The sequence below is a fragment of the Thioalkalivibrio sp. ALE19 genome, from assembly GCF_000428605.1.
Taxonomy (GTDB): domain Bacteria; phylum Pseudomonadota; class Gammaproteobacteria; order Ectothiorhodospirales; family Ectothiorhodospiraceae; genus Thioalkalivibrio.
On the sequence record NZ_AUAG01000015.1, the window covers coordinates 1 to 90,455 of the forward strand.

84 protein-coding genes and 1 pseudogene are annotated in these 90,455 nt (G+C 68.5%); 35 read left to right on the forward strand and 50 right to left on the reverse strand.

Features of this window, described 5'->3' with window-relative positions; translation table 11 throughout:
• Nucleotides 1–191 (forward strand): hypothetical protein (locus F787_RS17155; RefSeq protein WP_231373417.1); only part of this gene is annotated, 191 nt, incomplete at its 5' end.
• A 24-nt stretch (nucleotides 192–215) separates the two neighbouring features.
• On the opposite strand, the gene F787_RS0107495 is transcribed toward F787_RS17155, so the two are convergent.
• Nucleotides 216–650, reverse strand: coding sequence for a rhodanese-like domain-containing protein (locus F787_RS0107495; protein ID WP_018870094.1), 435 nt, complete (start codon nucleotides 648–650; stop codon nucleotides 216–218).
• Nucleotides 651–918: 268 nt separating this feature from the next.
• On the opposite strand from F787_RS0107495, the gene modA reads away from it, so the two are divergent.
• Genes modA through F787_RS16425 form a run of 4 tightly spaced genes read left to right on the forward strand, consistent with a single transcriptional unit; the run spans nucleotide 919 to nucleotide 3,814 of the window.
• Nucleotides 919–1,719, forward strand: a complete 801-nt coding sequence (modA, locus tag F787_RS0107500; RefSeq protein WP_028491795.1) for a molybdate ABC transporter substrate-binding protein — start codon at nucleotides 919–921, stop codon at nucleotides 1,717–1,719.
• A 6-nt stretch (nucleotides 1,720–1,725) separates the two neighbouring features.
• A complete protein-coding gene (modB, locus tag F787_RS0107505) occupies nucleotides 1,726–2,418 on the forward strand; it encodes a molybdate ABC transporter permease subunit (RefSeq protein ID WP_028491796.1) in 693 nt (230 codons plus the stop codon).
• A complete protein-coding gene (gene modC, locus F787_RS0107510; protein WP_028491797.1) occupies nucleotides 2,415–3,521 on the forward strand; it encodes a molybdenum ABC transporter ATP-binding protein in 1,107 nt (368 codons plus the stop codon). The genes modB and modC overlap by 4 nt, the downstream gene beginning before the upstream one ends.
• 8 nt (nucleotides 3,522–3,529) lie before the next feature.
• Complete coding sequence (locus tag F787_RS16425) at nucleotides 3,530–3,814, forward strand: type II toxin-antitoxin system RelE/ParE family toxin (RefSeq protein ID WP_081694108.1); 285 nt, start codon at nucleotides 3,530–3,532, stop codon at nucleotides 3,812–3,814.
• A 116-nt stretch (nucleotides 3,815–3,930) separates the two neighbouring features.
• On the opposite strand, the gene F787_RS0107515 is transcribed toward F787_RS16425, so the two are convergent.
• Entirely contained in the window at nucleotides 3,931–4,443 is a 513-nt protein-coding gene (locus tag F787_RS0107515; protein WP_018870098.1) for a DsbC family protein, read from the reverse strand.
• 226 nt (nucleotides 4,444–4,669) lie between these two features.
• Between F787_RS0107515 and pyk the strand changes: the two genes are divergently transcribed.
• Complete coding sequence (gene pyk / locus F787_RS0107520; protein WP_028491798.1) at nucleotides 4,670–6,112, forward strand: pyruvate kinase; 1,443 nt, start codon at nucleotides 4,670–4,672, stop codon at nucleotides 6,110–6,112.
• A gap of 5 nt (nucleotides 6,113–6,117) precedes the next feature.
• On the opposite strand, the gene F787_RS15615 is transcribed toward pyk, so the two are convergent.
• The 3 genes from F787_RS15615 to F787_RS17160 form a co-directional block, all read right to left on the reverse strand.
• A complete protein-coding gene (locus tag F787_RS15615; RefSeq protein WP_081694109.1) occupies nucleotides 6,118–7,680 on the reverse strand; it encodes a GGDEF domain-containing protein in 1,563 nt (520 codons plus the stop codon).
• Nucleotides 7,681–7,761: 81 nt separating this feature from the next.
• Entirely contained in the window at nucleotides 7,762–8,154 is a 393-nt protein-coding gene (locus tag F787_RS0107530; protein WP_028491799.1) for a helix-turn-helix transcriptional regulator, read from the reverse strand.
• Complete coding sequence (locus F787_RS17160) at nucleotides 8,151–8,474, reverse strand: type II toxin-antitoxin system RelE/ParE family toxin (RefSeq protein WP_231373418.1); 324 nt, start codon at nucleotides 8,472–8,474, stop codon at nucleotides 8,151–8,153. The genes F787_RS0107530 and F787_RS17160 overlap by 4 nt, the downstream gene beginning before the upstream one ends.
• Before the next feature lie 95 nt (nucleotides 8,475–8,569).
• On the opposite strand from F787_RS17160, the gene F787_RS0107540 reads away from it, so the two are divergent.
• The 5 genes from F787_RS0107540 (at nucleotide 8,570) to F787_RS0107560 (ending at nucleotide 14,035) form a co-directional block, all read left to right on the forward strand.
• Nucleotides 8,570–11,023, forward strand: a complete 2,454-nt coding sequence (locus tag F787_RS0107540) for a Lon protease family protein (protein ID WP_028491801.1) — start codon at nucleotides 8,570–8,572, stop codon at nucleotides 11,021–11,023.
• Nucleotides 11,016–11,885 carry a universal stress protein gene (locus tag F787_RS0107545; protein WP_028491802.1) on the forward strand — a complete coding sequence of 290 codons (870 nt, stop codon included), beginning with the start codon at nucleotides 11,016–11,018 and terminating at the stop codon, nucleotides 11,883–11,885. Before F787_RS0107540 ends, F787_RS0107545 begins: the two co-directional genes overlap by 8 nt.
• Nucleotides 11,886–11,971: 86 nt before the next feature.
• Nucleotides 11,972–12,268, forward strand: a complete 297-nt coding sequence (locus tag F787_RS0107550; protein WP_028491803.1) for a DUF3817 domain-containing protein — start codon at nucleotides 11,972–11,974, stop codon at nucleotides 12,266–12,268.
• A 22-nt stretch (nucleotides 12,269–12,290) separates the two neighbouring features.
• Nucleotides 12,291–13,271 (forward strand): daunorubicin resistance protein DrrA family ABC transporter ATP-binding protein, encoded by a 981-nt coding sequence (locus F787_RS0107555; protein WP_028491804.1) that lies wholly within the window; start codon nucleotides 12,291–12,293, stop codon nucleotides 13,269–13,271.
• Nucleotides 13,268–14,035, forward strand: a complete 768-nt coding sequence (locus F787_RS0107560) for an ABC transporter permease (protein ID WP_028491805.1) — start codon at nucleotides 13,268–13,270, stop codon at nucleotides 14,033–14,035. The genes F787_RS0107555 and F787_RS0107560 overlap by 4 nt, the downstream gene beginning before the upstream one ends.
• A gap of 97 nt (nucleotides 14,036–14,132) precedes the next feature.
• Here the strand turns inward: F787_RS0107560 and F787_RS0107565 are convergent, their stop codons facing one another.
• The 4 genes from F787_RS0107565 to F787_RS0107580 all read right to left on the reverse strand — a co-directional run bounded on the left by F787_RS0107565 (nucleotide 14,133) and on the right by F787_RS0107580 (nucleotide 16,182).
• Nucleotides 14,133–14,639 carry a DsrE family protein gene (locus tag F787_RS0107565; RefSeq protein ID WP_019589245.1) on the reverse strand — a complete coding sequence of 169 codons (507 nt, stop codon included), beginning with the start codon at nucleotides 14,637–14,639 and terminating at the stop codon, nucleotides 14,133–14,135.
• Nucleotides 14,640–14,683: 44 nt separating this feature from the next.
• Complete coding sequence (locus F787_RS0107570) at nucleotides 14,684–15,181, reverse strand: DsrE family protein (RefSeq protein WP_028491806.1); 498 nt, start codon at nucleotides 15,179–15,181, stop codon at nucleotides 14,684–14,686.
• Between the two features lie 11 nt (nucleotides 15,182–15,192).
• Nucleotides 15,193–15,819 (reverse strand): TetR/AcrR family transcriptional regulator, encoded by a 627-nt coding sequence (locus F787_RS0107575; protein ID WP_018870107.1) that lies wholly within the window; start codon nucleotides 15,817–15,819, stop codon nucleotides 15,193–15,195.
• A 72-nt stretch (nucleotides 15,820–15,891) separates the two neighbouring features.
• Nucleotides 15,892–16,182, reverse strand: coding sequence for an acylphosphatase (locus F787_RS0107580; RefSeq protein WP_028491807.1), 291 nt, complete (start codon nucleotides 16,180–16,182; stop codon nucleotides 15,892–15,894).
• Nucleotides 16,183–16,208: 26 nt separating this feature from the next.
• Here F787_RS0107580 and arsC point away from each other — a divergent pair, with 26 nt between their 5' ends.
• Genes arsC through F787_RS0107595 form a run of 3 tightly spaced genes read left to right on the forward strand, consistent with a single transcriptional unit; the run spans nucleotide 16,209 to nucleotide 17,571 of the window.
• Entirely contained in the window at nucleotides 16,209–16,571 is a 363-nt protein-coding gene (arsC, locus tag F787_RS0107585) for an arsenate reductase (glutaredoxin) (protein WP_028491808.1), read from the forward strand.
• Entirely contained in the window at nucleotides 16,568–17,194 is a 627-nt protein-coding gene (gene wrbA / locus F787_RS0107590; RefSeq protein ID WP_019589243.1) for an NAD(P)H:quinone oxidoreductase, read from the forward strand. The genes arsC and wrbA overlap by 4 nt, the downstream gene beginning before the upstream one ends.
• Entirely contained in the window at nucleotides 17,191–17,571 is a 381-nt protein-coding gene (locus tag F787_RS0107595) for a DUF2069 domain-containing protein (protein WP_019021313.1), read from the forward strand. Before wrbA ends, F787_RS0107595 begins: the two co-directional genes overlap by 4 nt.
• Here the strand turns inward: F787_RS0107595 and hda are convergent.
• Genes hda through F787_RS0107610 form a run of 3 tightly spaced genes read right to left on the reverse strand, consistent with a single transcriptional unit; the run spans nucleotide 17,544 to nucleotide 20,468 of the window.
• A complete protein-coding gene (gene hda / locus F787_RS0107600; RefSeq protein ID WP_051246080.1) occupies nucleotides 17,544–18,287 on the reverse strand; it encodes a DnaA regulatory inactivator Hda in 744 nt (247 codons plus the stop codon). The genes F787_RS0107595 and hda overlap by 28 nt on opposite strands.
• Nucleotides 18,284–19,402 (reverse strand): AI-2E family transporter, encoded by a 1,119-nt coding sequence (locus F787_RS0107605; RefSeq protein ID WP_042805773.1) that lies wholly within the window; start codon nucleotides 19,400–19,402, stop codon nucleotides 18,284–18,286. The genes hda and F787_RS0107605 overlap by 4 nt, the downstream gene beginning before the upstream one ends.
• A gap of 16 nt (nucleotides 19,403–19,418) precedes the next feature.
• Nucleotides 19,419–20,468, reverse strand: coding sequence for a DUF2066 domain-containing protein (locus F787_RS0107610; protein WP_028491811.1), 1,050 nt, complete (start codon nucleotides 20,466–20,468; stop codon nucleotides 19,419–19,421).
• A gap of 180 nt (nucleotides 20,469–20,648) precedes the next feature.
• On the opposite strand from F787_RS0107610, the gene purM reads away from it, so the two are divergent.
• The 4 genes from purM to F787_RS0107630 are packed head-to-tail and all read left to right on the forward strand — an operon-like array spanning nucleotide 20,649 to nucleotide 24,625.
• Nucleotides 20,649–21,710: a phosphoribosylformylglycinamidine cyclo-ligase gene (purM, locus tag F787_RS0107615; protein ID WP_028491812.1), complete on the forward strand. Its 1,062-nt coding sequence runs from the start codon at nucleotides 20,649–20,651 to the stop codon at nucleotides 21,708–21,710.
• 5 nt (nucleotides 21,711–21,715) lie between these two features.
• The gene (gene purN / locus F787_RS0107620; protein ID WP_028491848.1) at nucleotides 21,716–22,393 is read left to right on the forward strand and encodes a phosphoribosylglycinamide formyltransferase; all 678 of its coding nucleotides are present in this window, start codon (nucleotides 21,716–21,718) and stop codon (nucleotides 22,391–22,393) included.
• A complete protein-coding gene (locus F787_RS0107625; RefSeq protein WP_028491813.1) occupies nucleotides 22,371–23,210 on the forward strand; it encodes a DUF3108 domain-containing protein in 840 nt (279 codons plus the stop codon). The genes purN and F787_RS0107625 overlap by 23 nt, the downstream gene beginning before the upstream one ends.
• 8 nt (nucleotides 23,211–23,218) lie before the next feature.
• Nucleotides 23,219–24,625 (forward strand): NAD(P)/FAD-dependent oxidoreductase, encoded by a 1,407-nt coding sequence (locus F787_RS0107630; protein ID WP_028491814.1) that lies wholly within the window; start codon nucleotides 23,219–23,221, stop codon nucleotides 24,623–24,625.
• Nucleotides 24,626–24,659: 34 nt separating this feature from the next.
• Here the strand turns inward: F787_RS0107630 and F787_RS0107635 are convergent, their stop codons facing one another.
• A complete protein-coding gene (locus F787_RS0107635) occupies nucleotides 24,660–25,946 on the reverse strand; it encodes a hypothetical protein (RefSeq protein WP_051246081.1) in 1,287 nt (428 codons plus the stop codon).
• 248 nt (nucleotides 25,947–26,194) lie between these two features.
• Here F787_RS0107635 and F787_RS0107640 point away from each other — a divergent pair.
• Both F787_RS0107640 and F787_RS0107645 read left to right on the forward strand, forming a co-directional pair.
• A pseudogene (locus F787_RS0107640) lies at nucleotides 26,195–31,277 on the forward strand (PAS domain S-box protein).
• The gene (locus F787_RS0107645) at nucleotides 31,267–32,193 is read left to right on the forward strand and encodes a diguanylate cyclase (protein WP_028491817.1); all 927 of its coding nucleotides are present in this window, start codon (nucleotides 31,267–31,269) and stop codon (nucleotides 32,191–32,193) included. Before F787_RS0107640 ends, F787_RS0107645 begins: the two are co-directional and overlap by 11 nt.
• On the opposite strand, the gene pmbA is transcribed toward F787_RS0107645, so the two are convergent.
• The 10 genes from pmbA to F787_RS0107695 all read right to left on the reverse strand — a co-directional run bounded on the left by pmbA (nucleotide 32,194) and on the right by F787_RS0107695 (nucleotide 45,130).
• Nucleotides 32,194–33,567, reverse strand: a complete 1,374-nt coding sequence (gene pmbA / locus F787_RS0107650) for a metalloprotease PmbA (protein ID WP_028491818.1) — start codon at nucleotides 33,565–33,567, stop codon at nucleotides 32,194–32,196.
• A gap of 96 nt (nucleotides 33,568–33,663) precedes the next feature.
• The gene (locus F787_RS0107655) at nucleotides 33,664–33,924 is read right to left on the reverse strand and encodes a hypothetical protein (protein WP_018870123.1); all 261 of its coding nucleotides are present in this window, start codon (nucleotides 33,922–33,924) and stop codon (nucleotides 33,664–33,666) included.
• A gap of 59 nt (nucleotides 33,925–33,983) precedes the next feature.
• Nucleotides 33,984–35,423: a metalloprotease TldD gene (tldD, locus tag F787_RS0107660; protein WP_019021325.1), complete on the reverse strand. Its 1,440-nt coding sequence runs from the start codon at nucleotides 35,421–35,423 to the stop codon at nucleotides 33,984–33,986.
• A 109-nt stretch (nucleotides 35,424–35,532) separates the two neighbouring features.
• Entirely contained in the window at nucleotides 35,533–36,363 is an 831-nt protein-coding gene (locus F787_RS0107665; protein WP_028491819.1) for a carbon-nitrogen hydrolase family protein, read from the reverse strand.
• A 35-nt stretch (nucleotides 36,364–36,398) separates the two neighbouring features.
• Entirely contained in the window at nucleotides 36,399–40,298 is a 3,900-nt protein-coding gene (locus F787_RS0107670; RefSeq protein ID WP_304412512.1) for a YhdP family protein, read from the reverse strand.
• Between the two features lie 15 nt (nucleotides 40,299–40,313).
• Entirely contained in the window at nucleotides 40,314–41,777 is a 1,464-nt protein-coding gene (gene rng, locus F787_RS0107675) for a ribonuclease G (protein WP_019021328.1), read from the reverse strand.
• 46 nt (nucleotides 41,778–41,823) lie between these two features.
• Nucleotides 41,824–42,957 carry an AI-2E family transporter gene (locus F787_RS0107680; RefSeq protein WP_019590761.1) on the reverse strand — a complete coding sequence of 378 codons (1,134 nt, stop codon included), beginning with the start codon at nucleotides 42,955–42,957 and terminating at the stop codon, nucleotides 41,824–41,826.
• Nucleotides 42,954–43,466 carry a hypothetical protein gene (locus F787_RS0107685; protein ID WP_028491821.1) on the reverse strand — a complete coding sequence of 171 codons (513 nt, stop codon included), beginning with the start codon at nucleotides 43,464–43,466 and terminating at the stop codon, nucleotides 42,954–42,956. Before F787_RS0107685 ends, F787_RS0107680 begins: the two co-directional genes overlap by 4 nt.
• Nucleotides 43,463–44,209, reverse strand: coding sequence for a type 1 glutamine amidotransferase (locus tag F787_RS0107690; protein WP_018870130.1), 747 nt, complete (start codon nucleotides 44,207–44,209; stop codon nucleotides 43,463–43,465). Before F787_RS0107690 ends, F787_RS0107685 begins: the two co-directional genes overlap by 4 nt.
• Before the next feature lie 12 nt (nucleotides 44,210–44,221).
• A complete protein-coding gene (locus tag F787_RS0107695) occupies nucleotides 44,222–45,130 on the reverse strand; it encodes a LysR family transcriptional regulator (protein WP_018870131.1) in 909 nt (302 codons plus the stop codon).
• Nucleotides 45,131–45,386: 256 nt separating this feature from the next.
• Here F787_RS0107695 and amt point away from each other — a divergent pair, with 256 nt between their 5' ends.
• The 3 genes from amt to F787_RS0107710 all read left to right on the forward strand — a co-directional run bounded on the left by amt (nucleotide 45,387) and on the right by F787_RS0107710 (nucleotide 50,813).
• Nucleotides 45,387–48,311, forward strand: coding sequence for an ammonium transporter (amt, locus tag F787_RS16135; RefSeq protein WP_051246083.1), 2,925 nt, complete (start codon nucleotides 45,387–45,389; stop codon nucleotides 48,309–48,311).
• 127 nt (nucleotides 48,312–48,438) lie between these two features.
• Nucleotides 48,439–50,157: a bifunctional diguanylate cyclase/phosphodiesterase gene (locus F787_RS0107705; RefSeq protein ID WP_042805783.1), complete on the forward strand. Its 1,719-nt coding sequence runs from the start codon at nucleotides 48,439–48,441 to the stop codon at nucleotides 50,155–50,157.
• Nucleotides 50,158–50,240: 83 nt separating this feature from the next.
• Nucleotides 50,241–50,813, forward strand: coding sequence for a hypothetical protein (locus F787_RS0107710; RefSeq protein WP_028491823.1), 573 nt, complete (start codon nucleotides 50,241–50,243; stop codon nucleotides 50,811–50,813).
• A 36-nt stretch (nucleotides 50,814–50,849) separates the two neighbouring features.
• Here F787_RS0107710 and F787_RS0107715 read toward each other — a convergent pair whose 3' ends face one another.
• The 4 genes from F787_RS0107715 to F787_RS0107730 form a co-directional block, all read right to left on the reverse strand.
• On the reverse strand, nucleotides 50,850–51,140 hold the full coding sequence (locus tag F787_RS0107715; RefSeq protein ID WP_018871131.1) for a hypothetical protein: 291 nt from the start codon (nucleotides 51,138–51,140) through the stop codon (nucleotides 50,850–50,852).
• Between the two features lie 107 nt (nucleotides 51,141–51,247).
• Nucleotides 51,248–52,915: a BCCT family transporter gene (locus F787_RS0107720; RefSeq protein ID WP_028491824.1), complete on the reverse strand. Its 1,668-nt coding sequence runs from the start codon at nucleotides 52,913–52,915 to the stop codon at nucleotides 51,248–51,250.
• Nucleotides 52,916–52,949: 34 nt separating this feature from the next.
• The gene (locus tag F787_RS0107725; protein WP_018871133.1) at nucleotides 52,950–54,122 is read right to left on the reverse strand and encodes a putative zinc-binding metallopeptidase; all 1,173 of its coding nucleotides are present in this window, start codon (nucleotides 54,120–54,122) and stop codon (nucleotides 52,950–52,952) included.
• A 64-nt stretch (nucleotides 54,123–54,186) separates the two neighbouring features.
• On the reverse strand, nucleotides 54,187–55,536 hold the full coding sequence (locus F787_RS0107730) for an alpha/beta fold hydrolase (RefSeq protein ID WP_028491825.1): 1,350 nt from the start codon (nucleotides 55,534–55,536) through the stop codon (nucleotides 54,187–54,189).
• 189 nt (nucleotides 55,537–55,725) lie between these two features.
• Between F787_RS0107730 and gdhA the strand changes: the two genes are divergently transcribed.
• On the forward strand, nucleotides 55,726–57,075 hold the full coding sequence (gdhA, locus tag F787_RS0107735) for an NADP-specific glutamate dehydrogenase (RefSeq protein ID WP_028491826.1): 1,350 nt from the start codon (nucleotides 55,726–55,728) through the stop codon (nucleotides 57,073–57,075).
• A gap of 84 nt (nucleotides 57,076–57,159) precedes the next feature.
• Here gdhA and clpB read toward each other — a convergent pair whose 3' ends face one another.
• A complete protein-coding gene (clpB, locus tag F787_RS0107740) occupies nucleotides 57,160–59,742 on the reverse strand; it encodes an ATP-dependent chaperone ClpB (RefSeq protein WP_028491827.1) in 2,583 nt (860 codons plus the stop codon).
• A 191-nt stretch (nucleotides 59,743–59,933) separates the two neighbouring features.
• Between clpB and F787_RS0107745 the strand changes: the two genes are divergently transcribed.
• Nucleotides 59,934–62,354, forward strand: a complete 2,421-nt coding sequence (locus F787_RS0107745; RefSeq protein WP_028491828.1) for a bifunctional diguanylate cyclase/phosphodiesterase — start codon at nucleotides 59,934–59,936, stop codon at nucleotides 62,352–62,354.
• 129 nt (nucleotides 62,355–62,483) lie between these two features.
• Entirely contained in the window at nucleotides 62,484–63,275 is a 792-nt protein-coding gene (locus F787_RS0107750; protein WP_018946533.1) for a ferredoxin--NADP reductase, read from the forward strand.
• 26 nt (nucleotides 63,276–63,301) lie between these two features.
• On the opposite strand, the gene F787_RS0107755 is transcribed toward F787_RS0107750, so the two are convergent.
• Nucleotides 63,302–63,949 carry a DNA-J related domain-containing protein gene (locus F787_RS0107755; RefSeq protein WP_028491829.1) on the reverse strand — a complete coding sequence of 216 codons (648 nt, stop codon included), beginning with the start codon at nucleotides 63,947–63,949 and terminating at the stop codon, nucleotides 63,302–63,304.
• The gene (locus tag F787_RS0107760; protein ID WP_028491830.1) at nucleotides 63,946–64,359 is read right to left on the reverse strand and encodes a YchJ family protein; all 414 of its coding nucleotides are present in this window, start codon (nucleotides 64,357–64,359) and stop codon (nucleotides 63,946–63,948) included. Before F787_RS0107760 ends, F787_RS0107755 begins: the two co-directional genes overlap by 4 nt.
• 95 nt (nucleotides 64,360–64,454) lie before the next feature.
• Here F787_RS0107760 and F787_RS0107765 point away from each other — a divergent pair, with 95 nt between their 5' ends.
• The gene (locus tag F787_RS0107765; protein ID WP_028491831.1) at nucleotides 64,455–65,294 is read left to right on the forward strand and encodes an SDR family oxidoreductase; all 840 of its coding nucleotides are present in this window, start codon (nucleotides 64,455–64,457) and stop codon (nucleotides 65,292–65,294) included.
• A 115-nt stretch (nucleotides 65,295–65,409) separates the two neighbouring features.
• On the opposite strand, the gene F787_RS0107770 is transcribed toward F787_RS0107765, so the two are convergent.
• On the reverse strand, nucleotides 65,410–66,036 hold the full coding sequence (locus tag F787_RS0107770; RefSeq protein WP_018871143.1) for a peroxiredoxin: 627 nt from the start codon (nucleotides 66,034–66,036) through the stop codon (nucleotides 65,410–65,412).
• Between the two features lie 243 nt (nucleotides 66,037–66,279).
• Nucleotides 66,280–66,888 (reverse strand): DUF938 domain-containing protein, encoded by a 609-nt coding sequence (locus tag F787_RS0107775; RefSeq protein ID WP_028491832.1) that lies wholly within the window; start codon nucleotides 66,886–66,888, stop codon nucleotides 66,280–66,282.
• 156 nt (nucleotides 66,889–67,044) lie between these two features.
• On the opposite strand from F787_RS0107775, the gene F787_RS0107780 reads away from it, so the two are divergent.
• Nucleotides 67,045–67,923 carry a bifunctional nuclease family protein gene (locus tag F787_RS0107780; protein WP_028491833.1) on the forward strand — a complete coding sequence of 293 codons (879 nt, stop codon included), beginning with the start codon at nucleotides 67,045–67,047 and terminating at the stop codon, nucleotides 67,921–67,923.
• A 31-nt stretch (nucleotides 67,924–67,954) separates the two neighbouring features.
• Here F787_RS0107780 and pgi read toward each other — a convergent pair whose 3' ends face one another.
• Nucleotides 67,955–69,616: a glucose-6-phosphate isomerase gene (gene pgi, locus F787_RS0107785; RefSeq protein WP_042805774.1), complete on the reverse strand. Its 1,662-nt coding sequence runs from the start codon at nucleotides 69,614–69,616 to the stop codon at nucleotides 67,955–67,957.
• A 125-nt stretch (nucleotides 69,617–69,741) separates the two neighbouring features.
• Here pgi and glgA point away from each other — a divergent pair, with 125 nt between their 5' ends.
• Both glgA and ppc read left to right on the forward strand, forming a co-directional pair.
• Nucleotides 69,742–71,220: a glycogen synthase GlgA gene (gene glgA / locus F787_RS0107790; RefSeq protein WP_028491835.1), complete on the forward strand. Its 1,479-nt coding sequence runs from the start codon at nucleotides 69,742–69,744 to the stop codon at nucleotides 71,218–71,220.
• Between the two features lie 96 nt (nucleotides 71,221–71,316).
• Complete coding sequence (gene ppc, locus F787_RS0107795) at nucleotides 71,317–74,163, forward strand: phosphoenolpyruvate carboxylase (protein WP_028491836.1); 2,847 nt, start codon at nucleotides 71,317–71,319, stop codon at nucleotides 74,161–74,163.
• 69 nt (nucleotides 74,164–74,232) lie between these two features.
• Here the strand turns inward: ppc and panD are convergent, their stop codons facing one another.
• The 8 genes from panD to F787_RS0107835 form a co-directional block, all read right to left on the reverse strand.
• A complete protein-coding gene (gene panD / locus F787_RS0107800; RefSeq protein ID WP_018871149.1) occupies nucleotides 74,233–74,613 on the reverse strand; it encodes an aspartate 1-decarboxylase in 381 nt (126 codons plus the stop codon).
• An 86-nt stretch (nucleotides 74,614–74,699) separates the two neighbouring features.
• The gene (gene panC / locus F787_RS0107805) at nucleotides 74,700–75,572 is read right to left on the reverse strand and encodes a pantoate--beta-alanine ligase (protein WP_028491837.1); all 873 of its coding nucleotides are present in this window, start codon (nucleotides 75,570–75,572) and stop codon (nucleotides 74,700–74,702) included.
• A gap of 33 nt (nucleotides 75,573–75,605) precedes the next feature.
• Nucleotides 75,606–76,400, reverse strand: coding sequence for a 3-methyl-2-oxobutanoate hydroxymethyltransferase (gene panB, locus F787_RS0107810; RefSeq protein ID WP_028491838.1), 795 nt, complete (start codon nucleotides 76,398–76,400; stop codon nucleotides 75,606–75,608).
• Nucleotides 76,401–76,409: 9 nt separating this feature from the next.
• Nucleotides 76,410–77,060 (reverse strand): deoxynucleoside kinase, encoded by a 651-nt coding sequence (locus F787_RS0107815; RefSeq protein ID WP_018946545.1) that lies wholly within the window; start codon nucleotides 77,058–77,060, stop codon nucleotides 76,410–76,412.
• Nucleotides 77,057–77,647, reverse strand: coding sequence for a 2-amino-4-hydroxy-6-hydroxymethyldihydropteridine diphosphokinase (gene folK / locus F787_RS0107820; RefSeq protein ID WP_028491839.1), 591 nt, complete (start codon nucleotides 77,645–77,647; stop codon nucleotides 77,057–77,059). The genes F787_RS0107815 and folK overlap by 4 nt, the downstream gene beginning before the upstream one ends.
• Nucleotides 77,644–79,077 carry a polynucleotide adenylyltransferase PcnB gene (gene pcnB / locus F787_RS0107825; RefSeq protein ID WP_028491840.1) on the reverse strand — a complete coding sequence of 478 codons (1,434 nt, stop codon included), beginning with the start codon at nucleotides 79,075–79,077 and terminating at the stop codon, nucleotides 77,644–77,646. Before pcnB ends, folK begins: the two co-directional genes overlap by 4 nt.
• 40 nt (nucleotides 79,078–79,117) lie before the next feature.
• Nucleotides 79,118–79,567: an NUDIX hydrolase gene (locus F787_RS0107830; protein ID WP_018871155.1), complete on the reverse strand. Its 450-nt coding sequence runs from the start codon at nucleotides 79,565–79,567 to the stop codon at nucleotides 79,118–79,120.
• Nucleotides 79,560–79,991 carry an RNA-binding S4 domain-containing protein gene (locus F787_RS0107835; RefSeq protein WP_018871156.1) on the reverse strand — a complete coding sequence of 144 codons (432 nt, stop codon included), beginning with the start codon at nucleotides 79,989–79,991 and terminating at the stop codon, nucleotides 79,560–79,562. The genes F787_RS0107830 and F787_RS0107835 overlap by 8 nt, the downstream gene beginning before the upstream one ends.
• Before the next feature lie 158 nt (nucleotides 79,992–80,149).
• On the opposite strand from F787_RS0107835, the gene F787_RS0107840 reads away from it, so the two are divergent.
• Nucleotides 80,150–80,836, forward strand: a complete 687-nt coding sequence (locus F787_RS0107840) for a glutathione S-transferase family protein (RefSeq protein ID WP_019021354.1) — start codon at nucleotides 80,150–80,152, stop codon at nucleotides 80,834–80,836.
• Here F787_RS0107840 and F787_RS0107845 read toward each other — a convergent pair whose 3' ends face one another.
• The 3 genes from F787_RS0107845 to F787_RS0107855 are packed head-to-tail and all read right to left on the reverse strand — an operon-like array spanning nucleotide 80,837 to nucleotide 82,575.
• Complete coding sequence (locus tag F787_RS0107845; RefSeq protein WP_018871158.1) at nucleotides 80,837–81,340, reverse strand: gamma-glutamylcyclotransferase; 504 nt, start codon at nucleotides 81,338–81,340, stop codon at nucleotides 80,837–80,839. It lies immediately after the preceding gene.
• Nucleotides 81,341–81,361: 21 nt separating this feature from the next.
• Nucleotides 81,362–81,871 carry a YcgN family cysteine cluster protein gene (locus F787_RS0107850; protein ID WP_019021355.1) on the reverse strand — a complete coding sequence of 170 codons (510 nt, stop codon included), beginning with the start codon at nucleotides 81,869–81,871 and terminating at the stop codon, nucleotides 81,362–81,364.
• Entirely contained in the window at nucleotides 81,868–82,575 is a 708-nt protein-coding gene (locus tag F787_RS0107855) for a hypothetical protein (protein WP_028491841.1), read from the reverse strand. The genes F787_RS0107850 and F787_RS0107855 overlap by 4 nt, the downstream gene beginning before the upstream one ends.
• Nucleotides 82,576–82,672: 97 nt before the next feature.
• Here F787_RS0107855 and F787_RS0107860 point away from each other — a divergent pair, with 97 nt between their 5' ends.
• The 3 genes from F787_RS0107860 to F787_RS0107870 all read left to right on the forward strand — a co-directional run bounded on the left by F787_RS0107860 (nucleotide 82,673) and on the right by F787_RS0107870 (nucleotide 84,584).
• The gene (locus F787_RS0107860; RefSeq protein WP_028491842.1) at nucleotides 82,673–83,836 is read left to right on the forward strand and encodes a hypothetical protein; all 1,164 of its coding nucleotides are present in this window, start codon (nucleotides 82,673–82,675) and stop codon (nucleotides 83,834–83,836) included.
• Between the two features lie 66 nt (nucleotides 83,837–83,902).
• Entirely contained in the window at nucleotides 83,903–84,118 is a 216-nt protein-coding gene (locus F787_RS0107865; RefSeq protein WP_018946554.1) for a hypothetical protein, read from the forward strand.
• Nucleotides 84,119–84,137: 19 nt separating this feature from the next.
• Nucleotides 84,138–84,584, forward strand: coding sequence for a hypothetical protein (locus F787_RS0107870; protein ID WP_028491843.1), 447 nt, complete (start codon nucleotides 84,138–84,140; stop codon nucleotides 84,582–84,584).
• A gap of 24 nt (nucleotides 84,585–84,608) precedes the next feature.
• Here the strand turns inward: F787_RS0107870 and F787_RS0107875 are convergent, their stop codons facing one another.
• A complete protein-coding gene (locus F787_RS0107875; RefSeq protein ID WP_018871164.1) occupies nucleotides 84,609–85,274 on the reverse strand; it encodes a tetratricopeptide repeat protein in 666 nt (221 codons plus the stop codon).
• A gap of 249 nt (nucleotides 85,275–85,523) precedes the next feature.
• Here F787_RS0107875 and F787_RS0107880 point away from each other — a divergent pair, with 249 nt between their 5' ends.
• Nucleotides 85,524–85,799 carry a hypothetical protein gene (locus F787_RS0107880; RefSeq protein ID WP_018871165.1) on the forward strand — a complete coding sequence of 92 codons (276 nt, stop codon included), beginning with the start codon at nucleotides 85,524–85,526 and terminating at the stop codon, nucleotides 85,797–85,799.
• Between the two features lie 132 nt (nucleotides 85,800–85,931).
• On the opposite strand, the gene F787_RS0107885 is transcribed toward F787_RS0107880, so the two are convergent.
• The 5 genes from F787_RS0107885 to F787_RS0107905 form a co-directional block, all read right to left on the reverse strand.
• A complete protein-coding gene (locus F787_RS0107885; protein ID WP_042805777.1) occupies nucleotides 85,932–88,076 on the reverse strand; it encodes a TonB-dependent receptor domain-containing protein in 2,145 nt (714 codons plus the stop codon).
• A gap of 220 nt (nucleotides 88,077–88,296) precedes the next feature.
• Nucleotides 88,297–88,533: a hemin uptake protein HemP gene (locus tag F787_RS0107890; RefSeq protein ID WP_028491845.1), complete on the reverse strand. Its 237-nt coding sequence runs from the start codon at nucleotides 88,531–88,533 to the stop codon at nucleotides 88,297–88,299.
• A 58-nt stretch (nucleotides 88,534–88,591) separates the two neighbouring features.
• The gene (bfr, locus tag F787_RS0107895; RefSeq protein ID WP_028491846.1) at nucleotides 88,592–89,068 is read right to left on the reverse strand and encodes a bacterioferritin; all 477 of its coding nucleotides are present in this window, start codon (nucleotides 89,066–89,068) and stop codon (nucleotides 88,592–88,594) included.
• Between the two features lie 234 nt (nucleotides 89,069–89,302).
• The gene (locus F787_RS0107900; protein WP_026279615.1) at nucleotides 89,303–89,737 is read right to left on the reverse strand and encodes a hypothetical protein; all 435 of its coding nucleotides are present in this window, start codon (nucleotides 89,735–89,737) and stop codon (nucleotides 89,303–89,305) included.
• Nucleotides 89,738–89,773: 36 nt separating this feature from the next.
• On the reverse strand, nucleotides 89,774–90,455 hold a 682-nt coding region (locus F787_RS0107905), incomplete at its 5' end, for an energy transducer TonB (protein ID WP_028491847.1).

Here is a 90,455-nt window from a genome sequence, read left to right on the forward strand (position 1 = left end):
CTGGCTATCTGGCTATCTGGCTATCTGGCTATCTGGCTATCTGGCTATCTGGCTATCTGGCTATCTGGCTATCTGGCTATCTGGCTATCTGGCTACCTGGCTATCTGGCTACCTGGCTATCTGGCTATGTGGCTATGTGGGAGCGTGCTCGCACGCGAACACCCCGACGCCCTCAAGGGCCCCGGCCGTGACGAAACCGCCGCGGCCCGCGACCCTCAATCCGCCTCCCCGGCCCCCTGCCACCCGCGAAACCCCTCGCGCACCGACAGGCTGCGTACATACCCCAGATCGCGCAGCAGCTGCGCCGCCCGCAGGCTGCGCCGCCCGCTGTTGCACAGGCACAGCAGGATCTGATCCTGGCGCACATGGTGCTGGTTGATCAGCGACAGGAAGTGCTGGAAGTCCCGCTCGTCCGGCTCGTCCGCATCCAGCAGCTCCTGTTCTTCTTCCGACAGATGCTTGCCCAGCAGCTGCTTCAGCCGGAACAGCGGCACCGATACCGCACCATCCACCGCGCCTTCCAGCTCCAGCTCGAACGGCTGGCGGATGTCCAGCAGTACCGCCAGCCCGATATCCACCAGCTCGCGCGACGCATCCACGCTGATCTCCAGCTGCGGCTCGTCCATCGGTTCGTTCGTTTCGTTACTCATGCGCACTCCTTCAAAAAGGCGCTGAATCGAGGCATCCCGGATCCGGAATGCACGGCCGGCCGGCGGTCCCCCGGCCCCTGCGGCCACCGGGCCCGACCGCCCGATGCTTGACCGGGTTTATCGAGCCCGTTATGTTTCACTAAACATAACGCGAATGCAAAAATCCCCGCCGACCCGACACCCGGATCCTCCACCCATGGCCCGATCCCGTGCAAAAAGCACGAGCACCCCCGTGCGTGAAAGAACAAACCGAAAAGGACGCCCGATGATGCACCTGCGCACCCTGCTCCTGACCCTGTTCCTGTTGCTGCCCGGCCTGGTGGCCGCCAACGACCCGCTGACCATCGCCGCCGCCTCCGACCTGCGCTTCGCGCTGGACGAGATCATCGAGGAATACGAGCGCGAACACCCGGACGACGCGGTGCGCGTGACCTACGGCTCTTCCGGGCGCATGACCACGCAGATCATGAACGGCGCGCCGTACGACGTCTTCTTCTCCGCCGATATCGCCTACCCGCAGAAGCTGCGCGCCGAGGGCCATGCGTTGACCGAACCGGAGGTGTACGCCATCGGCCGCATCGTGCTGTGGAGCAACCGCATGGATGCCTCCACGATGACACTGGAAGACCTGACGCGCGACGACATCCGCCGCGTCGCCATCGCCTCGCCCACCCACGCGCCCTACGGCGTGCGCGCGATGGAAGCGCTCAAGTCCGCGGGTGTCTGGGACGCGCTGCAGCCGAAGATCGTCAACGGCGACAACATCGCCCAGACCGCACGCATGATCCAGGCCGGCGGTGCCGAGATCGGCATCATCGCGCTGTCGCTGGCCGAGTTCCCGGACCTCGCCGACCACCCGCACCACCTGATCGACGACGCCCTGCACGAACCCCTGACCCAGGGCTTCATCATCACCCGACGCGGCGAACACAACGCGACCGCCCACCGCTTCGCCGACTACATGCACGGCGACACCGCCCGCGACATCATGCGCCGCTACGGCTTCGTGATGCCCGGCGACGACCTCGCCGAAAACCGCTCCGCCGAAGCCGCCACGGCCGCCCCGTAAGCGCCCATGTTCGACCTGAGCCCCACGGACTGGATGGCGATCGAGGTCACCCTCAAGCTCGCGCTCTACACCACGCTGATCCTGCTGGTGATCGCCACGCCCATCGCCTGGTGGCTGGCCAACGGCCGTGCCCCCGGCGGGCTGCGCACCGCGGTGCAGGCGCTGGTGGCCCTGCCGCTGGTGCTGCCGCCCACCGTGTTGGGCTTCTATCTATTGGTCCTGCTGGGCCCGGCCGGCCCGGTCGGCAGCACGCTGGAGAACTGGGGCCTGAACCACCTGGCCTTCACCTTCCAGGGCATCCTGATCGCCTCGGTGATCTACTCCCTGCCGTTCGCGGTGCAGCCGCTGCAGCAGGCCTTCGCCAACCTCGGCCGCCGCCCGGTGGAGATCGCCGGCTCGCTGGGCGCCGGGCGCATGGACCGCTTCTTCACCGTGATCCTGCCGATGACCCGCGGCGGCTTCATCGTCGCCGCCACGCTCGCCTTCGCCCACACCCTGGGCGAGTTCGGCGTGATCCTGATGCTGGGCGGCGCGATCCCCGGCGAGACCCAGGTGCTGTCCATCCTGATCTACGACCATGCCGAGGCGATGGACTTCGCCTCCGCACACCGCCTCTCCCTCGGCCTGCTGATCTTCGCCTTCGCCGTGCTGTTCGTCGTCTACGCCATCAACCGCCGCTTCGACACGGTGCGCCTGTGAGCCGACCCACGAGCGAAACACTGCGCATCCAGGCGCGCCTGGAGCGTCCCGGCTTCGCGCTGGACGTGGACACAACGATCCCGCTGGAGGGCGTGACCGCGCTGTTCGGCCGCTCCGGCTGCGGCAAGACCACACTGCTGCGCATCATCGCCGGGCTGGAGCACGCGCCCGGCGCCGAGGTGCACTTCGGCGACACTGTCTGGCAATCCGGCAAGACCTTCGTCCCGCTGCACCGCCGCCGCGTCGGCCTGGTGTTCCAGGAATCCACCCTGCTCCCGCACCTGTCCGTACGCGGCAACCTGCTCTACGGCTACAAGCGCACGCCGGAGCCCCTGCGCCGCCTGCACCTGGACGAGGGCGCCCGCCTGCTCGGCATCGACGACCTGCTGGAGCGACGCGCCGAGGCACTCTCCGGCGGCCAGCGCCAGCGCGTCGCCCTCGGCCGCGCCCTGCTCACCAGCCCGGACCTGCTCCTGCTCGACGAACCCCTGAACGCCCTGGACACCCAGACCCGGCGCGAGATCATGCCCTTCCTCGCGCGCCTGTCCGAGGAGACCGGCATCCCCAGCCTGCTCGTCACCCATGCCCCGGACGAAGTCGAACGCCTCGCCACCCGCGTCGCCTTCATGCACGACGGCCAGCTCGAACGCCTGGAACCCCTGCGCGACGCCCTCGCCCGCGCCGACTCCCCCCTGTTCCGCGACGAAGGCGCCGTCTCCGTCCTGCAAGGCGAACTGGGCCCGGCCGACGAACACGGCCTGCACCCCTTCGGCCCGCCCGAGGCCCGCTACCGCGTACCCACCACCGCCGGCACCACCAACGGCGCCGGGAACCAGGCCCGCCTGCGCATCGATGCCCGCGACGTCGCCCTCGCCCTCTCCGCGCCCGACGACGTCTCCGTCCTCAACATCGTCCCGGTCACCATCGAGTCCCTCGACGAGGCCCCCGGCCACCACGGTCCCGCGCGCATCCTCGCCGTCTGCCGCCAGCACGACGGCCAGACCCTGATGGCCGAACTCACCCGCCTCTCCGCCGAACGCCTGCGCCTCCAACCCGGCACCCGCGCCCACGCCCTCGTCAAAGCCGTCGCCTTTCTCGACTGATCAAATCGATGATATATCGCGTGTCGCGCAATGCGCTGCGCTCGCCAAAGATCAAGTCGTGTCGGCACAAGGGACTGCGCCGCTTCTACGAGTCAGGCAGCGTGACAGGCATACAGCCTCGACATGCAGGACGTCCGAGAATACTGCTGGCAGCGCTGGATACGGCGGCCACGGTCGAAGACATGGATATTCCCGGGTGCCACCTGCACCGACTGAAGGGCACTGCAAAGGGACGCTGGAGCATCCGGGTCAGCGGCAACTGGCGTCTGACCAACGAACAACCAGGCGCGTAGTGCGGCAAGCAGGTGGGCGACGGGCAAGGTGGCTACCCCGGCCCGGTCAGCGCCGAGGCATCCACCGATATCGCTAAGAACCAGAGGGGGCCTCCAGCGCATGGAGAATACGCTGCTTACCGGGCCGCCTCGGCTTCCAGCATGTCTGCGAGTTCGGCAGCGGGGACCAGGCCGTACCTGATCTGCCCCTTGGGGGTGATGATGGTGGGGGTACCCAGGAAACGGTGCTCCCGGGCGATGGCCAGATGATCGGCCACGGGATTCGGGCAACCTTCCGCCTTTACTTCGGTCCCGCCCAGCTTGGCCCGCGTGATGGCATCCTGCCGGTCGTCACTGCACCACACCGCCTCCATCTGCTCGAAGGCGTTGCCGATGACGGGAAACGCCGCATAGCGAATGCGGATGTCCCACAGGAGGTAGTCGTCGATTTGCTGGTGGAACTCGCGGCAATAGGGGCAGTTGACGTCGGTAAAGACCGTCACGGTGTACCGGGGGTCCTCCGGCTCAAAGACGATGAGCTCGTCCTCGTCGAGGCCCTCCACCAGTTGCACGATCTCGGCCTGCCGTTCCCCGGCGGCCGCGTTGCCGCTCAGGCCGAACACCAGAAGCGCCACGGCCACCAGGACCATGGGCCATGTGCAGATCCCGTTCGTCCGTATCACGTGCACCACCCTTCCGGCTTGATATGTTGACAGCCGTGGTTTGTCGGCCTAGCGATCCCCTGCCCCGAAACACATACCCATGGACCATTGCGAGGTATCCGGGTTCCGGATGGAGGACGCCCGCCAGGCTCGGTGGCGACAGACTTTCGCGGACGGTTTACTCTCGATGGCATTGATCGAGCAAGGGTCTGTCATGCCGTTTCCCGCACAGAAGACGAAGATCGTGGCCACCATCGGGCCGGCGTCCGATTCACCGGAGACGCTGCGGCGGATGATGCAGGCCGGGCTGAACGTGGTCCGGCTGAACTTCTCGCATGGCGACCCCGCCTATCACGCCGGTCTGATCGCTCGGATCCGCGAAGCGGCGCAGGAAACCGGGACCCGTGTGGCCATCCTCGGGGATCTGCCGGGACCGAAGATGCGCATTGGCGAGCTGGCCGAGGAGCCGATCGAGCTGGAGCCGGGTCAGGGCATCACGCTGACCACGCAGGAGTGCATCGGGGACGCCTCGCGGGTCAGCGTGTCGTTCTCCGGGTTGCCGGAGGCGGTGCAGCCGGGCGATGCGCTGTTTTTGAACGACGGCTACATCGAGCTGGAGGTGGAGTCGGTCGCCGGGCCCGACGTCAGCTGCCGCGTGCAGACCGGCGGGGAGCTGCGCTCGCGCAAGGGGCTGAACCTGCCGGGCATCGATCTGGGCATCCGCGCCTTCACGCTGGACGATCACGCATGGCTGCGGTTTGCGGCGCAGCACGGGGTGGACGCGGTCAGCCAGAGTTTCGTGGTCGACGGCGAGGACATCCTGGCGGTGCGCAAGGCCGCGGAGGATCTGGGCTACAACCCCTTCATCATTGCCAAGATCGAGCGCGCCGATGCGCTGGAGCAGCTCGACAGCATCCTCGAGACGGCCGACGGCATCATGGTGGCGCGCGGGGATCTGGGGGTGGAGATCCCGATCGCGAGCATCGCGCTGGCCCAGCGCCGCATCACCCGCCGTGCCAACCGGCACAACCGCCCGGTGATCACCGCCACGCAGATGCTGGAGTCGATGGTGAACTCGCGCCGGCCCACGCGCGCCGAGGCCACCGACGTGGCGAATGCCATCCTCGGCGGCACCGACTGCGTGATGCTCTCCGGCGAGTCCGCGATGGGGCGCTATCCGGTGGAGTCGGTGGCGATGCTGGCAGCCATCGCCCGTTCGATCGAACCGGAACGCGACGCCGCCGCGGGCACCGACCACCCGGACGAACCCGACCTGCCCGAGCAGGAGCGTGCCGCCGACCTGATCGCGCGCAGCGTATTCCACACCGCGCACCGGAGCCGACCGCAGGTCACGCTGGTGCCCACGCTCAGCGGCGCCACCGCCCGACGCATCGCCGGCCTGGGCCTGCCCTGCTGGATCGCGGCCTTTACGCCGCACCCCGAGACCGCTCAGGGCCTGCAGTTTTCCTACGGTGTCCGGCCGGAGGCCGTGGCCGAGGACCGCAGCGACTGGAACGACTTTGCGCACCAGTGGCTCGCGGAGAACGCAATCAACGAAGGTCTGGCCCTGCTCGTCCAGGGCCCCTCCGAGCCGCACCCCTCGGGCAATCACCGCCTGGAGCTGCTGGAACTGGGCCCGCTCCGCGGGGAAGGCTGATTCCGCTACCGGCCTGAGCGGGCCTCACCGGGCCCGTTTCGCGACGTGTCGGCCGGGACAGCGGGGTCCGGAGCAAAGGCCCCCGGCTCGGTCTCCGGATCAACCACCTCGATCCGGTCGCGTCCGTCGTTCTTGGCCGAATACAGCGCCCGGTCGGCGCGCCTGAGCAGGGTATCCGCGTTGTCCCCGGGACGGCATTCGGTAAGCCCGGCCGAACAGCTCTGGCCATAGGGAACGGCAGCGCGCAGGCGTTCCAGCACCCCGATCGCCCGGCTCATGCTGGCATGAGGCAGTACCACCACGAACTCCTCGCCACCGAAGCGTGCCAGCACGTCGGTGGGCCGCAGAATGGAGCGCCAGGCGCGCACCATGTCCTGCAGCAGCGCGTCGCCGGCCGCGTGACCGTGGGCGTCGTTGTACCGCTTGAAATAATCGAGGTCCATAAAAGCCAGCGACAGCGGCTCGCCCATGCGCTCGCTGCGCGCGATCTCGCGAGCCAGTTGTTCCTCCAGGTAACGCCGGTTGCCGGCCCCGGTAAGCGGATCGGTGTTGGACAGCTGCCTGAGCTGATGTGCCTGACGGTGGGTTTCGCGGAGCAGCCCGGCCATGCGATACATCACCAGCATGAACAGCAGAACGGAGCCGATGGCCGCCACGCGGATGACCTCGATGTCGGTGCCGGCGGTGAACAGGGTCACGATGGGCACCAGGATGGCGAACAGCCCCAGCATGAGCAGACGGCGCCCCGAGAGATCGGCCTGCGACGCCTGAACCCGCGGTTCCACCCTGACCGAAGGGTGCCATGCCGCCGCCACGATCAGGGTATAGGCGATCAGCCAGAACGCGTCCGTGATCCCGCCCGCCGCGTACCAGCCAGCGTTGTTGCCCAGGGCATAGAGCAGATCCGCGACCAGATAGGCCACCATCCCCAGCAGTAGAAAACGGTGGGCGGTGATACGGGTCCGCTGCAGGAACACCAGGCGCAGGATCAAGGGCAGGAGGATCAGATCCGCCACCGGATAGCCCGCAGACACCAGCAGCTGCAGCCAGGAGAGATCGGGGTCGTACGCATACGGGGCAATCAGCACGGCCCAGCAGAGGACCGCGGCCGAGATCCCGACGATCAGGGCATCGACGAGGGCACCGTCATCCCGGTTGCTGCGGCCACCCAGCCGCCACAACGCCACGCCGAACAGCGGATACACCAGCAGGTAGAAAACGTCCGCGAAGGACGGAAACGGCTCCAGCCCCTGCAGGTCGAGCCAGTACCAGATGCCGTGCCCGATCGCCGCGAGGACCAGTGCGCCGCCGATCAGGGCCCAGGCCTCGGCCGCGAAGGGGCGTGGCCGACGCACCAGGGCCACCCCCACCGCGACCGCGGCACCGGCGGTAAACAGCACGTACAGCGTACTGGCCAGCAACCCGGCGGGCAGGCCGACATACACCGCACTCAGCAGGAAACCGGCCGTTGTCAGCACCTGCCAGGTCTTCAGGCGCGCAAAGCCACCCCGCCCCGGCCGGTCCGGGGAATGCTCTTCTTCGCCATGCAAGCCGGAAGGGTCTGCCATTGGCGACATAGTGTCAGAGCGCGAGGTGGTTGTCTCGCGCCGGCTGCCCCCGGTTCCGGGGGCCTCAAAAAGCCCAGTTCTTCAGGGCTCTACCGGCAGCAGGTCTTCGATGTCGACCTCGAGGATGGCAGCGATGCGACGCATGGCATCCACGGAACCGGACTTGCGACCGGCTTCCAGTTGGGAGATGTAGGACTTGCCCACCCCCGCCGCCGTCGCCAGCGACTCCTGCGTCAACCCGCGATGTTCACGCCAGACGCGCATCGGGTGCTCGTCCCCGGCCAGAAGCCGCTGCGCAACCGCCTCCGGCACAACCTCGTCCTCGCCACGCTCCAGCTCGACCATGGCGCGGTCGAAAGTCCGGATGTCCTCGGCCTTTTCGGCGCTCGCCACCAGGCGCTCATAGGTGTCGATGGGGACCACGGCATATTCGGGTTTGCCGTCGCGCTCGATGATCTGAACCGCTTCACTCATTTGTAGATGCCTCCTCGTGCGCCTGCGTCCAACACCAGAATGATCAGATCGTCATCCTGCCGACGAAACAGAACCCTCCACCGGCCGATGCGCAGCCGGTAACCTTCGCGCCCCTGCAGTGGTCTGACATCCAGTGCCGGTTCGTCCGGGTCCCGTGCCAGCCGGCTCAGCGCCCCGGTCACGCGCTGGCGCTCTCCACGCGGCATCCGCGCCAGGCACTTGAGTGCCGACTTCTTGTAGTTCAACCGGTACACGAAGAAGAGTGTAGAAAAAGGTTTACCAACAGGCAACATAACGAATGCCCCGTCCCGGGCATCCATCCGAACCAGGGGCAACCCCGGCCCCGGGGCGCAGGTCTTTGTCGCCAGGGCGGGTATCCGGCTATGGTCCGGGGTACGGATCAAGGAGAGCTGGCATGACCCGACCGACCCCCCTGGACGCGGAACGGACCTACCATCGCTGCCCGCCGGAGCAGCTCGAGTTCGACACCACCGAAGAGCTGGAAGAACTGGAACTCCCCTGTGGCCAGGATCGGCTGCTGCGTGCGCTGGAATTCGGGGCGGGCATGCGCAGCGCGGGTTTCAACCTGTTCGTGCTCGGCCCCGAGGGCAGCGACCGGCACGACCTGGTGCGGCGTTTTCTCGCCCGCCGCGCGGCCAGCGAGGCGGTCCCTCCGGACTGGTGCCATGTCTTCAACTTCGACCGGCCGGAACGCCCCCACGCGATCCGTCTGCCGGCCGGCGAGGGGCGTCAGCTGCGCGATGATCTCGAGAATCTGGTCGAGGAGATGCGCACCAGCATCCCTGCCGCCTTCGAGAGCGACGAATACCAGGGGCGGCTGCGGGAACTGCAGGAGGAGATGTCCGAACGCCAGAACGAAGGCGTCCGCGAGGTCCAGGAAGAGGCCAACAAGCACGACATCGAGCTGGTGAGCACCCCCAGCGGCTTCACCTTCGCGCCCGTGCGTGACGGCGAGGTCCTGGACCCCGAGGAATACGAAAAGCTGCCGGAGGAAGAACGCGAGCGCATCGAGCAGAAGGCCGAGGAACTGCAGAAACAGCTGCAGCAGGCCATCCAGCAGGTGCCCCGCCTGCGCAAGGAACTGCGGGAGAAGGTCCACTCGCTGAACGAGGAGATGGTGCAGCTGACCCTCGGCGATCCGATTCACGACCTGAAGGAGAAGTGGGCGCACCTGCCACGCGTGGTGCAACAGCTCGACGCCATCCACGGCCACGTGGTGGAACACGCGGAGATCTTCCGCGGCGGCCACGACGAACAGGGCGGGCAGGATGGGCAGAGCGGGCAGGATCACGCGCCCCCGGACGCGCTGCTGGCCCGCTTTCGCGCCAACCTGCTGGTGGACCATGCGGAAACCGAAGGGGCGCCGGTGATCTACGAGGACCTGCCCAATCACCAGCATCTGACCGGCCAGATTGAACACCACGTGCACAACGGCGCGCTGTACACCGACTTCTCGCTGATCCGCGCCGGTGCGCTGCACCACGCCAGCGGCGGCTATCTGATCCTCGACGCCCGGCGGGTACTGATGCAGCCGATGGCCTGGGACAGCCTGAAGCGCGTGCTGTTCTCCGGCGAGATCCGCATCGAGTCGCTGGAGCGGCTCTACGGCCTGGTCAGCACGGTCAGTCTGGAACCCGAACCGGTCCCGGTCTCGCCCAAGGTGGTGCTGGTGGGCGACCGCCTGCTGTATTACCTGCTGTCGCATTACGACCCGGACTTCGCCGAGCTGTTCAAGGTCGAGGCCGATTTCGAGGACGACCTCGAGCGCGACGAGGCCGGTTACGCCCTGTACGCGCGCATGCTCGCCAGCATGGCGCGGCGCGACGAGCTGCGCCCGCTGGACCGCGGCGCCGTGGCCCGCACCATCGAACACGCCAGCCGTCTGGCCGGGGACCAGACCAGGCTCACCGCCCATGACCGCACCCTGCGCGACCTGCTGATGGAGGCCGACCACTGGGCGCGCCAGGCAGAGGCCGGAACCATCGGCGCCGCCCACATCGAACGCGCGATCGAGGAACGCATCGAGCGCTCGGCACGCGTACAGCGGCGCAGCCTGGAGCAGATCCGCCGCGGCACGGTGATGATCGCCACGGAAGGCAGACAGACGGCCCAGGTCAATGGCCTGTCCGTGATGCAGCTGGGCAGCCACCTGTTCGGACGCCCGCTGCGCATCACCGCGACCGCACGACCGGGCAAGGGCCAGGTCATCGACATCGAGCGCGAGGCCAGACTGGCGGGACCGATCCACAGCAAGAGCGTGATGATCCTTTCACGCTTTCTCGCCAGCCGTTACACCGGGGATGCGGAGCTGTCGCTGTCGGCCAGTCTCGCCTTCGAACAGTCCTACGGCGGGATCGAGGGCGATTCCGCCTCGGTCGCCGAGATCTGTGCCCTGCTGTCGGCCATCGCGCGGGTCCCGCTGAAGCAGGCGCTGGCGGTGACCGGCTCGGTCAACCAGCACGGCGAGGTCCAGGCCGTCGGCGGGGTCAACGAAAAGATCGAGGGGTTCTTCGATGTCTGTCGGGAAGCGGGCGAGATGAACGGCCACGGCGTGCTCATCCCCGCCAGCAACGTGGAGCACCTGATGCTGCGGCGCGACGTGCGCGAAGCCGTGGCCGCCGGCCACTTCCGCGTGTACCCGCTGCGCACGGTAGACGACGCCGTTGCCCTGCTCGCCGACATGCCCCCCGGGGAGGCGGACGCCGATGGCGAGTTCCCGGCGGAGAGCTTCAACCGCGCGGTCGCCGACCGGCTGGCGACCTTCGCCCGCCTTGCGCGGCATCGCCGGCACGACGACGCGGGCGCAGAGGGCGCCGAACCCGTTTCTCGGGACGAGGACGATGACTGACCCAGCGGGCACACAGCCATCCCCGTCGGCGGAGGCCGGGCGCATCCTGGTCCTGCTCGACGCCTCGCGTGCCAGCCAGGCCGCGCTCGAGGCCGCGGCGACGCTGGCCTCCACGTTGCAGGGCGAACTGCAGGCGATCTTTGTCGAGGAGGCCGATCTGCTGCGCAGCGCCGCCTTTCCCTTCACCCGCGAGATCGGTTCGCTCTCCGGGCAGCCGCGGCCGCTGGAAACCGGTCCGCTGGAGAGCCGCCTGCGACGGCGCGCCGCCCACCTCCGCCGTGCGGCCGAACAGGCCGCCGCGCGTGCAAGGATCCGCGGCTCGCTCGAGGTCCGCCGCGGATCGGTGCGCCGCGAGGTGCTTGCGCTGACCACCCCCGGTGATTTCCTCGTGCTGGGCAAGATCGGCTGGTCGGCCGCGACCGGCAACCGCCTGGGCTCCACCGCGCGCCGCCTGGTCCATGAGGCCCCGGGACGGGTCCACCTCACCGGAACCCGGCCGACACGTCCCGACAGCCCGGTCCTGGTGGTGGTCGATGCCCCGGAGACCGCGCACGAAGCCCTCGCCTTCGCCCGCGCCCGGGCCCGCCAGCAACAGCGCCCCCTGACCGTGCTGCTCGTCCCGCTGGACGATCCCGACGCCGCGCGCGAGCGGGACCGGGCCCTGAGCGAATGGGTGGCGGCCACCGACCCTCCGGTGCGGGTTCACTCGCTGCGCTCGAGCGCTCCCCGCGAGCTGCTCCGCGCACTGGAGCGTCAGCCGGCGGCCGAAGTGGTGCTCGGCCGCGAGAGCCCGCTGCTGGTCGGCCCGCAGGGCGACGCCCTGCTCGGCGCCCTCGAGGCCCCGGTCACCATCACGCCGTAGGCGCTGCGTCAGGCACCGGGAATGCCGCCGACGGGGCGCCCGCGTGCTACCCTTCGCGACCGTTTCACCAGCGATACCGGAAGGCCATGAAATACTTTCGTACGATCAGCGTGATCGAGGGCATCTCCCTGATCACGCTGCTGTTTGTCGCCATGCCACTGCGCACCTACGCGGACATGCACATGGCGGTCACCTGGGTCGGCTGGATCCATGGCATCCTGTTCCTGATCTATGCGGCCGCCACGGTGGTGGCCAGCCACATGCGCGGCTGGTCGGTACTCAAGTGGCTGCTGGTGCTGATCATGGGCGTGGTGCCCTTCGGGTTCCTGTACGTGGACTGGATGATCCGGCGCGAGCTGACGCGCGAGCTGCAGCACGCCTGACCGTCCGCAAACGGAGGCAAGCGTGGACAACACCATCGAGGTGGAAGGCCTGGTCCGGGATTTCGCCGGCACCCGTGCGGTGGATGAGGTCAGCCTGCAGGTCCCGGCCGGCCATGTGCTCGGGCTGCTGGGCCCGAACGGCGCCGGCAAGACCACCACGGTGCGCATGCTGGCGACCCTGCTCTCGCCCACCGCCGGTCGCGCGCGGGTCGGCGGCCTCGATGTCGTCGACGAGGCGGCGCGGGTGCGCGAGATCATCGGCCTGACCGGCCAGTACGCATCGGTGGACGAGAAGCTGACCGGGCGCGAGAACCTGATCCTGATCGCCCGCCTGCTGGGCATGAAACGCGCCGCGGCCCGGGCCCGCGCCGACGAGCTGCTGGCCGACTTCTCCCTGCGGGACGCCGGGCACCGCCCGGTGCAGACCTATTCCGGCGGCATGCGCCGGCGGCTGGATCTGGCGGCCAGCCTGGTCGGCCGCCCGCGCATCCTGTTCCTCGACGAACCTTCCACCGGACTGGACCCGCGTGCCCGCCGCGACCTGTGGGCGCGGGTACGCCGGCTGCAGGACGCGGGCACCACGGTGCTGCTGACCACCCAGTACCTCGAGGAGGCCGATGCACTGGCCGATTCCATCGTGGTGCTGGATCAGGGCCGCGTGATCGCCGAGGGCACGGCCGCGGAGCTGAAGGCCCGGGTCGGCACGCGCACGCTGTTCCTGCGCCTGGCGCGGGCGGACCAGGCGGATGCGGCCGCCCGCCAGGTGGCCACGCTCACCGGCAGCGAACCGCATGTAGAAGGCGAGACCGTCAGCGCACCGGTGGCCGAGGCCTCGCTGCTGCCGGCGGTGCTGCGCGAGCTGGATGCCGCCGGGATCGAGGTCGCGGAGCTGGGCCTGCGCAGCGCCAGCCTGGACGACGTATTCCTGTCACTCACCGGGCAGACCGGCAGCGGCGACGCGCCGGCCGATGCCGCCGGGGACAGCGGGGAGGATGCCGCATGAATGCCCTCGACCAGACCCTCGCGCTGGCCTGGCGCAGCCTGGTGCAGGTCCGCCGCAACCCCTGGGAGCTGGGGGACTACTCCATCCAGCCGATCCTGTTCCTGGTGCTGTTCCTGTTCGTGTTCGGCGGGGCCATCGCCGGCTCGCCGGATGACTACCTCGCCTTCGTGCTGCCGGGCGTGATCGTGATGAACATGCTGTTCGTCACGGTGTATGTCGGCCACGGCCTCAACACCGACCTGACCCGCGGGGTGTTCGACCGCTTCCGCGCCCTGCCCATCCCGCGCTGGGCGCCGCTGGCCGGCCGCATCCTCGCGGACGTAGTAAAGCAGGTGCTGTGCATCGCCCTGCTGCTGATCGTGGGCTACCTGCTGGGCTTCCGCCTGGCCACCTCCTTCGGCCATCTGCTGGTCATGGTACTGCTGGTGCTGACCTTCGCGGTGGCGTTCTCCTGGGTGATGGTGCTGGTCGGCGTGCTCGCGCGCGACCCGGAACACGTGCAGCTGTTCGGCTTCACCGCGCTGTTCCCGGTCACGTTCGTCAGCTCGGCGTTTGTCCCGGTGGAGACCATGCCCGAGTGGCTGCAGGGCTTCGTCCAGGCCAACCCGGTGTCGCTCCTGACCGACGCCGCGCGCGGGCTGATGAACGCGGACGGGGCGGTCGCGGCCCCGGCGCTCGCATCGCTGGCCTGGGCGGCGGGGATCGCGGCGGTGTTCGCCCCACTGTCGGTATGGGTGCTCAACCGCCGACTGGCGCGCGGCTGAGCCCCGGCGGGCGCTACGCCCGCAGGTGGCCGGACAGAAAAAAGGCCGCCGCACGGATGCGACGGCCCAAAGGCCCCGTGTGATGGGGTGTGCGGGTTCAGTAGACGGGCACCAGCGCGTAGCCCTGGTTCTGATAGCCCATCACCGCGATGAATCCGCTGCGCACGACGTTGATCGGCTCCAGGATCGTGTCGTTATCCACGCCATAGGCGCGCGTGGCCGCGGCGCAGACTTCCATCTGCACGCCCAGCTCATCCAGCCGGTCCACCGCCTTCGCGATCTCCTCCAGGGTCTCCGCGTGGTCGATGTCGACCTCCGGCTCCGGATCGGTGGTGATGAACTTGACCGCCTCGGCGATAAACACCATCCGCAGGTCGGGCTCCACGCCCTCCTTGAGCAGGTTCTCGTGGTTGGTGGCGATGCCGCGCAGGTACGCCAGCATCACGTCCGGATCGGACTTGCGCATGTCGTAGACCGCCCGCATGGTCTCGATCCCCTGCGTGGCCTCACGGTTGTCCAGGCCCTCGTCGTCGGCGACCGCCGGCACGGCCAGACCGAGCGGCAGGACGCAGGCGAAAAAGATGCTCAGTATCGTTTTTCTCATGTAGTTTCCTCCTCCTGGTGGTTTTCCGGTTGCTCCATTCGGGCTCAGTAGATCGGGATCACCGCGTAGCCCTGCGCCTGATACCCGGTCAGCGACACGAAGGTATTGCGTACCGGCTCGATGCCGGGGAGCAGCTCGCCGTGATCCACGTCGAACAGGCGCGTGGCCACCGAACAGGCCTCCATCCGCACGCCCTTCTCCCGCAGCGCGGCGATGTGCTCCTCGATCGCGTCCAGATGCTCGAACTGCGTCAGTTCGAACCGCTCGCGGTCCTCGCTGACCATGGTCACCGCCAGCCCGCGGAAGGTCAGGATGATGTCCGGCTCCACGCCCTGGTCGGTGAAGTCCTCGTGGGTCTCGCGGATCACCATCAGGTACAGCGCCAGCCCCTCGGGGTCGCTGTTGTTGAGATCGAACACCACGCGCCCGGTCTCGACGCCCTCCAGCGCCTTCGCGTCGGTGGGTTCGGCGCCGGCTTCGGCGGCGGACACCGCCAGCATTGGCCATGCGGCCAGCACCAGCAGCAACGGCAGTACGGCCATTCTTTTCATCATCATGCGTTCTCCCGGGTGGTGTTGCGAGGCGGATCCATCGCAATCGCCCGCCATGCCGCCTCCTGCATGTCGGGCAAAAAGTCGGACAGGGGACGGTCCAGCACGCCATCGAGGTACAGGTGCAGCAGGCGGATGGCACCGCCGAAGGCCACGGTGGCCGCCACCGGCACCTCCATCGGCCGCAGCTCGCCGGCCGCCATGCCCTGCTCGATGCATTCGCGCATGCGCTGGAACGGCTGCGACGAACACACCGGCGGTTCATCCGGCAGGAACTCCCGGTGGCGGGACTCCAGCACGAAGCGCATGGTCTGCGGGGCCTGTGCGGTGGTCTCGAACAGAAAGGCGATGATCCCGTCGCAGCGCGTGCGGCAGTCCTGACTCTCCTCCATCACCTGCTGCAGCCCGGCATCCATGCGCTGCAGCAGGTCGTCGTACAGCGCCTTGGCCAGGGCCTCCTTGTTGCCGAAGTGGTGATAGATCGAACCGATGGACACCCCGGCCTGGCGGCGGATGTCGTGGATGGAGGTATTGAAATAGCCGTCGGTGCTGAAGCGCTCGAGCGCGGTGTCCAGCACCAGCTTGCGCAGGGTCTCCCCGCGTACGGCCTTTCCGGGACTGGCAGTCATCGACGTCTCACTAAAACGAACGTTCGTTCTAATCTACACCCGCAATGCATCCGGGGGAAGACCTGCCCCGGCTCAGCCGGTGGTGAAGCGCTCCGGCGGCGGCTGCGGGACCGCGACGTCCTCGGCCTGCAGGTCGTCCACCCGGGCCTGACGGGGGCCTTCGCGCAGCCACGTCCCGAGCCGGTCGAGGGCCTCGTTCGAGCCCACCGCCAGCACCTCCACGCTGCCGTCGGGGAGGTTGCGGGCATGGCCGGTCAGGCCCAGCGGGCGCGCCTGCTTCTGCGTCGAGGCGCGGAAGAACACGCCCTGCACCCGGCCGCTGACACGCCAGCGGCGGGCCCGGTTATCATTGGCTTCAGTCATGAATCCTTCACCTCCGGAGTCCGTGCATGTCCGAATCGCCACGCCCTACGCTGTACCACAACCCGCGCTGCAGCAAGTCCCGCGCCGCGCTGGCCCTGCTGCGTGAACGCGACATCGAGCCGGAGATCGTGGAATACCTGAAGACCCCGCCGGACGCCGATACCCTGCGCGCGATCCTCCGGCAGCTGGGCCTGGGCCCGCGGGATGTCCTGCGCACCGGCGAGGCCGAATACCGCGAACTGGGCCTGAAGGACGCCGAGCTGGACGACGAGGCGCTGATCCGGACCATGGTCGAACACCCGAAACTCATCGAGCGCCCGATCCTGGTCCACGGTGACGCCGCACGCATCGGCCGGCCGCCCGAACAGATCCTGGAGATCCTGCCGTGAGCGCCGCCGTGGAAGTCCTGGTGCTGTACTACAGCCGCTACGGCGCCACTGCCGAACTGGCGCGCCACGTGGCCACCGGCGTGGAGCAGTCCGGGGCCACCGCCCGGGTACGCACGGTCCCGCCGGTGACCACCGGCACCCCGGGCGACACCCCGGCGGTGCCCGACAGCGGCCCGCCGTGGGCCGAGACCCGCGATCTGGAAGAATGCGCCGGGCTGGTGCTGGGCTCGCCGACCCGCTTCGGCAACATGGCCGCGCCGCTGAAGCACTTCCTCGACGGCACCAGCGGGCTGTGGGCCAGCGGCGGCCTGGTGGATCGCCCGTTCGGGGTGTTCACCAGCACCGCCAGCCAGCACGGCGGCCAGGAGACCACCCTGCTGACCATGGCCCTGCCGCTGATCCATCAGGGCATGCTGTGGGCCGGCGTGCCGTACACCGTGCCGGAGCTCTCCGCGACCACCACCGGCGGCACGCCCTACGGCGCCAGCCACGTGGCCGGAGAACGCGGCGAGGCGCCGGTCTCGCGCGAGGAGCAGCGCATCGCCGGCGCGCTGGGCGAACGCGTGGGACGGCTGGCACAGCGGCTGCAGGCCGCAGAGGGCCAGGGAGGCGGCAAGGCATGAACCTCGTGGCCCTGTTCCGCTGGATGGCCCTGATCGGCTGGTTCGGCCTGTTCGCCACCCTGCTGGCATTCACCGGCTGGCTGCAGCCGCCGGAGGCCCTGCCGCGCGCCCTCGCGCTGGCGATCCTGCTGGTCCCGCTGCTGTTCCCGCTGCGCGGGACCCTGCATGCGCGGCGCTACACCCACGCCTGGGCCAGTCTGCTGGCACTGGCCTACATCACCCTGGGGATCACGCTGGCGTCGGTCGCCAGCGACCGTCTCTACGGTGCGCTGGTCACGGGCTTCAGCCTGGCCTGGTTCACCGGCAGCCTGCTGTTCGTGAAACTGGACGCGCGCCGCGCCCGCGCGGCTCAGTCGGCGGCCGAACGCGCCAGCTGATCGCGCACGAAAGGGATGGTCAGGCGGCGCTGTTCGGCCAGCGCCGCCAGATCCAGGCGTTCCAGAAGGGCCAGCAGCGCGGCCACGTCCCGCCGCTGGTGGCGCAGCACGTAGGCGGCCACCGCATCCGGCATCTCCAGGCCGCGCCGCCGGGCGCGCTCCACCAGGATGCGCCGCAGGTCCTCCTCTTCCGGCGGCTCCAGGCGGAATACCGGCCCCCAGCCCAGACGGGAGCTCAGATCCGGCAGGGTGGCGCCCATGCCGTCCGGCGGTTCCGGCGCCGCCAGCAACACCCGACAACCGGCATCGCGCAGACGGTTGAGCAGGCCGAACAGCGCCTCGTCCCAGGCCGGCGAGCCGACCACCGCCGCGAGGTCATCCAGCGCCACCAGCCCTGAACGCTCCAGCCCGTCCAGCACCGCCGCGGGCGGCGCCGTGGCCAGTTCGGCCAGCGGCAGGTAGGCGGCCCGGTCGCCGCGCTCGTGCGCCACGTGGCAGGCGGCCTGCAGCAGATGGGTCTTGCCGGTCGCGCCCGGCCCGTGCAGATAGACCTGCGGCTGACTCAGCCCGGCGTTGCGCCCCAGGCTCTCCACGGTGTCGCGCGCGATCCGGTTGGCCTCGGCGTGGTATTCCGCAAAGCGCGAGGCATCGCGCAGCCGCAGGTCCAGCGGGAGCTGGGCCACGTCGGTGTCGGCGCTGGCGGGATCTCGGGTCACGGGTCGGCATCCCCTCCGGGGGCGGGCTGATTGAGCGCGCGATAATGCGCCAGCGCGTGGCGCACCGCAACGGCCAGCACCGCCGCCACCGGCAGGGCCAGCAGCACCCCCACGAACCCGAACAGCTGCCCTCCGGCCAGCACGGCGAAGATCACTGCCACCGGGTGCAGCCCGGTGCGGTCCCCCACCAGCCACGGCGTCAGCCAGACCGATTCGAGGACCTGCGCCACCGCGAAGATCGCCCACACCACCAGCAGCAGGACCCAGCCGTCGCCGGCGAACAGCACTGCAGCGCTGGCCAGGGTAATACCAACGATCACGCCCACATACGGGATGAAACTCACCACACCCGCGATCACCCCGATGGCCAGCCCCAGCTCCACACCCGCCAGCGACAGGGCCACCGCATAGAACAGGCCCAGCGAAACCATCACCAGCAGCTGCCCGCGCAGGAACGCACCCAGCACTTCGTCGGATTCGCGCGCGAAGGTCTCCACCGGGGGCCGCCAGCCCAGCGGCAGCAGGTCATGCAGGCCGTCGATCAGGCGCGGCCAGTCGCGCAGCAGGTAGAAGCTCACCACCGGGATCAGCACCAGGTTGAGCACGCCCATCACCAGCGCGGTGGTGGAACTGCCGATCCAGTGCAGCGCGCCGCCGGCCAGCCCGCCCGCCTCCTGCCAGTGGCGCGCCACCATGTCCTGCACCGCCTGCGGATCCAGCGCCGGGATGCCGTCGCCGAAATGCCGCTCCAGCCATGGCCGTGCCTGCTGGTCGAACCACGCCATGATCTCCGGCAGGAACAGGAACAACCGCTCCAGCTGGGCGGCGACCAGCGGGATCAGGACCAGCACCACCGCCGCCAGCAGCAGCATCACCAGCAGGAAGATAACCAGCGTCGCCACCGTGCGGGAGGTCTGCAGACGCACCCCCAGGCGGGTCACCAGCGGATTGAACAGGTAGCCCACCAGCAGCGCGACCAGAAACGGCATGAGAATGGGCGCCAGCAGATACAGCGCGCCGGCCACGACCAGCAGCCCCAGCAGGGCGGCCACGGTGGCGGCGGATACGTTTCCCGGGGTCGGGTCACCGGGGGGCGGGGTTCCTGCGGCGCTCATCGGATCCTCCTCCGGATCAACGCACACCCAGCCACAGTGCGGCGTCGGGGCGTCCGGCCTCTTCCCGCTCCTCCTCCCCGGCCGCGGTGAAACCCGCGTCCTGCAGCACTTCGCCCAGGGCCTCGGCATCCAGACCGGTGCGCAACCGCAGGGTCAGGGCGGCCCTGCCCAGCGAGTCCAGCTGCACGCGTTCGATGGCCTCCATGCCGTCCAGCCGGGCACGCAGCTGGCGAAAACCGTCGAAACCCGCCACCCCGGTAAAGCCCACCGTGATCCACTCGGGTTCGTCCGGCACCCGCGCCAGGTCGGCGCCCATCCGGTCCAGCGCCGCGGCGGTCGCCCGACGCGCGGCCGCCGGGGCATCCGCGCCGGTGGCCTCGGCACGGTATTCGCGGTCCCGATGCACCAGCAGGGCCCGCGCGCGGGTCTCCCCTTCCGCCGGTCGCAGGTGCAGCAGGATCAGGCCGTCCGGACCGTAGCGCCGAGCGGCCTCGAACAGCGGCTCGGTCACGCGTCCGACGATGTCGCTGATGCGCGCCTCGCGCCGGTCCTGCAGATCCCCCAGCGGGAACAGCAGCGGCATGTCCCGCTCGCCGGCCAGGGTCTCCAGTGCGGCCAGCACGCCGGAATCCTCCCCGACGGACGCGGTGCCCAGCAGGTCACGCCGGCCGTCGGCCTCCTCCACCGCCCACACCAGCAGGGACGGACGCGAGCCGACGATCATCGGAACGGCGGCGTCGCGCAGCGACCGGCGCAGGGCAGTCCGATCGAACTCCAGGCGATAGCCGCCCGCGTCGCGCGCCTGCTGGCGCTCCAGCGCCGCCGGCAGTTCGTCATCGTCCGGGGTCTCGCGCAGCTCGTCGGCAAGCGCCCGCACCGCGTCGGAATCCAGCCCCGCCACCCGCACCAGCGCCGCGTGGAGCCCTTCCGCCAGCGCCGCTTCTTGCTCTTCCGCATCGCTCTGAACGACCAGCGTCCCCGCCCCCGCGGCCTGTGGCAGCAGAGCGATCAGCCACAGGGACAGGAACAGAGCAACAGCGGAAATGGAACGCGACACGGCAGGCATGGGACTCACGGGCAGCAGGCAGGCAACACGCCGCTCAACATAGCACAGCGCCCGCCGCCGGCGCGCCGCCCGTGCTTTGCACGCCCCGGCACGGGCGGCTAACATGCCCGGGTTCAATGCGCGCCTGCCCGCGGGCAGCGTCGCGGCCCGCCAGAAGGCCCTTTTCCGGGAACGTTGCCCATGTCCGAATCCTCTTCCGGTCTGACCTATCGCGAGGCCGGCGTCGACATCGCCGCCGGGTCGGAACTCGTCGAACGCATCAAGCCGCACGCGCAGCGCACCCTGCGCCCCGAGGTCCTGGCGGGCCTGGGCGGTTTCGGCGCGCTGTTCGAACTGCCCGTGGATCGCTACCGCCAGCCGGTGCTGGTGTCCGGCACCGACGGGGTCGGCACCAAGCTGCGCCTTGCCCAGCAGACCGATCGTCACGACTCGATCGGCATCGATCTGGTGGCGATGTGCGTGAACGACATCATCGTTCAGCGCGCCGAGCCGCTGTTCTTTCTCGACTATTACGCCACCGGCCACCTCGACATCGACATCGCCGGCGATGTCATCACCGGCATCGCCGAGGGCTGCGAGCAGGCCGGCTGCGCGCTGATCGGCGGCGAAACCGCCGAGATGCCCGGCATGTACCAGGGCGAGGACTACGACGTCGCCGGCTTCGCGGTCGGCATCGCGGAGAAGGATCAGCTGCTGGACGGCAGCCAGGTGGCCGCGGGCGACGTGATCCTCGGGCTGGCGTCCAGCGGTCCGCATTCCAACGGCTACTCGCTGATCCGGCGGGTCCTGGAACACGTGCAGGCGGACCTCGACGCGCCGCTGCCCGGTGGCGACGGCGAGACCCTGGGCGCGGCCCTGATGGCACCCACCCGCATCTATGCCCGGCCGCTGCTGGAGGTCATGGAACACCATCCGGTGCACGCGGCGGCCCACATCACCGGTGGCGGCCTGACCGAGAACCTCCCGCGCGTGCTGCTCTCCGAGACCCTGCACGCGCGCATCGACACCCGCGCCTGGCAGTGGCCGGCGGTGTTCCGCTGGCTGCAGGAGCAGGGCGGCATCGCCGACGAGGAGATGCTGCTGACCTTCAACTGCGGGATCGGAATGACGCTGATCCTGCCGGAGGCGAGCGTGGAAGCGGTGTCTTCGGAACTGGCCGCCGCCGGCGTCCCCGCCTGGCCGATCGGCGTGGTCGCCGAGTGCGCGGAACACGAACCCGGCGTGGTGTACACCGCGGGATGACAGGCATGGCCCCGCAACGCCTGGTCGTGCTGATCTCCGGGCGCGGCAGCAACCTCAAGGCCCTGATCGACGCCTGTGAACGCGGCGAGATCAACGGCCGGGTGGTCGGCGTGATCAGCAACCGCCCCGACGCCGGCGGACTCGAGTTTGCGCGCGCCCGCGGCATCCCGGAACAGGTCCTCAACCACCGCGACTACGCCGGGCGCGAACCGTTCGACGCGGCCCTGGCCGAAACCATCGAGGCGTTCGAACCGGACCTGGTGCTGCTGGCCGGGTTCATGCGCATCCTGACCCCGGGATTCGTGGAACGCTTTACCGGACGGTTGCTGAACATCCACCCGTCGCTGTTGCCGAAGTACCGCGGACTGGACACCCATGCCCGCGCCCTGGCCGATGGCGAGCGCGAACACGGCGCCAGCGTGCACTTCGTCACGCCGGAACTGGATGGTGGTCCGGTTATCATGCAGGCGCGGGTCCCGGTTCTGGCCGACGACACCGAAGCCTCCCTGAGTGCGCGCGTGCAGCAGGCCGAGCACCGCCTCTACCCCGCAGCAGCCGGGCTGGTGTGTTCAGGGCGGATTCAGTGGTCGGAACCCACGATCCGGTACGATGGCGCCCCGCTGGAGGCGCCCCTGCAGCTCGATCACGAGGTGACTTCCCATGCCCCAGGTGAATCGTCCTGACGCCGCCCGACGGCGTTTCACGGCGCGGTTGCTGACCGGTCTCGTCCTGGCGCTGGCCGCGATCCTCGCAACGGCGTTCCCGACCGCCGCCCCTGCCGCCGACAGCAACGCGGACCCGGCGGACGCGTCGCGGATCCCGCCGTTCACCGCCAGCTTCGAGGCCACGGCCATGGCCAGCACGCTGAATGCCTCCATGAGCCTCAACCACGAAGACCTCCGCACGCGCATGGCGATGGATGCCCACGTGACCGGATTCCTGCGCGTACTCGGGCGTTTCGAACTCAGCCGCGAATCGCTGCTGAACACCAATGGTTCCGGCCTGCACCTGATCTCGTCGCGCTCCCACCAGATCACCCCGCGCGACGAGCGTAAAGTCGAAACCCGCCTGGACCACGAGGAACAGCAGGCCATCGGCCACATCGACAGCGAGCGGTTCACGCTCGACGTGCCCGAGGGCACCCTCGACTTCCTTGGCTCGTTGTACATGATGATGCAGCAGCTGGAAACCGGCGAACTGGGCGTCACCGGCGACACCGTCCGCATCCGCACCCTGGAGCGCGACCGCCTGCGCGAATACGAATTCCGCCGCGACGGCGAGGAGACCGTGGACTCCGGCATCGGCTCGCTGGACACCGTGCGCGTGGTCCGCCGCAGCGACAACGGCGATGTCGAACTCGCCGCCTGGTTCGCCCCGGACCTGAACCACATCCCCGTGCGCTTCGACTACGAGGCCGGGGGGCGCGTGTTCGAACTCGAACTGACCGCGCTGGAATGGCACGAACCCATCATCGACCTGACCGAAGACCCCAATCCGTGAGCACATCCATGAGCGAAACCTTCGACCTGGCCATCATCGGCAGCGGCCCCGGCGGTTATCGCGCCGCCGTCCTCGGCGCCCTGCGCGGACTCTCCGTCGTCATCATCGAGAAGGACACCTGGGGCGGCTGCTGCCTCAACCGCGGCTGCGTGCCCAAGAAGGACTGGTACCACACCGCGCGCACCGTGGCTGCCCAGCGCCACTTCGAGGGCCGCGGCATCCGGGGCTCGCTGAGCGCGGAGATGGATCCGGCCTGGGACCACCAGAAGGAGGTCGTGACCTCGGTGCGCGACTCCTACCTGGAATACATGAAGCACCTGAAGATCCAGTACCGCGAGGGCACCGCCCGCTTTCGCGACGCCAGTACCCTGGAGGTCACGGGCGCCGACGGCAGCGAGACCCTGGAGGCGAAGCACACCATCATCGCCACCGGCGCCACGGCCACCGTGCCCGCACCGTTCGAGGCCGTCCCCGGGCGGGTAATCACCACCGACATGCTGTTCGACGAGCGCCCGCCGCAAGGGCACCGGGTCGCCATCATCGGCTCCGGCGTGGTGGCCACCGAATTCGCCTTCATCTTCTCCATGCTTGGCAAGGAAGTGACCTGGCTGACCCGCTCGAAGCCCCTGAACGGCCAGAAGTTCAGCCCGCAGGCCCTGTCCACGCTGAAGGACAAGCTGGGCGAGAACGGCGTCGAGCCGATCCGGGTGAAGGGCTACGAGAGTGTGGAAACCACCGATGACGGCGTCGTCATCACCGATCAGGACGGCGGGCGCCACGACGTCGACTGGGTCCTGCTCGGTACTGGCCGCACGCCGCATACCGCGGACCTGAACCTGGAGGCCGTCGGCGTGCAGACCGACGCGCGCGGTTTCGTGCAGCGGCGCGCCACCCTGCAGACCGACGTCGACCACATCTATGCCATCGGCGACGTCGCCAGCGAATGGCAGACCGCCAACCACGCGCTGGCCGATGCCACCATCGCGGTGGAGAACATCCAGACCGGCAACACCCGCGAGCAGGACGAACGCTACGTGCCGATCGCCATCTATTCGGCGGTGGAGATGGCGCGTCTGGGCATGGACGAGGACGATGCCGAGGACGAGGAACTGGAACCCGCGGTCGGTTTCGCCGCGTTCGAGACCTCGCCACGCGCCCTGGGCCAGGACGAGCCCGAGGGCTTCGTCCGCCTGATCGGCGACATGGACACCGGCGGCCTGCTGGGCGGCGAGGTAATCGGCGGCGACGCCGGCGAGCTGATCCACATCCTGTCGCTGGCCCCCGATCGCGACACCGCGCTCAACTGGATCGCCAGGGGCCAGTGGAACCACCCGGCCCGCGCCGAGGAGTTCCTCAACGCCACCGAGACCCTGGCCTCCAAGTGGGGCCTGAAGGCCGAGATCTTCGACCTGTGACCCGCCGGCCGGCGCTCGTCGCCGGCCGGCCGTCTCAGTCCCCGCGACGCGTCATCCGCACCGCATGTTCGTGCGGATAGCGCGCCGCATGGAAGCGGCCCTCCCAAGTGTCCGCATCCAGGCGTTCGAGCTCCAGGTGATAGCTCTCCTGCTGGTCCGGGGTCGGGTTCCACACCAGTTCCACGCGGTCCCCGTCTGCGGCAAGCTCCACCGAATCCAGATCACCGCTGGCCCCGTCCAGCCCGGGCCCGCGGGCATTGCCCATCAGGAAATCGCCCTGCGCACGGGTCTCGCCGCGGCCGTGGAACAGGCTGAAATACGCCAGTGGCACGTCACCCTCGACCAGCGCCGCACGCCACGAACCCTGCAGTGCACCGGCGGGCTGGCCACCCTTGCCGTGCTCGGCATCCCGCCCGTCCTTCCCGGCGTCGTTTGGGTCGTCCGGGGCGGCATCCGGGGCGTCATCTTCCTCCAGCCATGGCGGCGGCGGGCGCCGGTCCACCGCCCAGGCGGTGCGGACCTGTGCGTCCGGCCCGACGCTCAGGCGCTGCCAGATCGCCTCCAGCTCGTGGTCCATCAGGTCACCGTCGCGCAGCAGGACCTCCACGCCGCCCGGCTCCTCCAGCCCGACCTCCACCACCGCTTCGGCGAACGGCTCGGCGAAGCCGACGCTCTCGCGGGCCTCCAGCTGTCCCGGCCGGGTCTCCAGCAGGGACCCCAGCAGGAATGCCGGGTCCGGACCGCCTTCCGGCGTTGAGGGCAGCGATGGCGGGACGAAATCCCACAGCTCCTCGCCGTTGTCACGCCACTGCGTGACCCGATCACCCAGAGGTTCGGGATCGGTACAGGCCTGCTCGAGGCAGCGGGCCTGTTCGATGGCCGATGCGTCCAGGCTCCGGCGCGAGGCCGCGACCACGTGCCCCGGGAACCCCTGGATCGGGCTCATCACCATGCGCCAGGAGACCCCGTCCCACGCCCCGCCGTCGTTACCGTCGCCGGCGTCCTCGTCCGAAGGTTCAAAACGGTCGATCTGCACGAAATGCAGATCCCGCATCCGCCCGGGCGGACTGCCCTCCATCCACTCGAAGCCCGCCTGCATCCGGTAGCGCGCGGGTTCCGCCGGGCCCTCGTGGCCTTCCAGCAACAGAATGGGCACGGTCCACGGCCCGGCCCGTTCGAACGGCCGCACCGATTCGCGCTGCTCGGGCGGCAGCCGCTCGCGCAGCAGTTCCGGAACCTCCTCGCTCGCGAAGCGCTGGTAGCCCTCCGCCTCCACGAAATCGGTGGCGGCCTCGCCCATGTCCTGCGGCGGTCCGGCCATCGCGCCCCCCGTCGTCAGGCCGAAAACCGTGGCGAAAACCCCCGCATGCCGTCCGAACCTGCGCTGCCTCACTGATGCATCCTGCATGTCCCTTCCTCCTCTCCGGTGATGTCTCCCCATCCTGCCGGAACCTCATCGCCGACGCCCCCCATGATCGGAGAGGAACCAACCACCACGAGCGGGCTCTCGCAACCGGCCCCGGAATGCGCGAGACTTTCGTCACATCCAGCCAGTGCGTGCATCCCGGCATGACGACCCCTCCCCTCGATGACGGCAGTTCTGCGCAGGCCTCGACCTCGGGCGAGGAGCGGTTCCGCACCCTGTTCGAGCTCTACCCCGATGCCACGGTGCTGATCGATCCGGAGAGCGGCCTGCCGGTACAGTTCAACCGGCTGGCCCACGAGCAGCTGGGCTACAGCGCCGAGGAGTTCGCCGAACTGCGCATCCCCGATTACGAGGCGCAGGAGACACCGGAGGAGACCGAAGCGCACATCCGGACCATCCTTGGGCAGGGGCGGGACGACTTCGTGACCCGGCACCGCTGCAAGGACGGCACGATCATCGATGTCCGCGTCTCGGTGGTTCTTTTGCCGTTCGAGGAGCGGACCCTCTTTCTGGCCGTGTTCCGCGACATCACGGCCGAGAAAACGGCCAAAGTCGCGCTGGAACGCAGCCGCGAACGCCTGCGTCTCGCCACCGAATCGGCCGACCTGGGGATCTGGGACTACGACATGGCCAGCGGCCACCTGGGATGGGACGACGGCATGTTCCGCCTCTACGGCGTCGACCCCGCCGAGTTCGGGAATACCTTCGAGGACTGGGCCCGGGCCCTGACACCGGAATCGCGCGAAGTGGCGGTGGCCGCCTTTGAAGCCGCCGTGGAATCCGACGCACCATTCGACCTCCGGATCACCATCCGCCGGACCGATGACGGTTCCATCCGCACCCTGCACGGTCAGGCCCAGGTCATCCGGGACAGTGCCGGCCAGGCCACCCGGGTCGTCGGGGTCAACCGTGACGTCACGGAGGAAGAGGCGAACCGCCAGCGGCTCGCCGCCGAGGAAGAGAAATTCCGCGGACTGTTCGAGCTCTCCCCGGTCGGTATCGCCATGAACGACTTCGCCACCGGCGATTTTCTTGACGTCAATGCCGCCATCCACGAGCCGGCCGGCTACACCCGGGAGGAGTTCCTGCAGTTGAGCTACTGGGAGGTCACTCCCGAAGAGTACATGGCCGACGAACAGGCCATGCTCGAATCGATGCAGCGCACCGGCCGCTACGGGCCGTTCCAGAAGGAGTACATCCGCAAGGACGGTTCACGCTACCCGGTCCTGCTCCACGGCTTCAGGACCACGACGCCGGACGGACGCGAGGTGATCTGGTCGATCATCCAGGACATCTCCGATATCGAACGGACCCGCCAGGAACTGGAAGACGCACGCAACCAGTTTGCCTCGCTGGTGGAGAACATCCCCGGGATCACCTTCCGCTGCCTGTACGATGACGCCTGGACCATGCTCTTCATGAGCCGGGCAGCCGACCCGCTGACGGGTTATGACGCAGCGGAGCTGATCAATAACACCGTCGTCTCGTACGCACAGCTGATCCACCCCGACGATGCCGACCGGGTCGACCAGACCGTCGCGGAGGCCGTCGCCGACGACCGGCCCTGGGAGACCCTGTACCGGGTCCGGCATCGCGACGGCTCCATTCGCTGGGCCCAGGAACGGGGCATCGCCGTGCGTGACGAACAGGGCGGGGTCGCCTGGCTGGACGGTTTCATCCTCGACATCACCGAACAGAAGCAGGCCGAGGCCCGCGCCGCCGAGATCGAGTCGACAACGCGTCGGCACCGGGCGGCCGTGGACGCCATCGCCCATACCATTGCCGCAGAAGATAATGTCGGTGCGATCCTGAAGACCACCTGCCGCAGTCTGGGCGAGGCCCTGGGTGCCGACCGGGCGCTGGTCTACGACATCGATTTCGAACGCGAGCTGGTCACCGGCCGGGAGGAATGGCTCAATCCCGAACGGCCTGCCATCACGCCGTCGATCGGCACCTACCCGCTGGCAGTATTCGGCAACGGCTTGCGCGAGATGCGTAACCGCCAGGGCTGGATGAACAGCCATGCAGACGCGCCCCACCCGAGCCTGGTTGCGGACGGCGCGACCGGCATCCTGCACGACCAAATGGGTATCGGAACCCTGCTGTGGTATCCGTTCGGTTTTCGCCAGAGCGGTTTCCATCTGCTGGTCCTCAACTGGCTGGACCGTCAGCCGGAACCGGACGAACAGCAACTCGGTTTTCTCGCCTCGGTTGCCGGCCTGGTCGAGCTGGCGCGGAACAAGATCCGCCTGCTGGAAGAACAGCAGCATGCGCAAGAACAGTACGAGGTCCTGTTCCGCGAGCTGCAGGACGGCTTCGCTCTGCACGAGATCATCTGCGACGACGACGGGAACCCGGTGGATTACCGTTATCTCGCGGTCAACCCCGCATTCGAGCAACTCACCGGACTGAAAGCCGAAACGACGGTCGGCCGGCGTGTGCGCGAAATCCTTCCCGGGGTCGAATCACACTGGATCGAAAACTTCGGACACGTCGCACTGACCGGGGAGAACTGCAGCATCGAGGATTATGCCGCCGAGCTTGGGCGGTACTTTTCCACCACTGCCTTCCAGCCGGAGCGCGGACGTTTCGCCTGTCTGATCCGCGACGTCACCGACCGCCGGAATGCGGAACAGGCCCTGCGCGAATCCAGGGAGCGCTTCGCCGGCATATTCGAGCAGACCGGCAGCGGGGTGGCGGTCTACCGCCCGGTGGACGACGGCGAGGACTTCGTGTTCATCGACTACAATCCCGCGGCGGCGCAGATGGACCGGACCACCCGCGACTCGGTCATCGGACATCGGCTCACCGAATGCTTCCCCGGTGTCCGCGAGATGGGGCTGTTGCAGGCCTTCCAGCGGGTGGCGCGGACCGGGGAGCCGGAGCTGCTGCCGATCTCCCAGTACCACGATGAGCGCATCGCCGGCTGGCGCGAGAACCGGATCTTCCGCCTCTCCTCCGGCGAGATCGTCGCGGTCTACGATGACCTCACCGAGATCAAGCAGGCCCAGCAGCAGTCCGAGCAGGCACGCGAGCAGGCGGAGCGGGCCAGCCGCGCCAAGAGCGAGTTCCTGGCCAACATGAGCCACGAGATCCGCACGCCGATGAACGCGGTCATCGGCCTGAGCCAGCTGCTGGAACAGACCGAGCTGGACGCGAAACAGCGCGATCAGGTGCACAAGATCCAGCAATCCTCGCGGATGCTGCTCGGCCTCATCAACGACATCCTCGACTTCTCCAAGATCGAGGCCGGCCAGCTGGAGCTGGAAGCGCGCGACTTCAGACTCGGCGAGGTGGTCGAGCAGATGGCGACGCTGTTCGGCGAGAAAGCCCACGCCGGGGGACTGGAGCTGCTCTACGACATCCAGCCCGACCTGCCGCGCGCCCTGGTTGGCGACGACCTGCGCCTGTCCCAGGTGCTCGGCAACCTGCTCGCCAATGCGACCAAGTTCACCGAGCGCGGCGGGACAGTGGAGCTCGGGATCCGCGCGACCGGGCCGGTGACGGATGGCCAGGCCACCCTGCGCTTTTTTGTACGCGACACCGGTATTGGCATGAGCGAGGAGCAGCTCGCCCGCCTGTTCCACCCCTTCAGCCAGGGCGACACCTCTACCACCCGCAAGTACGGAGGCACCGGCCTGGGGCTGGTGATCAGCCGACGCCTGGTGGAGGCCATGGGCGGCAAACTGGAGGTGGAGTCGGTCCCCGACGAGGGCAGCACCTTCGCCTTCACCCTGACCCTGCCGCTGGGCCAGGACCGACAGGCGATTGTCGAGTGCCCCGAGACCACGGGCCGCCGGGTGCTGATCGTCGACGACCAGGCCAGTGCCCGGCAGATCATGCGCGAACTCCTGCACCACTGCCATTACTTCACCGAGGAGGCCGACAGTGGCGAGGCCGCCGTCGAGCAGGTGGTGGCGGCGGAACGCCGCGGCGAGCCGTTCGACTTCATCCTGATGGACTGGATGATGCCGGGCGGCATGAATGGCAGCGAGACCTGCGAAGCCCTCGAGTGCCTGCGCCAGCGCGGCGAACTAAAGCGGACGCGGCCCCCGATCCTGATGGTCAGCGCCTACGCCCGGGATGAAATCACCCTGCCTGAAGGGCTGACCACCGACTACCTGGCCAAGCCGATCACCGCCTCATCACTCTACGATGCCCTGGTGCGGGCAGAAGGTGGCGGCCCCCCTGATCGTGCTCCGCAGGCAGCCCGGGTGCCGAAGCTGGGCGGCCATCGTGTGCTGCTGGTGGAAGATAACGAGATCAACCAGGAAGTGGGCAGGGAGCTTCTTGAAAAAACCGGCGCCCGCGTAACCACAGCCGACAACGGCGCCGAGGCGGTCGAGGCCGTGCGCGCGGAGAAGCCCGATCTGGTACTGATGGATCTGCAGATGCCCGTAATGGACGGTTTCGATGCAACCCGGAGCCTGCGGGCCGATGGCTACACGGGCCCCGTTCTGGCCCTCTCGGCGGCGGTCATGGAAGAAGACCGCCAACGCGCGCGGGATGCCGGGGTCAACGGACACCTCGGCAAACCCGTCGACAGCACCGAACTCTACGCCGCACTCGCGACCCATCTCGACGCATCCACAACGGAGCCCACGCCCGGCGCAGAAGAGGAAGACTCTTCCTCCCCTGCTCTTCCCGCCACGCTGCCGGGCTTCGACCCGGCAAGGGGCCTGCGGCATTTCGGCGGCGATGCGGCCCTTTACTCCCGGCAGCTGCACAACTTCCGGGACCGACTGGTCTCTGATTACGAGCCGCTGATCGACCACCTGCGCGCCTCGCGGGACGACGAGGCGCACCGGCTCGCGCACAACCTGAAGGGGGTCGCCGGTACCCTCGCCGCCACGACCCTGCAGTCCCTGGCCGAACAGATCGACCGCCTGATCAAGGACGGCGACCCGGTGTCCGCCGGGCTCATACATCGGCTGGAAACCGCATTCCGGGAAGCCGCGCAATCGCTCGCAGACCTTCCCGACATTGCACAAGACAATGCGGCTGGTTCAGTGCACGCGGTCGCCACCCTGCGCCAGCAACTGGAAGCCAGCGAACTGGTCGAAGAGGAAACCCTGCGCGAGGCCCTGGCATGGCTGCGCGGCCGCGGGCTGGACTGCGACGCTCTGGAGGCGCAGGTGGAACGGATGGCATTCGACGAGGCCCTGCAACGCCTCGACGAACTGATGCCCTGAAAGTCCTGATCAAGGAACATCACATGAACCATGACGAGCCGAAGCCGACCCTCCTGGTCGTCGACGACGAGCCGGCCAACATCCAGGCGCTGGGAAACCTGCTGAAGGACGATTACCGCATTCGGGTTGCGAACAACGGCGAGAAGGCCCTGGCGCTGGCCGCAGAGGGTGCCCCGGAGCGCCCCGACCTGATCCTGCTGGACATCCAGATGCCCGGCATCGACGGCTACGAGGTCTGTCGACGCCTGAAGGAAGACCCGCACACCAGCAACATCGCCGTCATCTTCGTCTCGGCACTCGACGACGCGCGCGACGAAGAGCACGGACTGAACCTGGGCGCCGTGGACTACATCGCCCGGCCGTTCAGCCCGGCGATCGTCCGCGCCCGAGTCAACACGCACGTGAAACTCAAGCGCAGGACCGACCTGCTGGAACAGTACGCAATGCTCGACGGCCTCACCGGCGTTCCCAATCGTCGCTATTTCGACGAGCACCTGGACCGGGAGACCCGCCGCAGTCAGCGCGACGGGGAACCCCTGTCACTGATCATGCTCGACATCGACCACTTCAAGGCCTTCAACGACCATTACGGGCACGGGGCCGGGGATCGCTGCCTGCAGAAAGTCGCTGAAACACTTGCGCGGACGCTGAACCGGCCCGGGGACACCCTGTGCCGTTATGGCGGCGAGGAATTCGTGGCCATGCTCCCCGGGACGCCGACATCCGGTGCGCTGGAGGTCACCGAGAAACTGAGAAACGCGGTTGAGGAGCTGGCCTTTCCGCATGGATATTCCGCTGCGAGCCCGGTGGTGACCGTGAGCCTGGGGGCCGCGACCCTCGACCCCGTCGGAGAACCCGGAGCCGACGCGCAGTCGGTGCTCGCGCGGGCGGACGACGCTCTGTACCAGGCCAAGAAAGCCGGACGCAACCGCTGCTGCGTGCGGGGTTGATTATTCCCCGGCGACGGTCATCGACTCGATCAGGATGGAGCCGGTGCGGATGTTCCCGCGATAGTCGACGTCGGAACCGGTGGCGACGATGGCACGGAACATGTCCTTGAGGTTGCCGGCGATGGTGATCTCCTCCACCGGATGGACGATCTCGCCGTTTTCCACCCAGAACCCGGCCGCGCCGCGCGAGTAGTCGCCGGTCACCGGATTCACGCCCTGACCGATCAGCTCGGTCACCAGCAGTCCGGTGCCCATCTCGCGCAGCATGCCCGGGGCGTCCAGCGTCCCCAGACGCACCGTCACGTTGCGCGCGCCGCCGGCGTTGCCGGTGGTCTCGCGGCCGAGGCGCCGGGCGGCGTAGCTGTCGAGGGTGTAGCTGCGCAGCACGCCGCGGTCCACCAGCGGCCGGTTGCGGGTCTGCACGCCCTCGCCGTCGAACGGCGCGCTGCCCAGCCCGCGCGGGGTCAGCGGGCGCTCCTCGATGCGCATCCATTCGGGGAAGATGCGTTCGTCCAGGGCGTTCAGCAGGAACGAGCTCTCGCGGAACTGGGCCGGGCCGGAGATCGCGCGGGTGAAGCTGCCGATCAGGGTGCGCGCCATCTCCGGGGCGAACAGCACCGGGCAGCTGCGGGTGGAGAGCTTTTCCCCGCCCAGCCGGCGCACGGTGCGCTCCGCCGCCTCGCGCCCGATGTCCTCGGGGATGCCCAGATCGGCCGCGCGGCGGCTGACGCTGTAGGCATAATCGCGCTGCATGCCGTCATCGCCGCGCGCCACCAGGGCGCAGGACAGCGAATGGCGGGTGCTGCGATAGCCGCCCATGAAGCCCTGGGTGTCGCCGAGGAACGCCATCGCGCGGCGGGTATTCACCGAGGCGCCTTCGGAGTTCTCGATGCGCGACTCGGCGTCGAACCCGGCCTGTTCGGTGCGCTGCGCCAGCTCGGTGGCCTGCGCGATGGACAGCTCCCAGGGGTGATCGAGGTCCAGATCTTCCCAGTCCACTGCCTTGAAGGCGATCGACGGCATGCCGGCATACGGATCCGGCTCGGTATAGCGGGCGATGCGGCAGGCCGCCTCGACGGTGTCGAGCAGGGCCTGCTCGCTGAAATCGGTGGTCGATGCCGCGCCCTTGGACTGGCCGAAATGCGCGATCAGCGACAGGTTCTGGTCGCGTTCGTGCTCCAGGGTCTCGATCTCGCCCTTGCGCACCCCCAGGTCCAGACCCACGCTGTGGCTGACGACCACCTGGGCATCGGTGGCCCCCTGCTTCTTTGCCTCCTCCAGCGCCTGCTGCACGCGGGCGCGCAGGGATTCGGGGCTGTGCGACAGCGCCTGGGCGGCGGCTTCGGGGGTCTCGACTGCGGGACGTTGACTCATGCGGATTCCGGTCGGTTGTTCGATGGGGGAGACAAAAAACCACGGGTCCGCACCCGCCCCACCAGGGGCGGGCACGGACCCCGTGTCGAGGACGGACTAGACGCGCGCGCCGTGCTTGTGGACCGCGCCCACGTTGCCCCAGCGTTCGAGGTCATCCACGTGCACGCCGACCCAGTACAGCATGCCCACGCTGTCGCGGGTCCAGCCGCCGATCAGCTCCTGGCCCTCGCCCAGATTGACGTGGCGGGCGAATTCCTCGGCCTTGTCGCGGGCCCGGAACACGTGCCACTGCACCACCTTGTCGTGGCCGTGGCCTTCCGGGAGGGAGCGTTCCTGTTCCAGAAAATCGGTATTCATGCGGCTCTCCTTTTCTTGCTCGCCAGATCCGGTCCGGTGACGCCCCGGACGCTGCCGGGTCATGCCGCCTGGGTGCCCCCGACGGTCATGCCGTCGATGCGCAGCGTGGGCTGGCCCACGCCCACCGGCACGCCCTGCCCCTCCTTGCCGCAGGTACCCACGCCGGGGTCGAGCTGCATGTCGTTGCCGACCATCGACACGCGGGTCAGGACATCCGGACCGTTACCGATCAGGGTCGCACCCTTCACCGGCCGCGTCACCTTTCCGTTCTCTATGAGATAGGCCTCCGAAGCCGAAAACACAAACTTTCCGGAGGTGATGTCCACCTGACCGCCGCCGAAATTGACCGCATACAGGCCGTCTTCCACCGAACCGATGATCTCCTCGGGATCGGCGGAACCGCCCAGCATGTAGGTGTTGGTCATGCGCGGCATGGGCAGATGGGCGTAGGACTCGCGCCGACCGTTGCCGGTGGTCTGCGTGCCGCTCAGGCGCGCGTTGAGCTCGTCCTGCATGTAGCCGCGCAGGATGCCGTCCTCGATCAGCACGGTTTCCTCGGTCGGATTACCCTCGTCATCGACATTGAGCGAGCCGCGGCGCCCGGCCAGCGTGCCGTCGTCGACGATGGTGATGCCCTCGGCCGCGACCCGTTCGCCAATGCGTCCGGCGAAGGCGGAGGTGCCCTTGCGGTTGAAGTCGCCTTCCAGGCCGTGGCCGATCGCCTCGTGCAGCAGCACGCCGGGCCAGCCCGGACCGAGGACCACTTTCATGCTGCCGGCCGGGGCATCCACCGCCTCGAGGTTCACCAGCGCCTGACGCACCGCCTCGCGCGCATGCGCAGCGGCCTGACCGTTCTCGATCAACTGGCGATAACCGAAGCGGCCGCCGCCGCCGGAGCTGCCCGATTCGCGGCGTCCGCCCTGCTCGACGATTACCTGGACGTTCAGACGCACCAGCGGGCGCACGTCAGTGGTCAGCTCGCCGCGCGCGTTGAGCACCATCACCACCTCGCGCGAGCCGGCCAGCGAGCACATCACCTGGGTCACGCGCGGATCGGCGGCGCGGGCCTCGGCGTCAACCTCCTTGAGCAGGTCGATCTTCTCCTGCTCGCCGAGGGAGTCGATGGGGTTGTCGGGCACGTAAAGCTCGCGCGAGGGCGTGCGCCCCTGCACCGCCATGCCGCCGCTCTGGCCCGCTCGGGCGATGCTGCGCGCGGTGCCCGCCGCCTCCAGCAGGGCGGGCATCGCGAGATCGTCGGAATACGCGAAGCCGGTCTGTTCGCCGCGCACTACGCGAATGCCGGCGCCGCGCTCGATGTTGAAGCTCGCCGACTTGACGATCCCGTCCTCCAGCGACCAGCCCTCCTGGCAGGCGAACTGGAAATAGCAGTCACCGCCGTCGATGCCCTGGCCGAAGGTCGTTCCGACCAGGCGGGAGAGTTCGGACTCGCCGAGACCGGCGGGATCCAGCAGGGTCTGTCGGGCCAGGTTGTCGATCATGCATCCCTCGATTGGGTCGTTTTCGTCAGTATGATGCTTGGGGCCCGGGCAACGCTTTCAAGCCCGCGAGCCGCGGGGGCTCTCGCACCCCGCACGCGCTCCGGCAGGCTCACTCCGGAATGGCACAACCCAGACGCCGATGCGAGACGGTCGGGAACACGGTCCGCATGCGTTCCACCTCGCGGCCGTCGATCTCCCCCAGCAGGACCCCGGGGTTGCGCCCCAGCTCCCCCAGTACGCGGCCCCAGGGGTCAATCACCGCACTGTGCCCCCAGGTCTCGCGACCGTTCACGTGGAAACCGCCCTGGGCCGCGGCCACCACGTACATCTGGTTTTCCACCGCGCGGGCCCGCAGCAGCACCTCCCAGTGGGCCTGGCCGGTCTGCGCGGTGAACGCCGACGGCAGAGCGAGCCATTCCGCGCCCTGGTCCAGCAGCGCGCGGAACAGCTCGGGGAAACGCAGGTCGTAGCAGATCGCCAGTCCCAGGCGACCGGCGGGGGTGTCCACCGTAACCACCTCATCACCGGGCTGGTACACCCGCGACTCGGTATAGGCCTCGTTGTTGTCAGGCAGGTGCACGTCGAACAGGTGGATCTTGTCGTAACGGGCCGCGAGCTCGCCGCGGTCGTCATACACCAGGCAGGCCGAACGCACGCGTTCACCGTCGGGGGCCTGCAGCGGCACCGTCCCACCCACGATCCACACCCCCAGGGCGCGCGCCTGTTCGGCCAGGAAACGCTGCAGCGGGCCCTGACCATCGGGGGCCTCGGCGATGTCGAGGACATCGGTCTCCTGCATCCCCATGAAGGCAAAGTTCTCCGGCAGCACCAGTACGCGGGCGCCCTGCTCCGCCGCCTCGGCCATGCGCCGGCGGGCATCCGCCAGATTGGCCTGCGGCTGGGTCCCGGATGCCATCTGAATGGCGGCCACCGGTGTCATGCGCGCTCCTTGTCGTGATTCCGATTCATCAGTGTTCAGTCCTCTGCCGGTTCCACCCGGGTTTCCACCCGCGGCCGCTCCCACGGCCCGGTCACGCGATACTCCACCCGGGCCGCCTCTTCCATTTGATCGCCGATACCCAGCACGCGTTCGAGCAGCAGCACTGCGGCTCCGGTTACCGGGCCGCCCAGCAGGGCCCCCGCGATCGGCAGTGCCGTACGCAGTCGCGGTACGACCACGATTTCCTGGTCGTATTCGCGTGCCACGAGGTTGGTGTCGCCCCGCACCCGGATCGCCGCGGAGGCGGTCTCCAGACCGAGCTCCGGCACATGCAGCACGCCGTCCGCCAGCCGGGCATTGCCCTGCAGTTCGCTGAAGGCCAGGCCCTCGACGAACAGGTCGCGGAAATCCAGACGCAACCGCTGCGGCAGCAGGTCGAGGCTCACCAGACCCAGCAGCCGCCCTGCGCCGGGCTCGACATCGGCAAGCTCGCCATCGCTCAGGGTCAGTTCCATGGCTCCCTGCAGGCGCGCCAGGCTCGGCCGGAACAGAGCGCCGGGCCATTCCAGCTGCACCTCGGCGTTCCCCTCGCCGCCACGCAGGGCGCGGGTCAGCCCGCTGGAATCCAGCCCCTGCCCCCAGTCATCGCCCTCCAGATCGAGCTCCAGGCGACTCCGGCCTCGCCCCCCGGCATCCACATGCCAGCCGCCGCGGCCGGCCGCACGGATTCCCGGCTCGGGACTGCGCAGCACCAGGTCCCGCAGGGCCAGACCGTCGGCATCGGGGATCAGGTCACCACGGATGTCGGCAAAACGGTAATCGCCCAGACGCAGACTGTCGAGGGCAAGCCGCACCGACGGCCAGTTGCGCGGATCGCTCACCCCCTCCGCTGCCGGAGTCTCTTCGGGGGGCGAATCGGCGTCCGGTCCGCCCAGTTCCAGCTCGGGCAGGTGCACCCGTTCCAGCTCCAGCTGCAGGTGATCCCGCCGATCGCTCAGACCATAGCGCCAGCCCAGGGTCCCCGCGAGCCATTCGGAGCGGCTTTCCACCTGCCAGCCACCGGGGTCGCGTACCGCGCGCAGTCGGGTCGCGGGCACACTCAGGTCATCCCAGTGCAGGGCTTCGTCCACAAGCAGGACCACGCGATTCAGTGGCACGCCGGTGACCGCTTCCTCCGGGGCGTCGGCGCCGGGGCCGGCCACCTGCACGTTGCCCGCCCAGGGCGCCGCCTGCAGGGCCCGCGCCCAGGCCCCCGCGTCGAGCTCGGCAAAATGCCCTTCGACCACGGCGCCCTGCGAGGGCAGACCGGGCGGATCGCCGGCGGCTCGCCCCAGGCCCAGCGCCAGCGCCTGCAGCGCCGGCCGCTGTTCGTCCTGCGGCAACAGGCGCAGCCGCGCGTGCAGGACATCACCCAGACCCAGCTCCCCCACCGCTGGCCGCCGGTTGTCCAGCGGCAGGGAGACGGTCAGATCGCGTCGCTGATCCTCCGCCTTGCCCAGCGGGTCGGGCCAGTCGATGGCCACGCCCTCCAGATCCGAACGCAGATCCAGGCGCATCCCGTCCATCCCGCCCCCCAGGCTCAGTTCCGCATCCCAGTGGGCGCGGCCACTGGCATGGGCCGCCAGTTCCGGGATCCCCTCCAGCCAGGGCTCGAGTGGCTGCGGACCACGCAGCCCCAGCCGGGCGCGTTCGCCGTCCAGCGGCCAGTCGACGTCCAGGGCCACCCGTTCGCCGTGCACCCCTGCCTCCAGCCCCTCGGCATGCACCCGGTCCGCGGTATCGAAACGGATCTCGCCGCGCAGTCCATCCAGTGCGACCGGCCATTGCGGCACGTTCAGGTCCAGCCCCTGCGGCCGCAGCCGCCCGGCCACCCGCAGGTCATCCATGCGATCGCTGTCCAGCGGCAGCAGGAGCTGCAGGTCCAGACCGGCCGGACCGGCGGCCTCGGCCCCGTCGCGCAGCTCCGCCAGCTCGTCGCCCAGCCCGGCCCGGCGCAGGTATGCGAGCAGATCCGCCGCGTTGCTGTCGGCCGACGCATCCAGTTCGAGATCGGGCTCGCCGGTCATGTCGGTCACGGTGACATCGCCGCGCGTGATGCGGGTGTCGAGGATGCGGGCCCGCGCACCCTCGGTGCGGAAGGCCTCGTTGCGAAACCACAGACGCCCCGCCAGTTCCTCCGCCGGCGGCCAGCCCTCCTGATAGTCCAGCACTCCATCCTCGATATCGGCCCACAGATCGAACACGCCCTGGTGGTCCGCAAACGGGAATTCGCGCGGGCGACCCCGGTAGGCCATGCCCCCGCCGGTCCCCCGACCGTCGACGATGCTGCGCGCCAGCCATTGATAGGTGGTCGCCGGGAGATAGCGCTCGGGCAGATAGCGAGCGGCGTAGGCCCCGTCGGCATGATGAATGTCCATCGCCATGGCCAGCAGCGGCCCCTGTTCGTGACCATCCAGGCGCAGTTCGCCGCGCAGTGAGGCGGCCCCCTGCTCGGCCCGGACCTCCAGCCCCTCCCCGGCCACGGTCCAGTCGTCCGGCGCATGCCGTCGTGCATGCAGCTCGCCGCGCAGGCGGTCCAGCCACAGGACTTCGTCCCCCAGCAACCGCGGGAACTCCGCACGCAGGTGTTCGCCATCGAACGTGGCGCCGGCCTCGTCGGTCTCCGCGTCCCACCATGCACGCAGATCCAGGCCACGCACCCCCGGCCAGTCGCCATCGGTGCGCAGACTGAACGAGCGCAGATCGAGCTCCGCTTCGCGGATCCGCAGACGGTCGTCGTCGCGCCGCGCCACCAGCCTGCCCTCCGCCAGGCGGCCGCGCGGACGCAGGCGCGCCACAGGGTCCGCCAGGGCGGGCGCCGCATGATCCAGCAAAGGCTTGAACGGGGCATAGACGTCGGCATCCAGCCCGCGCGCGGCCAGCTCCAGCCGGTCCACCACGGCGCCCTGCGCACCCGTCTCCAGGCGATAGCGCATGCGCAGGTCGCCGGAACCGGGCCGCGTGCCGGTCCAGGCGGAGCGGTGCCAGGCATCGTCCACATGCCAGTCGAAGCGGTGTCCGAGTTCGCGCTCGCGCGCGTCCTCGTCGCCGTTCAGCCGGGTGGTATGGAACCCGCGCAGGCGGGTGAGGCGACCGTCTTCCAGGTCACCCCAGATCCGCGCCCCGCTGGTGCCGTCGATCGCCGGCAGGCCGAGATACGCCAGCCAGGGTGCCCAGTGAGCGATCTCCAGGCTCTGGCCCTCGAGGAAGAACCGGGCATCGCGGGCGGCGGACGCCGGGATCCGGACGCCCAGTTCGAAGCTTCCGGCGGCCTCCGGGTCCAGGGCGCCCGCCAGCCGCAGCAGGCCGTCGCCATCCGCGGCGCTGCGAAAACTCAGACGTTCCAGCCGGGCGGCCGACGTGATACCGGCAACACGGTCGTCCCACACCAGCGAGATCGCCTCGCCATCGAACTCCGGCCAGGCCTCCAGTGCATGTTCCAGCACCGCGCCCTCGCCGGTGCCCATGGTGTGGCCATGGAACGTGACCCGCCCGTCCGCCTGGCGGACCAGACGGGCCTCCATGCCGATGACCTGCAGCCGCAGGCGGGGCGCCCACGCGCGCAACGACGCCACCGGATCCAGGGTGGCCCCGACCCGTTCGACCTCCAGGGGCTCGGCATCGCCATCGACCACGTGCACCCCGCGCACCACCAGCTCGGGGGTCCAGCCGCGCCAGCCCAGCTCCACCGACTCGGCCCGCACCTGCATGCCGGAGGTTTCGGAAGCGGCCGTTTCCAGGCGTTCGTGCAACCCGTCCCAGTGCGGCAGGAACAGCCGCAGGCCCAGCAGCACGAGCATCAGCAGCAGGACCACGACCAGCAGCGCAGGCAGCAGCCCCCGAGCGATCGTGCGCAGCCTGTTCCAGGCGTACCCGGTTCGCTCCGCTGCATTCACGCTGGACGACCTCCCTCAGACAAACACCACGTCGAACTGCTCCTGGGTATAGAGGGTTTCGACCTGGAAACGGATGGGGATGCCGACGAAGCTCTGCAGCTCTGCCAGGCTCGCCGACTCCTCGTCCAGCAGCAGGTCGATCACGCTCTGCGAGGCCAGCACCCGCAGCTCGCGGGCATCGTACTGGCGCACTTCCCGCAGGATCTCGCGAAACAGTTCGTAACACACGGTTTCGGCCGTCTTGAGATAGCCCCGGCCGCCACAGGTGGGACAGGGCTCACACAACTGGTGTTCGAGGCTGTCGCGAGTACGCTTGCGGGTCATCTCCACCAGCCCCAGCGGCGACACATCGCAGATCTGGGTCTTCACGTGGTCGCGCTCCAGCGCCTTCTCCAGCGCGCGGATCACCTGGCGCTTGTGCTCGTCGTCCTGCATGTCGATGAAATCGATGATGATGATCCCGCCGAGATTGCGCAGGCGCAGCTGGCGACCGATGGCCTGAGCCGCCTCCAGGTTGGTCTTGAAGATGGTCTCCTCGAGCTTGCGGTGGCCGACGAAGCCGCCGGTGTTGATGTCCACCGTGGTCATCGCCTCGGTCTGATCGAAGATCAGGTAGCCACCGGATTTCAGCTCGACCTTGCGCTCCAGCGCACGCTGGATCTCTTCGTCGATGTTGAACAGATCGAAGATCGGCCGCTCGCCGGGGTAGTGCTCGATGCGTTCGGTCAGCTCCGGCAGATAGCGCCGGGAGAAATCGACGATCTTCTGGTAGGTCTCGCGCGAATCGATGCGGACCCGTTCCAGGTCCACCCCGACCATGTCGCGCAGGATGCGCTGAACCAGCGGCAGGTCGGCGTACACCTCGGTCCCGGCGGGCGCGCTGCGCGCGGCTTCCTGCAGGCTGTCCCAGATCTTCTTCAGGAATGCGGTGTCGGTACCCAGGGCCTCGTGGTCCGCCAGCTCCGCCGCGGTACGCACGATGAAGCCGTGCTGCGGGGCCAGTTCGTCGCGCAGGGCCTCGACCTGTTCGCGCAGACGGGCACGCATGGCATCGTCCTCGATCCGCGTGCTGACCCCGACATTGTTCTGGTTGGGCATCAACACCAGGTGACGGGCCGGCACGGTGATGTAGGTCGTCAGGCGCGCGCCCTTGGAACCCATCGGGTCCTTGGTCACCTGCACCAGCAGCTCCTGCCCTTCGTGCAGCAGATCGCGGATCCCTTCGCTTCCCCGCCCCTCGTCCTCGTTGCGCGAGATGACGTCCGAGGCATGCAGAAAGGCGGTGCGGTCGCGACCGATCTCGACGAACGCGGCATCCATCCCCGGCAGCACGCGCACCACGCGCCCCTTGTAGATGTTGCCGACGATGCCCCGCTGGCGCGCGCGCTCGATGTGCAGTTCGGTCAGCACGCCGTTCTCGACCAGGGCCACACGGCTCTCCTGGGGCGTGACGTTCATCAGCAGTTCGGTTCCGGTCATGCGGGGTCTTTGGTCGGCGTGTACGAAAAAGGAACGCGACTCCGCCTCAGGCGGAGTCGCGCGCGGGGGTCGCTGCGGCAGGATCCGCGTCCCCGTCGGACGGCGGCGGATCGCCCGGCGGCGATCCGGGTGGCAGGGACCGCGGCCAGGACTTGATCACCGCATGCACCAGGGTGGCCAGCGGGATGGCGAAGAACACGCCCCACAGGCCCCAGATCCCGCCGAAGATGAACACCGAGGCGATGATCGCCACCGGATGCAGGTTGACCACCTCGGAGAACAGCAGCGGCACCAGCACGTTGCCGTCGAGGAACTGGATCACGCCATAGGCCACCAGCACCCAGGCGAACTCGGAACTGAGGCCGAACTGGAAATATGCCACCGCCGCCACGGGGATGGTCACGACCGCGGCACCGATGTAGGGGATGATCACGGAGATGCCGACCATGAACGACAGCAGCACCGCGTATTCCAGCTGAAACCAGTTGAACGTGGTGAAGCTGACCACCCAGACGATCAGGATCTCGATGAACTTGCCACGCACGTAGCTGGCGATCTTCACGTTCACCTCGCCCCAGACCTCGCTGGCCAGATGGGTATCCCGAGGCATGAACCCCCGGATCCAGCCGAGGATCTGGTCACGGTCCTTGAGCATGAAAAACACCATCAGCGGGACCACGATCAGGTAGATCACCACATCCACCAGGTGGCGTGCGGAGGCCAGCGAGAACGTCACCACCTGCTGTCCCAGCTGGGTGGCCTCGGCGCGGATCGCGCCCATCAGCTCGAACACCTGTTCGTCGGTGATCAGCTGGGGGTAGCGCTCCGGCAGCTGCAGCAGCAGTTTCTGCCCCTCGGAGATCATGCCCGGCAGTTCGCGCACCAGCTGGGTCACCTGCTGCGACATCAGCGGCACCACGCTGAACAGCGCGGCCAGCGTGGCCAGCAGTGCTCCCAGCAGCACCAGTATCACCGCGAGGATGCGCGGCACCCGCAGGCGCTGCAGCTTGGCCACTGCCCCTTCCAGGAGATAGGCGATGATCACGCTCGCCAGCAGCGGCGCAAGGATGCGCCCGGCGAACACGATCACCAGGAACCCGGCCAGCAACAGCATGGCCAGGATCACCACCTGCGGATCCGTGAAGTGCCGCCGGTACCACTGGCGGAGCATGTCGATCATGACGTCGGGCTGTCCTTGTCGTTGCCGCCGCGATGCGGGTCCTCGGCCTGCACCCTGGCCTGATAGTGCGACCAGAATACCGTTTCCAGTTCGTCGATGACCTCTTCGGCCTCGCGACCCTGCATTACGTGCTGGGCCATCAAGGACGAGGCCTCGTTGAGCAGCTTGCCGCGGTCCAGCATGTAATAGGTGGCGGTCAGCCGGCGCATCGCCTTGATCACCGACTCGCCCTCGGGCCGCGGGATGGGCTCGGGTTCCGGCACGCCGGCCGGCTCGGGTTCGGACCCCGCGGCGATGTCACCGGACTCCTCGCCCGCGCCATCGCCCTGGGATTCGAGGAAACGCGCGAATTTCAGCAGGCTCGTCCGGTCGGCTTCGGACAGGCGCGCGGCCACCTCGGCGATTGCCTCGGTGGTCGCGTCACGCCGCCGCCCGCCCTGGCCTCCGGCCAGGACCTGCCCGAGGTCCCCGGGCAGGCCGGCGCCCGTCGAGCCCTTCGGCGGGATCATCCATCACCCTCGATCTGCAGACTGAACACGGGCATCTTGCGCCGCTCCTGCATCAGCGACAGCTGCTTGACCAGAGCAACGAGCAGTTCGTCGGTGACCTGCTGCATCTGGTTCCATTCCATGCGCGCCTCGCCGAGCAGTTCGCCCATGTTCGGCGGCGGATTGTGGTCGCCCTCCATCAGGATATCCTCGAGCATCCCGGGTTTGGCCTCCGGACGGAACAGCATGCCATAGGTCAGCTCGTCGGGCCGCACCATCAGCCACTGGCCATCATCATCCACCATGATCGGCTCCAGACCCTCGGGCAGCTCCACCGAGCCGTGGTGCAGCTGCAGCACGCGGTGGCCGTCCACCGCCTCGGCCACCGGGTCACCCTCGCCGGCCGCGGTCTTGTGGGCGGTGGTGAAGCGCGCCACGTAGGGCGGCTCCTCGCTGGCCGTACCTCCGGCCTGCTCGGCCACCAGCAGTCCGCCCATGCCAAGACCGACCACCGGGCGCTGCGAGCGGCGGAAGATGTCGATCAGGGACAGTTCGTCCGGGACCTGCGGGTTGTTCTCGCGGTCCGCCGTGGGCCAGGCCCCGCCCAGCAGCCACAGGCCGTCGAACTGGGCCGCCGAGCCGGGCAGGTCCTGCCCGACGAAGGGGCGGTAGTAGGAGAATCCAATGTCGCGTTTTTCGAGCTGGGCCTCGATCAGGGCCAGGAACTCGGAATAGGTGTGCTGTACTACGCAGTAGTTCTTCATCGCACTTTGTCCTTATTTGGGCATGTCGGGGCCGGGCCGGCAGTAGTCCTGCAGGAACTGCTTGAGCACCTCCAGCGTCGGCACCCGGAATTTCTGTCGCGCATGGACCAGCGAGATGGGCCGTTCCAGCGCGGGATCGAGCGGGATCGCCGCCAGTTCGCCCAGGGCCAGTTCCTTGGCCACCACGGCCTCGGACAGCACCGAGACCCCCATACCGGCGGCCACGGCCCCCTTGATGGCCTCGGGGCTGCCCAGTTCCATGCAGCCGCGCAGGGCGTTGCGGTCGTACCCGGCCTGCCCAAGGTACTCCATGATGACCTCGCGGGTCCCGGAACCCTCCTCACGGCATATGAATGGGGCGTCGATGAAGGCCTCCACCCCGACACTGTCGTGTCCGGCGAGCGGATGGTCGGGCGGTACGACCAGCTGCAGACGGTCACTGAAACAGGCCTGCACCTCCAGACTGCGATGGGTCACCGGCGCCTCGACGATACCCAGGTCCACGCTGCCTTCCTCGACCATGCCCACCACCATCCCGGTGTTGCCCACCCGCAGGCGGATGCCGATCTCCGGATGCGCACGGCGAAACGCCCCCAACAGCGACGGCAGCATGTATTCGGCCACCGTGGTGCTGGCGCCGATCACCAGGGCCCCGGCGGCCCCCTTCAGCTCGCGCAGGGCGGCTTCCATCTCGCCGTAGGTATCGAAGATCCGCTCGGCGTAACGCCGCACCAGTTCCCCGGCTTCGGTCAGGGCCACCCGGTTGTGGTTGCGATCGAACAGCCGCGCGTCCAGCTGCTCCTCCAGCTGGCGGACCTGAAAGGTCACCGCCGGCTGGGTCATGTGGAGGATCTCCGCGGCGCGGGTAAAGGACAGCTGCCGCGCCACCGTCAGAAACACCTGCAAGCGTCGATCGGCCATCGACTCCACTCCTCCACGCTCCGTCGGGAGCACCATTTCGGGGAACACACAACAATCGCGCACCAGGACAAGGCACGGACGCACCGGGGGCGTGCGTGAAAGCCGGAACCCGACCTCCTCCGGTGCCCACCCGTCGGGCCATTAAATGCGCCTTCGGGCGGCACATTACCCGCCGCTGCAGTCCCGATCATGATAACCCGCACCATTGGCCTGCGATTTGCTCCATGGGCCCTGTCCGCCATCGGAGTACCGCCCCGTGCAACCGCAAGAAGCCGTTGACCTGCTCTGGATCCTCATCTGCGCCGCCCTGGTATTCCTCATGCAGGGAGGCTTTACCGCGCTGGAAGCGGGCATGACCCGCACCAAGAACAGCATCAACGTGGCCACCAAGAACCTGGCCGATTTTACCGTGGCGGCACTCATGTTCTGGGGCTTCGGCTTCGCCCTGATGTTCGGCGGCAGCATGGGCGGCTGGGTCGGCAGCGAACACTTCTTCATGCAGTGGGATGGCCACTCCCCCGACTTTGTCGCCTTTTTCATCTTCCAGACCATGTTCTGCGTCACGGCGGCCACCATCATCTCCGGGGCCACGGCAGAACGCACCCGCTTCATGGGCTACATCGCCATCACCCTGGTCGTGGCCGGGCTCATCTATCCCCTGTTCGGCCACTGGAGCTGGCACGACGCGGGCTGGCTGACCAGTCTGGGGTTCGTGGACTTTGCCGGTTCCACCGTGGTGCACAGCATCGGCGGCTGGGTGGCCCTGGCAGCCCTGCTGATCATCGGTCCCCGGCGGGGGCGCTTCGACGACCAGGGCCGCCCGGTTCACATCCCCGGCAGCAATCTGTCCCTGTCGGTACTCGGCACGCTGTTCCTCTGGATCGGCTGGTTCGGGTTCAATGGCGGCAGCACCTTCGCCCTCAACGAGGACGTCCCCGGCATCATTGCCAACACCCTGGTGGCGGGCGCCGCCGGTGGCGCGGGGGCGCTGCTGCTGACCTGGTGGCGATTCCGCAGCCACGACATCACCACCCTGATCAACGGGGCGCTGGCCGGGCTGGTAGGCATCACCGCCGGCGCCCATGCGGTGAACGCGGCCGAGGCGGTGGTCATCGGCGCGATCGCCGGAGCGGTCATGGTGAGTGCCCGCCATCTGCTGCTGAAATGGCACATTGACGACGCCATCGGCGCCGTCCCGGTTCACCTGGCCGCAGGTATCTGGGGGACCCTGGCGGTGGCCCTGTTCGGTGATCCGGTGCAACTGGCGACCGGACTCGCCTTCTGGTCGCAACTGGGGGTCCAGGCCCTGGGGGTCGCGGCCGCCGGTCTCTGGGCCTTCGGCCTGGGTTATCTCCTGCTCCGCCTGATCAATCGCCATACCCCGCTGCGAGTCTCCCCCGACGACGAGGATCAGGGATTGAACGTCTCGGAACATGACGAGCGCAACGAGCTGGTCACCCTGCTGGACGCCATGGCCGACCAGGCCCGCTCCCGGGACCTCTCCCGCCGGGTTCCGGTGGAACCCTTCACCGAGATCGGGCAGATCGCGCGGCTGTACAACCGGGTCATGGACAGCCTGGAAAAGGCCGTACGCCGTACCGAGACCATCGTGCAAACCGCCCGCGACGCCATTCTGACGGTACGCAGCGACACGCTGGAGGTACTGAGCGCCAACCCGGCCGCCGCCCGGCTGTTCGGGTACGGCGAACGGCGTTTCCAGGGGATGCCCGTCAATGCGCTGCTGGGCGCGGGGGGTGGCGCGCAGGCGGTGGTGGACGGGCTCAGGGACCGGGGCTGGCAGGAAGTGCGCGGTCTGGCCTCGGACGGCACTCCCCTGACCCTGGAAGCCAGCGTGACGCGCTCGGGCGGGAGAGACGAGGCCTTCTACACCCTCAGCTTCCACGACATCAGTGCACGCAAACGGGCCGAGGCGGCACTGCGCGAAGCCAAGGAGGCCGCCGAAGAGGCCAACCATGCCAAGAGCGCCTTTCTGGCCAACATGAGCCACGAACTGCGCACCCCCCTGAACGCCATCATCGGCTACAGCGAGATGCTCATGGAGGATCTGGAGGACCTGCTGGAAGACGATCGCTCCAAAGCCCCGAAGGAGGATCTGCAGCGGATTCATAACTCCGGCACCCACCTGCTGGAACTGATTGGCAGCATCCTGGACCTGTCCAAGATCGAAGCGGGCAAGATGGAGCTCTATCTGGAGTCCTTTGACGTGCGCGACCAGGTCCGCGCCGTCGGGGACGTGGTCAGGCCGCTGGTCAAACGAAACGGCAGCGAGCTGGTGCTGGACTGCCCGGAAGATATCGGCTTGCTGCACGCCGACCAGACCAAGACCCGCCAGGTGCTGTTCAACCTGCTCTCCAACGCCGCCAAATTCACCGAGCAGGGCCGGATCACCCTGCAGGTAGAGGACGTGGACAACCAGGACGGGGCCTGGATCCGGTTTCGCGTCCGCGATACCGGCATCGGCATGACCGAGGAAGAAAAAGGCAAGCTGTTTCAGCCCTTTTCCCAGGCCGATGCCTCCACCACCCGGAAATACGGGGGCACGGGCCTGGGCCTGACCATCTGCCGCCACTTCGTCGACATGATGGGGGGCCAGATCACCCTCGAGAGCACCCCTGGCGAGGGTTCCTGTTTCACCGTGACCCTGCCACGGGATGTGTCCTCTCAGCGGGCAGAACAGACCCTGGTCGACATGGGCGAGCCGGAAACCACCAGCGAAACCGATCGCCGGGTGCTGGTGGTGGACGACGATCCCATGGCCCGGGATCTGATTCGCCGTTTCCTGGAACGCGAGGGTTTTCGTCCCGTGGTCGCCCGCGACGGGGAAGAAGCCCTCAGGCTGGCCGCCCGCCTGCGTCCCCGAGCGATCACCCTGGATGTGATGATGCCGGGCATGGATGGCTGGGAGGTACTGCGCCAGCTCAAGGCCGCGCCGGAAACCGCGGATATCCCCGTGGTGATGCTGACCATGGTGGATGAACCGGAACTGGGTAACGTACTGGGAGCGGCGGACTTCCTGACCAAGCCCATCGCCCGCCAGGAACTCGCCACGGCGCTGGCTCCCTATCAGGACCGACAGGTGCAGGAGACCGTCTGGCTGCCCAAAGGGGGGCAGCCGCTGGACGAGGCCATGCGAGAACTGCTGGGTCGCCTCCCGCAGTAACGGCCACGACCGCAGGCGCGCCAGCATGGGGCAGGGACGATGGGCTATGCTCGAACCCCGCACGGACGTGGCCGTGCACCGGGGGGAGCGTCCGCGCGCGCCCCGCAATCACCGGCCGGGGAGTTCCATGGACATCCATCGCCTGCTCGAATCCCGCTGGCGCCCCGAACCCTGGCAGGAGATCGCCGGGTTCCGGCGCGTGGCGGCGCTGCTGCTGATCCTGATCCAGATGGGGGCGGTGGTCGCGCTGGTGCTGCGCACCGGCGGAACCGCCACGGCCTATCTCAATTTCATCCTGATCCCGATCCTCGCCGGTGCGGCGGTCTTCGGCCCGCGCGGAGGTGCAATCCTGGGTCTGCTGGCGGGCCTGGCGCTGGGGCCGTTCATGCCCATGGACACCACCACCGGACAGATGCAGCCCCTGCTCAACTGGACCACGCGTATGGGGCTGTACGTGTTCCTGGGAGGCGCCACCGGCTGGATGTTCGCCCAGCTGCACGGCCATGCCCGCCAGCTGGTGAACCAGGCCCTCACCAACCCGGTTACCGGACTGCCTAACCGCCAGGCACTGGAAAACGACCTTCGCGAACGGCTCGCGACTGCACGGGCCGAGCCGGGGCCAGGGTCGGGGTCCGTCACCCGGGTCGCCAGCCTGCGCATGGACAACTACGAGGACACCATCAGCGCACTGGGCCTGGAGGCCGAGCATCCCCTGCTGCGGGCAATCGCGGAACGACTGCAGATCTCGGCCCGGCTGGGCAACGGCCGGCTCTACCATATTCACGACGACCACTTCGTGCTGGTCCTGGAGGGCAACGGCGAGCCGCCCTGCCAGGCCATCACCGGACAGGCGGTGGAACGCCTGCAGACCCCGTTCGAACTGCACGGCATCCCGGTTTACCTGGGTGCCCATGCCGGGGTCGCCACCTTCCCCGACGGCGAAGACGACGACCCCGGACGTCTGCTGACCCGGGCATGGATGGCGATGCACGAGGCGCGCACCAGCGGGCACACCTGCCGCCAGTGGAACCCGCGCCAGGACGAGCGTTCGCGGCGCACCGTGGCGCGCCTGGGCGAACTTCAGGAGGCCCTGGGACGCGACCAGCTGCACCTGTGGTACCAGCCCAAGACCGATCCCGGCGACGGCCGGCTGCTGGGAGTGGAAGGCCTGCTGCGCTGGGAACACCCGCGGCACGGGCTGGTCCCGCCCGACGAGTTCATCCCTCAGGCCGAGCAGACCGGGCTGATCCATCCGCTGACCCGCGAGCTGCTGGAATGCGCGGCGGCCGACACCCGGCGACTGCGCGAAGCCGGTATCGACATCCCGGTCAGCGTGAACGTGTCGGCCCGCAACTTCATCGATCCCGAGTTTGCGGAGCATGTCCTCGCGATCATCGAGCGCGCCGGTCTGCAACCCGGCGACCTGGAGCTGGAGTTCACCGAAAGTGCGGTGATGGCCAACCCGGAAGAGGTCGTGACCGCGCTGGACCACCTCGAGGCTGCGGGGGTCGCCCTCGCGATCGATGATTTCGGCACCGGGCAGGCCTCGCTGGCCTACCTGCGCCGCCTGCCGGTGCATTCACTGAAGATCGACCAGGCCTTCGTGAGGGAGATGGCGCACCAGCGGGTGGATGGCCAGATCACCCGCGCGGCCATCGGTCTGGGACACGACCTCGGGCTGCAGGTGGTGGCCGAGGGCGTGGAGGACGAAGGGACCCTGAGCGAGCTGCACCAGCTGGGCTGCGATGCGGTTCAGGGCTACGGCATCGCCCGGCCAATGCCGCTGGACGACGTGATCCGCTGGACACACGCGAATTCGCCGCCGGCGCCGGCGCCGGCCACCTGAGGAGCCGGGGACGGGGCTTCCGGAAAACCCGGGGCGCCAGTGCGAATGTGCACATTGCCCGGCGTTTCCCTAGACTGCGCCGCATGAGCAAGGCCTGGAAGAAACTCGATCTGGAAGGTGGCGGGCTGCAGGCGGTCAACGCCCGGCTGGCCAGTACCATGCGCTCGCGGCCGGCGGCCTATGGCGCGTGGCTGCTGTTCCCCGTCGGCGGGCACCGTTTCTATCTCCACGAACCCGTCGGTGCGGTGGCGTTCATCGCCGGCAGCGCGGCCACCGCCGCCCTCGCCGTCCTGGCACCCGCACTCTGGTGGCTGCTCCCGGCGGCTCCGGTCGCCGCGCTGGCGGCCTTCGATCTGATATGGATCGACCGTCGCGTAACGCGCTACAACAAGGAACTGCGGATGCGGGCCTTTCTGCGCAAGGGCAACCGCCCGCCGCAGGACTATCGCGGACGCTACACCTCCGACGAGGACGCCCAGCGCGAGCTGCAGGAATATCAGGAGGTCAAGGAAGGCGAACGCCCGGGCCAGCCGGGCCCCGCCGGTGCCAACGACCGCGATCGCGATGCCGGGGGGAAACGCCGCATGCCCAGCTTCAACGAACAGGAGGCGATGCTGCGGCAGATGCGGCAGCGCCGTCAGGACGACGAGGACTGACCGGCTGCCCCGGCGCCCCCGTCGCCAACCGCCGGCTCAGTCGTCGCCGGGGCGCCATACGCCGCTGGCTTCCTGCGGCGCAGCGGGCTGCTGCTGCTTCTGGCCTTCCACATCGTCGAACACCGATTCGGTGAAGGCGGCGAGCTGCTTGAGGTAATCCTTGCGTTCATCCACCGACTCGGGCATCTGCGCCAGCAGAAAGCCGGTGATCGCACTCAGATACTGCACGGCCACCAGCGGCTGCTGGGCACGCGGGTCGGCCTCGGCCAGCACGCCCTGGACCTTCTGGATCAGTTCACCGGACAGCTGCAGGGTTTCGTCGCTCATGTAGCGGTCTCCGTTCGCGCTCTGAAGTTTTCGTAAGATTCGCGGCGGGCACCCTAAGCCATGCCCGGGCGCACGGAAAGTCCGCCCTTGCAGCGGCGGGCCTTTGGTCAGCCCTGGCGCGACCGCCAGCCCTCGTCATCGCGTTCGGGCGAGTCCTCCGCCAGCGGGGCGTCGTCCTCCACGTCGAAATCCTCGTAGGCCCGGTCGGGCGGCACCTGCCAGGGCTCGGAGGGCACGATGTTGTGCTCGCCCGGCCGCGGCGCCCAGCGCTCCTCCTCCAGCCCGCGGATCAGGCCGACGATCATCACCAGCATCACCAGCGAGAACGGAAGGGCCGCGAGGATGACCGCGCTCTGCAGCACCTCGAGTCCGCCGGCCAGCAGCAGCACCGCGGTCAGCAGGCCCATGGCGCCACCCCAGGTCGCCAGGTGCACCGTGCGATGTTCGGTGGAGCCGTGCGCCAGCAGGGTGTTGATCACCACGATGCCGGCGTTCGCGGAGGTCAGCAGGTAGGTCGCGATCAGCACCGTGACCAGCAGGCTGCCGCCGATCGCGATTATCCCCGGCTCCAGGGTCTCCATGGTCAGGAAGGTCGCGCGGGTCATGTCCTCGCTGACCGCGGCGGCGATGCCGGCCATCCCCTCGGACTCGGCGTACAGTGCGGTCCCGCCCAGCAGGCCCAGCCACACGAAGGTGATCATGGTGGGCACCAGCAGCACGCCCATTACGAACTCGCGCAGGGTGCGCCCGCGCGAGATGCGCGCGATGAACAGCCCGACGAACGGCGCCCAGGCCAGCCACCAGCCCCAGTAGAAGACCGTCCAGTCGGCATGCCAGCCGTCGGTATGGTGGGCATGGGTGTACAGCGACAGCCCCATCAGGTTCTGCAGATAGGAGCCGGTGGACTGCACCACCAGCGCCAGCAGGTACTGGGTCGGCCCCCAGATCAACAGCAGCGCGAGCAGCCCTGCGCTGAGCCACATGTTGGCCTGCGAGATCCGCTGCACGCCGGACTGCAGCCCGGTCACCACCGACAGCACCGCAATCACCGTGAGTACCGCGGTAATCACCACCTCGGTGGTCGCCGAGGTGCCCATCCCGGTCAGGTGGTCCAGCCCCGACCCCAGCTGCTGGATGCCCAGGCCCAGGGTGGTGGCGATGCCGAACACCGTCGCGAGAATGGCCAGCAGGTCGACGATGTCGCCCGGCCAGCCGTGCACGTACTTGCCCAGCATCGGATGCAGGGCCGAACGCAGGGCCAGCGGCTGGCCCCGGCGAAAACCGAAATACGCCAGCATCAGCGCCAGCAGCGCGAACACCGCCCAGGCGTTGAGCCCCCAGTGGAAATAGGTCAGCACCATGGACATGTCCGCCGCCGGGGCGCCGTCGCCGGCCACGAACGGATTGCCGCCATAGTGGCTGAGGGGTTCGGCCACCGCCCAGAACAGCAGGCCCACGCCCATGCCCGCGGCGAACAGCATCGCCAGCCAGGACAGGGTGGTGAACTCGGGGACCTCGTCGTCCCGTCCCAGGCGCACGTCCTTGTAACGGCCGATGCCCAGCCAGATCACCAGGACCAGGAAGAAGGCCATGGCGGCGACGTAATACCACTCCAGCAGGGGGCTGAGGAAATCGCGTGCGCCGCTGACCGCGGCATCCACCTGATCGGTGCGGTAGATCGCCAGCGCCACGATGATCAGCACGGCAACGATGGAGACGAAGGCGACACGGGGGTTCAGGCCCTTGAACGGACCGCGGGTGGCAACGTTGTACATGGTTCCCCTGGTTTCCGGATCCGATGCGGGCGGGTCAGGCGGACGACCGCCGGGGCGTGAACGACTCGCCGGCCGGGCTGGTCCCGCATCCCGGCCCCGCACGGTCGCGCGCGGCCCGAATGATCGCATGGACCCACCGCAGCTTCGCAATCGCGGCCGGGGTCAGCGTGAACGGGTAGATGTGGCCATGCCCCATGCTGCGGTTGAGGCTGTTGAGGGCATTGGTCAGCGGCAGCCAGTGATCCATCAGGGTATCGATGTCCGGGGCATGATAGGGATCGTAATCCGGTGCGTGGCTCATCGCCGACCCGGCCAGCCCCTCGGCGCCAACCTCGAGGCCATAGGCCCGCGCGGTGTCCAGGGTATCCACGATGTGCAGATAGTGCGCCCAGGTCTCCGCCCAGTCCTCCCACGGATGAGCACTGGCATAGGCACTGACGAAGCGCTCCTGCCAGTCGGCCGGCGGCCCCTCGCGATAATGCCGGCGCAGCGCGGCATCATAATCGGCGCGCTCGTCGCCGAACTGCCGGCGGAAATCCTCGTGCGCCGGGCCACCGCGCACCAGGCGTTCCCAGTAATGGTGGCCGCTCTCGTGGCGGAAATGTCCCAGAATGGTGCGATAGGGCTCGGCCATCGCCTCGCGCATGCGCTCGCGCACCGCCGGATCGGCCTCGGCGATATCCAGGGTGATGAGACCGGCGGCATGCCCGGTCACCACGCCACCCCCCTCCTGAAACGCCGGCGCGGTGGACGCCAGGAAATCGAATGCCAGGCCCGCGGGGTCATCGCGCCTGGGCGTCACCGGCAGGCCGAGCCGCAGCAGGCCATAGACCAGACGCCGCTTCTCCGCCTCCAGACGCGCCCACAGCGTCCGGTTCCCGGGAACACTCAGATCGGGGATGGTCCGGTTGAGACGGCACGCGCGGCAGAACGGATCCGGATCCGACTCCGGCACCATCCAGTTACAGATGCCGTCCACCGCATAATGCCGGCACTGCCGATAGCGCGGGCCGTCCGGCTCCCCGGCCACCTGCCACCATCCCCCCGCGACCTCGCGGCCCTGCCGGTCGGTGCCCGTCCCGACCGGGGCCAGGGCCGCCACCCGCATGCGGTCGGGCAGAAAACCCAGGCGGTGGCCGCAGCGGGTGCAGCGGGTATTGTCGAAATGAACCGCAAGGCCACAGGCCTCGCACTCGAACAACTGCATGGATCTTCCCCGCCGTTCCCGGTCTGCCGGTACCGCTCCAGAGTACGCCCTCCGGCGCCCCGCGTCAGGGCCCCTCGAGCAGTGTCCGCACCCGCTCAAGGGTTCGTGGATGCTCGAGGATGCCCGCATGCGTGGCATCCACCCCGTAGAGACTCGCGGCCGCCGCCTGGGCCTCCGGCCGCAACATGCTCTCGAGGCTCACCACACCGTCGGTGAGCTCGCGGCTGCGCCCGCTGTCGCGGCGATGCGCAAACAGCAGATGGGTCTCGGCCGGGATCCCGGCCGAGCCGGCGAACAGCCCTTCCAGAAATTCGCTGCCCGGCGCCATGTCACGCCAGACCGGCACCACGACCGGCGCATGCGCGACCCCGGTCGCGGCCATCCGGTGGCCACCCCAGGGCGTGGCCAGGGTCACCAGGCGCGGAACCCGGGCAGGCGCGCCGCGGCGCTCACGCTCCAGCAGGAAGCCGCGCGCCACCAGACCGCCCATGCTGTGCGCCACCGCCTGATACCGTTCCAGGCCATAGCGCAGCTCCAGCTCTTCCATCACCTGCGCCAGGTGCACCGCGGCCGCTTCCAGCGGGACACCCGACGGGTAGTAATATGCCCAGGGCTGGAAACGGCGGGTATCCAGATCCTCCACCAGCGCCTCGAAGGAGACGGGCGAACCGTTCATGCCATGGATGAACAGCACCGGCTCGCGCGCGGGGTCGTAGGGACCATCGAGGAAATACACCCCGGCGTAGCCATCGCGGACGAAATCCAGCGGCCGCCACTGACTGGCGGCGGCAATCGCCGGATCGAATCGCGGGTCCGCCAGCGTGGTGACAAGACCGAAGGCCGTAACCCGCCCGAGGCTGGGCAGCGAATCATCCTCGTGTGCCGCCCGTTCCGCCGCCGCGCCCGGGAACGTCAGTCCGCCCTCGTCGAACGCCCCGTCGATTCGCCTCGCGGGGTCGTCGACCCGGATGCGCTGGTCCAGGTAGCGCTCGCCCGCGCCGCAATCGAGCGTTGCACCGCGCTCCCAGGCATGGGCGGCCCCCGGCACGGCGCCCGCATCGCGGCCATCCTGCCAGTAACCCAGCACCGACCACACGCCCGGTTCGAGGGCAAAGAACCACTGCCCGCCGGACCCGGTGAGCACGTGATCCACTACCTCCGGCGGCAATCCCTCACCGCGCTCGCGCACCGCCAGCACCACGTAGGCCCCGTCGTCCGAATCCTTGCCAGCCTCTCCGGCCCCGGCGATGCGACCCTCCAGTACGCAGGCACCCTGCATCGCGGCAAACTGGCCGCGCGCCTCCAGCAGGGTGCAGCCGGTCCCGGCCACCGCCACGGCCAGCAGCACCGGCATCCACGCAAGCCGCCACATCAGCCGGCGGAACACGTCACGCACTCCTGCCCGCTCATCCATGGTTTCATCCTCCGGCCCGGCCTCCGGCGGCCCCCGACGCTTCCATTCCGGGCATGTTCCCGCGCCGCGCGCCGCCCGTCCAGCCCGCACCATCCATGTGCATTCTGCACCACAAAAGAGCAGACAGGATTGTCCCGGATACCGGGTTATGCCTTAATGCGCGCCCATGGTTCACACAGGAAGACAGTCATGAACGGAAGTCTCGACGAGAAACTCGAGCCGATCTATCAGGAAGTCCTGCACCGCAACCCGGGCGAGACGGAGTTTCACCAGTCCGTGCACGGGGTGCTGCAGACCCTGGGCCCGGTTCTGGTCAAGTACCCGGAATTCGCCGACCTGAAGATCATCCAGCGCATCTGCGAACCGGAACGCCAGATCATCTTCCGCGTGCCCTGGCAGGACGATCGCGGCGAACTGCAGATCAACCGCGCCTTCCGCGTGCAGTTCAACAGCGCGCTGGGGCCGTACAAGGGCGGCATCCGCTTCCATCCGTCGGTTTATCTGGGGATCGTCAAGTTTCTCGGCTTTTCCCAGGTCTTCAAGAACGCGCTCACTGGCCTGCCGATCGGCGGCGGCAAGGGCGGCAGCGACTTCGATCCCAAGGGCCGCTCCGACGGCGAGATCATGCGCTTCTGCCAGAGCCTGATCACCGAGATGTATCGCTACCTCGGCGAATACACCGACGTCCCCGCCGGCGACATCGGCGTCGGCCAGCGCGAGGTCGGCTACATGTTCGGGCAGTACAAGCGCCTGACCAACCGCTTCGAATCGGGCGTGTTCACCGGCAAGGGTCTGGACTGGGGCGGCAGCCGTGCGCGCACCGAGGCCACCGGCTACGGCGCGGTGTTCTTCACCCAGGAGATGCTGAAGGCCCGCAACGATTCCCTCGAAGGCAAGCGGGTGGTGATCTCGGGTGCCGGCAACGTGGCGATCTTCGCCACGCAGAAGGCACAGCAGCTGGGTGCGAAGGTCATCGCCTGCTCGGACTCGCGTGGCGTGATCCTCGACGAGGACGGCCTGGATCTGGACCTGCTGCGCCAGATCAAGGAGCGTGAACGCGGCCCGGTCTCGGACTACGCCGAACGCAAGCCGAGCGCGAAATACCGTGAAAACGGCTGCATCTGGGAGATCCCCTGCGAGGTCGCCCTGCCCTGCGCCACGCAGAACGAACTGACCGGCAAGGATGCGAAGGCACTGGTCGAAAACGGCTGCATGGCGGTCGCCGAAGGCGCCAACATGCCGGTGACCCCGGAAGGCATCCAGATCTTCCGCGACGCAGGCGTCGCCTTCGGTCCCGGCAAGGCCGCCAACGCCGGCGGCGTGGCGACCAGCGCGCTGGAGATGCAGCAGAACGCCAGCCGCGACTCCTGGACCTTCGAACACACCGAAGCACGCCTGCAGGAGATCATGGCGAACATCCACCAGACCTGCTTCGAGACGGCCGAAGAATACGGCTCCCCGGGCAACTACTCGGTCGGCGCCAACATCGCCGGCTTCGTCAAGGTCGCCCGCGCCATGGAGGCCATGGGCCACATCTGAGCTCCCGGGCCCGAACGCAGGAAGGCCCGCACATGGCGGGCCTTCGGGTCATCCTCAGTGACAGCCGGGACGGACCGGGGCGGCTCAGGCCGCCTCGGCGTGCTTCACAAAGCGCAGGGCCTCGCCCTCCATGTCCACGCGGATGGTGTCGCCGGAGACGAACTCGCCGGACAGCAGCTGCTGCGCCAGCGGGTTCTCCAGCTGGGTCTGGATCGCCCGCTTCAGCGGCCGCGCCCCGTACACCGGGTCGAAGCCCGCCTCGCCGAGGTGATCCAGCGCCGCGTCGGAGACCTCCAGCCCCAGTTCGCGCTCCTCCAGGCGTTCGCGCAGATAGCGCAGCTGGATCTCGGTGATCGCACGGATCTGCTCGCGCTCCAGCGGGTGGAAGACCACCACGTCGTCCACGCGGTTGATGAACTCGGGGCGGAAGTGCTGCCCGACGATCTCCATCACCGCGCCCTTCATGCGATCGTAGTTGTCCTCGCCGGCCATCTCCTGGATCTGCTGCGAACCCAGGTTGGAGGTCATCACGATCACCGTGTTGCGGAAGTCCACGGTGCGCCCGTGACCGTCGGTCAGGCGGCCGTCATCCAGCACCTGCAGCAGCACGTTGAACACGTCCGGATGCGCCTTCTCGACCTCGTCCAGCAGGATCACGGAGTACGGCTTGCGGCGCACGGCCTCGGTCAGATAGCCACCCTCCTCGTAACCGACATAGCCCGGGGGCGCCCCGATCAGCCGCGCCACGGAGTGCTTCTCCATGAACTCCGACATGTCGATGCGCACCATGGCCTCCTCGGTGTCGAACAGGAAGCCGGCCAGCGACTTGGTCAGCTCGGTCTTGCCGACGCCGGTGGGGCCGAGGAACAGGAACGAGCCGTTCGGACGGTTGGGATCCGCCAGCCCGGCGCGTGAACGGCGGATGGCGTTGGCCACCGCGGTCACCGCCTCGTTCTGGCCGACCACGCGCTCGCCGATGGCCTCTTCCATGCGCAGCAGCTTGTCCTTCTCGCCCTCCAGCATCTTCGCCACCGGGATCCCGGTCCAGCGCGAGACGACCTCGGCGACCTCCTCGTCGGTCACCTTGTTGCGCAGCAGCTGGGTCTCCTGGCTCTCCATCTCGTGGGCCATGGCCAGGGACTTCTCCAGATCCGGGATCTTCCCGTACTGCAGTTCGGACATGCGCGACAGGTCACCGGCACGCCGCGCGGTCTCCAGCTCCTGACGCGCGCGCTCCAGTTCTTCCTTGAGCTGCGCGGCGCCGGAGACCGAGGCCTTTTCGGACTTCCACACCTCTTCGAGGTCGGAGTACTCGCGCTCCAGGCGCTCGATCTCCTCCTCCAGCGTGCCCAGGCGCTTCTTCGAGGCCTCGTCGGATTCCTTGTTCAGCGCCTCGCGCTCGATCTTCAGCTGAATCAGGCGCCGCTCCAGCCGGTCCATGGACTCGGGCTTGGAGTCGATCTCCATCTTGATCCGGCTGGCCGCCTCGTCGATCAGGTCGATCGCCTTGTCCGGCAGCTGGCGGTCGGTGATGTAGCGCTGCGACAGCTGCGCCGCGGCGACGATCGCCGGGTCGGTGATCTCGATCCCGTGGTGCACCTCGTAGCGTTCCTTCAGTCCGCGCAGGATGGCGATGGTGTCCTCCTGGGTCGGCTCGTCCACCAGCACCTTCTGGAAGCGGCGCTCCAGCGCGGCGTCCTTCTCGATGTTCTCGCGGTATTCGTTGAGCGTGGTCGCGCCGATGCAGTGCAGCTCGCCACGCGCCAGCGCCGGCTTGAGCATGTTGCCGGCATCCATCGCGCCCTCGGCCTTGCCGGCACCCACCAGGGTGTGGATCTCGTCAATGAACAGGATCACCCGACCCTCTTCCTGCGAGATCTCGTTGAGCACCGACTTCAGGCGTTCCTCGAAGTCGCCGCGGTACTTGGCCCCGGCCAGCAGCGAGCCCATGTCCAGCGCCAGCACGCGCTTGTCCTTGAGCCCTTCGGGCACCTCGCCGTTGACGATACGCTGGGCCAGGCCCTCGACGATCGCGGTCTTGCCGACCCCGGGCTCGCCGATCAGCACCGGGTTGTTCTTGGTGCGGCGCTGCAGCACCTGCACCGAGCGGCGGATTTCCTCGTCACGCCCGATGACCGGATCCAGCTTGCCCTGCTCCGCGCGTTCGGTCAGGTCGGTGGTGTATTTCTCCAGCGCCTGCCGATTCTCCTCCGCGTTGGGGTCGTCCACCTGAGCCCCGCCGCGGATCTGCTCCACCGCGTCCTCGATGGAGTCCTTGTTGGCCCCGGCATTGCGCAGCATCTCGCCCACGCCGGCCTTCTCGTCGATGGCGGCGAGGAGAAACAGCTCGCTCGGGATGTACTGATCCTTGCGCTCCTGGGCGAGCTTGTCACACACGTTGAGCATGCGCCCCAGGTCGCTGGACACGTGCACGTCGCCGGCGGCACCCTCCACCTTCGGCATGCGGTCCAGCGCCTCGCCCAGCGCGGAGCGCAGCTGGCGCACGTTGACCCCGGCACGGTCGAGCACGTGGCGGGTGGTGCCGCCCTCCTGATCCAGCATGGCCAGCAGCAGGTGGGCCGGTTCAATGAACTGATGATCCCGGCCCACCGCCAGCGACTGGGCGTCGGAGATCGCGCTCTGGAATTTGGTCGTCAGGCGATCCATTCGCATCGGATTGATCCTCGCTTCAAAATTGGCAACTGACCCGAACGATGGGGCCGCCGCCCCCCGCTTCAAGACCGAACCCGCAAATTCCCTGTCGAAATGACCGGACTCCCTCGGTCATGGTACGGGATCTGACAGCGGCCCGGGCACTCTGTATCGTCAGTGATCCAGCCCGTCACCCGACAACCGCGATGTCACCTCCGCCGGACTCCCAACGCTACCGCAACCTTTTCGAGCAGGCGCCCGAGGCTCACCTGGTCCTTGATCGAGCCGGGCATGTGGTGGCGGCCAACCAGGCGGCCTGCCGGCTTTTTCACTGCGCCGACGCCGGGGAGCTCGACGGCCGGAGCATCACCGCACTGGACATGGAAGCCTCGCCCGACGATGTCCGGCGCGTTCACGAAAATCCGGCGCATTACCTGCCCGCACGCTTCGAGACCCGGATGCGGCGTCCGGACGGCAGCCATTTCCCGGCGGAGGTCCGTACCCGCGCGGTGGAACACGACGACGATATCGAAGTCTTCACCACCCTGCGCGACATCACCGGCCAGCGCATCTCGGAGCAGACCCTGCATGACCTCGAAAGCCAGCTGGAGGTCACCGTCGCCAATGCTCCGCTGATCCTGTTCTCCCTCGATGCCGACGGCTACATCACGCTGTCAGAGGGCGCCGGCCTGTACGGCCTGGGGCTGAACAACCACGACCTGGTGGGCGTGAACGCCTTCGAACGCTGGGCGGACCATCCGCAGGTGCCGCAGGACCTGCGTCGCGCCCTCGCGGGCGAGCACTTCGCCAGTGAATTCGATCTCGATGGCCGCCGCCTCAACATCAGCTGGACCCCGACCGCGGAGCCGGACGGCGTAATCTCGGGCGTGATCGGCGTGGCCTACGACCTGACCGACCTGCGCGTTACCGAACGGCACCTGGAAGCGGAACGCGACCGGCTCTCGACCACCCTGGAATCACTGGCCGACGGGGTCATCACGACCGATGCCGACGGCCGGATCCAGTACATCAACCCGGCCGCCGAAGCGCTCCTGGACGTGGACCGGGCGAACGTCCTGGACGCCGATGCGGATCGCACGATCGGTCTCCTGGAACCCGGCCAGGACAGCGCGACACCCCTCGCGGCGCGCTGTCTGCGCTGGGGCCGGCCCCTGGAATACCCGGAAGGTCGCCTGGAAATCTGCGCGGGCCCCTGCCACGTGCGGGCCACGGTCTCGCCCCTGGGCGGAGCAACGGATGGAGACGTCACGGGCGCGGTCATCGTGCTGCAGGACATGACCGCCCTGTCGGACATGACCAGCCGCCTCAACCACCAGGCGACCCACGATGACCTGACCGAACTGTTCAACCGTCGGGAGTTCGAGCGCCGGGTGGAGTCGGCCCTGTCAATTCCGGGCCGGCACAGGACACCGCATGTGCTGTGCTACATGGACCTGGACCAGTTCAAGATCGTCAACGATACCTGCGGCCACCTGGCCGGCGATGCCCTGTTACAGCGCCTGGCCGAGCTGCTGCCCCGGCACATCCGGGAGAGCGACACCCTGGCGCGCCTGGGCGGTGACGAATTCGGCCTGCTGCTTAACCACTGTCCGGTGGAGCGCGCGCAGGAGATTGCGGAGGAAATCATCGACACGGTGCGCGATCTGCGCTTCGAATGGGAGGGCCGGCGCTTCGACATCGGGGTATCCATCGGCCTGGTCCCGGTGTACGGGGCGCAGAAGGATCTGAACATCCTTCTCAGCCAGGCCGATTCGGCCTGCTACGCCGCCAAGGAAACCGGGCGCAACACGGTGTACCTGTGGCGCGAGGGCGATGATCGCCTACGCCAGCGCCACGGCGAGATGGAATGGGTGGGGCGCATTCGCGACGCCCTGGAACAGGCCCGTCTCGTCCCCTTTGCCCAGCCCATTCAGCGTCTGGATCCGGCCGCCGGACACAGCCTGGACCATTTCGAGGTACTGGTGCGGCTGCAGGACGAGCAGGGCGAGCTCATCGCGCCCGGGGCATTCATTCCGGCAGCCGAACGCTACCACCTGATGCCCGAGATCGACCGTCACGTAATCGAGGCGGTGCTGATCGAGCTGACCACGCACCCGGACGACTCGATCCCGGTGGCCATCAACCTGTCGGGCCAGTCGCTGGCCCAGCCGGAGATGCTGGACTTCATCGCCGACCGCCTGTCGCACCACGGCATCGCCCCGCGGCGCGTGACCTTCGAGATCACCGAAACCGCGGCGATCTCCAATCACGACCAGGCGATCAACCTGATCCGCGCACTGCGCTATCTTGGCTGTCATTTCTCGCTGGACGACTTCGGCTCGGGGCTGTCCTCTTTCGGTTATCTGAAGAAACTCTCGGTGGACTTCCTCAAGATCGACGGCAGTTTCGTCCGCGGGATCGCTCAGGACCCGGTGGATGCGGCCATGGTCACGGCCATCCACCGGGTGGGCCGTGTTCTGGGTCTGCACACCATCGCCGAAGGGGTGGAGGACGCCGAGGGCATGGAACGGCTGCGCGCCATCGGTCTGGACTACGTGCAGGGTTATCACATCGCCCGTCCGCGTCCCCTGCGCGACTGCCTGCAGGACCTTCTCACTTCTTCCTGACCAACGAGCGGTTGTCTGCCGGGGATCCCCGTGTTTCGCTGCATGGCCCCGGCGCAGGCCCGCTCATTGGGCACGTCTTTCCTCCGCCTGTTAAATTATTGACCAGATCACTCGGAGAATAGCCCCGTCATGCCCTACTCGGAACAGCAGATCACGTCCCTGCACCACTGGTCGGACAAGACCTTCAGCTTCACCACCACGCGGCCGGAGGGCTTCGAATTCCGCAATGGCCAGTTCGTCACCCTCGGCCTGCGCCCCGAGGGCAAGCTGATTCCGCGCGCCTATTCGATCGTTTCCGACCCGTCCAGCGAGGAGCTCGAGTTTCTCAGCATCCACGTGCCCGACGGCGACCTGACCAGCCGCCTCGCCCATGTCGAACCGGGCGATTCGATCTGGATCAACAACAAGGTCACCGGCTCGCTGACGGTGGACTACGTGCAGCCCGGGCGGCATCTGTACATGCTGGCCACCGGCACCGGCATCGCGCCGTTCGTCTCCCTGGTCCGCAGCGACGAGGTGTTCGAACATTTCGAACGGGTCATCCTGGTGCACAGCGTGCGCACCGTGGAGGAACTGGCCTATCGCGAGGAGCTGGAAGCGAAGATCAGCGATCGCTTCCGCTACATGCCCACCGTGACCCGCGAGGATCACGACTTCGCCTGCCCCGTGGCGCAGCAGCCGTTCGACAACAACCAGCGCGGCGCCGAGCTGTTCCGCTCGGGCGAGCTGTTCCGGGCGCTGGATCTGCCGCCCGCGGACCCGGAGCAGGATCGCGTGATGCTGTGCGGCAACCCGGCGATGAACCGCGAGATGAGCCAGTGGCTCGAGGAGCACGGCTGGGTACAGACCAGCTACAAGGGGACCGGCACCTACACCGTGGAACAGGCCTTCGTGACCACCATGGACGACGCCGACGACTGAGCCCTCCGGCGGCGGAGAGAGACGCGTCAGTCGCCCAGCAGGATCCAGCGCGCCTCGTTGAGGCGTTGCAGGGTGGCCGTGTCGCCACCCCGGTCGGGGTGGTGGCGCTGGGCCAGGCGGCGGTAGCGGGACTGGATCTCCGCGTCGTCCACCGGATCCGCCAGCTCCAGCACCGCCAGCGCCGCCGCCCGGCGGTCGCCGCCGTCCATCCGCCGCCAGAAGCCGTCCAGCAGGGCCTGCACCGCGGCCGCATCCATGTGATCCAGAGTGCTCAGGTCGAGGTAATAGGCCCGCAAAGGGTCCTCGCGCACCAGGGCCGCGGAGACCGTGCCGGCGGTTGCCGCGGCCCCCGCGCCGTCCGTGGCCCGCGCCTGAATGCCGATATCCAGGCAATGGATGCGCAGCCATTCGCCCTCGGCCGCCAGCCGGTCGCGCAGGCGATAGAGGCAGTGAAACAGCAGGAAATGGGTGCGGAACAGCCCCAGCGGTTCACGCAGGTCGGCCCCGGCGAAGGGCAACACGCCAGCGTCGCGCAGGCGGGCGATCAGCGCGTGCTCGGTCTGTCCCGCAGCCTGCGCACGCACGCCCCGCTCCACCGCCGCCAGCAGCCCCGGATCGACTTCGGTATCGCCCCCGGTACGCGCACCCGCGGCGGCATCGACGACGGGGTTCACGAGGCGTCCGGCGTGTCGCCGTCGATGTAGTACCAGTGGCCGTCGATGCGCCGGAAACGGCTGCGCTCGTGCAGGCGCATGCCCTGGCCGCGCAGTCGCGCGCGGGCGACGAATTCGACCACCCCGGTGGTGTCCTCGCGGCCGCCGGCCTCGGTGTCGCGCACATTCAGGCCCAGCCAGCGCCGCTCGGGGTCCAGCTCCAGCGAGGCCGGACGGGTCTGCGGATCCCAGGTCGCGAGGATGTAGGCCTCGTTGCCTTCGGCATAGGCGGTGTAACGCGAACGCATCAGCGCCTCGGCGGTCTCCGCCGGGGCGGTGCCGTCGATACGCGGCCCGCAGCAGCGTTCCCGCGGGTGACCGGACCCGCAGGGGCAGTTCACGCTGTCCGGTTTCGGCTTGCGGCGACCCATCTCGACCCCCCGAGAAAAAATGATCGGGACGCGGGAAATCCCCCCACGCCGGTGCAGGGAGTAGCGTAACCCCCAGCCACACCGGAGTGAACCGCATGGACGATATCCTGATCTTCGGCTGCGGAGACCTGGGCACCGGGCTGGGCCGTCGGCTGCACGACGCCGGGCACCGGGTCTGGGGCCTGCGGCGCCATCCCGAACACCTGCCCGAATGGATCCACCCGCTGCGAGGCGACCTTTCCGATCCCGACGGCCTGCCGGAGCTGCCGCGAACGGCACGGGCGGTGTATTTCATCACCACGCCCGACCGGATGGACGACGCGGGGTACCGCCGCGCCTATGTCGACGCGCTGCACCATGCGCTGGGCGCCCTGGAGCGCCAGGGCCTGCAGCCGGAACGCACGATCTTCGTGTCGTCCACCGGCGTCTACGGCGTCGATGACGGCAGCCGGGTCGACGAGGACACCCCCGCCCTGCCACAACGCTTCTCCGGCCGCCGCCTGCTGGAGGCCGAACGCCTGCTGGAGGCCTCGCCGTACCGTGGCATCCGCCTGCGCCTGGGCGGGATCTACGGACCGGGGCGCGAACGCATGCTGGATCTGGCGCGCGCCGGCCAGCTGGGCGATGACGAACCGCCGACCTGGACCAACCGCATCCACCGCGATGATGCGGTCGGCATCCTGCACCACCTGTTCACGCTGGCCGATCCCGATCCGGTCTATCTCGGCGTGGATACCGAACCGGCCCTGAAAAGCGAAGTGCTGCACTGGCTCGCCGCGCGCCTGGGTACCCTGCCAGCAGATGCGGCGGTCCACCGCGTGGATGCCCGCGACGGGGCCCGCGGCCGGCGCTGCGACAGCCGGCGCCTGCAGGACTCCGGCTACCGCTTCCGCTATCCCGACTACCGGGCCGGCTTCGCCCCGCTGCTGCCCTGAAACACACGCGCGCCGCACACACAAAAAAAGGCCCCGCCCGGCAGAACCGGAGGGGCCCGGAGAGACCCGGCCCGGGGAGGCAGAACCCCGGGACCGGTGATCGGAACCCGGAGGTTCAGACCTTGGTGTAGCGCAGGTACGAGCGGATCTCGTCGAAGCCCTGCGGGAACTTTTTCTGCGCTTCTTCGTTGCTGACCGTCGGCGGGATGATCACCTGGTCACCGGGGGTCCAGTCGGCCGGCGTCGCGATGCCGTGCTTGTCGGCGGTCTGCAGGCCGTCGATGGCGCGCAGGATCTCGTCGAAGTTGCGGCCCAGCGACATCGGGTAGGTCATCATCAGACGGATCTTCTTGTTCGGATCAATGATGTAGACCGAACGCACCGCTGCGGTGTCGCTCTCGCCGGGGTGGATCATCTCGTAGAGTTCCGAGATCTTCTTGTCGGCGTCGGCGACGATCGGGAATTCGAGGGTCGTGTTCTGCGTGTCGTTCACGTCCTCGATCCACTTGTTGTGCTCTTCCACCGTGTCGGTGGACAGGCCCAGCGGCTTCACGTTGCGGTCCGCGAACTGCTTCGCGAGCTGCGCGGTGCGACCCATCTCGGTGGTGCACACCGGGGTGAAGTCGGCCGGGTGGCTGAAGAAGAAGCACCAGGAATCGCCGATCCACTCGTGGAAGTCGATCTTGCCGGAGGTGGTGTCGACCTGGAAGTTCGGTGCGGTATCGCCCAGACGAAGCGTCATATCGCTATCTCCTTTGCTTGTTTCCGTTCATTCGGTTGGTGGCAGATGATCGTTATCGATCATGTGCATCACTATATCGGCGAATTCTTATGATGTGAATTCTATTATATCAATCACACCGATCGCCTAATCCTATGATTCGCCCTGGATCCATTTCCATGGCCACTTCATGGTCAACCATTGGTGTCGCCACCTCGCCCGAAGTTCCCGCCGGACAGTGACCCGGTCCACAAACCGTACGGCTCAGACCGTATCCCGCCGCCAGATCAGGATCTGGTTGTTCGCCGGCATGTCCACCACCGCCTCCCGGGTCAGGCCGCAGGCGCTCGCCAGCGCGTCCAGGTCGGCGCGATCGCGCACCCCCATCCCCGGGTCCTGCTGGCGCAAAGAACGGTCGAAGCGCGCGTTGGATTCGGCCGTGTGCTCCCCGTCGTGCGCGAACGGCCCGTACAGCGCGAACAGCCCGTCCGGTTCCAGGACCCCGGCGACCCCGGCGAACAGCGCCTCCACCCCCGGCCAGTGCAGGATGTGGACCGTGTTCGCGCTGTAGACGTAACGAAACGGACCGTCCGGCCAGGGATCAGCGGCGACATCCAGCGCGCGCGGCGGCTGCAGGTTGGGCGCCGCCGCCTCGCGCCGCCACGCCTCGATCCCCGGCAGGTGTTCGGCGACATCGGTGGGCAGCCACTGCAGATGCCCCAGGCGCGGCGCCATGAAAGCCGCATGCTGCCCGGTCCCCGCCCCCAGCTCCAGCAGGGCACCCGGACGGATGAACCACTGTTCCAGGACCCCCAGGATCGGCTCGCGGTTCTGTTCGGCCGCCGGGGCATACGGGCGCTGCGTCACTTCCATGGGGTTCTCCGGTCTGCGGTGTGCGGGTTCCGGCCCAGCATAAACGACGCCCGAAGCGCCCACGTGCAAGACCGCACGTTCCTCAGGTCCGCGATGGACCCCGCGGGTGCGGGACTGCCATGATCCGTATTCAGGTCCCTTTTACGGAGAGCCCCCATGTCCCGCTACCCGCATCGTCCCGCCCGCTCCCGGATCGCTGCATGGGCCACCGCCCTGGGGCTGCTCCTCGGCGCCGTGGCCACCACCTCCCACGCCGACACACGCGAGCCGGCCAGCGACCCGGACACCCTCCTGCCGGTGGAGCTGGCCACCGTGGGGGTGGACTCGCACAGCGGCCTGCCCATTGCCCTGCTGCGCGACCCCGAATCCGCCGAGGTCGTGCCCATCGTCATCGGCACCGACCAGGCCCGCGCCATCCTCCTGGCCATGCAGGATGTCGACGTACCGCGCCCCATGACCCACGACCTGATGGTCGACCTGCTGCGCGAACTCGACGCGGAGCTGGAACGGGTCATCGTGGACGGGCTGGAAGACGGCACCTATCTCGGCATGCTGGAACTGCGTGTCCCCGGCGAGGGGGCACCACGCCGGATCGATGCCCGGCCCAGCGACGCCCTCGCGCTGGCAGTGCGTACCGGTGCGCCCATCGCGGTGGCACCGGAAATCCTCGAGGCCGACGTCCCCTTCGATTTCCAGCCCCCCGGTGACGACGAGATCGTCACCGCGCTGGGCATCACCGTGATCGAGGCCCGTGCGGATCTGCGCGAGGCCCTGGGCCTGCCGGACGAGCCCGGCGTCCTCGTCAGCCGTGCCGAGGGAGCCGCCGCCGAGGCCGGCCTGGAGCAGGGCGCGCTGATCCTGGAGGTCAACGGACGCAGCCCGGAAACCCCGATCGACTTCCTCGAGGCCGTGGGAACCACCCCGGACGACGAAGAAGCCGAATTGCGCTTCTGGCTGGACGGCGAGACCCGCACCATCACGCTGCCCACCGACGTCCCGGTGCTGCCGGACGACGAAGACGCGATTCAGGCCTGAACGCGCGCCGCCGGGTCCCTCCGCGGGCGCTTCAGCGCATGTGCCGGCGCAGCCAGTCGATGCTGGCGGCGGTCGCCGGGTCGTGCGGACCCGGCTCGCCGGCCGGGTCGAGATCCGCCAGCACCCGGCCGGCCAGCTGCTTGCCCAGCTCTACGCCCCACTGATCGAAGGCGTTGATCTCCCACAGGCTCGCAAGCACGTAGATCTTGTGCTCGAACAGGGCGATCAGCGCCCCCAGGCGCTCCGGATCCAGGTCCTCCAGCAGGATCAGCGTGCTCGGCCGGTCGCCGGGGAAGCTGCGATGCGCCGCCAGCGCCTCGATCTCGGCCGCATCGCGACCGGCGGCGGCCATCTCCGCCCGGGCCTCGTCCTCGCTGCGCCCCAGGGCGAGCGCCTCGGCCTGGGCCACCAGATTGGCCAGCAGCATCGGGTGCTGTTGCGGCAGGTCGTGTTCGGCGCGCGCAACGCCGATGAATTCCGCCGGCACCCGCCGCGTACCCTGATGCAGCAGCTGATAGAACGCATGCTGCCCGTCGGTGCCCACCGCGCCCCAGACCAGCGCCCCGGTATGCCCCTCCACCGGCGTGCCGTCCAGCCGCACCCGCTTGCCCAGGCTTTCCATCTCCGCCTGCTGCAGATACGGCGGCAGGAAGTACAGCCGCTCGTCGTAGGGCAGCACCGCGCGCGACTCCGCACCCTGGGTGTCCTGATTCCACAGGTCCACCAGCGCCATGCGCACCGCCGCGTTGTCCTCCAGCGTCGCGGTGCGCACGTGTTCGTCCATCGCATGGGCCCCGGCCAGGAACCGGCGGAAGCCGTCCATGCCCAGCATCAGCGCCACCGGCAGGCCAATCGCCGACCACACCGAATAGCGACCGCCGACCCAGTCCCAGAAACCGAACATGCGCTCGGGGGCGATCCCGAATTCGGCAACCCGCTCGCGCGCGGTGGACACCGCCACGAAATGGGCCGCGACCGCGGACTCGTCACCACCGGCATGGCGCACCAGCCAGTCCCGCGCGGCCCGGGCATTGGTCAGGGTTTCCTGGGTGGTGAAGGTCTTGGAGGCCACTACGAACAGAGTCGTCTCCGGATCCACCTGACGCAGCACCTGCCACAGGGCCTCGCCATCAATGTTGGAAACGAAGTGCATCTCCGGCGGACTCCCATCGGCGGTCGCGCGTGCATGCTCGGCAAGCGCCCGGCAAACCATCCGCGGCCCCAGATCGGAGCCGCCGATCCCGATGTTCACCACCGTGTCGATCGCCCGCCCGGTGAACCCCCGGTGGGTCCCGTCCTGCACCTCCTGCACGAAGGCCCCCACCCGGTCCAGGACCGCATGCACCGCCGGCACCACGTCTTCGCCGTCCAGCTCGCAGCGGGCCTCGCGGGGCAGGCGCAACGCGGTGTGCAGTGCGGCCCGCCCCTCGGTCACGTTCACCCGCTCGCCGCCGAACAGCCGCTCCAGCGCCGAAGGGATATCGGCGGCCCGCGCCGCCGCGAACAGCGCCTCCCAGGCATTGGCATCGAGCCGCTGGCGCGTCCAGTCCAGGCGCAGGCCGGCCACCTCGCGGACATCACGCTCCACCCGTTCCGGCTCGCGCTCCAGCAGCTCGCGCAGATGCTCCGGCTCCAGGCGCCGGGCTTCGTTCTGCAGGACCTCGCGCGCGGCGATTCGGTGGGAACGGTTCATGCGGCTACCTCGACGTCGGGGGGTGTCGATACAGCATAATCCGCCACCCGGCAGCCGTCAGCCTGCATTGCCATTCACCGGGGCCGGCTGCGTTACACTCAACGTCTCGTTACGGAGAAGCCGTCATGCGCATCCTTTTCGCCACCAGCGAGGTCTTCGGGCTGGTCAAGACCGGCGGTCTCGCCGATGTCAGCGCCAGCCTGCCTGTCGCCCTGCGGCGCCGGCGACAGGACGCGCGCCTGATCCTGCCGGCCTACCCCGAGGCGGTGCAGCGCCTGCGCCGGCCGGTCACCCACCCGGGACCGGAAGACGCTCCGTGGCAACTGATCGAAGGCCACCTGCCGGGCACGCGCATGCCGGTCTACCTGGTCGACTGGCCGGAGTATTTCCAGCGCGCCGGCAACCCCTACACCGCCTCCAACGGCCAGGACTGGCCGGACAACGCGCAGCGCTTCGCCGGCTTCGCCCGGGCCGTGGCCCGGGTGGCCGCCGACGACGCCGGCCTGGACTGGGCGCCGGAGATCGTCCACGGCAATGACTGGCAATGCGGCCTGCTGCCGATCTACCTGCGCGAGGCCTGCGGGACGGGGGGCGGCCCGGCGTCGGTGTTCACCATTCACAACCTCGCCTATCAGGGTCTGTTCCCTGCCGAAACCGTGACCGCGCTGGGGCTGCCCGCCGAGCTCTGGCACCCGGACGGCGTCGAGTTCCACCAGCAGCTGTCCTTCATGAAGGCCGGGCTGATGTTCAGCGACGCCATCACCACCGTCTCCCCCACCTATGCCCGCGAGATCCGGCAACCGGAACACGGCATGGGCCTGGACGGCGTGCTGCGCGCGCGGGCCAACGTGTTCCACGGCATCCTCAACGGCGTCGACTACCGCGCCTGGGACCCGGCCCGCGATCCGCACATCGCCGCCGCCTACGGGCCCGACGACCTCTCCGGCAAGGCCGCCTGCAAGGCCGCTCTGCAGCGTCGCCTGGGACTGGCCGAGGACCCGGACATCCCGCTGCTGGGACACGTCGGGCGCATGGTCGAGCAGAAGGGCATGGACCTGCTGCTGGCGGTGGCCGCCCCGCTGGCCGAGGCCGGGCGCATTCAGCTGGCGCTGGTCGGCTCCGGGCAGACCGATCTGGAGCACGCCGCGGGCGCCCTGTCGCGGGCCCACCCGGGGCGGGTGGGTGTCCACATCGGCTACGACGAACCGCTGGCCCATCAGATCGAGGCCGGTGCCGACCTGTTCGCGATGCCGTCGCGCTTCGAGCCCTGCGGGCTCAACCAGCTCTACAGCCTGCGCTATGGCACCCCGCCGGTGGTGCATGCCACCGGCGGCCTGGCCGATACCGTGGTCGACGCTACCCCCGAAACCCTGGAAGACGGCCGCGCCACCGGTTTCAGCTTCACCCCGGACAGCATCCCGGCGCTCGGCGACGCCCTGGAGCGGGCCCTGGCGCTTTACCACGCCCGCGCCGACGGCCGCTGGGAACAGCTGATGCGCACCGGGATGCAGCAGAACTTCGACTGGCAGGTCGCGGCCGGGGCCTATCTCGAACTCTATCGCGCACACCGCCCCCGGGCGCGCGCGGGCGCATCTGCGCTATAATCGCCGGCTTTCGCCGCCGACCGGCACGGGCCGGCAGGCAAGCAACCACCACGGCGGGGCCGGCTGCGGCCGGCCCCCTGCTGCGCGGGCCGCCTCATGAACCAAGCCGATCACAACGACCGTTTCCTGCCCCAGGACAAGGAACTGCGCGCGCGCGTGCGTCTGTTCGGAGAATTGCTGGGCAACGTCATCTGGAAACTCGAGGGCAAGACCGTCTTCGACGCGGTGGAGACCCTGCGCCGTGGATTTGTCAGCCTGCGCAAGGAGGAAGACCCGGAGCTGCGCCAGCGGCTGATGGATGACATCACGCAGTTCGACACGACCCTGACCGAGCGCGTGATCCGCGCCTTCAGCATCTACTTCTCGCTGGTCAACATCGCCGAGGAAGACCTGTTCTACCGCTGGCGCCGCGCCCAGGTCTCCAGTGGCGAGCCTCTGTGGCTGGGCTCCTTCGACCAGGCCCTGCGCGAACTGCACGACGACGGCGTCACCGCGCAGGAACTGGAGGAACTGCTGGGGCAGCTGCACTACCAGCCGGTGTTCACCGCGCATCCCACCGAGGCCCGGCGGCGGACCACCATGGAGAACCAGCGCCGGGTGTTCGAGACCGCCGACCGCCTCAACCAGCCGGGACTGGGCGACGAGGAACGTCGCCTGATCACCGAGGAGCTGGAAAGCCAGATCCAGATCCTGTGGCGCACCAACGAGGTGCGGGTGAGGAAGCCGGAGGTCCAGGACGAGATCAAGTACGGGCTGTTCTATTTCGAGGAGAGCCTGTTCGAGGCGGTACCGCAGAGCTACCGTTTCCTCGAGAAGGCGATCCGCCGCATCTACGGGGTCAATCCGGACGGCTCCCTGCCGGTGCGGATCCCCGCGTTCCTGCATTTCGGCTCCTGGATCGGCGGCGACCGCGACGGCAACCCCAACGTCACCCCGGAGGTCACGGCACTGGCCTCGCGCCTGGCGATGGAACAGGTGCTGCGCGAGTACATCAAGCGGGTCAACGAACTGCGCAACGTCCTCACGCACTCCTCCTACATGTGCCAGCCGTCGGCGGAATTCCTCGCGAGCCTCGAGGCCGACGCGACCATCTCCAACGCGGTGTTCCAGGGGGCCTCCGACCGCTTCGAGACCGAGCCCTACCGGCGCAAGCTCTACATCATGCGCTACCGCCTGCGCGAGACCCTGGACACAGTCAGCCGCCGGGTCCGGGGCGAGGCCGCGGTGCTGCCGACCAACAGCGCCTACGCCACCCCGGAGTCGTTCCTCCACGACCTGAAGCTGATCCGTGACTCCCTGATCAGCCACGGCGACCGCAACATCGCCAGTGGCGCGCTCACCGACCTGATCCGCCTGGTCGAAACCTTCGGCTTTCACCTGCACCATCTGGACGTACGTCAGGAATCCACCGTGCACACCGAAGCGGTCGCCGAGATCCTGCGCGCCATGGATCCCGAGCTGGATTACGCGTCCATGGACGAGACCGCCCGCCAGCAGTGCCTCGCCGAGATGATCGCGCGCGAGGGCGATCTGCCGCGTCCGGACAACCTGAGCAAGGGCACCCGCGAGACCCTGGAGGTATTCGAGGTCATCCGCCGCATGCGCGGCGAGGTCGGCCCCCGTGGTATCGGCACCTACGTCATCTCCATGACCCACGCGGCCTCGCACGTGCTGGAGGTCCTTCTGCTGGGACGCCTGGCCGGGCTGGCCGGCGAGGACCCGGAAACCGGGGCCTTCTGCCACCTGCGCATCTCGCCGCTGTTCGAGACCATCGAGGACCTGCTGCACGTCGAGGACGTCCTGGAGGGACTGCTGTCGAATCCGGTCTATGCACGCCTGCTGGCCGCCTCCGGTAACGTCCAGGACGTGATGCTGGGCTACTCCGACTCCTGCAAGGACGGCGGCATCCTCGCGTCCAGCTGGAACCTCTACGAGGCGCAGAAGAAGATCGTCGGCATCACCGATCGCCACGGCGTGCGCTGCCAGCTGTTCCATGGCCGCGGCGGCACCGTCGGGCGCGGTGGCGGCCCGACCCACGAATCCATCCTCGCCCAGCCCCCGGCTACCGTGCAGGGGCGGATCAAGTTCACCGAGCAGGGCGAGGTGCTGTCGTACAAGTACTCCAACGTGGAGACCGCGGTGTATGAGCTGGGCATGGGCGCGACCGGCCTGATGCTGGCCTCGCGCAGCCTGATCCGCCCGCCGCGCTGCGACCGCGACGACTACCGCGAGACCATGGAGGAACTGGCACGCCTGGGCGAGGATGCCTACCGCGATCTGATCGACCGCACCCCGGGCACCCTCGACTACTTCTACGAGATCACCCCGGTGCAGGAGATCGGCTATCTCAACATCGGCTCGCGACCCTCGCACCGGCGCAAGACCGACCGCTCCAAGAGCTCCATCCGCGCGATTCCGTGGGTCTTCGGCTGGGCCCAGTCGCGCCACACCCTGCCGGCCTGGTATGGCATCGGCACCGCGCTGGAGCGCTGGCGCGGCGACGATCCGGCACGCCTGGAACAGCTGCAGCGCATGTATCAGGAGTGGCCGTTCTTCCGTTCGCTGCTGTCCAACTGCCAGATGGCCCTGACCAAGGCCGACATGCGCACCGCCGCCGAGTACGCCCGGCTGTCGCACGACACCGACCTGTCCGAGCGCATCTATTCGCGGGTACGCGAGGAACACAGCCGCACCGTCAACGAGGTGCTGCGGGTGGCTCAGCTGGACGGGCTGATGGAAGAAACGCCTCTGCTGGCGCGCTCGCTGCAGCGGCGCAACCCCTATCTGGATCCGCTCAACAGCATCCAGATCCACCTGCTGCGCCAGTCACGGGGTTTCGAGGCCGAGAACGAAGGGAACGGGGACGCCCGGGAGAACCCCTGGATCTCGCCGCTGCTGCGCTCGATCAACGCGATCGCCGCGGGTATGCGCAACACCGGCTGAGACCGGAGCGGGACACGCACTGGCCGGGGCCCGGGGCTCATGCAGGGCCCCGGGCCAATAATGCCGTACTCAGGCGGCCTGGACGGGGATATCGTGCCCGGTGCGGGCGATGGCGTTGTCGGCGTCGAGATACACCAGATCGGGGGTGAACTCGCGCGCCTCGGCGGCATCCAGCTGGCCGTAGGCACAGATGATCACGCGATCGCCCACCGATGCCTTGTGCGCAGCGGCGCCATTGACCGAGATCACCCCGGACCCGGCTTCCGCCTCGATCGCGTATGTGGTGAAGCGTTCGCCGTTGTCCACGTTGTAGATCTGGATCTGCTCGAACGGCAGGATCCCGGAGGCCTCCAGCAGACGCGTATCGATCGCGCAGGACCCCTCGTACTCGAGCTCACAGTGCGTGACTCGGGCCTTGTGCAGCTTGCCCTTGAGCATGGTGACCAGCATAAGCGTCTTCCGTCGGCGAACGGTCTTTTCACGGGGCCGGGAATTATGCGCGATGCACGCGGGAGCGGCAATGTCCCGCGTCCGACTCAGGGCCGGCGATTATCGATCAGGCGCACGCTGTCCAGCCAGGCGGCCCCGAGGATCACGAGGTCCTGATCGCACAGGGCCTCGCCGGCTACCGGCTCGGCGAGATCCATCGCCCGGCGGATGGCCACGTATTCGGCATCCAGCCCTGCCTCGCGCAGGCGGTCGCAGGCCTCCGCCTCGATCTCGGTGACCCGGTCGGCCGCGCCGCTGCGGTCGCGCCGGCAGACGATGGCGACCTCGTCGAGCACGCGCTTGAGCGCCGGCGCCCGCGCGCGCGACTCCGCGGTCAGCCGGCTGTTGCGCGAGGAACAGGCCAGCCCGTCGGACTCGCGCACGGTCGGCACCGCATCCACCCGCACCGGCATGTCCAGCGAGCCGACCATGCGCTCGATCAGGCGGAACTGCTGGTAATCCTTCTCGCCGAACAGGGCGATGTCGGGGCGCACCAGGTTGAACAGCTTGGCGACCACCGTCGCCACACCGTCGAAATGGCCCGGACGGAACGCCCCCTCGAGGATCTCCGACAGCACCGGCACGACCACCTTCACCGGCGGCAGCCCGTCGTCCGGGTACATCACCGATTCGTCCGGGCAGAACAGGGTGTCGACGCCGGCATCCGCCAGCCGGCGGGAGTCTTCTTCCAGGCTGCGCGGGTAGTTCGCGAGGTCTTCCTCGCGGTCGAACTGCAGCGGATTGACGAAGATCGACACCACCACGCGCGACGCCCGCGCCCGCGCCTCGCGCACCAGTGCCATGTGCCCTTCGTGGAGGTGCCCCATGGTGGGCACCAGGGCAATGGTCTCCTGCCCGCCACGGCGCGACCATTCGCGGCGCATCGCCTGGATCTGGGGTCGATCTCGAAGGATTCTCATGGCCGTCCCGAGCCTCGTCTGAACCGGGGTTCTCTACAAAAAGGTATGCACGCCGGATTCGGGGAAGCGCCCCTCGCGCACCGCGCCGACATAGGCCCGCACCGCTCCGGCCAGCGAGCCGCCCTCGGCGAGGAAATCGCGGGCGAAGCGCGGCGGATTCGGGGTCAGGCCGATCACGTCGGCAATCACCAGCACCTGGCCGTCGCAGGCCGGGCTGGCCCCGATCCCGATCACCGGCACGTCGGCCGCCCGCGCCACCGCGGTGGCCAGTGCCTCGGTCACGCCCTCCAGCAGCAGGACCTGGGCCCCGGCCTGTTCCAGGCGCCCGGCCAGCGATTCCAGCTCGGCCGCCGCGGCGGCGTCGCGGCCCTGCACGCGGTACCCGCCCATGCGGTGCACCGCCTGCGGGGTCAGTCCGAGGTGGGCGCACACCGGGATGCCGGCATCCACCAGGCGTTCGACCACCGGGATCTGGGTCGCGCTGCATTCGATCTTGACCATGTGCGCCCCGGCCCGCATCAACGCGCCCGACTGCGCCAGGGCGGTGGCCGGATCGGCATCGCCCAGGAACGGCAGGTCGGCCATGATCAGGGCCCGGCGTGCCCCGCGGGCCACCGCGGCGGTGTGATAGACCATGTCCTCCAGGGTTACCGGCAGCGTGGTCGCGTGCCCCTGCACCACCATGCCCAGCGAATCTCCGACCAGGATCACCTCCACGCCCTGCTCGTCCAGCAGGCGCGCGAACGCGGCGTCGTAGGCGGTCAGACAGGCAAAGCGCTCGCCGGCCCGCCGACGCTCGGCCAGGGTGTTGACGGTGATCGCCCCCATGCGTGTCCCCTACAGCGTGATCGGCAGCGGGTTGAAGTAGTGTCGCCCGCCCTGGATCGGTTCGAGAAACTGCAGCAGCTGGTCGAAATCGGCCGGGTTGTTCACCCAGTCGATCTCGGTCGCGTTGACGATCACCAGCGCCGGTCCCTCGAAATGATAGAAGAAATCCGCGTAGGCGGCGTTCAGCCGTTCCAGATAGGCGGTTTCGATCCGGCGTTCATAGGCCCGTCCGCGCTGGCGGATGCGTTCCTGCAGCACGTCCACCGGCGCCTGCAGATAGATCACCAGATCCGGCTGCGGCAGCCCCTGGCGCAGCCGGCGGAACATCTCGTGGTAGATCTCCAGCTCGTCCGGGGCCAGATTGAGTTCGGCGAACAGCGGGTCCTTGTCCATCAGGTAGTCGGCCACATGCGCCTGCTGGAACAGCCCCTTCTGCGCCACCGGGGTCAGCTGGCGGACCCGCTGCACGAGGAAATACAGCTGGGTGGCCAGGGCATGCTTGGCCGGATCCTGATAGAAACGTTCCAGGAACGGGTTCTCGTCGGGGGCCTCCTGCAGGAGCTCCGCGCGCAGGTGTTCCGCCAGCCGCTGCGCCAGCGAGGACTTGCCGACGCCGATCGGCCCCTCGACCGCGATGAAGTCGAAATGGCCCAGGCTCATGCACCCGCCCCCGCACGGCGGCCCGGTGGTGGCTCCCCCGCGGCGGCCTCCGCGGCGCTGTCGCCCGACTCCTCCACCGGGATCAGGGCGGCGGGGTCAAAGGCACGGGCCAGCGCCGCCAGCGGGCCGCACCCGGGGATCTCCAGCCCCGGTGCCAGCTCCTGCAGCGGCAGGACCACGAAATTGCGCTCGGCCACCCCCGGATGCGGCACCGCGAGTCCCGGCTCGTCCAGCACCCGGTCGCCGTACAGCAGCAGGTCGAGGTCCAGCAGCCGCGGCCCCCAGCGCTGGCCGTCGCGCACGCGCCCGCAGCGCTGTTCGATCGCCTGCAGCGCATGCAGCAGTTCGCGCGGCGTCAGTCGGGTGTGCAGCCGGGCCACGGCATTGACGTAGTCCGGCTGGTCCGGCGGTCCCATCGGCGGATTGCGGTACAGCCGCGAGCGTCCGGCCAGCCGCGTATCGGGCACCTCAACGGCAAGGCGGGCGAAAGAGCCGCGAACCTGTGCCACCGGATCCCCCAGGTTGGCGCCGATGCCGATGTAGGCCGACACGGCCGCAGTGCGCCCGCCGGGCTGGATCCGGGTCATGCCGAGTCTTCCCCCGCCTTCTTCCCGCCCGAGCCGCCGGCACGACCCCGCGGCTTGCGCTTGCGGCGCTTGCGCTTGCCATCCCCGCCGGAGGCCCCGGTCATTGCCTTGCGTCCGGCCTCGTCCTTTTCCTGCAGTTCGGTCCACCAGCGGCAGGTCGCCTCGCTGGCATCCCCCACCTGCGCCCGCAGGCAGTAGAAGTCGTAACCGGCACGGAAACGCGGATGCGTCAGCAGCTTCAGGGCCCGCGCCCCGGAGTGGGTCTCCAGCCGGCTCTGCATGTCCCAGATCTCGCGAATCACCAGCGCAAAGCGGCGCGGGATGGTGATGGTCTCGCCCTGCTCGTCGAGGATCTGCGACATCGCCTGGTCCCAGGCCGGCGCCGGGTTCTCGCCTTCCTCGATGCGCGCACTGGCCTCCCACTGCAGCGGCGCCCACATCAGCGCGGCATACAAAAACGCCGGGTGCACGCCCTGGTCCTCGGCCAGCCGCTTGTCGGTGTTGCGCAGCGCCTCGACCAGGAAGGCCCGCTGGCTGAGACCGGCCTCGGGATCGTCGGGGTCGTCGAAGGCCTCGGCGGTGGACGGGAACATCGCCTCGAACAGACCGAAGCGTTCGAGCTCGTCGAGGCAGGTGACGGCCTCGCCGCTGTGGAACAGCTTGATCACCTCGTCGAACAGGCGTGCCGGCGCGACTTCCTGCATCAGCGGCGCCAGCCGGTGCATCGCCTCGTCCACCGCCGGGTCGATGCGAAGCCCCAGCTTGGCGGAGAAACGCACCGCCCGCAGCATGCGCACCGGATCCTCGCGCAGGCGCGTCTCGGGATCGTCGCCGATCAGGCGCAGAACGCCCTCGCGCAGGTCCTCGACGCCGCCGGTGTAGTCCAGCACCGAGAAGTCGTTGATGTCGTAATACAGCGCGTTGATGCTGAAATCGCGCCGCAGGGCGTCCTGCTCGATGGTGCCGTAGCGATTGTCGCGCAGGATGCGGCCGTCGTCGCTGAGGACCACGTCGCCGTCGTCGTCATCGTCGTCACCACCGGCATCGTGCGGGGCACGGAAGGTCGCGACCTCGATCACCTCGCGGCCGAACAGCACGTGCGCCAGGCGGAAGCGGCGGCCGATCAGCCGGCAGTTGCGGAACTCCCCGCGGACCTCTTCGGGGGTGGCGTCGGTGGCCACGTCAAAGTCCTTGGGCTCGCGCCCCAGCAGCAGGTCGCGCACCCCGCCGCCGACCAGACAGGCGCGGTAGCCCGCGTCACGCAGGCGGTAGAGCACCTTGAGCGCGTTGTTGTCGATGGCCGCGCGCGAGATGCCGTGCTCCTCGCGGCTGTAGACGCGAGGCACGACCGATGCGTCGCCGGCGCGCGGGGCGTCGTCGCGGGGGTCAGTTTCGGCCGGGGCCGGGATTTCGGTATCAGGGCGGGTCACGCAGGGCCGTCAAAATGGCTTCGGTGGCGTATCTTAACAGCTAATCCGTCCTTGTTCTCAGGGGAGCCACTTCACCGGTAAGGCGATAGCGCAGGTAGTCGTCCACGATGCGGCGGTGATCGAAGGCCAGTGGCAGACCGGGGTCGTCCGGGTCCAGCCAGGCACAGTCGCGCGCATCGTCGGCGGCCCGCGCCTGACCGTTCCCCTGAGCCAGATACACCACGCTCACGGTGTGCCCGCGGGGGTCGCGATCGGGCGCCGAATACACCCCCAGCAGGGCCTGCAGTTCGACCTGCAGACCGGTTTCCTCGCGGGCCTCGCGCACGGCGGCATGTTCGGCGCTCTCGCCCACGTCGACAAAGCCCCCGGGAAGCGCCCACCCGTGCGGCGGGTTGTGACGCTCGATGACCAGGATCCGGCCGGGCTCGGCGGCATGCCGGATCACCAGATCCACCGCCAGGGCCGGCGTACGCGGGCGTCGGTCACTCATCGGTTCCTCCCTGATCCTGCCGCACGAAACGCCGGATCTTGCGGCGCTCGCGTTTGTCCGGACGCCCCGAGGGCGCCGGGGCCCGTGCCTCGCGTTCCAGCCGCCGGCGGGATGCCTCCTGCTCGCGCGACTCGCGGCTCTCCGGGGTTTCGGTGTAGAGCTGCTCCGCCTCGGTCGCCGGGCGCCGCCGATCATCCAGCGCCACCACGTCGACCTCCATGGACCAGCTCCCCTTGTGCACCCGTACGCGATCCCCCGGATGCAGCTTGCGCGCGGGCTTGCAGCGCTCGCCATTGACATGGACCTTGCCGCCGGACACCGCCTCCGTCGCCAGGGCGCGGGTCTTGAAGAAACGCGCCGCCCACAGCCACTTGTCCAGACGCAGGCTGGACGCAGGCGTCGCCGCTGCACCCGTCCGGCTCATGAGCACCCCCGCGCGAGCACTGCGGGCGCCCCGCGCACACCCGGGACCGGTAGTCGGCCCGGGCTTTTATCCGCGGACCGGAGCGACCAGAATGCCGCCTTCATGCACCGATATTTCCGGAGGGGGAACCGGTCGCCCGCGGGCCACCGGGCCATGCCATGGACTTTCCGCATCTGCACCTGGTCAGCTTCGATATTTGTCCTTTCGTCCAGCGTAGCCTCATCACGCTGAATTACAAGGCAGCGCCGTACGAACTCACCCGCATCGACCTCGCCGACCCGCCCGACTGGTTCCGGGAACGCTCGCCGCTGGGCAAGGTCCCGATCCTGATCGTGAACGGGGACACGGTCCTGTTCGAATCGGCGGTCATCAACGAATACATCGACGCCGTTACCCCGCCCGAACGCCTGCCTCCGGAACCGCTGGAACGCGCCCGGGCCCGCGCCTGGATCGAGTACCTGTCGGAACAGACCTTCGCGCAGTACCGCTGGATGACCGCGGCCGACGAGGACGCCTTCGAACGGGCCGCACACGAAGCGGCACGAGGTCTGGAGCGACTGGAACGCCAGATGGCCGGCGACCGCACGCTGGCCGGGGCGGAGTTCTCGCTGGTGGACGCGACCCTGGCGCCGCTGCTGATGCGCTACGCCCTGCTCACCCACGAAGACAGCCCCTGGGACCCCGAATCCTTCCCGCGCCTGGCGGCGCGCTGGCAGTGGCTGGAGGCGATGGACGCGGTACGCGACTCGGTACCGGCGGATTTCTCGCAGCGCCTGGCCACCTACCTGGATGGCCAGACCGGCACCGCGCCCCGGCAACTGGCGGCCGCACTGCGCGACGGCTGATCACCCCTCGGGCCAGACCCCGCGCCGCAGATACCGGCCGGCGGGGATTTCGGGCATCCAGTACATCCACACCGGACGCGGCCCCGACGCAGGCCCGGAACCGGAAGAGGGGTCGGGATCGGCGAGTACCAGAGCGCGGCGATACATGCCCCGCCCGTCCGCCCGGAAGTCCTCCAGACGATCCACCGGCGGCAGACTGCGGCGTGGCTCGGGCAGACGCATGATCTCGCCCTGAATGCGGTCGTAACCGGAGACCGGCGCCGGGCTGGCCGGGGGGTCATGCCGCCACTGCAGGGCCGCATCGGCCTCCGGGTCGTCCGACCCCTCGGCCAGGATACGTTCCTGCGGAATGACCGCCCCGGGGTAGCCATGGGGCAGGTGATACAACCAGCCGGGCACGCTCGCCGGAACCACCTCCAGGGCATGGCCGCAATGCGCGGCAAAGTTGGCATACCCGCGCTTCAGCGTGCCGTAGACGAACAGGTCGATGAACGGGGAAGACATGATCCGATCCCCACCTCCGCTCTATTTTGCGGTTGAGTCACCCTCCGGCTCCGACGCCGGCTGCAACAGGCGGGCGGCCAGCGGAACCTCGCCCGGCCAGTCCACCACGTAATCGATGATCGGCAGATCCGGGGCATCGCATTCGCGCAGGACCCGCCCGGCCACCGACACCCCGGCGCGGCGCACGCTGTCCGGATCGCCGGTCAGCAGCGGGTGCCAGCTCGGCAGGGGCTGCCCGGCAAAGCGCAGGCGATAGGCGCAGGTGGGCGGCAGCCAGTCGTATTGCGCCACCTTCTCCAGGGTCAGCTGCAGACAGTCCGGCACGGACTCGCGACGCCGGGCATAGTCGGAGCAATGGCCGGTCTCGCAGTCGAGCAGGTCACAGGCCAGCCAGGTGTGGGCCAGTTCGCCGGTATCCTCGTCCTCGAACTTGTGCAGGCAGCAGCGCCCGCAGCCGTCGCAAAGGGCCTCCCATTCGGCCGCGTCGAGTTCCTCCAGCGGGCGCTGGTAAAAGGGCCGTTCGTCGCTCACGGCGTCTCCGCCCGGTGGTCCTCTTCGCCCAGCCGCCGGCGCCCCTCTTCCTGCAGGCGCTGCTCGACCCGGCTCCAGCGCTCCTGCGTGGTGTAGTGCATGGTCGGCCGTCCGCGGTCGGGCAGCAGCACGGCCACACCCTGATCGGGATACAGCCAGTAGGCGTGGTCGCTGTCGATCTGCATGCGCTCGGCCGGCTCGCCGAAATGCCGGCGCAGCAGATCCGCGTCCCAGCGTGCCCGGGGGATATAGCTCATCTCCACCACCGGCACGTTACCCAGCGATGCAAGGGTGTCGTCGTCCAGGCCGTAGCGCCGGGCACCCGACGGCATCGGCCGCTCGGAGGTCGTCCCCGCCTCGATACGGTCCAGGTCGGCCTCGTCCAGATCGGGACGCAGGATCAGGTTGGTCTCGAACGGCTCGATGCGGGCGTTCACGTAATACGCCTCCACCGAGCGCGTCCCGTCGGGGTCCTCGAACATCCGGATCTCGGGCACCGGCAGCCGCCCCATGAGATCCGCCATGGTGGTCTCGCCCAGGGTAATCCCCAGCACCCGCGTGTGCTGCCGGTCCAGCACCTCCACCTGCCAGGGCAGGCTGTCGAACTGCCGGGTCTGCTGCCCGCCGGGCTGCATGTAGACGAACATCGCCAGGGCCAGAATGCCCGCGAGGACAACCGCCCCGATGGTCCAGCGTAGATTCATGCCGACTTCTGCTCCCGAGCCACCCCTGCGCGAATCCTCGCGGGGTCGCTATACTGGGCGGCTCGCAAACCACCCGGCGCCCCGCGTCCGATCACGCATGATCTCACGTTTGTCTGCCTGGATCACGGCCCGCTCGGTCCCGTCCACATACACCGGCCGCACCCTGATCATCGCCTCGCACCGCGAACTCGCGCGGGCGCCCGACTGGCTCGCCGGTCTCGGCGAGGCCCTGGGCCCGCTGCTGCTGGGCGTCAGCGATGCCCCCCGTGACAGGGAGGCCGCCGTGCCCGGAGCCCCCGATGATCTGCCGGCGGTGGCCCTGCCCCCCGAACTCGCCCCGGTGCGCCTGGCCCGCCTGCGCCCCCGGGCCGTGGTACTGCTGGGCCCGGTCGATCTCCCCGGCGAGGCGCTGCGGGCCGTCGTGGCCGCCGGGGCCCGCGTGGCCTGGGTCAACGCCGAGGGCCCCGCCCCGGAAGGCCTCCCCTTTGCCACCGTGCTGGCCGCCCGGGATGGCGCCGTGGACCCGGCACTGGGCGCCGAGACCACCGGCGACCCGCTCGCCGGGGCCATATCCCTGCCCCCCGCACCGGAAGACCCGGATCCCGAGCGGGCGTTCTGCGAACGCTTCGCCGAATACCGCGAGCGCGGCCACCCGATTCTGCTGGCCCCGAACACCGGCCCGGACGAGGAGGCGTTCGCCTTCGCAGTACTGTTCGCGGTCCTGCAGAAGACCGCCGCCCTGCTCCTGCTCGCACCGGCGGACCCCGAACGCCACGAGCCGGTCTACCGCGATGCAATCAAGTACTCGCTGCCGATCGTGCGCCACAACCGGTTCATGACCTCGTACGTCCCGCGCAAGAACCGGGTCTACTACATCGAGGATCCGCAGACCCTGCAGGCCGCCTACGCCTGCGCCGACATCACCCTGCCCGGCGGCACCCTGGCAGCCACGCGGACCCCGCCGGATCTGGCACGCCCCCTGGCCTGCGGCAGTGCCGTGGTGACCGGGCCGGCCGCCAGCGGCGACGCCCCGGAAGACGAGGTCCGCCTGCGGCGTGCCGCGGAGACCACCGGCCTGATCCGCCGCGGAGAAGATCCCGATGCCGTGGCCGCCGCGATTCTCGAGACCCTTTCGACCCTGCCGGATGCCGGGCAGCGCCAAGCGCGGCTGACCCGATGGCTGGAACGACAGGCCACGGCCCGCGACCGGGTCGCGGCCCGCCTGGCCGAACATCTCGCGGCTGCCCCCGCGCCTTCCTGAGCGCCCTTAGCATATCTCCCGGGGTCTGGTCTATAATTTGAAACAAGTGCGAATCCGGACCGGAAAATGATCGACGGCAGCAGCGGCCTGCAGGGCATCCAGAAGGGCATGACGCAGATGCGTCAGCAGGCCCACACCGTGGCCACCGAGAACGCCGGCAGCCGCCAGAGCAACACGGCGATGGTCGAGATGAGCGCGAGCCAGCGTCACGTGGAAGCGAACGTGAAGACCCTGCAAGCCGAAGACCGCATGATCGGGAGCCTGCTCGACGTCCGCGCCTGACGCGGAAGCGAGGGACACCATGGAAGCACCGCTGACCAATCCGGCACCGCCGACCGTCCCGGCCACCCGGCCGAGCGGTTCGGACCGCCTGGGTCTCGGCCAGCTGTCCGCGCCATCGGAGTTCGATCGCCCGCTGAACGACCCCGAAGCCGGGGCCGCGCGCCGTCCCATCGAGGACCGCGCCGAGCAGCAGCGCAACCGCAACGGGGACGAGGGCGACCCGCGTGCCGACCTGGTCCTGCCCCGCAACGACCGCGAAATGGCCGGCCAGGCGCGCCTGGCGGCCGAGATCGAGGCGTTTCAGTCCGGCACCGCCGACGATGCCCGTCCGGGCGAGGAGCGCATCGCCGACGGCGGCGCACTGGAGGATTCCGGGGTCGAAGCCCTGCGCCGGCGTGTGGAACTGGCCTTCAGCTTTGCCGGCCCGGCCGAGGAACCCCGCCGCGAGCTGAACATCGTCGTCTGACCGCGGCGGTGCCGCCCTGCGGACTCAGGCGTCTCCCCGCCGCGGGAACTCCGCCAGCCACTCCTGCGCCCGCTCCCCCGCATGCAGCCGCTCGTCCGCGTTGAGTTCGCGTGCCACCCGCTCGCGATAGCGCGCCGCACTGGCCACGCCCATCTCCGCGGCGATCGCATACCACTTGAAGGCGGAGACATCCGAGCGCTCCACGCCCTCGCCCATCGCGAACAGCCGCGCCAGGTTGGCGGCCCCGCGGCCCTCGCCGGCCTCGGCGGCCAGCAGATACCACTGCGCCGCCTGCTCGGAGTCCTGCGGCAACCCGCGCCCCTCGTCGAACTTCAGGCCCAGGTTGAACATCGCCTGCGGATTGCCGCCCTCGGCGGCGGCATGGAACCAGCGCGCCGCCTCGTTCGGGCTGGCCTCCACGCCGTCGCCCTGTTCGAACAGCACCGCCAGATTGAACGCGGCATCCGGCCAGCCCGCCTCGGCCGCCTGCAGATACCAGATCGCGGCACGCGCCGGGTCGCGCGGCATGTGCGTGCCTTCATCCAGCAGCACCCCCAGGTTGTAGGCCGCGAGCGGATCACCCGCGGTGGCGGCCTGCTGCCAGCGGTCCACCGCCCGCGCGGTGTCTCCGTCCCTCCAGGCCGCGCGCGCCTGCTCGAGCAGCCCGCGCGGATCATTTGATGCATTCATGGTGCGAACTCGGTTCGGGACATGTCGGCCGGCAATGTACCGACCGGACAACGCAGCGTCGATGTCCCCCACGCCGGCCGGGCACGCGAACCACAGAGCGTGACGCCATTCTCATTTTGTCACCGGCATCCCGCTTGCGTGCGGATCCGCCCGGCGCGGCTCGGGAACTCACCCCCGGGGGGCAGGAGACGCAGGGGTGACGGGACCCTGTCCCTGATTCTTACCCTTGTCCCAATGAGGAGGACCTTGATGAAACGTTCCACGAAACTGCTGGCAGCCACCGCCATCGCGCCCTTTGCCCTGCTGATCGCCGGCTGCGGCGGTGACGACATGGGCATGGACGAGTTCGAAGAACAGCAGATGGAAGAAGGCGCGCCGCCGGCCGAGGACGGAATGGGTGGCGGCATGCAGGAAGGCGCCCCGCCGGAAGGTGACATGGGAGGCCAGGGAATGGAACCCGAAGGCGATGGCATGGACGACGGCATGGGTGGCGACATGGAAGGCGACGACGAACCCCAGTTCTGATCGTCCCGCCCAAACGCTCCGCCGGGGCGATGCGACCGCATTTCCCGGCCGCCGGGGCCCGACCGGAAACCTTCTCCGGTCGGGCCTTTTTATTGCTGCCGGGATCAACCGGCGAGCGAGGTCGCCCGCGGCTCAGAACCGGTGCGTCAGTCCGACGGAAATCGTCCGGGGCTGGTTCGGACGGGCCCCGTAAGGCGTACGTGCCACGACACGCTGTTCGTCGAAGACATTGCGGGCCCGCAGGAACACGTCGGTATCCCCGGTCAGCGCATAGCGACTCACCAGATCGACGGTCATCAGGGATTCGGTCTCATCAAAATCCGAATCACTGTTGTTACAGCCAACGGAGCTGCAGGAAGCACCGGTATAGTTCAGCACCGCGTGGTTATCCCACCCGCTCGGATGCTCCAGGCCTGCCCGCAGATTCAGCTGATGGCGCGGGATATCCTGCAGACGATCGCCCTTTTCCAGGGCCGAGGCCGGGTTGTCGCTGCTGATGCGCGCCCGGGTATAGGTGTAGGCCGCCGACACCGGCACCTGGAAGGAACCTGCCGCGAACTCCGTCCCGGCCTGCACCTCGACCCCGGAGATCTCCGCCTCGCCGGTAGTGAACGTACCCGAGGTGGAACCATCCGAGCACGGCGACCCCACGGAACAGTCTTCCTTCTGGTCGGTAAAGTCACTGTGGAACCCGATCGCCTCGGCGAACAGATTCCCGGAGCGATAGCGCCCGCCCAGCTCCCAGTTGATACTGGTCTCGGGGGCGGTACCGGACTCGGCTCCACCTCCGGCCGGCGAAAAGCCGCGGTGCACACCGGCCAGCAGCTGCCAGCGATCGTCCACGTCAAAGGTCATGGAAGCCCCGGGCAGCCATTCGCTGTAGGAGTTCGACCGCCGATAGTCCACGGTATTGCGGCTGGCGTCCGCGTACTGAACCCGCGAGGTCTTCACGTCTTCGTACCGCATGGCCAGATTCAGACGCAGCCGGTCGTTCACCTGCCACTCGTCGGTAACCCACAGACTCCAGGCCTCGCCATCCTCGAAACGATTGTTGCCCCCGGAGGGCTCGACCCGGCCCTGACGCACCAGCGAACCGTTGACCTGATCGTAGATCTCCACGGGCTGGAAACGATCCATCTCGTCTTCGTGGTACCGCACGCCGGTCCGGATCCAGTGGTCGCCGAGCGCCAGATCGAACTCGGTCTGCACGCCCTGCGAGACGTACTCCCGATTGTTGTTCTTGTACTCGAGCCCCGTAGTGTCCCGGGTGCCCCGCAACGTACCAAGCGCGTCCGCATCGCCTTCATTGGCGTCCGCCAGCAGGTTGCCATCGAGCTTGAACCAGTTGCGCGCGAACTCGTTGCGATAGACGGTCGATGTCTGCCGCACTTCCGGGGTCCAGTCGAACTCGTGAATGAGGCTGACACCCTGATGATCGTTGTTCATCTGGTCGATCTCGGACAGCCCGTAACGGCGATCGGGATCACGCGAAAAATCATCGTCAGTCAGGCCCAGATAGGTCTCATTGGACGTCTCCTCGGAATGCTGGGCCTTCAGTTCAACGCTCTGGCGCGCCCCGTCCCAGCGCAACTTGGCCACGTAGTCCTCGATGCGGAAGCCCGTGTCACGGCTGCTGCGGTCGATGTCCTTGAAACCATCGCTGCGACGCTGGACCGTCTCGATCATGTAACTCCAGTCACCGATACGATCTCCCCAGGTCGCGTGCACGTCGAGACCGCCGTGCTCCCCGGCTACGGTCTCGATGCTGCCGGCGCGTTCCGCCGGAATCGGCGTGGAACGCAGGTTGATCACGCCACCGGTGGTCTGCGGCCCGTGCCGCAGAAGCGGCGCCCCCTTGAGAACCTCGATGGAATGGAGGCGCTTGGTGGTGGGGAAATAATAGGCCGCCGGATTGGAATACGGCGCCGGCGCCATCAGCACACCGTCTTCCATGATCGTCACCTTGCTGCTGCGCCCCGGAGGTGCGGCACGCACCCCGATGTTCGGCCGCAGGCCGAAGCCCTCTTCCTCGCGAACGTACATACCCGGGACGGTTTTCAGCGCCTGGTGGATGTCGGTCGTCCCGTCGAGCTCCAGCTGTTCGGGTTCCACGACGGCCCCCGAACCCGGCAGCTCCCGCGCCTGAGCCGAATCGCCGATGATCTCCACCGGTGCCAGACGATCGGTATCGGCATCCTGAGCGTTGGCTATCGGCATCCCGGCGACGCCCACGACCGCCAGTGCTACCGCGCGATGGCGCCAGCTTGCCGGCCCCATTCCGCGCTCCCGATCAACGCCGGCCTCACACCCGTAACTAAAGGAATGAACGCTTCTCATTCGCTCTCTGCGAGCCATTTCTTTCTCCCTTCGGTTTGCACGACAGCGCACCGCCTCGACCGGTGACATGTCGCGGTTCAAGTAACGAAAAATGGCTGGCTGAGGGAGCGGGTCCCCTGGCTGGCGGGTGCCGTGGCGGCCGCCACGGCGTGGAATGCTTTTATTTGGTCAGGATCAGCTTCCTGCTGGACGTCACCCGGAGGGTGTAGCACTGGCCTTCATGGCGGATATACAGTCGATCGGCATCACACAGCAGGTCGCTCGAGGCGATTTCCCGTGGAACGCCGGCGGGCCGGTCTTCCGGCCCGGCCCCGGCCCCGGCCCCGGCCCCGACACGAGGCTGCTCGGTGTGCTCCGGAACGGATCCCGGCTGGTGGCGGTTTTCGCTGGAACTCATTCTGCCTCCCCGGCCGCCCCGCCCCTTGCGGGACGGCCGTATTCAATGCCCCGGAGCCTTACTCGGCGGAGCCCGCCTGGCTCTGTTCGTAGTTCTGCAGGCCGATCCGCTCGATCAGCTGCAATTGGGTCTCCAGCCAGTCGATATGGCTTTCCTCGCTGTCCAGGATCTTCTGGAGCAGATCGCGGCTCCCGTAGTCCCGGACCTGTTCACAGTGGGCGATCGCGTCGCGGTAGACCGCTTCCCCCTCGTGCTCCAGCGCCAGGTCCGCCTCGAGGATCTCGCGCGTGGTCTCCCCGATTCTCAGCGTGCCCAGATCCTGCAGATTGGGCAGGCCGTCGAGGAACAGGATGCGGTTGATCAGCTCGTCCGCATGCTTCATCTCGTCGATCGATTCTTCGTATTCGGCCGCGGCCAGCTTCTCCAGGCCCCAGTCCCGGAACATGCGGGAATGGAGGAAATACTGGTTGATGGCCGTCAGTTCGCCCTTGAGTGCCTGGTTGAGGTAACGGATTACTTCCTTATCACCCTGCATCGTGACTCTCCTTCTCGTTCTCGTTGTGTTGCTGATTGCGGCGAGCACCGCGCGTCCGGCAGCCGCGCCATGAAGCGGCCTGCGCCCCCCCTGTCAGGATCCTGCGCGGGGGCTCCGCGATGCAAGATGGTCTCAAGGCATGGGAATGCTATAGCGAATGAGAACTGTTTTCAATAGCTCCATATAAAACCAGAAACGGCAGGGGCTGGCGGCGCCTGTTCCCGGTACGGTGCTTCAGCGAATCAGCGGCGGTTCCGCCAGGCTTTCAGGCCGGATGCGGTCGGCACAGTCCGCGACCGCGCCGTCGGGGCCCTCGCAGGCGGCGACGTCGTTGACGAGGATGCGCCCGACGCGATCACAGGACGTATCCGTCATGCGGAAGGCCCGCACCGAGGTGCTCCCCGCCCGCAGCGGTGCCATCTCGAGCAGCGTCCGGCTCTGGATGATGCCGTCATCGCCGAACACCACCAGATCCAGCTGCAGCGACTCCAGCGCCTGATCCAGGCCGTTCTCCAGTACCAGATGGGCGCGACAGTCGTCGCCGTCGGGCTCCAGCTTGTTCAGCTGGACGCCGATCCCGCCGCCGTCCTCCGCCAGTGCCGGCAGCGCCAGGACCAGCCCCAGCACGCCTGCCGCAAGTCCGCCGTGAATCTGCCGCTTTCGTGTCATCTCGCCTGCCTCCACAACGCGTCGATCCGTCGTTCGTCAGCGCACCGAAAAATTCACCGGCACCACGATCTCGTAGCCGTCCAGACCGATACTGTCCGGCGCCGGAAACGGGTCGGCCCGCTGCACCATGTCTTCCACCGCGCGATCCAGGATCCCGGAGCCGGAACTCTCCTGGATCTCGTAGTCGATCACCGAACCATCACGGGCGAGCTGCAGCCGGACCTCCACGGTACCTTCCTGCCGGCGACGCTGGGCCGCTCTGGGATAACGCTTGTGCTGCTCGACCCAGGCCTGCAGTTCGGCAAGGTAGTCCCTCTCCGCCCCGGGGTCGCCGCCGCCCGTGGCATCCGTCTCGGCGGCCCCCTCCGCGTCCCCGGCGGGGCCGGACTCGTCGGCCGTCGGGTCCGTTTCGCCCGGCTCATCGGCCACAGCATCGGTTTCGGCGACCGTCTCGGCCGTGCCAGCGGGCTCCGGTTCGGGCTCCGGTTCGGGCTCCGGTTCGGGCTCCGGTTCGGGCTCCGGTTCGGGCTCCGGTTCGGGCTCCGGTTCGGGTTCCGGTTCGGGCTCGGGCTCGGGCTCGGGCTCGGGCTCGGGCTCCGGTTCGGGCTCGGGTTCCGGCTCGGGTTCAGGTTCGGGCTCGGGTTCGGGCTCGACCTCCTCCGCCTGGCGGACCGGCTGGCGTTCCGGCTCCCGAGCCTCGGCCTCCTCCGGCCGGACC

What these genes read in the sequence shown, in the direction of transcription:
- bfr (WP_028491846.1), bottom strand. Translation starts at nt 89,068, where the DNA reads ATGCAGGGTGATAAGGAAGTAATCCGTTACCTCAACCAGGCACTCAAG.
- F787_RS0107890 (WP_028491845.1), bottom strand. Translation starts at nt 88,533, where the DNA reads ATGAGTTCCAGCGAAAACCGCCACCAGCCGGGATCCGTTCCGGAGCAC.
- F787_RS0107625 (WP_028491813.1), top strand. Translation starts at nt 22,371, where the DNA reads ATGCCCCAGGTGAATCGTCCTGACGCCGCCCGACGGCGTTTCACGGCG.
- modA (WP_028491795.1), top strand. Translation starts at nt 919, where the DNA reads ATGCACCTGCGCACCCTGCTCCTGACCCTGTTCCTGTTGCTGCCCGGC.
- F787_RS0107885 (WP_042805777.1), bottom strand. Translation starts at nt 88,076, where the DNA reads ATGGGGCCGGCAAGCTGGCGCCATCGCGCGGTAGCACTGGCGGTCGTG.
- panB (WP_028491838.1), bottom strand. Translation starts at nt 76,400, where the DNA reads ATGGGGGCGATCACCGTCAACACCCTGGCCGAGCGTCGGCGGGCCGGC.
- glgA (WP_028491835.1), top strand. Translation starts at nt 69,742, where the DNA reads ATGCGCATCCTTTTCGCCACCAGCGAGGTCTTCGGGCTGGTCAAGACC.
- F787_RS0107770 (WP_018871143.1), bottom strand. Translation starts at nt 66,036, where the DNA reads ATGACGCTTCGTCTGGGCGATACCGCACCGAACTTCCAGGTCGACACC.
- pmbA (WP_028491818.1), bottom strand. Translation starts at nt 33,567, where the DNA reads ATGAGTCAACGTCCCGCAGTCGAGACCCCCGAAGCCGCCGCCCAGGCG.
- F787_RS0107730 (WP_028491825.1), bottom strand. Translation starts at nt 55,536, where the DNA reads ATGGATGAGCGGGCAGGAGTGCGTGACGTGTTCCGCCGGCTGATGTGG.
- F787_RS0107545 (WP_028491802.1), top strand. Translation starts at nt 11,016, where the DNA reads ATGACTGACCCAGCGGGCACACAGCCATCCCCGTCGGCGGAGGCCGGG.
- F787_RS0107725 (WP_018871133.1), bottom strand. Translation starts at nt 54,122, where the DNA reads ATGCAGTTGTTCGAGTGCGAGGCCTGTGGCCTTGCGGTTCATTTCGAC.
- F787_RS0107855 (WP_028491841.1), bottom strand. Translation starts at nt 82,575, where the DNA reads ATGAATCTACGCTGGACCATCGGGGCGGTTGTCCTCGCGGGCATTCTG.
- F787_RS0107835 (WP_018871156.1), bottom strand. Translation starts at nt 79,991, where the DNA reads ATGAGCCGGACGGGTGCAGCGGCGACGCCTGCGTCCAGCCTGCGTCTG.
- F787_RS0107845 (WP_018871158.1), bottom strand. Translation starts at nt 81,340, where the DNA reads ATGTCTTCCCCGTTCATCGACCTGTTCGTCTACGGCACGCTGAAGCGC.
- F787_RS0107865 (WP_018946554.1), top strand. Translation starts at nt 83,903, where the DNA reads ATGATCGACGGCAGCAGCGGCCTGCAGGGCATCCAGAAGGGCATGACG.
- modB (WP_028491796.1), top strand. Translation starts at nt 1,726, where the DNA reads ATGTTCGACCTGAGCCCCACGGACTGGATGGCGATCGAGGTCACCCTC.
- tldD (WP_019021325.1), bottom strand. Translation starts at nt 35,423, where the DNA reads ATGATCGACAACCTGGCCCGACAGACCCTGCTGGATCCCGCCGGTCTC.
- F787_RS0107710 (WP_028491823.1), top strand. Translation starts at nt 50,241, where the DNA reads ATGAGCAAGGCCTGGAAGAAACTCGATCTGGAAGGTGGCGGGCTGCAG.
- F787_RS0107690 (WP_018870130.1), bottom strand. Translation starts at nt 44,209, where the DNA reads ATGAAGAACTACTGCGTAGTACAGCACACCTATTCCGAGTTCCTGGCC.
- F787_RS0107550 (WP_028491803.1), top strand. Translation starts at nt 11,972, where the DNA reads ATGAAATACTTTCGTACGATCAGCGTGATCGAGGGCATCTCCCTGATC.
- F787_RS0107715 (WP_018871131.1), bottom strand. Translation starts at nt 51,140, where the DNA reads ATGAGCGACGAAACCCTGCAGCTGTCCGGTGAACTGATCCAGAAGGTC.
- clpB (WP_028491827.1), bottom strand. Translation starts at nt 59,742, where the DNA reads ATGGATCGCCTGACGACCAAATTCCAGAGCGCGATCTCCGACGCCCAG.
- F787_RS0107605 (WP_042805773.1), bottom strand. Translation starts at nt 19,402, where the DNA reads ATGAGCGCCGCAGGAACCCCGCCCCCCGGTGACCCGACCCCGGGAAAC.
- F787_RS0107840 (WP_019021354.1), top strand. Translation starts at nt 80,150, where the DNA reads ATGGACTTTCCGCATCTGCACCTGGTCAGCTTCGATATTTGTCCTTTC.
- F787_RS17160 (WP_231373418.1), bottom strand. Translation starts at nt 8,474, where the DNA reads ATGGATGCCCGGGACGGGGCATTCGTTATGTTGCCTGTTGGTAAACCT.
- pyk (WP_028491798.1), top strand. Translation starts at nt 4,670, where the DNA reads ATGCCGTTTCCCGCACAGAAGACGAAGATCGTGGCCACCATCGGGCCG.
- F787_RS0107530 (WP_028491799.1), bottom strand. Translation starts at nt 8,154, where the DNA reads ATGAGTGAAGCGGTTCAGATCATCGAGCGCGACGGCAAACCCGAATAT.
- F787_RS0107705 (WP_042805783.1), top strand. Translation starts at nt 48,439, where the DNA reads ATGGACATCCATCGCCTGCTCGAATCCCGCTGGCGCCCCGAACCCTGG.
- F787_RS0107750 (WP_018946533.1), top strand. Translation starts at nt 62,484, where the DNA reads ATGCCCTACTCGGAACAGCAGATCACGTCCCTGCACCACTGGTCGGAC.
- F787_RS16425 (WP_081694108.1), top strand. Translation starts at nt 3,530, where the DNA reads ATGATATATCGCGTGTCGCGCAATGCGCTGCGCTCGCCAAAGATCAAG.
- F787_RS0107665 (WP_028491819.1), bottom strand. Translation starts at nt 36,363, where the DNA reads ATGACACCGGTGGCCGCCATTCAGATGGCATCCGGGACCCAGCCGCAG.
- panC (WP_028491837.1), bottom strand. Translation starts at nt 75,572, where the DNA reads ATGAGAATCCTTCGAGATCGACCCCAGATCCAGGCGATGCGCCGCGAA.
- F787_RS0107630 (WP_028491814.1), top strand. Translation starts at nt 23,219, where the DNA reads ATGAGCGAAACCTTCGACCTGGCCATCATCGGCAGCGGCCCCGGCGGT.
- F787_RS0107765 (WP_028491831.1), top strand. Translation starts at nt 64,455, where the DNA reads ATGGACGATATCCTGATCTTCGGCTGCGGAGACCTGGGCACCGGGCTG.
- F787_RS0107720 (WP_028491824.1), bottom strand. Translation starts at nt 52,915, where the DNA reads ATGTACAACGTTGCCACCCGCGGTCCGTTCAAGGGCCTGAACCCCCGT.
- panD (WP_018871149.1), bottom strand. Translation starts at nt 74,613, where the DNA reads ATGCTGGTCACCATGCTCAAGGGCAAGCTGCACAAGGCCCGAGTCACG.
- F787_RS0107540 (WP_028491801.1), top strand. Translation starts at nt 8,570, where the DNA reads ATGACCCGACCGACCCCCCTGGACGCGGAACGGACCTACCATCGCTGC.
- F787_RS0107565 (WP_019589245.1), bottom strand. Translation starts at nt 14,639, where the DNA reads ATGAGAAAAACGATACTGAGCATCTTTTTCGCCTGCGTCCTGCCGCTC.
- F787_RS0107870 (WP_028491843.1), top strand. Translation starts at nt 84,138, where the DNA reads ATGGAAGCACCGCTGACCAATCCGGCACCGCCGACCGTCCCGGCCACC.
- purM (WP_028491812.1), top strand. Translation starts at nt 20,649, where the DNA reads ATGTCCGAATCCTCTTCCGGTCTGACCTATCGCGAGGCCGGCGTCGAC.
- F787_RS0107880 (WP_018871165.1), top strand. Translation starts at nt 85,524, where the DNA reads ATGAAACGTTCCACGAAACTGCTGGCAGCCACCGCCATCGCGCCCTTT.
- F787_RS0107780 (WP_028491833.1), top strand. Translation starts at nt 67,045, where the DNA reads ATGTCCCGCTACCCGCATCGTCCCGCCCGCTCCCGGATCGCTGCATGG.
- F787_RS0107515 (WP_018870098.1), bottom strand. Translation starts at nt 4,443, where the DNA reads ATGGTCCTGGTGGCCGTGGCGCTTCTGGTGTTCGGCCTGAGCGGCAAC.
- F787_RS0107575 (WP_018870107.1), bottom strand. Translation starts at nt 15,819, where the DNA reads ATGACTGCCAGTCCCGGAAAGGCCGTACGCGGGGAGACCCTGCGCAAG.
- F787_RS0107680 (WP_019590761.1), bottom strand. Translation starts at nt 42,957, where the DNA reads ATGATCGACATGCTCCGCCAGTGGTACCGGCGGCACTTCACGGATCCG.
- F787_RS0107860 (WP_028491842.1), top strand. Translation starts at nt 82,673, where the DNA reads ATGATCTCACGTTTGTCTGCCTGGATCACGGCCCGCTCGGTCCCGTCC.
- arsC (WP_028491808.1), top strand. Translation starts at nt 16,209, where the DNA reads ATGTCCGAATCGCCACGCCCTACGCTGTACCACAACCCGCGCTGCAGC.
- F787_RS0107775 (WP_028491832.1), bottom strand. Translation starts at nt 66,888, where the DNA reads ATGGAAGTGACGCAGCGCCCGTATGCCCCGGCGGCCGAACAGAACCGC.
- ppc (WP_028491836.1), top strand. Translation starts at nt 71,317, where the DNA reads ATGAACCAAGCCGATCACAACGACCGTTTCCTGCCCCAGGACAAGGAA.
- F787_RS15615 (WP_081694109.1), bottom strand. Translation starts at nt 7,680, where the DNA reads ATGGCAGACCCTTCCGGCTTGCATGGCGAAGAAGAGCATTCCCCGGAC.
- F787_RS0107830 (WP_018871155.1), bottom strand. Translation starts at nt 79,567, where the DNA reads ATGAGTGACCGACGCCCGCGTACGCCGGCCCTGGCGGTGGATCTGGTG.
- F787_RS0107580 (WP_028491807.1), bottom strand. Translation starts at nt 16,182, where the DNA reads ATGACTGAAGCCAATGATAACCGGGCCCGCCGCTGGCGTGTCAGCGGC.
- F787_RS0107570 (WP_028491806.1), bottom strand. Translation starts at nt 15,181, where the DNA reads ATGGCCGTACTGCCGTTGCTGCTGGTGCTGGCCGCATGGCCAATGCTG.
- F787_RS0107695 (WP_018870131.1), bottom strand. Translation starts at nt 45,130, where the DNA reads ATGGCCGATCGACGCTTGCAGGTGTTTCTGACGGTGGCGCGGCAGCTG.
- F787_RS0107495 (WP_018870094.1), bottom strand. Translation starts at nt 650, where the DNA reads ATGAGTAACGAAACGAACGAACCGATGGACGAGCCGCAGCTGGAGATC.
- rng (WP_019021328.1), bottom strand. Translation starts at nt 41,777, where the DNA reads ATGACCGGAACCGAACTGCTGATGAACGTCACGCCCCAGGAGAGCCGT.
- F787_RS0107595 (WP_019021313.1), top strand. Translation starts at nt 17,191, where the DNA reads ATGAACCTCGTGGCCCTGTTCCGCTGGATGGCCCTGATCGGCTGGTTC.
- F787_RS0107815 (WP_018946545.1), bottom strand. Translation starts at nt 77,060, where the DNA reads ATGAGCCTGGGCCATTTCGACTTCATCGCGGTCGAGGGGCCGATCGGC.
- purN (WP_028491848.1), top strand. Translation starts at nt 21,716, where the DNA reads ATGGCCCCGCAACGCCTGGTCGTGCTGATCTCCGGGCGCGGCAGCAAC.
- F787_RS0107745 (WP_028491828.1), top strand. Translation starts at nt 59,934, where the DNA reads ATGTCACCTCCGCCGGACTCCCAACGCTACCGCAACCTTTTCGAGCAG.
- F787_RS0107635 (WP_051246081.1), bottom strand. Translation starts at nt 25,946, where the DNA reads ATGGCCGGACCGCCGCAGGACATGGGCGAGGCCGCCACCGATTTCGTG.
- gdhA (WP_028491826.1), top strand. Translation starts at nt 55,726, where the DNA reads ATGAACGGAAGTCTCGACGAGAAACTCGAGCCGATCTATCAGGAAGTC.
- F787_RS0107610 (WP_028491811.1), bottom strand. Translation starts at nt 20,468, where the DNA reads ATGCCTGCCGTGTCGCGTTCCATTTCCGCTGTTGCTCTGTTCCTGTCC.
- folK (WP_028491839.1), bottom strand. Translation starts at nt 77,647, where the DNA reads ATGACCCGGATCCAGCCCGGCGGGCGCACTGCGGCCGTGTCGGCCTAC.
- F787_RS0107760 (WP_028491830.1), bottom strand. Translation starts at nt 64,359, where the DNA reads ATGGGTCGCCGCAAGCCGAAACCGGACAGCGTGAACTGCCCCTGCGGG.
- pgi (WP_042805774.1), bottom strand. Translation starts at nt 69,616, where the DNA reads ATGAACCGTTCCCACCGAATCGCCGCGCGCGAGGTCCTGCAGAACGAA.
- F787_RS0107900 (WP_026279615.1), bottom strand. Translation starts at nt 89,737, where the DNA reads ATGACACGAAAGCGGCAGATTCACGGCGGACTTGCGGCAGGCGTGCTG.
- F787_RS0107655 (WP_018870123.1), bottom strand. Translation starts at nt 33,924, where the DNA reads ATGAATACCGATTTTCTGGAACAGGAACGCTCCCTCCCGGAAGGCCAC.
- F787_RS0107685 (WP_028491821.1), bottom strand. Translation starts at nt 43,466, where the DNA reads ATGATCCCGCCGAAGGGCTCGACGGGCGCCGGCCTGCCCGGGGACCTC.
- F787_RS0107645 (WP_028491817.1), top strand. Translation starts at nt 31,267, where the DNA reads ATGAACCATGACGAGCCGAAGCCGACCCTCCTGGTCGTCGACGACGAG.
- F787_RS0107875 (WP_018871164.1), bottom strand. Translation starts at nt 85,274, where the DNA reads ATGAATGCATCAAATGATCCGCGCGGGCTGCTCGAGCAGGCGCGCGCG.
- F787_RS0107560 (WP_028491805.1), top strand. Translation starts at nt 13,268, where the DNA reads ATGAATGCCCTCGACCAGACCCTCGCGCTGGCCTGGCGCAGCCTGGTG.